The organism is Clavibacter michiganensis (assembly GCF_021216655.1).
Taxonomy (GTDB): Bacteria; Actinomycetota; Actinomycetes; order Actinomycetales; family Microbacteriaceae; genus Clavibacter; species Clavibacter michiganensis.
In genome coordinates this window covers 1,303,703-1,416,736 of sequence record NZ_CP080437.1, presented here as the reverse complement: position 1 = coordinate 1,416,736, position 113,034 = coordinate 1,303,703, and the positions used below count along the sequence as shown (strand labels likewise).

General features: G+C 73.6%; 105 protein-coding genes, 1 pseudogene and 1 riboswitch (2 of these 107 only partly in view). Of the genes and pseudogenes, 53 read left to right on the top strand and 53 right to left on the bottom strand.

Going from position 1 to position 113,034, the window contains the following annotated elements; all coding sequences use genetic code 11:
• On the bottom strand, positions 1–530 hold the 5' portion of the coding sequence (locus K0V08_RS06590) for an HhH-GPD family protein (protein WP_079534500.1). The gene continues 349 nt to the left of window position 1, outside the view; 530 of the gene's 879 nt are visible here — the first part of the coding sequence; it begins with the start codon at positions 528–530; its stop codon lies beyond the left edge, outside the window.
• Positions 531–568: 38 nt separating this feature from the next.
• Here K0V08_RS06590 and K0V08_RS06585 point away from each other — a divergent pair, with 38 nt between their 5' ends.
• Positions 569–1,135: a nucleoside/nucleotide kinase family protein gene (locus tag K0V08_RS06585; RefSeq protein ID WP_079534502.1), complete on the top strand. Its 567-nt coding sequence runs from the start codon at positions 569–571 to the stop codon at positions 1,133–1,135.
• Between the two features lie 49 nt (positions 1,136–1,184).
• Here the strand turns inward: K0V08_RS06585 and K0V08_RS06580 are convergent, their stop codons facing one another.
• Positions 1,185–2,180, bottom strand: a complete 996-nt coding sequence (locus K0V08_RS06580) for a ketopantoate reductase family protein (protein ID WP_079534504.1) — start codon at positions 2,178–2,180, stop codon at positions 1,185–1,187.
• Between the two features lie 86 nt (positions 2,181–2,266).
• On the opposite strand from K0V08_RS06580, the gene truB reads away from it, so the two are divergent.
• Genes truB through K0V08_RS06560 form a run of 4 tightly spaced genes read left to right on the top strand, consistent with a single transcriptional unit; the run spans position 2,267 to position 5,025 of the window.
• Positions 2,267–3,226 (top strand): tRNA pseudouridine(55) synthase TruB, encoded by a 960-nt coding sequence (gene truB, locus K0V08_RS06575; RefSeq protein WP_079534506.1) that lies wholly within the window; start codon positions 2,267–2,269, stop codon positions 3,224–3,226.
• The gene (locus tag K0V08_RS06570) at positions 3,223–3,591 is read left to right on the top strand and encodes a hypothetical protein (protein ID WP_079534508.1); all 369 of its coding nucleotides are present in this window, start codon (positions 3,223–3,225) and stop codon (positions 3,589–3,591) included. Before truB ends, K0V08_RS06570 begins: the two co-directional genes overlap by 4 nt.
• Before the next feature lie 37 nt (positions 3,592–3,628).
• Positions 3,629–4,090, top strand: a complete 462-nt coding sequence (locus K0V08_RS06565) for a hypothetical protein (protein WP_012038832.1) — start codon at positions 3,629–3,631, stop codon at positions 4,088–4,090.
• A gap of 2 nt (positions 4,091–4,092) precedes the next feature.
• Positions 4,093–5,025, top strand: coding sequence for a bifunctional riboflavin kinase/FAD synthetase (locus K0V08_RS06560; RefSeq protein ID WP_012038831.1), 933 nt, complete (start codon positions 4,093–4,095; stop codon positions 5,023–5,025).
• Here K0V08_RS06560 and K0V08_RS06555 read toward each other — a convergent pair.
• Positions 5,022–5,708, bottom strand: a complete 687-nt coding sequence (locus K0V08_RS06555) for a maleylpyruvate isomerase family mycothiol-dependent enzyme (protein WP_012038830.1) — start codon at positions 5,706–5,708, stop codon at positions 5,022–5,024. The genes K0V08_RS06560 and K0V08_RS06555 overlap by 4 nt on opposite strands.
• A gap of 37 nt (positions 5,709–5,745) precedes the next feature.
• Here K0V08_RS06555 and K0V08_RS06550 point away from each other — a divergent pair, with 37 nt between their 5' ends.
• Both K0V08_RS06550 and K0V08_RS06545 read left to right on the top strand, forming a co-directional pair.
• A complete protein-coding gene (locus K0V08_RS06550; protein ID WP_227266495.1) occupies positions 5,746–7,008 on the top strand; it encodes an MFS transporter in 1,263 nt (420 codons plus the stop codon).
• Positions 7,009–7,136: 128 nt separating this feature from the next.
• Positions 7,137–8,738, top strand: a complete 1,602-nt coding sequence (locus K0V08_RS06545; RefSeq protein ID WP_079534512.1) for a PHP domain-containing protein — start codon at positions 7,137–7,139, stop codon at positions 8,736–8,738.
• Between the two features lie 52 nt (positions 8,739–8,790).
• Here K0V08_RS06545 and K0V08_RS06540 read toward each other — a convergent pair whose 3' ends face one another.
• Positions 8,791–9,729: an ROK family protein gene (locus K0V08_RS06540; protein WP_079534514.1), complete on the bottom strand. Its 939-nt coding sequence runs from the start codon at positions 9,727–9,729 to the stop codon at positions 8,791–8,793.
• Between the two features lie 179 nt (positions 9,730–9,908).
• Between K0V08_RS06540 and K0V08_RS06535 the strand changes: the two genes are divergently transcribed.
• The 4 genes from K0V08_RS06535 to K0V08_RS06520 all read left to right on the top strand — a co-directional run bounded on the left by K0V08_RS06535 (position 9,909) and on the right by K0V08_RS06520 (position 13,384).
• Positions 9,909–10,670, top strand: coding sequence for an SRPBCC family protein (locus tag K0V08_RS06535; RefSeq protein ID WP_012038826.1), 762 nt, complete (start codon positions 9,909–9,911; stop codon positions 10,668–10,670).
• Positions 10,671–10,743: 73 nt separating this feature from the next.
• Positions 10,744–12,270: an SDR family oxidoreductase gene (locus K0V08_RS06530; RefSeq protein ID WP_079534516.1), complete on the top strand. Its 1,527-nt coding sequence runs from the start codon at positions 10,744–10,746 to the stop codon at positions 12,268–12,270.
• Positions 12,267–12,716, top strand: coding sequence for a hypothetical protein (locus tag K0V08_RS06525; RefSeq protein WP_079534518.1), 450 nt, complete (start codon positions 12,267–12,269; stop codon positions 12,714–12,716). Before K0V08_RS06530 ends, K0V08_RS06525 begins: the two co-directional genes overlap by 4 nt.
• Positions 12,717–12,784: 68 nt before the next feature.
• On the top strand, positions 12,785–13,384 hold the full coding sequence (locus K0V08_RS06520) for a GDSL-type esterase/lipase family protein (protein ID WP_227324579.1): 600 nt from the start codon (positions 12,785–12,787) through the stop codon (positions 13,382–13,384).
• On the opposite strand, the gene K0V08_RS06515 is transcribed toward K0V08_RS06520, so the two are convergent.
• Complete coding sequence (locus K0V08_RS06515) at positions 13,381–14,277, bottom strand: TetR/AcrR family transcriptional regulator (RefSeq protein ID WP_079534522.1); 897 nt, start codon at positions 14,275–14,277, stop codon at positions 13,381–13,383. The two genes, K0V08_RS06520 and K0V08_RS06515, sit on opposite strands and share 4 nt — an antisense overlap.
• A gap of 139 nt (positions 14,278–14,416) precedes the next feature.
• Here K0V08_RS06515 and K0V08_RS06510 point away from each other — a divergent pair, with 139 nt between their 5' ends.
• Positions 14,417–16,558: a S9 family peptidase gene (locus K0V08_RS06510; protein ID WP_079534524.1), complete on the top strand. Its 2,142-nt coding sequence runs from the start codon at positions 14,417–14,419 to the stop codon at positions 16,556–16,558.
• Here K0V08_RS06510 and K0V08_RS06505 read toward each other — a convergent pair.
• Positions 16,555–17,475 (bottom strand): LysR family transcriptional regulator, encoded by a 921-nt coding sequence (locus K0V08_RS06505; RefSeq protein WP_079534525.1) that lies wholly within the window; start codon positions 17,473–17,475, stop codon positions 16,555–16,557. The two genes, K0V08_RS06510 and K0V08_RS06505, sit on opposite strands and share 4 nt — an antisense overlap.
• Before the next feature lie 143 nt (positions 17,476–17,618).
• On the opposite strand from K0V08_RS06505, the gene K0V08_RS06500 reads away from it, so the two are divergent.
• On the top strand, positions 17,619–18,581 hold the full coding sequence (locus K0V08_RS06500; protein ID WP_079534527.1) for an NADP-dependent oxidoreductase: 963 nt from the start codon (positions 17,619–17,621) through the stop codon (positions 18,579–18,581).
• Here K0V08_RS06500 and K0V08_RS06495 read toward each other — a convergent pair.
• Positions 18,578–19,309 (bottom strand): DUF1684 domain-containing protein, encoded by a 732-nt coding sequence (locus K0V08_RS06495; protein ID WP_079534529.1) that lies wholly within the window; start codon positions 19,307–19,309, stop codon positions 18,578–18,580. The two genes, K0V08_RS06500 and K0V08_RS06495, sit on opposite strands and share 4 nt — an antisense overlap.
• Positions 19,310–19,416: 107 nt before the next feature.
• Between K0V08_RS06495 and K0V08_RS06490 the strand changes: the two genes are divergently transcribed.
• A complete protein-coding gene (locus K0V08_RS06490) occupies positions 19,417–21,171 on the top strand; it encodes a pyruvate dehydrogenase (RefSeq protein ID WP_079534531.1) in 1,755 nt (584 codons plus the stop codon).
• A gap of 47 nt (positions 21,172–21,218) precedes the next feature.
• Positions 21,219–21,536: a putative quinol monooxygenase gene (locus K0V08_RS06485; protein ID WP_079534533.1), complete on the top strand. Its 318-nt coding sequence runs from the start codon at positions 21,219–21,221 to the stop codon at positions 21,534–21,536.
• Positions 21,537–21,551: 15 nt separating this feature from the next.
• Here the strand turns inward: K0V08_RS06485 and K0V08_RS06480 are convergent, their stop codons facing one another.
• The 3 genes from K0V08_RS06480 to K0V08_RS06470 are packed head-to-tail and all read right to left on the bottom strand — an operon-like array spanning position 21,552 to position 23,560.
• A complete protein-coding gene (locus tag K0V08_RS06480; RefSeq protein ID WP_079534535.1) occupies positions 21,552–22,592 on the bottom strand; it encodes a zinc-dependent alcohol dehydrogenase family protein in 1,041 nt (346 codons plus the stop codon).
• A gap of 57 nt (positions 22,593–22,649) precedes the next feature.
• The gene (locus tag K0V08_RS06475) at positions 22,650–23,051 is read right to left on the bottom strand and encodes a hypothetical protein (RefSeq protein WP_012038815.1); all 402 of its coding nucleotides are present in this window, start codon (positions 23,049–23,051) and stop codon (positions 22,650–22,652) included.
• On the bottom strand, positions 23,048–23,560 hold the full coding sequence (locus K0V08_RS06470; protein ID WP_079534537.1) for a tetratricopeptide repeat protein: 513 nt from the start codon (positions 23,558–23,560) through the stop codon (positions 23,048–23,050). The genes K0V08_RS06475 and K0V08_RS06470 overlap by 4 nt, the downstream gene beginning before the upstream one ends.
• A gap of 134 nt (positions 23,561–23,694) precedes the next feature.
• Here K0V08_RS06470 and K0V08_RS06465 point away from each other — a divergent pair, with 134 nt between their 5' ends.
• On the top strand, positions 23,695–24,069 hold the full coding sequence (locus tag K0V08_RS06465) for a DUF6804 family protein (protein WP_012038813.1): 375 nt from the start codon (positions 23,695–23,697) through the stop codon (positions 24,067–24,069).
• Here the strand turns inward: K0V08_RS06465 and K0V08_RS06460 are convergent.
• Together K0V08_RS06460 and K0V08_RS06455 are read right to left on the bottom strand one after the other, a co-directional pair.
• On the bottom strand, positions 24,032–24,826 hold the full coding sequence (locus tag K0V08_RS06460) for an alpha/beta hydrolase (RefSeq protein WP_079534539.1): 795 nt from the start codon (positions 24,824–24,826) through the stop codon (positions 24,032–24,034). The two genes, K0V08_RS06465 and K0V08_RS06460, sit on opposite strands and share 38 nt — an antisense overlap.
• Positions 24,826–25,974 (bottom strand): glutathione S-transferase family protein, encoded by a 1,149-nt coding sequence (locus K0V08_RS06455; protein WP_079534541.1) that lies wholly within the window; start codon positions 25,972–25,974, stop codon positions 24,826–24,828. The genes K0V08_RS06460 and K0V08_RS06455 overlap by 1 nt, the downstream gene beginning before the upstream one ends.
• Positions 25,975–26,268: 294 nt before the next feature.
• Between K0V08_RS06455 and K0V08_RS06450 the strand changes: the two genes are divergently transcribed.
• Positions 26,269–28,404 (top strand): DEAD/DEAH box helicase, encoded by a 2,136-nt coding sequence (locus tag K0V08_RS06450; protein WP_079534543.1) that lies wholly within the window; start codon positions 26,269–26,271, stop codon positions 28,402–28,404.
• A 67-nt stretch (positions 28,405–28,471) separates the two neighbouring features.
• Here the strand turns inward: K0V08_RS06450 and K0V08_RS06445 are convergent, their stop codons facing one another.
• The 15 genes from K0V08_RS06445 to K0V08_RS06375 all read right to left on the bottom strand — a co-directional run bounded on the left by K0V08_RS06445 (position 28,472) and on the right by K0V08_RS06375 (position 47,913).
• Entirely contained in the window at positions 28,472–28,681 is a 210-nt protein-coding gene (locus K0V08_RS06445; protein ID WP_012038809.1) for a hypothetical protein, read from the bottom strand.
• Between the two features lie 55 nt (positions 28,682–28,736).
• Entirely contained in the window at positions 28,737–28,913 is a 177-nt protein-coding gene (locus tag K0V08_RS06440; RefSeq protein WP_153259257.1) for a hypothetical protein, read from the bottom strand.
• Between the two features lie 50 nt (positions 28,914–28,963).
• Positions 28,964–30,361, bottom strand: coding sequence for an MFS transporter (locus K0V08_RS06435; RefSeq protein ID WP_079534545.1), 1,398 nt, complete (start codon positions 30,359–30,361; stop codon positions 28,964–28,966).
• Positions 30,362–30,474: 113 nt separating this feature from the next.
• The gene (locus K0V08_RS06430; protein ID WP_079534547.1) at positions 30,475–31,365 is read right to left on the bottom strand and encodes a cupin domain-containing protein; all 891 of its coding nucleotides are present in this window, start codon (positions 31,363–31,365) and stop codon (positions 30,475–30,477) included.
• 179 nt (positions 31,366–31,544) lie between these two features.
• Positions 31,545–33,776 carry a bifunctional hydroxymethylpyrimidine kinase/phosphomethylpyrimidine kinase gene (locus K0V08_RS06425; RefSeq protein ID WP_079534549.1) on the bottom strand — a complete coding sequence of 744 codons (2,232 nt, stop codon included), beginning with the start codon at positions 33,774–33,776 and terminating at the stop codon, positions 31,545–31,547.
• Entirely contained in the window at positions 33,773–34,600 is an 828-nt protein-coding gene (gene thiM / locus K0V08_RS06420) for a hydroxyethylthiazole kinase (RefSeq protein ID WP_012038805.1), read from the bottom strand. The genes K0V08_RS06425 and thiM overlap by 4 nt, the downstream gene beginning before the upstream one ends.
• A riboswitch (TPP riboswitch) is annotated at positions 34,591–34,682 on the bottom strand. (Overlaps the previous gene by 10 nt.)
• 63 nt (positions 34,683–34,745) lie before the next feature.
• Positions 34,746–36,911, bottom strand: a complete 2,166-nt coding sequence (locus K0V08_RS06415; protein WP_079534551.1) for a S9 family peptidase — start codon at positions 36,909–36,911, stop codon at positions 34,746–34,748.
• A gap of 798 nt (positions 36,912–37,709) precedes the next feature.
• Positions 37,710–39,179 (bottom strand): maltokinase N-terminal cap-like domain-containing protein, encoded by a 1,470-nt coding sequence (locus K0V08_RS06410; protein WP_079534555.1) that lies wholly within the window; start codon positions 39,177–39,179, stop codon positions 37,710–37,712.
• A gap of 3 nt (positions 39,180–39,182) precedes the next feature.
• Positions 39,183–39,452: a mycoredoxin gene (locus K0V08_RS06405; protein WP_012038801.1), complete on the bottom strand. Its 270-nt coding sequence runs from the start codon at positions 39,450–39,452 to the stop codon at positions 39,183–39,185.
• 114 nt (positions 39,453–39,566) lie between these two features.
• Positions 39,567–40,853 carry a D-arabinono-1,4-lactone oxidase gene (locus tag K0V08_RS06400; protein ID WP_079534557.1) on the bottom strand — a complete coding sequence of 429 codons (1,287 nt, stop codon included), beginning with the start codon at positions 40,851–40,853 and terminating at the stop codon, positions 39,567–39,569.
• Positions 40,854–40,963: 110 nt separating this feature from the next.
• Positions 40,964–44,017: a glycoside hydrolase family 2 TIM barrel-domain containing protein gene (locus tag K0V08_RS06395; RefSeq protein ID WP_079534558.1), complete on the bottom strand. Its 3,054-nt coding sequence runs from the start codon at positions 44,015–44,017 to the stop codon at positions 40,964–40,966.
• 183 nt (positions 44,018–44,200) lie between these two features.
• Positions 44,201–45,169 (bottom strand): carbohydrate ABC transporter permease, encoded by a 969-nt coding sequence (locus K0V08_RS06390; RefSeq protein ID WP_012038798.1) that lies wholly within the window; start codon positions 45,167–45,169, stop codon positions 44,201–44,203.
• Entirely contained in the window at positions 45,166–46,182 is a 1,017-nt protein-coding gene (locus K0V08_RS06385) for a carbohydrate ABC transporter permease (protein WP_012038797.1), read from the bottom strand. The genes K0V08_RS06390 and K0V08_RS06385 overlap by 4 nt, the downstream gene beginning before the upstream one ends.
• Complete coding sequence (locus K0V08_RS06380; RefSeq protein ID WP_012038796.1) at positions 46,179–47,531, bottom strand: ABC transporter substrate-binding protein; 1,353 nt, start codon at positions 47,529–47,531, stop codon at positions 46,179–46,181. Before K0V08_RS06380 ends, K0V08_RS06385 begins: the two co-directional genes overlap by 4 nt.
• Before the next feature lie 121 nt (positions 47,532–47,652).
• Complete coding sequence (locus K0V08_RS06375) at positions 47,653–47,913, bottom strand: zinc-ribbon domain-containing protein (RefSeq protein WP_012038795.1); 261 nt, start codon at positions 47,911–47,913, stop codon at positions 47,653–47,655.
• 181 nt (positions 47,914–48,094) lie between these two features.
• Here K0V08_RS06375 and K0V08_RS06370 point away from each other — a divergent pair, with 181 nt between their 5' ends.
• Both K0V08_RS06370 and K0V08_RS06365 read left to right on the top strand, forming a co-directional pair.
• Positions 48,095–48,583 (top strand): NfeD family protein, encoded by a 489-nt coding sequence (locus tag K0V08_RS06370; RefSeq protein WP_079534560.1) that lies wholly within the window; start codon positions 48,095–48,097, stop codon positions 48,581–48,583.
• 31 nt (positions 48,584–48,614) lie between these two features.
• Positions 48,615–50,075: an SPFH domain-containing protein gene (locus tag K0V08_RS06365; RefSeq protein WP_012038793.1), complete on the top strand. Its 1,461-nt coding sequence runs from the start codon at positions 48,615–48,617 to the stop codon at positions 50,073–50,075.
• Positions 50,076–50,156: 81 nt separating this feature from the next.
• Here K0V08_RS06365 and K0V08_RS06360 read toward each other — a convergent pair whose 3' ends face one another.
• A complete protein-coding gene (locus K0V08_RS06360) occupies positions 50,157–51,038 on the bottom strand; it encodes a Rieske (2Fe-2S) protein (protein WP_079534562.1) in 882 nt (293 codons plus the stop codon).
• Between the two features lie 374 nt (positions 51,039–51,412).
• Here K0V08_RS06360 and K0V08_RS06355 point away from each other — a divergent pair, with 374 nt between their 5' ends.
• Together K0V08_RS06355 and K0V08_RS06350 are read left to right on the top strand one after the other, a co-directional pair.
• Positions 51,413–52,093: a hypothetical protein gene (locus K0V08_RS06355; RefSeq protein WP_043560911.1), complete on the top strand. Its 681-nt coding sequence runs from the start codon at positions 51,413–51,415 to the stop codon at positions 52,091–52,093.
• 391 nt (positions 52,094–52,484) lie between these two features.
• Positions 52,485–53,168 (top strand): hypothetical protein, encoded by a 684-nt coding sequence (locus tag K0V08_RS06350; protein WP_079534564.1) that lies wholly within the window; start codon positions 52,485–52,487, stop codon positions 53,166–53,168.
• A 189-nt stretch (positions 53,169–53,357) separates the two neighbouring features.
• Here the strand turns inward: K0V08_RS06350 and K0V08_RS06345 are convergent, their stop codons facing one another.
• The 6 genes from K0V08_RS06345 to K0V08_RS06320 all read right to left on the bottom strand — a co-directional run bounded on the left by K0V08_RS06345 (position 53,358) and on the right by K0V08_RS06320 (position 56,302).
• A complete protein-coding gene (locus tag K0V08_RS06345) occupies positions 53,358–54,089 on the bottom strand; it encodes a hypothetical protein (RefSeq protein ID WP_094182705.1) in 732 nt (243 codons plus the stop codon).
• Between the two features lie 128 nt (positions 54,090–54,217).
• Positions 54,218–55,114 (bottom strand): glucose 1-dehydrogenase, encoded by an 897-nt coding sequence (locus K0V08_RS06340; RefSeq protein ID WP_079534568.1) that lies wholly within the window; start codon positions 55,112–55,114, stop codon positions 54,218–54,220.
• A gap of 46 nt (positions 55,115–55,160) precedes the next feature.
• A complete protein-coding gene (locus K0V08_RS06335) occupies positions 55,161–55,454 on the bottom strand; it encodes a hypothetical protein (protein ID WP_079534570.1) in 294 nt (97 codons plus the stop codon).
• Complete coding sequence (locus tag K0V08_RS06330; RefSeq protein ID WP_079534572.1) at positions 55,451–55,735, bottom strand: hypothetical protein; 285 nt, start codon at positions 55,733–55,735, stop codon at positions 55,451–55,453. The genes K0V08_RS06335 and K0V08_RS06330 overlap by 4 nt, the downstream gene beginning before the upstream one ends.
• A gap of 101 nt (positions 55,736–55,836) precedes the next feature.
• Positions 55,837–55,989 (bottom strand): hypothetical protein, encoded by a 153-nt coding sequence (locus K0V08_RS06325; protein ID WP_167435221.1) that lies wholly within the window; start codon positions 55,987–55,989, stop codon positions 55,837–55,839.
• Between the two features lies 1 nt (position 55,990).
• On the bottom strand, positions 55,991–56,302 hold the full coding sequence (locus K0V08_RS06320) for a hypothetical protein (protein ID WP_079534574.1): 312 nt from the start codon (positions 56,300–56,302) through the stop codon (positions 55,991–55,993).
• Positions 56,303–56,512: 210 nt separating this feature from the next.
• Between K0V08_RS06320 and K0V08_RS06315 the strand changes: the two genes are divergently transcribed.
• The 3 genes from K0V08_RS06315 to K0V08_RS06305 are packed head-to-tail and all read left to right on the top strand — an operon-like array spanning position 56,513 to position 62,003.
• Positions 56,513–58,123 carry a pyridoxal phosphate-dependent decarboxylase family protein gene (locus tag K0V08_RS06315; RefSeq protein ID WP_079534576.1) on the top strand — a complete coding sequence of 537 codons (1,611 nt, stop codon included), beginning with the start codon at positions 56,513–56,515 and terminating at the stop codon, positions 58,121–58,123.
• Entirely contained in the window at positions 58,120–59,490 is a 1,371-nt protein-coding gene (locus K0V08_RS06310) for a lysine N(6)-hydroxylase/L-ornithine N(5)-oxygenase family protein (RefSeq protein WP_079534578.1), read from the top strand. Before K0V08_RS06315 ends, K0V08_RS06310 begins: the two co-directional genes overlap by 4 nt.
• On the top strand, positions 59,487–62,003 hold the full coding sequence (locus K0V08_RS06305; protein ID WP_079534580.1) for a GNAT family N-acetyltransferase: 2,517 nt from the start codon (positions 59,487–59,489) through the stop codon (positions 62,001–62,003). Before K0V08_RS06310 ends, K0V08_RS06305 begins: the two co-directional genes overlap by 4 nt.
• 111 nt (positions 62,004–62,114) lie before the next feature.
• On the opposite strand, the gene K0V08_RS06300 is transcribed toward K0V08_RS06305, so the two are convergent.
• Both K0V08_RS06300 and K0V08_RS06295 read right to left on the bottom strand, forming a co-directional pair.
• Positions 62,115–62,573 carry an Hsp20/alpha crystallin family protein gene (locus K0V08_RS06300; protein ID WP_012038780.1) on the bottom strand — a complete coding sequence of 153 codons (459 nt, stop codon included), beginning with the start codon at positions 62,571–62,573 and terminating at the stop codon, positions 62,115–62,117.
• 135 nt (positions 62,574–62,708) lie between these two features.
• Positions 62,709–63,059 (bottom strand): hypothetical protein, encoded by a 351-nt coding sequence (locus K0V08_RS06295; protein WP_012038779.1) that lies wholly within the window; start codon positions 63,057–63,059, stop codon positions 62,709–62,711.
• 134 nt (positions 63,060–63,193) lie between these two features.
• Here K0V08_RS06295 and K0V08_RS06290 point away from each other — a divergent pair, with 134 nt between their 5' ends.
• From K0V08_RS06290 to K0V08_RS06275, 4 genes and pseudogenes are all read left to right on the top strand, one after another.
• Positions 63,194–63,886 (top strand): SDR family oxidoreductase, encoded by a 693-nt coding sequence (locus K0V08_RS06290; protein ID WP_012038778.1) that lies wholly within the window; start codon positions 63,194–63,196, stop codon positions 63,884–63,886.
• A 32-nt stretch (positions 63,887–63,918) separates the two neighbouring features.
• Positions 63,919–65,307 (top strand): annotated as a pseudogene (locus K0V08_RS06285) (CoA transferase).
• Positions 65,308–65,345: 38 nt separating this feature from the next.
• Positions 65,346–66,305 carry an NmrA family NAD(P)-binding protein gene (locus tag K0V08_RS06280; RefSeq protein ID WP_079534700.1) on the top strand — a complete coding sequence of 320 codons (960 nt, stop codon included), beginning with the start codon at positions 65,346–65,348 and terminating at the stop codon, positions 66,303–66,305.
• A gap of 136 nt (positions 66,306–66,441) precedes the next feature.
• Positions 66,442–67,461 (top strand): NADP-dependent oxidoreductase, encoded by a 1,020-nt coding sequence (locus K0V08_RS06275; RefSeq protein ID WP_079534586.1) that lies wholly within the window; start codon positions 66,442–66,444, stop codon positions 67,459–67,461.
• On the opposite strand, the gene K0V08_RS06270 is transcribed toward K0V08_RS06275, so the two are convergent.
• Positions 67,406–68,593, bottom strand: coding sequence for a YihY/virulence factor BrkB family protein (locus tag K0V08_RS06270; protein ID WP_012038775.1), 1,188 nt, complete (start codon positions 68,591–68,593; stop codon positions 67,406–67,408). The two genes, K0V08_RS06275 and K0V08_RS06270, sit on opposite strands and share 56 nt — an antisense overlap.
• Before the next feature lie 91 nt (positions 68,594–68,684).
• Here K0V08_RS06270 and K0V08_RS06265 point away from each other — a divergent pair, with 91 nt between their 5' ends.
• The 6 genes from K0V08_RS06265 (at position 68,685) to K0V08_RS06240 (ending at position 76,450) form a co-directional block, all read left to right on the top strand.
• Positions 68,685–70,268: a CYTH and CHAD domain-containing protein gene (locus K0V08_RS06265; protein WP_079534588.1), complete on the top strand. Its 1,584-nt coding sequence runs from the start codon at positions 68,685–68,687 to the stop codon at positions 70,266–70,268.
• A gap of 23 nt (positions 70,269–70,291) precedes the next feature.
• A complete protein-coding gene (locus K0V08_RS06260) occupies positions 70,292–71,926 on the top strand; it encodes a carboxylesterase/lipase family protein (RefSeq protein ID WP_227266477.1) in 1,635 nt (544 codons plus the stop codon).
• Positions 71,927–72,044: 118 nt separating this feature from the next.
• Positions 72,045–73,226, top strand: a complete 1,182-nt coding sequence (locus K0V08_RS06255) for an inorganic phosphate transporter (protein WP_012038772.1) — start codon at positions 72,045–72,047, stop codon at positions 73,224–73,226.
• Positions 73,223–73,474, top strand: coding sequence for a hypothetical protein (locus K0V08_RS06250; protein WP_012038771.1), 252 nt, complete (start codon positions 73,223–73,225; stop codon positions 73,472–73,474). Before K0V08_RS06255 ends, K0V08_RS06250 begins: the two co-directional genes overlap by 4 nt.
• Before the next feature lie 125 nt (positions 73,475–73,599).
• Entirely contained in the window at positions 73,600–75,075 is a 1,476-nt protein-coding gene (locus tag K0V08_RS06245; protein WP_079534592.1) for an NCS2 family permease, read from the top strand.
• A 97-nt stretch (positions 75,076–75,172) separates the two neighbouring features.
• Positions 75,173–76,450 (top strand): Nramp family divalent metal transporter, encoded by a 1,278-nt coding sequence (locus K0V08_RS06240; RefSeq protein WP_079534594.1) that lies wholly within the window; start codon positions 75,173–75,175, stop codon positions 76,448–76,450.
• An 18-nt stretch (positions 76,451–76,468) separates the two neighbouring features.
• Here the strand turns inward: K0V08_RS06240 and K0V08_RS06235 are convergent, their stop codons facing one another.
• Complete coding sequence (locus tag K0V08_RS06235; RefSeq protein WP_079534595.1) at positions 76,469–76,990, bottom strand: GtrA family protein; 522 nt, start codon at positions 76,988–76,990, stop codon at positions 76,469–76,471.
• A gap of 189 nt (positions 76,991–77,179) precedes the next feature.
• Between K0V08_RS06235 and K0V08_RS06230 the strand changes: the two genes are divergently transcribed.
• Entirely contained in the window at positions 77,180–77,926 is a 747-nt protein-coding gene (locus K0V08_RS06230; RefSeq protein WP_079534597.1) for a polyprenol monophosphomannose synthase, read from the top strand.
• Between the two features lie 21 nt (positions 77,927–77,947).
• Here the strand turns inward: K0V08_RS06230 and K0V08_RS06225 are convergent, their stop codons facing one another.
• The gene (locus K0V08_RS06225) at positions 77,948–78,799 is read right to left on the bottom strand and encodes a DUF429 domain-containing protein (protein WP_079534599.1); all 852 of its coding nucleotides are present in this window, start codon (positions 78,797–78,799) and stop codon (positions 77,948–77,950) included.
• A 106-nt stretch (positions 78,800–78,905) separates the two neighbouring features.
• Between K0V08_RS06225 and K0V08_RS06220 the strand changes: the two genes are divergently transcribed.
• Positions 78,906–80,423, top strand: a complete 1,518-nt coding sequence (locus K0V08_RS06220) for an aspartate ammonia-lyase (protein ID WP_012038765.1) — start codon at positions 78,906–78,908, stop codon at positions 80,421–80,423.
• Positions 80,424–80,500: 77 nt separating this feature from the next.
• Here K0V08_RS06220 and K0V08_RS06215 read toward each other — a convergent pair whose 3' ends face one another.
• From K0V08_RS06215 to K0V08_RS06200, 4 genes are all read right to left on the bottom strand, one after another.
• The gene (locus K0V08_RS06215; RefSeq protein WP_079534601.1) at positions 80,501–81,427 is read right to left on the bottom strand and encodes a hypothetical protein; all 927 of its coding nucleotides are present in this window, start codon (positions 81,425–81,427) and stop codon (positions 80,501–80,503) included.
• A gap of 43 nt (positions 81,428–81,470) precedes the next feature.
• A complete protein-coding gene (locus K0V08_RS06210; protein ID WP_012038763.1) occupies positions 81,471–81,608 on the bottom strand; it encodes a hypothetical protein in 138 nt (45 codons plus the stop codon).
• A gap of 28 nt (positions 81,609–81,636) precedes the next feature.
• Entirely contained in the window at positions 81,637–82,515 is an 879-nt protein-coding gene (locus tag K0V08_RS06205; protein WP_012038762.1) for a fumarylacetoacetate hydrolase family protein, read from the bottom strand.
• 90 nt (positions 82,516–82,605) lie between these two features.
• Positions 82,606–85,125 (bottom strand): ATP-dependent DNA ligase, encoded by a 2,520-nt coding sequence (locus K0V08_RS06200; RefSeq protein WP_079534603.1) that lies wholly within the window; start codon positions 85,123–85,125, stop codon positions 82,606–82,608.
• Between the two features lie 36 nt (positions 85,126–85,161).
• Here K0V08_RS06200 and ku point away from each other — a divergent pair, with 36 nt between their 5' ends.
• A complete protein-coding gene (gene ku / locus K0V08_RS06195; protein WP_079534605.1) occupies positions 85,162–86,214 on the top strand; it encodes a non-homologous end joining protein Ku in 1,053 nt (350 codons plus the stop codon).
• Positions 86,215–86,217: 3 nt separating this feature from the next.
• On the opposite strand, the gene K0V08_RS06190 is transcribed toward ku, so the two are convergent.
• Positions 86,218–87,153 carry a DNA-3-methyladenine glycosylase family protein gene (locus K0V08_RS06190; RefSeq protein WP_079534607.1) on the bottom strand — a complete coding sequence of 312 codons (936 nt, stop codon included), beginning with the start codon at positions 87,151–87,153 and terminating at the stop codon, positions 86,218–86,220.
• Between the two features lie 58 nt (positions 87,154–87,211).
• On the opposite strand from K0V08_RS06190, the gene K0V08_RS06185 reads away from it, so the two are divergent.
• The 5 genes from K0V08_RS06185 to K0V08_RS06165 all read left to right on the top strand — a co-directional run bounded on the left by K0V08_RS06185 (position 87,212) and on the right by K0V08_RS06165 (position 92,554).
• The gene (locus K0V08_RS06185) at positions 87,212–88,633 is read left to right on the top strand and encodes an FAD-binding oxidoreductase (protein WP_079534609.1); all 1,422 of its coding nucleotides are present in this window, start codon (positions 87,212–87,214) and stop codon (positions 88,631–88,633) included.
• Positions 88,634–88,740: 107 nt separating this feature from the next.
• Positions 88,741–89,946, top strand: coding sequence for a PrsW family intramembrane metalloprotease (locus K0V08_RS06180; protein WP_012038757.1), 1,206 nt, complete (start codon positions 88,741–88,743; stop codon positions 89,944–89,946).
• 101 nt (positions 89,947–90,047) lie between these two features.
• Positions 90,048–90,326 (top strand): DUF3072 domain-containing protein, encoded by a 279-nt coding sequence (locus tag K0V08_RS06175; protein ID WP_012038756.1) that lies wholly within the window; start codon positions 90,048–90,050, stop codon positions 90,324–90,326.
• Positions 90,327–90,427: 101 nt separating this feature from the next.
• On the top strand, positions 90,428–91,060 hold the full coding sequence (locus K0V08_RS06170; protein ID WP_012038755.1) for a recombinase family protein: 633 nt from the start codon (positions 90,428–90,430) through the stop codon (positions 91,058–91,060).
• Positions 91,061–91,168: 108 nt separating this feature from the next.
• Positions 91,169–92,554 carry a D-alanyl-D-alanine carboxypeptidase/D-alanyl-D-alanine-endopeptidase gene (locus K0V08_RS06165; protein ID WP_079534610.1) on the top strand — a complete coding sequence of 462 codons (1,386 nt, stop codon included), beginning with the start codon at positions 91,169–91,171 and terminating at the stop codon, positions 92,552–92,554.
• A gap of 37 nt (positions 92,555–92,591) precedes the next feature.
• Here the strand turns inward: K0V08_RS06165 and K0V08_RS06160 are convergent, their stop codons facing one another.
• From K0V08_RS06160 to K0V08_RS06140, 5 genes are all read right to left on the bottom strand, one after another.
• The gene (locus tag K0V08_RS06160; RefSeq protein WP_012038753.1) at positions 92,592–93,254 is read right to left on the bottom strand and encodes a response regulator; all 663 of its coding nucleotides are present in this window, start codon (positions 93,252–93,254) and stop codon (positions 92,592–92,594) included.
• The gene (locus K0V08_RS06155) at positions 93,251–94,498 is read right to left on the bottom strand and encodes a sensor histidine kinase (protein WP_079534612.1); all 1,248 of its coding nucleotides are present in this window, start codon (positions 94,496–94,498) and stop codon (positions 93,251–93,253) included. Before K0V08_RS06155 ends, K0V08_RS06160 begins: the two co-directional genes overlap by 4 nt.
• Before the next feature lie 79 nt (positions 94,499–94,577).
• Positions 94,578–94,787: a hypervirulence associated TUDOR domain-containing protein gene (locus K0V08_RS06150; RefSeq protein WP_012038751.1), complete on the bottom strand. Its 210-nt coding sequence runs from the start codon at positions 94,785–94,787 to the stop codon at positions 94,578–94,580.
• Positions 94,787–95,584, bottom strand: a complete 798-nt coding sequence (locus K0V08_RS06145; RefSeq protein WP_012038750.1) for an SDR family NAD(P)-dependent oxidoreductase — start codon at positions 95,582–95,584, stop codon at positions 94,787–94,789. Before K0V08_RS06145 ends, K0V08_RS06150 begins: the two co-directional genes overlap by 1 nt.
• Positions 95,585–95,705: 121 nt before the next feature.
• Positions 95,706–96,266, bottom strand: a complete 561-nt coding sequence (locus K0V08_RS06140; RefSeq protein ID WP_079534702.1) for a Dps family protein — start codon at positions 96,264–96,266, stop codon at positions 95,706–95,708.
• A gap of 243 nt (positions 96,267–96,509) precedes the next feature.
• On the opposite strand from K0V08_RS06140, the gene K0V08_RS06135 reads away from it, so the two are divergent.
• The 5 genes from K0V08_RS06135 to K0V08_RS06115 all read left to right on the top strand — a co-directional run bounded on the left by K0V08_RS06135 (position 96,510) and on the right by K0V08_RS06115 (position 100,092).
• A complete protein-coding gene (locus K0V08_RS06135; protein WP_012038748.1) occupies positions 96,510–97,388 on the top strand; it encodes an SMP-30/gluconolactonase/LRE family protein in 879 nt (292 codons plus the stop codon).
• 82 nt (positions 97,389–97,470) lie between these two features.
• Positions 97,471–98,037, top strand: a complete 567-nt coding sequence (locus tag K0V08_RS06130) for a type 1 glutamine amidotransferase domain-containing protein (protein WP_012038747.1) — start codon at positions 97,471–97,473, stop codon at positions 98,035–98,037.
• Between the two features lie 47 nt (positions 98,038–98,084).
• Positions 98,085–98,612: a hypothetical protein gene (locus tag K0V08_RS06125; protein ID WP_079534614.1), complete on the top strand. Its 528-nt coding sequence runs from the start codon at positions 98,085–98,087 to the stop codon at positions 98,610–98,612.
• A gap of 9 nt (positions 98,613–98,621) precedes the next feature.
• Entirely contained in the window at positions 98,622–99,236 is a 615-nt protein-coding gene (locus tag K0V08_RS06120) for a signal peptidase II (protein ID WP_079534616.1), read from the top strand.
• 22 nt (positions 99,237–99,258) lie between these two features.
• The gene (locus K0V08_RS06115; protein WP_079534618.1) at positions 99,259–100,092 is read left to right on the top strand and encodes an aldo/keto reductase; all 834 of its coding nucleotides are present in this window, start codon (positions 99,259–99,261) and stop codon (positions 100,090–100,092) included.
• Between the two features lie 81 nt (positions 100,093–100,173).
• On the opposite strand, the gene K0V08_RS06110 is transcribed toward K0V08_RS06115, so the two are convergent.
• Positions 100,174–100,905, bottom strand: a complete 732-nt coding sequence (locus K0V08_RS06110) for a M50 family metallopeptidase (RefSeq protein ID WP_079534620.1) — start codon at positions 100,903–100,905, stop codon at positions 100,174–100,176.
• 106 nt (positions 100,906–101,011) lie between these two features.
• On the opposite strand from K0V08_RS06110, the gene K0V08_RS06105 reads away from it, so the two are divergent.
• Entirely contained in the window at positions 101,012–101,539 is a 528-nt protein-coding gene (locus K0V08_RS06105; protein ID WP_012038742.1) for an adenine phosphoribosyltransferase, read from the top strand.
• Between the two features lie 4 nt (positions 101,540–101,543).
• On the opposite strand, the gene K0V08_RS06100 is transcribed toward K0V08_RS06105, so the two are convergent.
• Entirely contained in the window at positions 101,544–102,803 is a 1,260-nt protein-coding gene (locus K0V08_RS06100; protein ID WP_079534622.1) for a cobalamin-independent methionine synthase II family protein, read from the bottom strand.
• A gap of 242 nt (positions 102,804–103,045) precedes the next feature.
• Between K0V08_RS06100 and K0V08_RS06095 the strand changes: the two genes are divergently transcribed.
• From K0V08_RS06095 to K0V08_RS06085, 3 genes are all read left to right on the top strand, one after another.
• A complete protein-coding gene (locus tag K0V08_RS06095) occupies positions 103,046–103,534 on the top strand; it encodes a VanZ family protein (protein WP_079534624.1) in 489 nt (162 codons plus the stop codon).
• A 104-nt stretch (positions 103,535–103,638) separates the two neighbouring features.
• The gene (locus K0V08_RS06090; protein ID WP_172406916.1) at positions 103,639–105,915 is read left to right on the top strand and encodes a HelD family protein; all 2,277 of its coding nucleotides are present in this window, start codon (positions 103,639–103,641) and stop codon (positions 105,913–105,915) included.
• A gap of 104 nt (positions 105,916–106,019) precedes the next feature.
• Positions 106,020–107,597 carry a DASS family sodium-coupled anion symporter gene (locus K0V08_RS06085; protein ID WP_079534627.1) on the top strand — a complete coding sequence of 526 codons (1,578 nt, stop codon included), beginning with the start codon at positions 106,020–106,022 and terminating at the stop codon, positions 107,595–107,597.
• A gap of 243 nt (positions 107,598–107,840) precedes the next feature.
• Here K0V08_RS06085 and K0V08_RS06080 read toward each other — a convergent pair whose 3' ends face one another.
• Positions 107,841–108,572 (bottom strand): HNH endonuclease family protein, encoded by a 732-nt coding sequence (locus K0V08_RS06080; protein ID WP_079534629.1) that lies wholly within the window; start codon positions 108,570–108,572, stop codon positions 107,841–107,843.
• Between the two features lie 26 nt (positions 108,573–108,598).
• Positions 108,599–109,951: an MFS transporter gene (locus K0V08_RS06075; protein ID WP_172401763.1), complete on the bottom strand. Its 1,353-nt coding sequence runs from the start codon at positions 109,949–109,951 to the stop codon at positions 108,599–108,601.
• Between the two features lie 184 nt (positions 109,952–110,135).
• On the opposite strand from K0V08_RS06075, the gene rpsO reads away from it, so the two are divergent.
• Together rpsO and K0V08_RS06065 are read left to right on the top strand one after the other, a co-directional pair.
• Entirely contained in the window at positions 110,136–110,405 is a 270-nt protein-coding gene (gene rpsO, locus K0V08_RS06070) for a 30S ribosomal protein S15 (RefSeq protein WP_012038735.1), read from the top strand.
• Between the two features lie 476 nt (positions 110,406–110,881).
• Positions 110,882–113,034: the 5' portion of a polyribonucleotide nucleotidyltransferase gene (locus K0V08_RS06065; protein ID WP_012038734.1), read on the top strand. The gene runs 121 nt beyond the window's last position; 2,153 of the gene's 2,274 nt are visible here — the first part of the coding sequence; its start codon is at positions 110,882–110,884; the stop codon falls past the right edge of the window.

The following is a 113,034-nucleotide window of genomic DNA, read 5'->3' as shown; positions in this document are numbered from 1 at the left end:
TCCGCGACGTCGTCGGGCAGCTGCGCCTCCATCGCCTGGAGGTCGACGGTCGTGCGCGCCGGTCCGGGGTCGCCCTGGCCGGCGATCGCGCGTGCGAGGACCCGCCGCACGTTGATGTCGACCACGGGGTGCCGATGGCCGAACGCGAACGCCGCCACCGCGCGTGCCGTGTACGGGCCGACGCCGGGGAGGTCGAGCAGGGCATCCACGTCCTGGGGCACCTCGCCGCCGTGCCGCTCGACGATCGCCACCGCGCACGCGTGCAGGTTCAGCGCGCGCCGCGGGTAGCCCAGCCGGCCCCACGCGCGGACGGCCTCGCTGGCGGGCGTCGAGGCGAGGGCCTCGGGCACGGGCCAGCGCGCGAGCCACTCCTCGAGCCGCGGTATGACGCGGACCACGGGCGTCTGCTGCAGCATGAACTCGCTGACGAGGATGCCCCAGGACCCGAACCCCTCGCGCCGCCACGGCAGGTCGCGCGCGTTCTCCCGGAACCACGCGTTCACGTCTCGGGCGAGGGCGGTCTCCGGCATCCGGCCAGCGTACGAGACGATGAGCCTAGGCTCGGCGCATGCCCCTGTACCGCGCCTCCCGCGCCGAGGTCCTCGCCTCGCTCGCGGACGAGTTCCTCCACAACTACGGCCATGGGCGCGCGTTCCTCGCGGTCGACGGCGGGCCGCTCGCGGACCCGAGCGCGTTCGCGCACGACCTCGCGGACGTGCTGCGCGCGGACGGCCGCGGGGCGTACGTCGCCACGGCGGCGGACTTCGCGTCCGACGGCGGCACTCCCGACGCGGACGCCCTCCGCGACGCGCTGGTCCGGCCGTTCCGGAAGGCCGGCGGCGGATTCGCGCTGCGGCCGGACGGCGACGTCGTGACGGACGCCCCCGCCGACGCCGTGCTCATCGTCGCGGGCGACGCCCTGCAGATCCCGGAGCTCCGCGGCCTCTGGAACGCGGTCGTCTACCTGCTGCTGCCCGACGAGCCGCTCGCGACCTCGGGCGGTGACGCCGGATCCGCCGCGCAGGAGGCGCACGCGCGCTACATCCGGCAGGTCAACCCGCGACGGGCGGCGACCATGATCGTGGACGTAACCGACCCCGACCTGCCGCGCCGCGTCTTCGCCGACAGCTGCTGAGGCCTCGCGGCGCCGAGCCGCTCGCCCGCCGACGGACCGGGGGCGGGGATCAGCGCGGCACGAGCCGGGCGAGCTCCGCGGGGGAGATGTGCCGGCCGCTGGCCTCCACGCCGTGCACGAGCTGCACCAGCGCGGCGTTGACGCGCGCGTCCTGCCCGGCGCCGGGCGCGAGGGCCGAGACCGCGCCGTTGAGGTGATCCACCTCGGTGAGGCGGTTGCGGCGGATGCTCTGCAGCGTCGACCCGGGGTTCGGCACCTGCCCCATGTTCCGGGCGAGCGAGACCGGCAGGCGCTCGGCGAAGGGGAGCGGCAGCGACGCGAACAGCCGCAGCCGCCGGTGGGTGAGGCCGCCGAGGCGGCCGAACGTCACCCCGCGCGCGAGGCCCGTGCGGACGGTCTCCTGCATGGCACGCGTGACGATGCGCCGGAGCACGGGCTCGGCGATGACGGCCTGCACGCTGAGGCCGGTGACGGCCGGCACGGCGTTGATTCCGTTGATGACGAGCTTGGTCCACTGGACGCCGCGGAAGTCGGGGGCCACCGTGATCGGCATGACGGGATCCAGGACCTCGCGCACGAGGGCGACGCCGGCGCCGCCCGGGCCGTCCGCTGAGCCGATCTGCATGCCGGCGGGCGACGTGACGGTGACGAGCCCGGGCTCGGTGAGCGACGTCGCCGCGAGCGCGAGCCCGCCGACGACCTGCGAGCGCGGCAGGCACTCGACGCCCATCGTGATCGCGGAGAGGCCGTTCTGCACGACGAGCACGGGGATCCCGCGCAGCCAGCCCGCGTTCTCCGTCATGGCGTCGCGGGCGTCGGCGATCTTGGTGGCGACGATCGCGAGCTCGGGCGGGCGGCCCAGCCGCTCGGCCGCCGCGACGCGCGCGACGTGGTCGCCGTAGCCGCCGGCGAGGCGCAGGCCGCCGTCCTGGATCGCCCGGAGATGCGGGCCGCGCGCGGTGACGTCGACCTCGTGGCCGGCCCGTTCGAGGAGCGCCGCGAGCGTGCCGCCGACCGCGCCAGCACCCAAGACACCGATCCGCACGCGTCCTCCTCCGACGCCCTCGATCCTAGGCCGAGCGCCTCCGAGGGAGCCGGGCGGCGGCCCGAGCACGGCATGATGGTGGGGCCATGGAAACCCCGACCCCCCGCGCCGCGCCCTCCACCGCGAGCGGCCTGCTCCTCATCGACAAGCGCGGGGAGTGGACGAGCCACGACCTCGTCGCCCGCACGCGCCGCCTCGCCGGCACCCGCAAGGTCGGGCACGCGGGCACGCTCGACCCGATGGCGACGGGCCTCATGATCCTCGGCGTGAACAGCTCCACGCGGCTGCTCACCTACCTCGTGGGCCTCGACAAGGAGTACCTGGCGACCATCCGCCTCGGCCGCGCCACCACCACGGACGACCGCGAGGGCGAGGTCGTCTCGCGCGCCGAGCCCGGGCGGATCCGCGACCTCGCTGTCGCCGACGTGGAGCGCGCCGTCGCCGCCCTCCGCGGCACGATCTCCCAGGTGCCGAGCGCCGTGAGTGCCATCAAGGTCGACGGCAAGCGCGCCTACGCACGCGTCCGCGCCGGCGAGGACGTCGAGCTCGCCGCGCGCGAGGTCACCGTCTCCGCGTTCGACGTGCTGCGCTTCGACGCGGTGGAGGCCGAGGAGGGCGAGGAGGACGGCGCGCAGCTCGACCTCGACGTCCGCATCACCTGCTCGTCCGGCACCTACGTGCGGGCGCTCGCGCGCGACCTCGGCCGCGCGCTCGGCGTCGGCGGCCACCTCACCGCGCTCCGCCGCACGCGCGTCGGCCCCTTCCACGTGGACGACGCGGTGTCGATCGACGACATGGTCGTCGCCGACCGCCTCATCCCGCCGGCCGACGCCGCCGCGCGCCTCTTCGACGTGCTGCACCTCACCGAGCAGGAGGCGATCGACCTCGGGCACGGCAAGAAGCTCACGACGCCTGACGAGGCGCCGACGGAGGATCCGCTCGCCGCGGTCGCGCCCGACGGCCGCCTCGTGGGGCTGGTCGGCTTCCGCGGCCGCACCGGCACGTCCATCGTCAACTTCCCGGCCGACGACCGGGGCGCGTCGTGATCGGCTGGTTCACGGTCGCGCAGGTCGCCGTCGCGGTCGTCGCGGGCGTCCTGTGCCTCGTCGTCGGCGCGATCGGGCGGAAGCCGAGCGACCTCACGGTGCTGCCGACCGCGCTCGTCGAGGTGCTGCTCGTGGTGCAGCTCGTCATCGCGATCGTCGCGCCCTCGGTGGGCAACCCGCCGTCAGGCAGCCTCATCGAGTTCTACGCGTACCTGCTGAGCGGTCTCGTGATCCCGCCGCTCGCGGTCCTCTGGGCGCTCGTCGAGCGCACGCGCTGGAGCACGATCATCCTGGGGGCCTCGTGCCTCGCCATCGCGATCATGGTCTACCGGATGGACGTCATCTGGAACGTCCAGTCCGCGTGACCGCCTCTCCCTCGGGTAGGGGATAATCGCAGGTGCCATGACTGACTCCCGTACCTCGCGCATGACCGGCCTCGGACGGGTCCTGGTCTTCTTCTACGGGCTGCTCGCCCTCGCCGCGACGGGCCGCTCGGTCACGCAGATCCTCACCAAGTTCGACGAGGCGCCCGTCGCGTACGCGCTCTCCGCGCTCGCCGCCGTGGTCTACATCGTCGCGACCGTCGCCCTGGTCGCGCCGGCGCGCACCCCGGAGGCCGCGCGCCGCTGGTACCGCATCGCGTTCGCCACGATCGCGTTCGAGCTCGTGGGCGTCCTCGTCGTGGGCACGCTGAGCCTCGTCGACTCCCAGCTCTTCCCGCACGACAGCGTCTGGTCGGTCTACGGCTACGGCTACGTGTTCATCCCGCTCGTGCTGCCCGTGCTCGGCCTGCTGTGGCTCCGCCGCGGCGGTCGCTCGCGCGTGAGCGCCGTTGACGAGCGCCCCGTGCGCGGGGACCGCTGACCGTGCTCGTCGTCCACGACCCGGCCGGCGTGCCGGGCGGCTTCGGGCCGAGCGCCGTGACCATCGGCAAGTTCGACGGCGTCCACGCCGGCCACCGCGCGGTGATCCGGCGCCTCCTCGGAATCGCGGCCGACGAGGGCCTGTCGTCCGCCGTCGTCACGTTCGACCGCCACCCGGCCGCGCTCCTCGCGCCCGCCGCGCGGCCGCAGAGCCTCGTGAGCAACCGGCAGAAGATCGAGCTGCTCGCCGAGCTCGGGGTCGACGCGACCCTCATGCTCCCGTTCGACGAGCGCCTCCAGCGCCTCAGCCCGGAGGAGTTCGTCCGCACGGTGCTGGTCGACGCCCTCCGCGCCCGCGTCGTGCTCGTGGGCGAGGACTTCCGCTTCGGCGCGCAGGGCGCGGGCGACGCCGCCACGCTCACGCGCCTGGGCGAGGCGCACGGCTTCCGCACGGTCGTCGTCGGCGACGTCATGCCCGACGGCAGCCGGAAGGTCTCGTCCACGTGGATCCGGGACCTCATGGACCGCGGCGACGTCGAGGCCGCCGCCGAGCTGCTCGGTCGGGCGCCCGCCGTCCGGGGCGACGTCGTGCACGGCGAGAAGCGCGGCCGCGAGCTCGGCTTCCCCACCGCGAACCTGTCGCCGGAGGCCGAGGGCCTCATCCCCGCGGACGGCGTCTACGCGGGCTGGCTGCGCGACGGCGACCGCACCTACCCGTCCGCCATCTCGGTCGGCACCAACCCGACCTTCGCGGGCGTCCGGCCGCGCGTCGTCGAGGCGTTCGTGCTCGACGAGACGCTCGACCTCTACGACCACGAGGTGGAGGTCGTGTTCGTCGCGCGGATCCGCGGCATGGTCGCCTACGAGGGGCGCGAGCCGCTCATCGCGCAGATGACGGACGACGTGGTGCGCACGCGCGGGGTGCTGGGGATCTAGGCGTCGCCCGCGGGCCGCTCCGCGTCGCCCTCGGGGCGGGGCGTGCGGCCGAAGAGGTACATGACGAGCGTCGACGCGGTCGCCTCGATCACCGGCCCGTGGCCCACGCTCCAGCCGGCGTCCGACGCGCGCAGCGTGCGGGCCCGGAGCACCCCGCGGATCTGCGCGGGCGCGATCGCGGCGCGCGCCACGGCGACGGCGCCGGTCGCGCGGTGGTCGAGCTCGAGGTCCGCCTTCAGCGCGTGCGCGATGTCGAACGCGTGCACGACCACCTCGAGCAGCTCCGGCAGGCGCTTGCGGCCCTTGCCCGCGCGCTTGTCGGCGGCGATGGCGCGGATCCGGGCGACGAGGTCCTCGGGGGAGCGGGCGGCCTCGTCGGCGCTGAGGTCGTCCATCACGTGCATGGGGTTGAGGTGCGGGCGGCGGCGCATCGACCCCACGGCCGTGCGCACCATGGCGGCGTTGCTCGCGCCGACCCGCCAGACGATGTGCCCGGCGACGTCGCGCACGGTCCAGCCGTCGCACATGCTCGCCGCCTCCCAGCCGTCGGCGTCGAGCGACGCGAGGAGGTCGGCGGTGCGGTCCAGCACGTCCGCGATCTCCGCGCTCCAGACGCCGGTGACCTTCGCCTCGGGCTCGGTCGCGCGCTGGCTGAGGGGCAGGTGCCGGGAGATCTCGCTCATGGCCGAGAGCCTATTCCGGCCGCCGTAGAATCTGGTGGTGACGACGACTCCCGCAGCTCCCCGCGCGGGCGCGCTCCTCGCCCTGGTCGGCATCGTGCTGGTCGCCCTCAATCTCCGCACGGCCGTGGCCGTGTTCTCGCCGATCGTCGACCAGATCGGCCGCGACGTGCCGCTCGACAGCGTCTCGATCGGCGTGCTCGGCGCCCTGCCGCCCGTCTGCTTCGCGCTGTTCGGCCTGCTCGCGCCCGCCATCTCGCGCCGCCTCGGCCTCGAGCTCACCGTGGTGGTGGGCCTCGTCGCGATGGTCGTCGGGCACCTGCTGCGCGCCGGATCCGACACCGTGGTCGTCTTCGGCGTCGGCACGATCCTGTCGCTCGCGGGCATGGGGCTCGGCAACGTGCTCCTGCCGCCGCTCGTGAAGAAGTACTTCCCCGGCCGCATCGGGCCGCTCACCTCGCTCACCACCGTGATGCTGTCGATCAGCACGGGAGTGCCGTCGCTCGTCGCCGCGCCCCTGGCCGACAGCGCGGGATGGCGCGTGGCGATCGGTGCCTGGGCCGCGATCGCGGTCGTGGCGCTCGTGCCGTGGATCGCGCTGCTGGTGAACCACCGCCGCGACACCCGGCGCGAGCGCGCCGCAGCGGCCGCGGCCGACCAGGTGGAGGAGGCACCCGCCGCCGTCACGGGCCGTGTGTTCCGCTCGCCGGTCGCGTGGGCGCTCGTGGGGATCCAGTCCGCCTCGTCGTTCAACGCGTACGCCATGTTCGCGTGGCTGCCCGCCCTCCTGCAGGACACCGCGGGGCAGACTCCCGTCGCGTCGGGCGCGCTGCTCGCGGTGTTCGGGTTCATGGGGCTGCCGGCGGCCATCGTCATGCCGATCCTCGCCGCCCGCATGAGGAACGTCGGCATCCTGATCCAGGTCGGCGTGCTCTTCTTCGTCGTCGGCTACGTCGGCCTCCTGGTCGCGCCGGCCGCCGCTCCGCTCCTCTGGGTCGCCGCCGCCGGATCCGGCCCGCTGCTGTTCCCGCTCGTCTTCGTGCTCATCAACCTGCGCACGCGCACGCACGGGGGAGTGGTCGCGCTCAGCGGCTTCGTCCAGGGCATCGGCTACTCGATCGGCGCGATCGGACCCCTGCTGTTCGGCGTGCTGCACGAGCTGTCCGGCGGCTGGACCGTGCCGCTGATCATGCTGTTCGTGATGGTCGCGGTGGCGTCCGCGTCGGGCTTCTACCTCGCCCGGCCGCGCATGCTCGAGGACACCTGGGACCGCGCGCCCCGCGAGGCCGCGCGCGAGGGCTGACGCGCGAGGGGTCGCGTCGCGCGCTCCGTTCACCTCCCGACAGCCCGCCGTCCATCCGGGGTCCATCGCCCGTCGCATTGATTCGGCACCGTAGGAAATCCAGGCGCACGGCGACACGGAGGACACGGATGACGAACGACGCACGCACGACGGTGAGCCGCAGGGGCTTGCTCCAGACCGGTGCGGTGGTCGGAGCCGGCGCCGCCATCGCCGCTCTCGGACCCGCACCCGCCGCCCGCGCCGCCGGGGCGCCCGCCAAGGTCGGCGGCTACCTCTGGCTCGAGGGCGACCACCACGTCCACACGCTCTTCAGCAACGACGGCAAGTACCGCGTCCGCGACCACATCCGCCAGGCCGTCGCCAACGGCGTGCAGTGGATCGTGCTCACCGACCACGGCAACACGGCGCACTCCACGAAGGGCAGCGTCGATGCGATCGTGCCGTTCATCGAGGAGGCGCGGAAGGAGTTCGGCTCCGACATCGTGATCTTCCACGGCCTCGAGTGGAACATCCCGGGCGCCGAGCACGCGACCGTGTTCGTGCACCCGCAGGGCGACGCGGTCGGCGTCCTCACGGAGATCGAGGACCGCTGGGACGCCCGCGTGAAGGGCACCCGCGACGGCACCCCGGCGAACGAGGCGCTCGCGCTCGAGGGGATCCGCTTCCTCGACCAGGCCGTCGCCTCGCGCCGCGTGAAGGACGCCGTGATGCTCCCCAACCACCCGTCGCGCCAGGGCATCGACTCGCCGCACGAGCTGCGCGCGTGGCAGGACGCCGGCCCGCGCGTGGTCCTCGGCATGGAGGGCGCGCCCGGCCACCAGGCGGGCGGTCTGCCGTCCCCGCACAGCACGGCCGGCGGGCGCGGCCTCTACGGCAACTCCCGCGGCACGTACTCCTTCCCCGGGTACCCGGCCGAGTCGTACCGCACCTGGGGCGGCTTCGACTGGGTCACGGCCACGGTCGGCGGCGTCTGGGACTCGATGCTCGCCGAGGGGCGGCACTTCGTCGTCACGGCCACGAGCGACAGCCACAACGTCTACCTCGACACCACCGAGGTCGGCCCGGGCAGCGACTACGAGCGCGACGGCCGCATGGTGGATCCCGTCTACCGCGGCGGCGTCGACACCGACGAGAACGACTTCTGGCCGGGCCACTACAGCCGCACGCACGTCGGCGCGGTCCGCCAGGACCACACCTCCGTGCTCGACGCGATCCGCGCCGGCCGCGTGTGGGTGGACCACGGCGGCCTCGTCGACTCGATCGACGCGCGCCTCGTCCTCGAGCGCGGCCGCACGATCCCGCTGGGCGGGACGCTCATCGGCAAGCGCGACCGCAGGGTGACGGTGACGGCCGACATCATGACGGCCTCGCGCCCGAACCGCGCCGGCTTCGTGCCGGAGCTCGCGCGCGTGGACGTGATCGTCGGCCGGATCGACGGCCCCGCCGCCGACCGCGACTCCATGACCGCGCCCGCCACGCGCGTGGTCGCGCAGCTCCCGGTGTCCCGCCTCACGGCGATCCCGGGCGGCTACCGCCTGTCGCAGGAGATCGCCGTGCCCGGCGACCGCTTCTACGTGCGCCTGCGCGGCACCGACGGCAAGCGCCAGCAGCCCGGCTTCCTCGGCGCGGCGATCGACCCGGCCGGCCCCGCGATCGACGTGCTGGGCGACGCGGACCCGTGGGAGGACCTCTGGTTCTACACGAGCCCGCTCTACGCCGAGCTGTCCTAGCCGCGGACGCGTGAGGCCGGCGCCGACCCGACGGGTCGGCGCCGGCGTCGCGTCAGGAGCTCGGGACCATCTCCCGGCGGTGCACGAGCGCGCCCGCGCCGATGATCGGGCCGTCCGCCGAGAGGCCGGAGGGCACGACGCGCGTCTTGGTCACGAAGCCGAACTGCTCGCGGAGGGCGATGGGCTCGCGGATCATGTCGAAGAGGTCGGGCGTGACGCGGCTGAACCCGCCGCCGATCGCCACGACGTCGAGGTCCACGAGCGAGCTGGCGGACGCGATGGCGCGGCCGATGGCGAGGCCCGCGCGACGGACAGCCGCGACGGCCGTCTCGTCGCCGTCGCGGTAGGAGGCCGCGAGGTCCTCGCCGGTGGATCCCGTCCAGCCCTGCGCGCGCGCCCACGCGACGCTCTTCGGCCCCGACGCGATGGCCTCGACGCACCCCTGGCCGCCGCACGTGCACGGGTCGTCGAACCCGGCGACCTCGACGTGGCCGATGTGGCCGGCGTTGCCCGTGGATCCCGCCGCGGTGCGGCCGCCGAGCACGAGCCCGCCGCCGATCCCGGTGGAGACGATCATGCCCATCACGTGGTCGTGGCCCCTGCCGGCGCCGACCCAGTGCTCGGCGAGGGTGATGGCGAGGCCGTCCATCTGCAGCGTGGTGGGCACGTCGGGCGTGAGCTCGGCCAGGCGGTCGCGCAGCGGGTAGTCGCGCCAGGCGGGCACGTTGAGCGGCGAGACAAGGCCGTGCGGCACGTCGACCGGGCCGGCGGCGGCGAGGCCCGTGCCGACGAGCTCGGCGTCGTCGGGCAGGGCGGCGAGCGCCTGGCGGGCGACGCCGAGGACGGCGTCGAGCAGCTCGTCGGCGGAGCGCTCGGGGCCCGTCGGCCCGCGGAATCGGCTGCCCTCGAGCACGCGGCCCGCGTCGTCCACGAGCGCGGACTCGACCTTGGTGCCGCCGAAGTCGACGGCGAGCGCGAGCGTGCGAGGCATCTTCGTCCTGTCCCGGTCCCGGATCCGCCCGTCGACCGGCGTCCAGGATACGGGCGGTGGGCGGGCCGCCCGCGGGACGCGCGGCCCGCCGTCCGCATCGGCATCCGCCGTGCGTACCATGCCCTGACATCTGTGAGGAATTCACGGACCGGCCGGCGGTCCGCGCCTAGGCTCGCCACGTGGATCCCGATCACACCCCCGGACAGGCCCCGCGCGAGGCGTCCGACCCGCGCGCCGAGAACCCGATGCCCTCCCGGCGCGGCGGTGCCCCCGCCCTCGAGCACACCGATGCCGCCGAGGCGCGCCTCGCCTCCCGCGAGCTCGACGAGGGCATGCCCGCCTCCGCCGGCCTCGACGACGGGCGCGCGCACGAGCGCGCGCGCTTCCCCGCCCTGCCCGGCGCCGTCCTCTCCGAGGCCCGCGCGTCCACCGTCTTCCTCCCGTACGAGTTCGTCTTCCGCCGGCTCATCGACCTGCCGGCGCTCATCGTGTGGGACGCGGTCTCCGACGCCGACATGGTCTCCGGCTGGCTCGCGGAGGCGTCCATCGAGCAGGAGGACGGCGGCGACTTCTGGTTCGAGTGGATGACGGTGCCCGATCGCAGCCTCGCCTCCGCGTCCGGCGGCACGGTCACGCGCTTCGAGGAGGGGCGGGCGATCGACTACACGTTCGTGCACGAGGGCGAGGTCACGGCGCGCTTCCTCCTCCGCCTCCAGGAGGTGGCCGGCGGTCCGCGCGACCGGCAGACGGAGCTCGGCGTCACGGTCTCCGGCTTCATGCCCGCGGGCATCGCGAACGTGATCAAGGCCAGCTGGCGCCTGCACCTCGACCTGCTCGAGGACCTCGTCCACGGCCGCCCCGTCGACTGGTCGACGTGCGAGGCCGAGCACGGCCCCACCTGGCGCCGGTACCTCGCCGAGCTCGAGTCCGCCGAGGGCTGATCCGCGGGCGGCGTCCACCGCCCGTCCCGGCTCCTGGGAGCCGCTTGCCAGGCTGATTGCCTAGCGTGAGGGAATGACATCGCCGAGCGCCGCCTCCCGTCTCGCCCTCGTGACCGGAGCGACGGGCTACATCGGCGGTCGGCTCGTGCCCCGTCTCCTCGAGGCCGGCTTCCGGGTGCGCGTGCTCGTGCGGGATCCCCGGCGCCTCACCGACGTGCCCTGGCGCGACGACGTGGAGGTGGTGCGCGGCGACCTCGCCGACGCCGCGACGCTCGGGCCCGCGGTCGACGGCGTCGACGTCCTCTACTACCTCGTGCACGGCATGGGATCCAAGGGCGACTTCGCGTCGTCGGAGCGCGCCTCCGCCGAGCACGTCGCGACCGCCGCGAAGGCCGCGGGCGTGGGCCGCATCGTGTACCTCGGCGGTCTCCACCCCGACACCCCTGAGCTCTCGAAGCACCTCGCGAGCCGCAAGGCCGTCGGCGACGTGCTCCTCGCGAGCGGCGTGCCGACCATCGCGCTGCAGGCGGGCGTGGTCATCGGATCCGGCTCCACGTCGTTCGAGATGATCCGCCACCTCACCGAGGTCCTGCCCTTCATGCCCGCGCCCGGATGGGTCCGCAACTTCATCCAGCCCATCGCGATCCGCGACGTCCTCTACTACCTCGTCGCCGCGGCCGACCTGCCCGCCGACCTCAACCGCACCTTCGACATCGGCGGGCCCGACGTGCTCCGCTACGGCCAGATGATGAACGGCTACGCGGTCGAGGCCTGCCTGCCGCAGCGGCCCATCGCGTCCATCCCGGTCTTCGCCCCGCGCCTCGCCGCGCACTGGGTCAACGTCGTCACGCCGATCCCGCGGACGCTCGCGGTGCCCATCATCGAGTCGCTGCAGTACGACTGCGTCATGGGCGAGCACGACATCTCGACCTACATCCCGGACCCCGAGGGCGGCCTCACCGGCTACCGCCGCTCCGTGCGCCTCGCGCTCGGCCGGATGCGCGACGGCGTGGTCGAGACCAGCTGGAAGGACTCGGCCGTCGTCGGCGCGCCCAGCGACCTGCTGCCGAGCGACCCCGACTGGTCGGGCCACACGGTGTACCTCGACCTCAAGGAGCGCTCGACCGACGCGGCGCCCGAGGACTTGTGGGCCGTGATCGAGTCGATCGGCGGCGAGAACGGCTGGTACTCGCTGCCCGTCGCCTGGGCCGCGCGCGGCTGGATGGACAAGCTCGTCGGCGGCGTGGGCCTCCGCCGTGGACGCCGCAGCGCGACCACCCTGCAGACCGGCGACGCGCTCGACTTCTGGCGCGTCGAGCACATCGAGCGCGGATCCTCGCTGCGGCTCCGCGCCGAGATGAAGCTGCCCGGCGAGGCCTGGCTCGAGCTGAGCTCCACGCCCCGCGAGGGCGGCGGCAGCGACTACCGGCAGCGCGCGATCTTCTTCCCCTCGGGCCTCGCCGGACGGCTCTACTGGTTCTCGATCCTGCCGTTCCACGGCGTGATATTCACGTCGATGGCCACCCGCATCACCGCGAAGGCGCTCGCCGCGACCACGTCCCGCGAGGCCGGGCGTCCCCGAGAGGGGGCCGCGCGGTGAGCCGGCGGATCGGGGCCCCGCGCATCGGCCTGATCCTCCTGACCCTCGTGGGCATCGCCCTCGCGTCGGCCGGTCTCGCGACCGCCGTGACGATGAGCGTGTCCGCGCCCGTCCAGGCGCGCGCCGACCTCGCGATCATCGCGGGCGACCCGCCCGCCGCCTCGAAGGCGCCCACCGCCACGACCACGCCCGACCCCGCGGCGTCCGAGGCCTGGAAGCCCGTGCCGGTGGACGCGGCCGGGGACCGTCGCATCACCGACCTCACCGACGGCGCCGCCTCGCGCGTCACCATCGACGTCCTCGGCATCCCCCTGAACCCCGGGCAGGCGGGCGCGCTCGTCGCCGTGATCCTGTCCCTCCCGCTCCTCGTCGCGGTCGCCGTCCTCGTGCTCTCGCCGCGCCGGCGCCGCTGGTGGCGCCGGGTGGCGCGTCGACAGCACGGCTGAGGCCGGGCGTCGACCCGGTGACTTCCGCGGGCGCGGGGACCATGATGGGCACGACGAGAGGCGGATCCATGGCACCGCGCGAACGCACGACCGTCCTGCTGGGCGACAGCCTCACGGGGGACGGCGGCTGGGGCGGCATCGTCCCCGGTCCCGACGGCGACGACGGGGCGCCGCGGATCGTGGACCTCGGCCGGGCCGGCCAGACCACGGACGACGTGCTCGCGCTCCTGCCGGAGGTCGTGGCGGCGGAGCCGTCGACGGTCGTGGTCTCCTGCGGCACGCACGACCTGGGCGCCGCGCGCCGCGGTCCCGAGGAGACCGTGCGGGCGCTGGAGACGATCCTCGCGCACCTCCGGCGCGACCTGCCGGCGGCCCGGCTCGTGGTGCTGTCGGTGCCGCCGCGCGGGCGCGAGCACGCCGAGCGGATCCGCGTCGTCAACGTGCACATCCGCCAGTACGCACCGGCGGTCCGGGCCGAGCACGTCGACCTATGGCCCGCCCTCGGCTTCGGCGACGGCGAGCTCGACCCCACGCTCACTGACGACCGGTTGCACCTGACCGACGACGGGGCGGCCGCCGTGCGTGCGGTGCTCGCGCCCGTGCTCGCCGCGCACGATGGCGCCGACGACGCGGGCGACGCTGACGCCGGGGATCCGGCCGGCTCCTAGCGGTCGGTCGCGGCGGGTCCTGCGGAGCGCAGCGCGCCCACTCCCACGAGGATCACGCCGAGCTTGCGCCGCCACCAGTCGCGCGGCGTCGCGGCGGATCCCGTCGCCACCTCGCCCGAGAACCGGGCCGTGACGCGGTCCATCGTGCCGAGGGCGTCGCGCTGGGCCTCCTCCTCGCGCGCGTGCAGCGCGTCCGGGGCGCCCGACGAGTGCGCGGGGCCGCCGCGCCGGGATGCGTGGGGCGCCGCGGCGTCGGCGACGGCCGCGTGGTCGACCGCGATCCCGTCGGCGGCCAGCGCCAGCAGCCCGCGTCCCATGGCGGCCGGCAGGGTGGCGTCGACGATGGGCGACGACGACGCGGGCCTCTCGGCCGCGCCGCCGCCCGCGGCCAGCACGCGCTCCCAGCCGACGTAGGACTCGACCCCGATGTCGAGCACGGTGTCGAGGACCAGCACGGCCTCCGCCTCCGCGAAGCCCATGCGGGTGAGGTCGCGGATCGCCCCGGTGAAGCGCAGGACGACCTGGTCGGGCGCCGTGTCGAGGTGGTGGATGGCGCTCGCGAGGCCCGGGTGCCGGTCGTACATGTCCCAGACGCGCTCGACGGCCTGCTCGAGGTAGGTGCGCCACGAGGTGTCGTCCGGCGACTCGAGCACGGCCGCGGGGGAGTCGGGGACCTCGGGCCAGTCCATGCGCGCGATGGCCGTGTCGCAGGCGAGGAGGACGATGTCGTCCCGGCTGGCGACGTGCCGGTACAGCGTTGAGTGGTCGACGCCCAGGCGGTGCGCGAGCGAGGTGAGGGTGAGCGTGCTGAGGCCGACCTCGAGGGCCGCCTCCGCGATCAGCCGCCGCGAGACGCGCGCGGGCCTCCCGACCCGACCGGCTCGCCGCTCCATGGCGTCGATCCTACCGTGACGGCGCCAGCGATTTGGGTCCAAAGGATCCTGCGACCGGCGGCGCGCGCGGGAGGCGGGACGCGGGTCGGCGCGACGCACGCGGACGACGGCCGGCGCGCCCCGCGGCTAGCGTGGAGGCATGCCCGACACCCCCACCCCCTTCTCCGAGCTCGACGACCTCATCGCCATCCCGCGCCTCGGCGGCCTCGTGCTCTCGCCCGACGGACGCCGCGCGGTGCTCACCGTCACGACCCTCGATGCCGCGCGGACCGGCTACCGCCACGCCCTCTGGGTCGTGCCGGCGGAAGGCGGCGGCGTGCCGCAGCGCCTCACCCGCTCGGCGAAGAGCGAGGCCGGGGCGGCCTTCACCGCGACCGGCGACCTCCTCTTCGTGTCCTCCCGGCCCGACGCCGACGACGCCGACGCGAAGGAGGCCGCCCAGCTGTGGATCCTCCCGGCCGACGGCGGCGAGTCCCGCGCGCTGACCCGCCTCGCCGGCGGCGTGGACGGCATCGCGGCCGTCGCGCGCGACGCGGCCACGGTGGTCCTGCAGGCGCCGCTGCTGCCCGGATCCGGCTCGCTCGAGGCCGATGCCGTGGCCCGGAAGACGCGGTCGGACCTGAAGGTGAACGCGATCCTGCACGAGAGCTACCCCGTGCGCTTCTGGGACCACGACCTCGGCCCGGACGAGCCGCACCTGTTCGCGCTCGACATCGCCGACGCGCTCGCCGAGGAGCCCGCGCGGCCCACGACGGCGGACGCGGCCACCGCGCTCGCCGCGGAGGCCGCGACCGAGGACGGCGGATCCGCGGCCGCGGCCCCCGCCGCCACCGCGCAGCCGTACCCGACCTCCCTGCCGCGTCCGCGCGACCTCACCCCGCGTCCCGGCCGCACGCTCGACCACGCGGCCGCCGCGCTCTCGCCCGACGGCCGCACGCTCGTCGTCGCCGTCGGCGTGAAGGAGCGCCGCGGACACCGGCAGGCGCTCGTGTCGATCGACGTCGCGACCGGGGAGCGCACCACTGTCCTCGACGTGCCCGGCGTCGACCTCGAGATGCCCGCCATCAGCCCCGACGGCGCGCTGCTCGCCTACGTCCGCACCGACCGCGCGACCCCGGCCGCGCCCACTCAGCAGGAGCTCTGGGTGTCGGCGCTCGACGGATCCGACGCCCGCCGCGTCGCCGCGTCCTGGGATCGCTGGCCGTCGTCGCTGCGGTTCGACGCGGACTCGCAGGCTCTCGTCGTCACCGCCGACCAGGGCGGCCGCGGACCCGTGTTCCGGATCGGCCTCGACGGCTCGGTCACGCAGCTCACGACCGACGACCACACCTACACCGACGTGCAGGTCGACCGCGAGACCGGCGACGTGCTCGCGCTCCGCTCCTCGTGGATGGCACCCGCGCACCCCGTGCGCGTGTCGGCGGCCGACGGATCCGTGACGGAGCTCGCGACGCCCGCGCCCGTCCCCGCGACCACCGGCACCATGACCGAGGTGGAGACGACGGCCGCCGACGGCGCGCGCGTGCGCGGCTGGCTGATGCTGCCGGACGGCGCGTCGGCCGATGCGCCCGCGCCGCTGCTGCTGTGGATCCACGGCGGCCCGCTCAACAGCTGGAACGCGTGGAGCTGGCGCTGGACGCCGCAGGTGATGGTGGCGCGCGGCTACGCGGTGCTGCTCCCGGATCCCGCGCTGAGCACCGGCTACGGCCTCGACTTCATCGCGCGCGGCTGGGACGCGTGGGGCGAGGCGCCGTACAGCGACCTCATGTCCATCACCGACGCCGTCGAGGCACGCGACGACATCGACCCGACGCGCACGGCCGCGATGGGAGGCTCGTTCGGCGGCTACATGGCCAACTGGGTCGCGGGCCACACCGACCGCTTCCGCGCGATCGTCAGCCACGCGAGCCTGTGGGCGCTCGACCAGTTCGGGCCCACCACCGACTCGTCGCAGTACTGGCAGAGCATCTTCTCGGCCGAGGGGCTCGACCGGAACTCCCCGCACCACTCGGTGCGCGACATCGTGACGCCCATGCTCGTGATCCACGGCGACCGCGACTACCGCGTGCCCGTCGGCGAGAGCCTGCGCCTCTGGTCGGAGCTCGCGGAGCACCACGCGGCCGACGACGGCACCACCCCGCACCGGTTCCTGGTCTTCCCGGACGAGAACCACTGGGTCCTCAAGCCCCAGCAGTCGGTGGTCTGGTACCGGACGGTGCTCGCGTTCCTCGACCAGCACGTGCACGGTGCGGAGTGGGAGCGGCCCGAGGCGCTCGGCTAGCGGCGGCGCCGCGCGGCCGCGACGTCGACCGCCACGGCGTCGAGCGCGCGACGCAGCCACCGGGAGGCGGGATCCGCGTCCGCGCGGCGGTGCCAGCGCTGGTCGACCTGCACCCCCGGCAGGTCGAACGGCAGCCGGTGCGCCCGGAGCGGCACGCCGCCGTCGATGAGGCGCTCCGTCATGAGCTCGGGGAGCAGGCAGATGGATCCGCTGCCCACCACCATGAGCGCCGCCACCGCGTAGGTGGGCGCGACCGCGACCACGCGTCGCGTCCGCCCCGTGGCCTCGAGGGCGTCGTCGACCGGACCGCGCGCGCGGCCGCGCCGCGACGCCGAGACGTGCGGGTGGGCGGCGAGGTCGTCGAGCGTGAGCGTCGTCTTCCGGCCGAGCGCCGTGCGGGCACCGACGACGGCGACGAAGCGGTCGGCGACGAGCGGCGCGGCGAGCACGTCGGGCGGCGAGGCCACGCGGATCCCCACGTCGAGGTCGAGCGTCCCGTCGCGGAGGGCCTCCGCGTCCTTCGATTCCTGCGGCACGAACCGCAGCAGGACGCCGGGCGCCTCGGCGACCACGCGCTCGGTGAGGGCGGGCGCGAGCACGGGGATCAGCGACTCGTTCATGCGGATGGTGAAGGCGCGGTTCCAGGTGGAGGGGTCGTCGTCCCCGGCGCGGGTGAGGCCGTCTGCCTCGTCGAGGAGGGCGCGGACCGACGCGGCGACGCGCAGCGCGAACGGCGTGGGCACCATGCCGCGACCGGCGCGCACGAGGATCTCGTCGCCCATGCTGACGCGGAGGCGGCCGAGCGCACGGCTGACGGCGGGCGGGGAGAGGGCGAGGCGGGACGCGGCCTCGGTGACGCTGCTCGTCGCGACCAGCGCGTCGAGCACGCGGAGCAGGTTCAGGTCGAGCTGGGCCACGGATCCTCCTTGTTGCGTGCGGTGCAACGCATGCTTACCAGCATTGCACTGGACGCATGGGTCGCGCGACCCGAGACTGGCCGAGGCGCCCGACGCATCCACCCGGATGCGATGGATGCGCCGCCCACGAGAAGGAGCCCGCCATGTCCCGAGCCATCCGACCCCGCCAGCACGGAGGACCCGAGGTCCTCGCCGTCGTCGACGTCCCGACGCCCCGACCCGGAGCCGGGGAGGTCGTCGTGCGCGTCCGCGCGGCGGGCGTCAACCCCATCGACTGGAAGCTCTACGGCGGCGACTTCCACGAGGTCGACGACGACCAGCGCGACGAGGCCGGCCTGACGGAGGAGATGCCGACGCTCGGCCTCGAGTGCGCCGGCGTCGTCGTCGAGGTCGGCGCGGAGGTGCGCGACGTAATCGTCGGCGAGGAGGTCCTCGTCTACCCGGTCACCGCGGCGTACGCGGACCACGTGGTCGCGCCGCCGTCCTCGCTCGTCCGCCGGCCGGCCGCGCTCGGCGAGGAGGAGGCCGCCGGCCTGATGCTGGCCGGCACCACGGCGGCGCACGCGCTGCACGCGGTGGGCGCGGGGGCGGGCGACACCGTGCTCGTCCACGGCGGCTCCGGCGGGGTGGGGCTCATGGCCGTGCAGCTCGCGCGGATCGCGGGTGCCACGGTCGTCGCGACCGCGTCGGAGCGCAACCACGGCGTGCTCCGCGACCTCGGCGCGATCCCCGTCGCGCACGGCGAGGGGTCAGCCGACCGGATCCGCGCGGCGGCGCCGCACGGGATCGACGCGGCCGTCGACACGGTCGGCACGGACGAGGCGCTCGACGTGTCGGTCGCGCTCGTCGCGGGCCGCGGGCGGATCGCGTCGATCACGGGATCCGACCGCCGCGCGGAGGCCGGCATCCGCCTCCTCGGCTACGGCCCCGGCCAGGACGCGGGCACCGGGTACCGGGCGTCCGTGCGCCAGGCGCTGGTCGACCACGCGGGCGCCGGACACCTCCGGGTGCTCATCGCGGGGACCTTCGCCCTGGCCGACGCCGCGGACGCGCACCGCTTCGCCCGCCGGAGCCACGCGCCGGGCAAGGTCGTGCTGCTGCCCTAGGCCTCGTCGCCGTAGACCACCCGGCGCTCGCCCGCGCGCACCGCGGCCGACAGCTTGTTGCCGGCGGGCGGGAGCGGGCAGTTCATCCAGTCGGAGAAGCCGCAGGGCGGGACGACGGCGCGCGTGAAGTCGAGCGTCACGGGTCCGTCGCCGTCGGGGCGGGGGATGAAGAGGAAGCGGCTGGGCGCGTAGCTCTCGCGGCCGGTGGTGGCGTCGGCGAAGACGAGCTGGAGGCGGTCGCCGTCGGCGAAGGCGCTGAGGCGCACCTCCTCGCCCTCGATCTCCACGACGATGTCGCCGGGGACGGGCAGCTCGCGTGTGCGGCCGGCGTCGGCGATGTGCTCGAACGGGATCACGCGGTCGTCGCCGACGCGCTCGAAGCGGCCCTCGAGGATCCACTCGGGCGCGTACGGGTAGACCTCGATGTCCTCGAACGCGCGGTTCTTCGGCGACGCCGAGTCCCAGAGGCGGTAGCCGTGCTCGGGCTCGCCGGTGTCGAGCGAGATGCGCTCGATGCGCGTCAGCTGCACGGTGTCGGGCTGGCCGTCGAGGGCCTCGAGGTCGCTGACCTCCCGGCCGGGCTCGAGCCAGGTCGTCTGGATGAGCGCGAGGCTGCCGAACGGGCTCGTCACGGCGGCGAGTCGGGCGCGGTGCCAGGAGTCGTAGGCAGCGAGGGCGTCGGGGTCGGCGGCGGCGGAGCGGGCGGGATCGGTCGTCGTGTCGGTCACGTGAGGGTCAACGCGCCTGGCGCGGTCGCATTCCCGGAGCGGGCGCCGCGCGGAGGTCGCGCGGAGGAGGCGGGTATTGACTGGACGCACCGACGGAAGGACGCAACATGGCTCGCACGGTCGCCGACCAGCTCATCGCCCAGCTCATCGAGGCGGGGGTGAGCCGGATCTACGGGGTCGTCGGCGACAGCCTCAACCCCGTCGTCGACGCGGTGCGGCGCACGGGCGGGAGCCGCAAGGGCGGCATCGACTGGATCCACGTGCGGCACGAGGAGGCGGGCGCGTTCGCCGCCTCCGCCGAGGCGCAGCTGACGGGGAAGCTCGCCGTGTGCGCCGGATCCTGCGGCCCCGGCCACCTGCACCTCATCAACGGGCTCTACGACGCGCACCGCTCGGGCGCGCCGGTCCTCGCGATCGCGAGCCACATCACCACGAACCAGATCGGCTCCGGCTACTTCCAGGAGACGCACCCCGACCGCCTCTTCGTCGAGTGCTCGCACTACACGGAGATGATCTCGACCGCCGTCCAGGCGCCGCGCGTCGTCGACCAGGCGATGCGGCACTCGCTCGCGCTCGGCGGCGTCAGCGTCATCACGCTGCCGGGCGACGTGGCCGAGTTCCCGGCAGAGGGCGAGGCGCCCGCGTTCTCGCTGCCCCGCCGACCCGCGATCGTGCCCGCCGAGGAGGACGTGCGCGCGCTCGCCGCGGCCATCGACGAGGCGGGGAGCGTCGCGATCTTCGCGGGCCGCGGGGCGGGAACCGCGCACGCCGAGCTCATGGAGCTGGCCGACAAGATCGCGGCGCCGGTCGGCCACTCGCTGCGCGGCAAGGACGTGATCCAGCAGGACAACCCCTTCGACGTGGGCATGACGGGCCTCATCGGCTACGGCGCCGCGGCCGCCGGGATCTCGGGCGCCGACCTGCTGATCCTCATCGGCACCGACTTCCCCTACGACCAGTTCCTGCCCGGCAAGGAGGTGCGGACCGCGCAGATCGACATCGCGCCCGAGCGCCTCGGCCGCCGCACCGACGTCGACATCGCGATCCACGGCGACGCGCTCTCCACGATCCGCGCGGTGCTGCCGCTCGTCCAGCGGAAGACGAATCGGAGGTTCCTGGAGAAGCTCCTGAAGGAGCAGGACAGGAAGGTCGAGCAGGTCGTCGGCGCGTACACGACGAAGGCGGAGAAGCTGCGGCCGATCCACCCGGAGTACGCGGCCAGCATCCTCGACGAGGTCGCGGCCGACGACGCCGTCTTCCTCAGCGACACGGGCATGTGCAACGTATGGACCGCGCGGTACATCACCCCGAACGGACGGCGGCGGATGCTCGGGTCGCTCGTGCACGGGTCCATGGCCAACGCGCTGCCGATGGCGATCGGCGCGCAGGTCGCGCACCCGGAGCGGCAGGTCGTGTCGGTCTCGGGCGACGGCGGCCTGGCCATGCTCATGGGCGAGCTCGTGACCGTGGCCGCCTACGACTTGCCCGTGAAGGTCGTCGTGTTCAACAACTCGACGCTCGGCCTCGTGAAGGTCGAGATGCTCGTCGACGGGATCCCCGACTTCGGCGTGGACGTGCCCATGGTCGACTACGCCGCGGTGGCGGCCGCCCTCGGGATCCACTCCCAGCGCGTCGACGACCCCGCCGACATCCGCGGCGCGCTCGAGGCCGCGTTCGCGCACGACGGGCCCGCGCTCGTCGAACTCGTGACCGACCCGATGGCGCTCTCGATCCCGCCCGAGATCACGGCCGCGCAGGTGAAGGGCTTCGCGCTGTCGATGTCGAAGATCGTGATGAACGGCGGCGTCGGCGAGGCCGTGAAGCTCGCCCGCTCGAATCTGCGGAACATCCCGCGGCCGTGAGCGGTTCCGCTGACGTCCCATCGCCCGTCCCACCTCGAGGAGAACCCATGTCCCAGCCCGTCGTCGTCACCGCCGTCTTCACGCCCGTCGAGGGCAAGCACGACGAGGCGGTCGCCGCCCTATCCCGCGGCATCGCCGAGGTGCACGAGGAGGAGGGCTGCGAGGTCTACGCGATCCACGACGCCCCCGACGGCACCATCGTGATGCTCGAGAAGTGGTCGTCCGAGGAGGACCTCGACGCGCACGGCGCGGGCGAGGCGGTCGCCCGCACGGGCGCCTCGCTCGCGGGCCTCATCACGGGGCCCGCCGTCGTCACGCGCCTGGTTCCGATCCCGGCCGGCTCGGAGCTGCAGGGCGCGCTGTAGGGATCCGCGCTCCGCTCAGCCGACCTCGACCAGCGTGATCCCCTTCGACCGGTCGCCCGAGGCGAGCGCCTCGAGCGCGGCCGGGGCATCGTCGAGGGTGATGCGGTGCTCGATGAGCAGCTCCGGGCGGAGCGCGCCCGACGCGACCATCTCCATCAGCTCGGCGTAGTCGTGCGCGGGCATGCCGTGGCTGCCGTGCAGGCTCAGCTCCTGGCTGATGACGAACGGCACGGGCACCGTCGGCTCGCTCGCGAACAGGCCGATCTGCACCTGCCGGCCGGTCGGCGCGAGCGCGAGCAGGCTGATCCGGAGGGTCGACTCGCGACCGAGCGCCTCCACCGACACCTGGACGCCGTCGGGCGACACCGCGTGGATCGCGTCCAGCACGTCGAGCTCCGAGAGGTCGGACGAGTCGATCGTGTACTCGGCGCCGAGCTCCGAGGCGCGCGCGAGGGCGGCGGGATCCACGTCGACCGCGATGACCTCCGCGCCGACCGCGACGCCGATCATCACCGCGCTGAGGCCCACGCCGCCGCAGCCGATGACGAGGAGTCGCTCGCCGCGCTGGATCCGGGCCCGGTGCACGAGCCCGCGGAAGGCCGTGGCGAAGCGGCAGCCGAGGAGCGCCGCGGCGCCGGCGTCGAGGTCGTCGGGGACGGGGATGAGGTTCACGTCGGCGTCGTGCAGGGCGACCAGCTCGGCGAACGAGCCCCAGTGCGTGAAGCCCGGCTGCGTCTGGTCGCGGCACACCTGCCCGTTCCCGGCGCGGCACTCGCCGCAGCGGCCGCACGCGCAGACGAACGGGACGGTGACGCGGTCGCCCACCTGGAAGCGCGTGACCTCGGGGCCGACCTCGTGGATCCGCCCGACCAGCTCGTGCCCAGGCACCTGCGGGAGCTCGATGCCGTCGTCGTGGCCGAGCCAGCCGTGCGCGTCGCTGCGGCAGACGCCCGTCGCCTCGACGCGCACGACGACGCCGGCGGCGGACGGGACGGGATCCGGCAGCTCGCGGACGACGGGCGTCTCGCCGAACCTCTCGTAGACGACGGCGCGCATGGGGGCTCCTCGGGGTCGGGGCGGGACGGGCTCGTCCACGCTATCCGAGCGGGGGAGTCATCCCGACGCGGGCGGGTCGTCGTGCGTCCACGTGTTCACGACCCAGCCGACGCGGGACGGATCCTCCACGAGCCCGTCGGCCCAGTCGACGTCGAGCGGCGTCATCGGCCCGTCGGGCTCGATGACCTCGTTCGGGTAGACGTCGTCCGCGAGGCTCCGGGCATCGCGCGGCGCGAACCGCGCAGCCAGCTGATCGAGCACCCAGCGGCGTCCGCGCAGGCGGCCCTGCCCGTCGGAGTAGAGGATCACGGCGCTGCCGTCGGCGCTCGCCCGGCCTGCGACCCACGTCTTCTCGGGGGCGAGGGAGGGTGTCGCCTCGAACCTGCGGCGGACGGCGGCGACGAACGCGTCGCCGTCCACGGGGTCCGGCCTCCCCGGGTGCGCGGCGGGCGCCGTCATGCGGGCTCCCCGGGCACGTCGAGCGAGTCGAGGTAGGCGGCGTTGCCGCGGATCGCGGGGAGGTAGCGCTGCAGCTCGTCGTCGGGCACGTGATCCGCCACGACCCGCAGCACGCTCGCGAGCGCGGCATCGGGCCGACCGGCGGCGTGCAGGGTCAGGGCCTCGAACACGGCGAGGGACGACGATCCCGGGAACTCGGCCTGGGCCCGCGTGAACAGCGCGAGCGACTCGTCGACGCGGCCGAGGTTCCGCAGCGTGCTGCCGTGCTGGAGGTAGCAGCGGCGGAGGATGTGGCCCGCGAGCCCCGCCGCCTCCGCGCGCTCGTACAGGTCGAGCGCCGTGGCCTCCTCGCCCGCGGTGTCGTACGCGCCGCCGACCTCGTAGAGCACGCGGGCGTCGTCGGGGTGCCGCTCGAGCAGGGGGAGGAGGGCGGCGATGGTCGGGCCCATGTCGTCGCGGTCGCGCGCGGCGACGATGCGGTCGAGCTGGGCGTCGAGGTTCTCGGGCACGGGCGCTCCTGGCGTTCGCGGCGGGCGGGGCAGATGGCCGCCAGTGTGCCACGGCCCGCTCCCGGCGCACGCGGGCGAGCCAGGCACTCCGTGGTGTCCTGCCCGCTCCCGGCGCGCGCTGGCAGACTGTCCCGGTGACCCGCACCCCCGCCGCCCCCGCGTTCACCCGTCCGTCGCTCGCGCCCGGGCTCCTCGGCGCCATCGTGCTGCTGGCCGGATTCGCGGTGATCGACGGCGACCTCTTCACGGTCGTGCGCTTCGCGGTCGCGATACTCGCGCTGATCATGATCGTGTTCTCGGTGCGCGCCCGCAGCTGGTGGAGCGCCGCGCTGCTCGCGGCCGTCGCCGTGATGTGGAACCCCGTCGCCGTGATCCCCGTCGAGGCCGTCACGTGGCAGTCGCTGCAGTACGTGGCCGCGATCGTCTTCATCGCCGCGGGCATCCTCGTGAAGGTGCCCGTGGAGGACGCCCCTACGCCGGGCCGACCCCGAACGCGCGCTCCTCGGTGAGTCCGCGCCGCAGGTAGGCGACGATCTCGTCGAGCGAGCGGCGGGCGAGCGCGGGGTCGGCCGCCGGGTAGGCGAGCCAGCCCCGGTCGGCGCGGGGGATCCGCACGAGCCGGGTCTTCGCGCCGGCGGCCTTCAGCGCCGTCACGCCCTCCGCGACGCGGTCGATGCGCGGATCCGCTGCGCCCACGTGCACGAGCATGTCGGGCAGCCGATCGCGGCCGTGGCCCTGGCGGTCGTCGGATCCGGCGCTCGGCACGTCGCCCGACGGGCTCACGAGCACGAGCCGCAGGACGGCGGGGCCGTCGGCGTCGCGGGCGAGCGCGGTGATGCGCAGCGCCCGGTCGGCACCGGGGCCGTCGCCGAGGATCCCGAGCCGCTCCGGCGTGCCGTTCCACCCGGCCGCGTGGGAGGAGATCCAGGAGAGGCCCGCGAGCGCCTGCGCGTCGTCGTCGGGCGCCATCGTCACGACCACCGCGCGCAGGTCCTTCGCGAGCGTGGACGGCAGCCAGTCGCCGTCGTGCCGGGCGAGGACGACCAGCACGGGGGATCCGGTCGCCGAGCGGTCGTGGCCGGGCGGCGTCCACACGGCGACGTCGAGGGGGACGCCCTGCTGGCCGCCTGCGGGGAAGCGCACGACGCGCGTGCCCGCGGCGGGCGTGCCCCGCATCGAGCGCGCGATCGCCGGGACGTGCCGGATCGCGAGGCCGAGGAGCCGGCGACGCCGGGTGAGCGTGCCGGGAGCGGTGCGCACCGCCATCAGGCGCGGTCCGCGGATCCGTCGTCGGCCGATCCGGGAACGGGCGTCCCGGAGACCCAGGCGCGCGCCTCGGACGGGCGCGTCTCGCGTCCGCCGCGCGGCACCGCGCCGTGGCCATCGGGCACGCGCTCGCCCTCACGGACCGGGCCGGGAGGCGTGCCGTCGCCGAACGGTCGGCCGCCCAGCTCCTCGCGCCCGTGCGGCTCGAGCCAGCCCCAGGTCTCGGGACCTGTGGGCACGACGCGGGTCGGGTTGATGTCGGTGTGCGTCAGGTAGTAGTGCTGCTTGATCTGCACGAAGTCGATGGTGTCGCCGAAGCCGGGCGTCTGGAAGAGGTCCCGCGCGTAGGCCCACAGCACCGGCATCTCGTCGAGCTTCTGCCGGTTGCACTTGAAGTGGCCGTGGTACACGGCGTCGAAGCGCGCGAGCGTCGTGAACAGGCGCACGTCCGCCTCCGTGATCGTGTCGCCCACGAGGTAGCGCTGGGTCGACAGCCGGTCGCTCAGCCAGTCGAGGCGGCCGAAGAGGCGGTCGTAGGCCTTCTCGTACGCCTCCTGCGATCCCGCGAAGCCGCAGCGGTAGACGCCGTTGTTCACGTCGCGGAAGACGAGGTCGGCGACCTCGTCGATCTCGGCCCGGAGCGCGACCGGATAGAGGTCGGGCGCGCCCTCGCGGTGGTGCTCGGTCCACTCGGTGGAGAGGTCGAGCGTGATCTGGGGGTAGTCGTTGGTGACGACCTGGCCCGAGGGGATGTCGACGAGCGCCGGCACCGTGATGCCGCGCGGGTAGTCGGGGAAGCGCGCGAAGAACGACTCCTGGAGGCGCTCGGTGCCGAGCACCGGGTCGCGGCCGTCGGGGTCGAGGTCGAAGGTCCAGCTGCGGGCGTCGTGCGTGGGGCCGGGGAGGCCGAGCGAGATCGCGTCCTCGAGGCCGAGCAGGCGGCGGACGATGACCGAGCGGTTCGCCCACGGGCACGCGCGCGCCGCGACGAGGCGGTAGCGGCCGGCCTCGACGGGCCAGCCCTGCGAGCCGTCGCGGAGGATCCGGTCCTCGATGTAGTTCGTGTCGCGGGTGAACTCACCCTCCTCGACGTAGCGGCCGGGAGCGCCCGCCTCGTTGCTGCCTGCGGGTGTCGCCTGATCCGTCATGCATCCACCCTAGGCCGGGCCGCCCACGGCGACCGGGCCGGGCAGAGCCGCACCGCGCACACCGGCGCGCACCGCCTCCCGCGTGCCCTAAACTCCTCTGTGTGCCCGTCCTCCCCGAGGCGGCCGGGCGCAGGCGGCGGACCCACGTCCCACCCCCGACCCGGAACCCCGGTTGCTCGAGGCAGGTCCCCTCGCCACCGTCCGACCGCACGCGTCACCGTGCGCGACGGACTTACGTCCTTCCGATCCGGGAGCGCAGGCAGCGCCTGGCCCCGGCAGTGAACAAGGAGTTGCATGGCTCGCACCGGCCAGCGGCGGTCCTCCGCCCGCACGCGCACGATCGACAACGAGGGGCTCATCCCCGTGCTGGCGCGCGCCGTGCGCGAGATCGAGCAGGCCGCCCAGCGCGGCAAGCTCAAGCCCGTCAACCGCACGAAGTTCCAGGTCATCGCGGTGCTGATGCGCGAGGAGCGCACGCACGCGAAGGACCCGGCCACCCCGCTCAGCGACCCCGAGCGCGCCGAGACGCTGAAGCGCCTCGACGGCATCGCGAGCATCCTGGCCCGCACGGCTGCGCGCGACACCTCGGTGCTGCCGCTGCTGGATCCCGACGCCAAGCTCTCCGAGACCGCCCGCGCCATGCGCAAGCACATGCTGTTCGACGGCGGCGTGGAGATGGTCGTGGAGGAGGAGCCGGAGCCCGAGCCCGAGGATCCCGCCCTCGCGAAGCTGCACGAGCGCCAGGTCGTGCCGCCGTCGGTCAAGGCCCGCGTGCTCGCGAACCCGTTCCTCGAGCCCGACCTCGACCGGCCCGCGCCCGCCGCGCCGCCCACCCGCCTGCTGGCGAACTGGGAGCTGCTCGGCCCGCTGTTCAAGTCGTTCGAATACGGCGCCGGCGGCGGCATCGCGAGCATGGACCTCCCCGAGAGCCCGCGCATCGACCGCCTCTCGCCGCAGAACCTCGAGCTCATGCGCCACCAGGCGCGCTTCCTCGAGAGCGTGCGACTCGGCCACCGCGAGTTCCTGCTCGCCGACGAGCCGGGCCTCGGCAAGACCGCGCAGGCGCTGCTCGCCGCGTCGGTCGCCGACGCCTACCCGCTGCTCGTCGTCGTGCCGAACGTCGTCAAGATGAACTGGAAGCGCGAGGTCGAGCGGTGGACGCCGCACCGCCGCGCCACCGTGATCCACGGCGACGGGGCGGGGCTCGACGCCTTCGCCGACGTCGTCATCGTCAACTACGAGGTGCTGGACCGCCACATCGGCTGGCTGCGCACGCTCGGCTTCCGCGGCATGGTCGTCGACGAGGCCCACTTCATCAAGAACCTGCAGTCGCAGCGCTCGAAGTTCGTGCTCGCGCTCGCCGAGAGCATCCGGCAGCGCCAGTCCAACCCGCTGCTCATGGCGCTCACGGGCACGCCGCTCATCAACGACATCGACGACTTCCGCGCCATCTGGCAGTTCCTCGGCTGGATCGACGGCGACAAGCCCACGTCGCGCCTCATGGGCGAGCTGGAGGAGGCGGGCCTCACGCCCGCCGATCCCGGGTTCTTCGCCGAGGCGCGGCGCGCGGTCATCGACCTCGGCATCGTGCGTCGCCGCAAGATCGACGTGGCGACCGACCTGCCGTCGAAGCGCATCGCGGACCTCCCGGTCGAGCTCGACGACGACCTGGGCCGCTCCATCCGCCAGGCCGAGCGCGAGCTCGCGGCCCGTCTCGTCAAGCGGTTCACGGCGCTCGTCGGCGCGCGCGGCACCACGGTCGCCGACGTCATGGACGGACCGGCATCCGAGCGCGCGAGCCTCGTGCGGCTCGTGGCGCAGTCCGAGCTCGACGAGGCCAAGGCGCAGAAGACCGGCGAGAACGTGTTCACCATGGTCCGCCGCATCGGCCAGGCCAAGGCCGTGCTCGCGGCCGACTACGCCGCGCAGCTCGCGCGCTCGGTGGGCAAGGTCGTGTTCTTCGCCAAGCACGTCGACGTGATGGACCAGGCGGAGGCCACGTTCGCGAAGCGCGAGCTGAAGAGCGTCTCCATCCGAGGCGACCAGTCGCCGGCGGCGCGCCAGAACGCGATCGACTCCTTCCAGAACGACCCAGAGGTCAAGGTCGTGGTGTGCTCGCTCACCGCGGCGGGCGTCGGGCTCAACCTGCAGGCGGCGTCGAACGTGGTGCTCGCCGAGCTCAGCTGGACGAGCGCGGAGCAGACGCAGGCCATCGACCGCGTGCACCGCATCGGCCAGGAGGAGCCCGTCACCGCGTGGCGGATCATCGCGGCGCAGACGATCGACGCGAAGATCGCGGAGCTCATCGACAGCAAGGCGGGCCTCGCGGCGCGCGCGCTCGACGGCGAGGACTTCGACGAGGCCGGATCCACGTCCGTCCAGCTCGACGCGCTGTCGCACCTGCTCGAGGAGGCGCTGGCCGCGGGCTGATCCGCGACACGCAGCACGTCACGACGCCCCCGCGACCTGCCGGTCACGGGGGCGTCGTCGTCGGGGCTCAGCCGTCCCGTCGTCGTCTTCGGTCGGCCGCGCGCCGGATGAGGTAGGCGGCGGGGAAGACGACGGCGGCGCCCACGAGCGCCGCGGCGAGGTGCTCCATCGTCGGAGTCCCGCCGACCAGCGGCACCACGACCAGCTGCGACACGAGCATGAAGCCTGTGAGGATGGCTGCGTCCCGCAGGGCACGGCGGGCGCTGTACGGGGGCATGCGTCCAGGATGCGCGCCGGACCCGCGCGGGGCGCGGACGCTCCACAGCGGCCGATCAGCCGCGCTCGGCCTTCTTGCGTGCCCGCTCGGCCTTCCGCGCCGCGCGGCGCTCGCGGGCCACGGCGTCCTGGGCGTCCTGCGTGGGGTTCGAGCGTCTGGTCCCGATGACCGCGAAGGCGATGAGGACGACGACGACCGCCATGACGGGGTAGATCACGAAAGACAGGACCACGGGGTCTCCTCGGCTCGGTGCTCCCGAGCGTACCGACCGGATCCGCCGGGTCAGTCCTCGAGGGCCGCGCCGCGGAGATCCGGCAGGGTGAGCGCAGCAGCTGCGGCCAGCGCGAAGACGGCCGCGAAGACGCCGAACGGCAGCGCGACGCCGCCGAGCGCCAGGAGCGGCGGCACGCACAGCGGCGCGACGATCGAGGCGAGGCGCCCGAAGCCCGCCGCGCTGCCGGCGCCCGTGGCGCGCACGCGGGTCGGGTAGAGCTCCGGCGTCACGGCGTAGAGCGCGCCCCACGCGCCGAGGTTCGAGAACGACATGAGGGCGCCGAACACGAGGATCGTCGTCACGGAGTCGGCGGTGCCGAACAGGCCGGCCGAGACGGCGGATCCCGCGAGGAAGACCGCGAGCGTCACGCGGCGACCCCGCTTCTCCACGAGCCAGGCGGAGACCGCGTAGCCCGGCAGCTGCGCGAGCGTGATGAGGAGCGTGTACTCGAACGAGCGCACGAGAGAGAAGCCCTGCGCGACGAGCAGCGTCGGCAGCCAGATGAAGGCGCCGTAGTAGGCGAAGTTGACGCAGAACCACACGATCCAGAGGGAGAGCGTGCGGCGACGGAGGCGGGCGCCGAAGAGGCGCTCGCGGGGCGCGGCGGCGTCGTCGTCGGGCGCGGACCCGGTGGCGGTGGCGGTGGTGGTGGCGGCGTCCGCGGCCCGGGCCTCGGCCGCCGAGCCGGCAGCGCCGTCCGTCGCCGGATCCGCCCCCGCCCCCGCCGCCACCTCGAGGTCGCGCACCACGCGCTCGGCCTCCCGGTGCCGGCCCTTCGCCTCGAGGAACCGCACCGACTCCGGCAGGCGCAGCCGCACGACGATCGCCCACACCGCGGGCACGGCGCCGAGCGCGAGCGCCCAGCGCCAGCCGTCGTCGCTCGCGGGGATCACGAGGTAGCCGATGAGCGCCGCCGCGGTCCAGCCGACGGCCCACGACGACTCGAGGATCACGATGATGCGTCCCCGGATCCGTGCGGGCGAGAACTCGCTGACGAGCGTCGACGCGACGGGCAGCTCCGCGCCGAGCCCGAGCCCCACGACGAAGCGGAGCGCGATGAGCGCGCCCACCGACATCGCGAGCGCCGAGACGCCCGTGGCCACGCCGTAGACCAGCAGCGTGAGCGCGAACACCTGCCGGCGGCCGATGCGGTCGGCCACCAGCCCGCCGACGCTCGCGCCGATCGCCATGCCGAGGAACCCGGCGGAGGCGACGAGGCCGAGCTGGCCCGCATCGGCCTCCCACACGACCGCGAGCTGCGCGATGACGAACGAGATGAGCCCGACGTCCATCGCGTCGAGCGCCCAGCCGACCCCGCTGCCGCCGAGGATGCGGGAGTGGGCGCGCGTCCAGGGGAGGGCGTCGAGGCGCTGGGCGCGGGTGCGCGGCGAGATGGTCGTGGTCATGGTCCTGGCTTCCGGGAGGCGCTCGGCTCGGGTGGCGCGCCTCGCGGGAGGGGGAGGCGCTCGCGGTGGGTCGAGCGTAGCGCCGGGGCGGGCCGTGGCCCGCCCCGACGACGTCAGAGCTGCCGGACGCGCTCCGCCAGGCGCTCGAACGAGGCCGCGTGCGTGATGCGCAGCGCGTCCCACGAGGCCGTCATGTCGACCTGCTCGGGATCCGGCACCACCTCGGCGAAGCCGTGCTGCGCGCGCGGCACGGCATCGCCCGGCAGCACGAGCGACTGGATGAAGGCGCCCGTGTCCTCCGCGAAGGTCAGCGTGTGGCTGGCGACGTTGCGGTGCCAGTCGTCCGACGGCCACGACAGGAACGCGACGTGGCGGGGCGCGACGCCCGTCCCCGCGGTCGACACGTAGCTGCCGTAGTGCTCCTCGCCGGGCGAGAGGATCTTGTAGGAGCCGTTGTCGAGGTACACGAGCAGCGCCTCGTCGAACGGCTTCTCGCCGAACATCGCCGTGTAGCGCAGCGCGTGCACGAGCACGGGCGCGCCGAGCGGCACGGGGAGCGCGGCCACCGGGGTGGCGGTCGGCGTCGCGACGGACGCGGGGGCGGCGGGACGCAGGAACTCCTCGTCGGTCACGTGCGGACCCCAGGTGGTCGCGTCGACCGGGTCGTCGCCGTCCTCCAGCACCGCGATGTGCTCCATCGCCGCGTGGGCCGTGGCGCCGTGCCAGTGCTCCTCACCGGCCGCGATGTACACGGATCCGCCGGGCCCGACCTCGACCACCTCGCCGCCGCGCGTGCCCACGCGCGCGATCCCCGACGTCACGTGCAGCGTCTGGCCGAGGACGTGGGAGTGCCACACGGTGCGGGCGCCGGCCGCGAAGGTGACGGCCGCGACGACCGCGCGCTGCTCGGGGGTCTGCGGGGTGGAGAGCCAGCGGAGGCGGACCTCGCCCGTGAACTGGTGGTCGGGCATCGTGACGGCGGGGGTCTCGGCCTGGACGCGCATGCGGTGTCCTCTCTGTCGGGCACGCGGGTGCCCGGGTCGTGGAGCGGGGAGCCCCGGCGCGGTGGTCGCGTCGGGGCACGGGCATCCTCCCGCGGGTGCGACTGGGAGGGGGCCGGGGCGTCCCCAGGCGCGGGTGGGATCCGTGTCCCGCGTCCGCCGCCCCGGGTCAGCCGAGCGGGTCAGCCGAGCGCCTCCGGGGCACGGAAGAAGTCGCGCTCGTACGCGGACGACAGGAGCGACGCCTCGAGCATCGCGGTCCGCCGGCTCGGACCCGCGATCACCGCGGCCTCGTCGACCAGCTCGCACGCGCGCCGCGTGGCCGCCGCGAACCCCGGATCCGCGTACGTCGCCAGCCACGCCGCGTACGGGTGGGCCTCGCCCGCGGAGGCCGCCGCGGATCCCGCCGCCCGGAGCCTGGTGCCCACGTCCGCGTAGATGGTGAAGCAGGGCAGCAGCGCCGCGACGAGCACCGCGTAGTCGCTCGTCGCGGCGTGCGCGAGCAGGTGGTCGACGTAGGCGCGCGTGACCGGCCCTGCGACCGCGGGCGCGGGATGCCGGGACAGCCACTCCTCGTGCAGCGCCGACTCGGCGGCGATCGCGTCCGCCGCGGACCGCGCCCACACCACCTGTGCGTCGGGCGTCGGCGCGAGCTGGCTCGCACGCGCGAGCACGCGCGAGTAGGCCCGGAGGTAGATCGCGTCCTGCGCGAGGTAGTGCGAGAACCACGCCTCCGGGAGCGTGCCGTCGCCGAGGCGGCGGACGAAGGGGAGGTCGTCGATCTCGCGGCGGAGGTCGGCGGATCCGGCCCACATCTCCGCGGAGATCGGCTCGGCGTGGGTGCCCGCGGCGTCCCACAGCGCGCGCAGGTGGTCGAGCGGGCCGGCACCGGATCCGACCTCGAGGTCCTCGGCGTGCGCGAGCGATCCGGTGAGCCAGGCCTTCGCCTCCGTCAGCGCGGAGAGCCAGTCGCCACGGCGCGGGTGCAGGGTCGCGAGCGCGCTGGAGAGGGAGCAACCGGTGCCGTGCGTGCTGGTCGTCGTGATGCGCGGGCCGTCGACGACGTGGACCGCGGCCTCCGCACCGGCCGCGCCGGGGGTGACGAGCGCGTCCGGGCAGTCGTCGACGCGCAGGTGCCCGCCCTTGACGACCACGCGGACGCCGTGCCGCACGGCGAGCGTCCGCCCCTGCGCGAGCGCCTCGTCCCACCCGTCGGCCTCGCGCTCGCCGAGGAGCGCGGCGAGCTCGGGCAGGTTCGGCGTGACGACGTCGGCGAGCGGCAGCAGGCGGCGGAGCGCCTCGGTCGCGTCCGCGTCGAGCAGGGCGTCGCCGGACTGCGCGACCATCACCGGATCCAGCACCACGACCGGCGGGCGCACCGCACGCAGCCAGTCGGCGACCTCGTCGACCACGGCGGCGGATCCGAGCATGCCGATCTTCACCGCGTCGATCGCCACGTCGTCGGACACCGCGTCGAGCTGCGCGCGGAGGAACGCGACGGGCGGCACGTGGATCTCCCGCACGCCCGTCGTGTTCTGCGCGACGAGCGCCGTGACGACGGCCATGCCGTACCCGCCGTTCGCGGCGATGGACTTGAGGTCGGCCTGGATCCCGGCGCCGCCCGTGGGATCCGTGCCCGCGATGCTGAGGACGCGGGGGACCGGGCGGAGCGCGCGAGCGGACGCGTCGTCCTCGGCTGCCGTCGCATCGCCGGCCGCAGCGCGCACCCGCGCCCACGCCTCCGCGAGCTCGCGCGCCGCCGCGCCCGGGTCCTCCGCCGCGCAGATCGCCGACACGACGGCCGTCCCCGCGCCGCCCGCCGCCGCGATCGCCGCGACGTCGCGCACGTCGACCCCGCCGATCGCCACGCACGGGACGGGGGAGAGCCCCGCGATGATCCCGAACCCGTCGTGCCCGAGCGGTGCCGGGTGGTCGGGCTTGGTGCTCGTGGGGCGGATCACGCCGACGCCGAGGTAGTCGACCGTGCCGGCCGGCAGCGCGCGCACCGCCTCCACATGGGCCGGCGTGTTCGCGGTGAGGCCCACCACGAGGCGGCGATCCGGGCTCGCGGCGTCGAGCATCCGGCGCACGAGGTCGGCGGGCACGTCCGACTGGCCCACATGCACGCCGTCCACCCGCACGCCGCGGGCGAGGGCCGCGAGCACGACGTCGACGCGGTCGTCGACGAGCAGCAGCGGGCGCCGCGCGGATGGATGCGCGGCCGCGTGGGCGTCGATGGCCTCCGCGGCCGCGACCACCGTCGCCAGCAGCTCGGCCGCGCTCGCGTGCTTGTCCCGGATCTGGACCGCCGTCGCCCCGCCCGCCACCGCCGCGGCGACGACGGCGGGCACGCCGCGCGCGCCGCACAGGGCGGGGTCGGTGACGAGGTAGACGGAGAGGTCGAGCGCGCTCACGCGAGGCGCTCGCGCTGGGCGACGAGCTCGGGCGTGACGGCGTCGAGCGCGTCGAGCAACCCGACCGCGAAGGATCCCGGCCCGCTCGCCCCCTCCGCGGCGATCTCCGCCGCGATCGTGTAGACGCTCGTCGCGGCGACGGCGGCCCGCAGCGGATCCGGATCCAGCGACGCGAACGCCGCCATCACCGCGCCGAGCGCGCAGCCGCCGCCCGTCACCTTCGTGAGCAGCGCGTCGCCCGTGTGCACCCGGACGACCCGGTGGCCGTCCGTGATGTGGTCGACCGGCCCCGAGATCGCGACGACCGTGCCGAAGGTGCGCGCGAGCAGCGTCGCGGCGTCGAGCGCGGCTTCCACCTCGTCGGTCGCGTCGACCCCGCGACCGCCCGCGCCGCCCGTCGCGAGCGCGATGACCTCCGACGCGTTGCCGCGCACGACCGTCGGCGACAGCGCCACGAGCTCGTGCGCGAGCCGCGTCCGCACGGGCAGCGCTCCGACGGCGACGGGATCCAGCACCCACGGCGTCCCCGCCTCGCGCGCCGCGTGCGCGGCCTCGACCGCGGCCTCCCGCTGCTCCGCGTGCGGCGTGCCGAGGTTGACGAGCAGGCCCGACGCGATCCGCGCGAACGGCCCCGCCTCGGTCGGCACGTCCGTCATCGCGGGCGCGGCGCCCAGCGCCAGCAGGACGTTCGCGGTGAAGCCGGTGACGACCGCGTTCGTGATGCACTGCACGAGCGGCTGGCGCTCCCGCAGCAGGAGGAGGAGATCCGCCGAGGCGGTCCCCGTCCCCGTGGTCTCGTGGGCCGATGGGCGCGCGGCGCTCATGATGACATCCCTCCGCCGGTGCGAACCGGATCAGGTGCGACGGGTCTCATCTCAGCCCTCGTGGGCACCCCGTGTCAGGGATCCACCCTAGGGGGAGACGCGTCGCACCTGCCAGGACATCCGGCGGCGGTGCCGCGACGGCGAGCTAGGCGAGCCCCGCCACGTCGAGCACCCACGCGTAGTCGGAGGCGCGCTCGCGCCATGCGTCGTAGCGGCCCGACTTGCCGCCGTGGCCGGCCTGCATCTCGGTGCGCAGCAGCACGGGCGCGCCGACCTCGCGGAGGCGGGCCGTCCACTTGGCGGGCTCGACGTAGAGCACGCGCGTGTCGTTGAGGCTCGTGACCGCGAGGATCCGCGGGTACTGCACGCCCTCGCGCACGTTCTCGTACGGCGTGTACGACTTCATGTACGCGTACACCTCGGGGTCGTGCAGCGGGTCGCCCCACTCGTCCCACTCGATCACGGTGAGCGGCAGCGACGGGTCGAGGATGCTCGTGAGCGCGTCCACGAAGGGCACGCCCGCGAGGATCCCGGCGAAGCGGTCCGGCGCGATGTTCGCGACCGCGCCCATCAGCAGCCCGCCGGCGCTGCGGCCCTCGGCGACGAGCTTCTCCGGGCTCGTCCACCCCCGCGCGATGAGGTGGTCGGCGGCCGCGACGAAGTCGGTGAAGGTGTTCCTCTTCGTGAGCGTCTTGCCCTCGTCGTACCAGCGCCGGCCCATCTCGCCGCCGCCGCGCACGTGCGCGATGACGAAGGCCATACCCCGGTCGAGCAGCGACAGCCTGGCGATGGAGAACGACGGGTCGATGCTCGCCTCGTACGAGCCGTAGCCGTACAGCAGCAGCGGCGCGGGCGTGCCCGGGTGCACGAGGCCGCGCTTGTAGACCACGGACAGCGGGATCTCCGTGCCGTCCTCCGCGGTGGCCCACTCGCGGGTCTGCACGTAGTCGTCGGGGTCGTAGCCGCCGCGCACGGGCTGCTGCTTGAGGAGGCGGAGCTCGCGCGTCGCGAGCACGTAGTCGTAGGTCGTGGCCGGGGTCGCGAGGCTCGTGTAGCCGAGGCGGACGGTGGGCTGCGCGAACTCGGGGTTGCCGGCGGCGCCGACCGTGTAGATCGGCTCGTCGAACGCGATCTCGTGCAGCTGCTCGCCGTCGAGCACGCGGTCGAAGGGGATCACGCCGACGCGGGTGAGGCCCTCGCGGCGGTAGGAGATCACGAGGTGGTCGGCGAACGCGCTGGCGTCCTCGAGGCGCACCTCGTCGTCGTGGGGGATGACGACCTGGCGGTCGGTCGTGGAGGTCGGGTCGTCGGCCGGCACGTCGATCAGCTCGAAGTTCGTGGCGCCGTCGTTGTGCAGGATGAGGAGCCGGTCGCTGCCGTCGATGACCGCGTGGTCGACGTCGTACTCGACGCCGTGCCGGCGCGGCCACACCGACCGGAACGTGCCCGTGGGATCCCCGGCGTCGAGCAGCAGCACCTCGGTCGTGATCTTCGAGCCGACGTAGATGGTGAGGTACTGGCGGCTGCGCGTCATGCCGAAGCCGACGAAGTAGCTCTCGTCGGGCTCGGTGAACACCTTGACGTCCTGCGACGCCGGGCTGCCGACGCGGTGGCGCCACACGGTGTCGGGGCGCCAGGCGTCGTCGACCGTGACGTAGAAGAGGTGGTCGCCGTGCGCCGAGAACGTGGCGCCGTGGCTGGTGCCGGGGATCTCGTCGGCGAGGTCCTCGCCCGTCGCGAGGTCGCGGATCTTGAGAGTGAACCGCTCGTCGCCCTCGGTGTCGGTGGAGTACGCGAGGAGCGATCCGTCGGGGCTGACCTCGAACGCGCCGAGCGAGAAGAACGCGTGGCCGTCGGCCTCGGCGTTGGAGTCGAGCAGGATCTGCTCGCCCTCGATCGCCGCGCCGTCGGCCGCGGGCTCGATGGCGGGCGGCGTCCAGTCGTCGGGGCCGGCCACGGGACGGCGGCAGCGGATCGCGTACTGCGACCCTTCGACCGTGCGGGCGTAGTACCACCAGTCGCCCTCGCGGACGGGCACCGAGAGGTCGGTCTCCTGCGTGCGGTCCTTGATCTCCGTGAAGATCCGCTCGCGCAGCGGCTCCAGGTGGGCCGTCTGACCCTCCGTGTACGCGTTCTCGGCCTCGAGGTGCGCGATGACCCGCGCGTCGTCCTTGTCGCGCAGCCACTCGTAGCGGTCCACGAACGTGTCGCCGTGGAACGTGCGCTCGAGGGGCCGCTGCTCCGCGACGGGAGGTGTGCAGGGGGAGTCGGATGCGGGGGAGGAGACGGCCGGGACGGCGGGGTCGGTCATCCCGCCAGCCTACCGACGGGGGCATGCGCACCTTCGATGCGTTCCGAAGGTGCGCATGCCCCCTGTCCTGCCCTCTGCTGCCGTCCGAGGCTCGTGCGCGCTTCAGTCCTCCGGTCGTGGACGTCGCCGTCGGATTGCGACGACCACGGCACCCACGACGATGAGCGCGCCACCGAGCACACCCCACCAGCTGCCTGCCCCATCAGTCGCTCCGTACGGGATCGACAAGAAGATCAATCCGATGCCCACGAGGGCGAGGAGGATCTGTCCGAACATCTGCCCCTTCCCCTCAGTGCCTGAATCTCGACGTCGCGTTCCAGAAATCACTGCACACCCCCTCGAGTGCTTCTCCTCCGTTGAACGCCGACCCGAGGACAGCGAGCCAGTTCCCCGTCATCACGCCGCCGGCACCGGCGAATCCGGTTCCCGCGAGCCGCAGGTAGCAGCGCCGTTGAAGGGCCTGCTCGTGCAACGTCAGGCGAGGGCCGTAGGTGGTGTGCACAGGGCGGCCGTGATCCATGTAGCAACCCACGGACGACGAGCAGTAGGTGGTCGGCTGCTCTCCCCACTGGTAGAGGGCCTCGGCCTATGCGGGGGCCGCAAGGCCGAGCGTGAGCAGGCCGACGGCGCTGATGCTCAGGATGACGCGTCTTGCACGTATGACTACCTCTTCTCGGCGATCACGGATCGCCGTTCACTGCAGCCTCATTGCCGCGGGTGAAAGATAAAAGGCATTTCGGTGTTGGCGTCGGAGAAGTGCACAGACCCTGCGCAGCACGCGCCCTGCGTCCCGGAGGATCAGGAGGTGATCGGCCCGGCCTCGCGCGGCCCGGTCGCGCCCGGCGTCGTCACCGCGCCGAGCGTGCTCGAGCGGGTGGCGAGGCGCGCGACGGCCTGCAGCGGGATCGACAGCCAGCCGGGCCGGTTGCGGACCTCGTAGATCGCCTCGTAGACGGCCTTGTCGATCTCGAACGCGTCGAGCAGGGCCCGGTTGGCGCGGAGGTCGGTGCCCGAGCGGGCGATGTAGCCGTCGACGAACGCGCGGCGGGCCGCGGACGCCCACGCGGCGGCCGACTTGCCGGGGTGCGCGAGCGCGTAGGAGCCGGCGACGTAGTCGAACGAGCGGAGCATGCCCGCGACGTCGCGCAGCGTGACGTCGGGGAGCGAGCGCTCGTGCATCGGCCGCAGCGGCTCGCCCTCGAAGTCGAGGAGGACCCAGCCGCGGTTCGGCACCGAGAGCACCTGGCCGAGGTGGTAGTCGCCGTGGATGCGCTGCAGCTTCGGCCACTCGCCCTTCTCGGCGGCGTCGTACACGCTCGCGATGGCGTCGTGGAAGGCGGCGATCTCGGGGACCTCGCGCTCGGCCGTCGCGTGGCGGCGGCGGAAGCTGACCATGATCCCCTCGATCACGTCGGGCGTGGCCTCGACGGTGGGGAGCGCGGCGGCGAGCGTGGCGTGGACGTCTGCGGTCGCCTCGCCGAGCGCGCGTGCCTCGGCCTGGAAGTCGGCATCGGCCTCGGCGGCGCGGAGCGCGACGCGCCAGGCGTCGGTCACGCCGGGCAGGAACTCCTGCGCGAAGGCGACGTGCCCGATGGCGCGCCCCTCCTCGCGGCCGGAGTCGCTCCACTCGGCGAGCACGCTGCCCATGGTCTGCGGCACGAGACGGGATCCGGCGCCCGCGATGGCGGACTGGAGCACGACGTCAGGGTTCTCGCCGTGGTGCAGCGCGCGGAACACCTTGACGATCATCGGGTTCACGGCGTGGCCGTCGGCCGAGACCATGTCGTAGATGATCGACGTGTTCGACTGCTCGCCCGAGAGCACGTGGGATCCGACGACGGTCGCGATCTCCACGCCCGGCTGCCGCTGCCCGCGCGCGGTCGCGCCGAGCGACGTCTCGTCGGCGTCGGCGTCGCGGTCGTCGAGGATCGTGCGGATGAGCGCCCACGCGTACGCGGGGTCGTGGGGGCCGTCGTAGACGTGCAGCTCGACGCCGTCGTCCTCGACGGTGGTGCCGATGTGGAAGGGCTTCAGCTCCTCCAGCGGCGCCTGCCGGTAGGTGAGGGGCACCTGGTACAGCACGGGCTTGGCGCTGCCGTGGTCGATGATCAGGTGCGTCTCGATGCGGGCGAACCAGCCCTCGTCGCTGAAGCTCCAGCCGCCGATGCGCTCGAGGCGCGGCTCGGTGCCCTTCGAGGCGAACCAGCGCTGCTCGCGCATCCACGCGGCGAGGAAGTCGGGGATGACGCTGAGGTCGTGGTGCTGCATGGCTCAGGCCACCTTCGCGGTCACGTCGGCGAGCGACGGGTTGGTGGCGGACGAGCCGTCGGGGAACAGCACGGTCGGGACGGTCTGGTTGCCGCCGTTGATGGCCTCCACGAGCTCCGCGGTGCCGGGCACCTGCTCGATGTCCACCTCGTCGTAGCCGATGCCCGCGCGATCGAGCTGGGCCTTCAGACGGCGGCAGTAGCCGCACCAGGTGGTGGAGAACATCGTGATCCGCCCGGGGGCAGGTACGTAGGAGGAGGTCTCGGGCGCCATGGTGCTCACCCTACGCGCCGTGCCCGCCGCCGACCCGGGATCCGCGGCGCGCTGATGCCGTCATCGGCGCGTCGCGGATCCTCGGGTGCGGTCCCGGTCAGGGGCGGATGCGGATCAGCCGCGGAGCGAGCGCTCGAACCACGCGTTGCGGAACTTCCCCGTCGGATCGAGGCGCTCGGCGAGGGCCAGGAAGTCGCCGGATCGCGGGTACAGCGGGGCGATGTCGGCCGCCTCGGCGGTGAAGACCTTGCCCCAGTGCGGGCGCGCGCCGAAGGGCCGGATGACCGCCTCGAGCTCGACGAGCACGGCCTCGACGGCCGCCTGGTCGCGCTTCCACGTGAAGTGCAGGCCGATGGTCGTCTGCCCGAATTGGGGGCTCAGCCAGAGGCGGTCCTCGGCGACGGCGCGCAGCTCGCACACGAGGAGGATCGGGCGGATCCGGTCGCCCATGTCACGGAGCGCCCGCACGGCCTCGACGGCCCGGTCGAGCGGCACGTGGAACTCCGACTGGATCTCCTCGCCGTCGCTCGGCGTGAAGCCCATCTTGAAGTGCGAGAGGCGGTCGGACCAGAGGCCCACGACGCCGAGCTGCGAGGTGCTGTTCACCGGGTCGATGCCGAGGATCGGGTGGCGCTCCTCGGTGGCGGCGGGCGCCCCGAAGTAGTCGGCCACGACGACCTCGTCCTCGGGCTGGCCGTCCACGTCGAGCTGGACGCGGCTCTTCAGCCACACCTGGTCGGTGGCCTCGCCGAAGCGCGTGAAGACGCTGACGCTGTACGCGCCGCCGAAGACGTCCTCGAGGTTCTCGTCGAACGCGTCCCACGACAGGCCCTCGAACACGCGCTGGCGAACGAGGTAGGCGGGCTCGACGTCGAGGGTGACGCGCGTGACGACGCCGAGCGCGCCGAGGCCCACCACGACGCCGTCGAAGTCGTCGTCCCCGCGGCGGTACGTGACCGTCTCGCCGTCGGCCGTGATCAGCTCGAGCGCCGCGACCGCGGTTCCGAGGTTGCCGTTGCCGATGCCGGATCCGTGGGTCGCCGTCGCGATGGCGCCGCCGACGGAGATGTGCGGCAGAGACGCGAGGTTGTGGATCGCGAGGCCCTCCTCGCCGAGGAGCTCGGCGAGCTTGCCGTAGGCGAGGCCGGCGGAGAACGTGGCCGTGCTGGCGTCGCGGTCGATCACGAGGTCGGCCGGCAGCTCGGCGAGCGAGACCAGCACGTCGGAGTCGGCGATGTCGTTGAACGAGTGGCGGGATCCCAGCACGCGGATCGTCGTCGCGTCGCGGACGATGGCCCGCAGCTCCTCGACGTTCGTCGGCGAATGGACCTCGCGGGCCCGGTACGCGTAGTTGCCGGCCCAGTTGGTGCCCGCGGTGCCCTGCTCGATGGTGTCGGTCATGCGTCCTCCTCGCGCCCGCCATCGGACGCCGTCGTCTCCAGCTTGCTCGCCCTCCCGGGGGAAGGACGCGCGCCGGGCCGCCCGGATGGGCGGCCCGGACCCGTTCCGCGTCAGCGGCTGCGGATGGTGAGCTCCAGCGTGCGCGCCGACGGCCACAGCTGGTGCTCGGGCAGCACGTCGAGGCCGCACGCGCGCGAGCCGAGCCCGTGCTGCGCGGCGTCGATGTAGAGGTGCACCGCCTCGCTGGCGGGCAGCTCGTGCGGGTGCGCGGCGCGGTCGAGCTCCTGCGGCGTGTGGCGCGAGGCCGTGAAACCGGGGCGGCGGCCCGCGGTGTCGGGCCGGGCCTGGATCACGATGCCGTCCTCGCCGTCGAACGTGCCGAGCTCGAGCTCGCGCAGGTCGCTGCGGTGGCCGGTCTCCTGGGGCATCGAGTAGACGGCGCCCAGGTCGTCGACGAGCGACGAGAACCGGCCGACGAGCGCCGCGCGGCGAGAGTCGGGGTACGACTCGAAGGGCCCGGTGCCGAACCACTCCGCGTTGGTGACGCTCGCGGGCAGGTCGAAGCGGATCCCGACGCGCGGCCAGGTGATGGCCCAGCCGGCGCTCGGCACGATGTCGACGCGGAGGTCCAGGTCGCCGTCGGCGCCCTCGGTCCAGCAGTACGTCGTGTCGACCGAGTCGAAGGACTGCGCCGCGCTCGTGCGCACGACGACCGTGAGCGAGCCGGAGCCGACCTTCACCGAGCGGACCCGGTGCGTCAGCCGGTCGAGGCCCGCGCCGCGCCAGCGTGCCTCGCTCGACGGGCCGGGGACGCCCTTGCCGAAGGTGAGACGCGGATCCGCCAGCTCGTAGGAGCCGCTGCTGTCGCTGCGGTCGTTGTCGGTGGGCGCGCGCCACAGCTCCAGCCGCGGTCCGTCGACCTCGAGCGAGCCGAGTCGCACGAGGCGGCCGGTGGCGAGGTCGAACTCGCCGTCGCCGAGGGTGAGGCGCGTGGCGGCGGACGCGGGGTACGTCTCCTCGTCGGCGTCGACCCAGCGCGCGGGCACGGCGGGTCGCGGCGCCGGCGTGAGGTCGAACTGCTGCACGGCGACCACGTGGCCGGCCTCGGCCCACGGCTCGTCGTCGCGGAGGATCGCCTGCACGGTCAGCCACACCTCGGAGCCGTCGCCGGCCAGCTCGCCCGCGTCGAGCGCGTCGGCGGGCAGCGGGATCCGCGCGGTGTCGCCGGCCGGGACGGCCTCGGCGTCCAGGACCCCGGTCGCCACGTCGTCGCCGTCGACCGCGAGCACCCAGACGAGGCTCGTGAGCGCGGTGGAGACGGAGTGGTAGCGGTTCTCGACCACGAGGGACGCGGATCCGCCGTCGCGCTCGAGCCCGAACGCGATGGGCTGCACGACGGCCTTGTACTCGGCGAGGCCGGGCGTGGGGGTGTCGTCGGGCAGGACCATGCCGTCCATCACGAAGTTGCCGTCGTGCACGACCTCGCCGAAGTCGCCGCCGTAGGCGTAGAACGCCTCGCCGCCAGCGGTCTCGGTGAGGATGCCGTGGTCGCGCCACTCCCACACGAAGCCGCCGTGGAGGCGCGGGTAGCGGAGCACGAGGTCCTCGTACTCGCCGATCTGGCCGGGGCCGTTGCCCATCGCGTGCACGTACTCGCAGAGGATGAAGGGCTTGGTGCGCTGGCGCATGCCCTCGCCGGGCGTGCAGCCGAGCAGGTCGCCCGGGATCACGTCGCTGCCGATGGACTCCGTCTCCTGCAGGTTCGAGTACATGCGCGAGTAGACGTCCGTGTACTCGCCCGTGTAGTCGCCCTCGTAGTGCACGGGGCGGCCCGGGTCGCGGCGGTGGACCCACGCCGACATCGCGGCGAGGTTGCGCCCCGTGCCCGACTCGTTGCCGAGCGACCACATGACGATCGAGGGGTGGTTCTTGTCCCGCTCGATCGTGCGCTCGATCCGGTCGAGGTAGTGGTCGGCGAAGCGCGGATCGTCGCTCGGGTTGCCGACCCAGCCGCCGAACTCGAAGCCGTGGGTCTCGAGGTCGCACTCGTCGATGACCCAGAAGCCGAGCTCGTCGGCGAGGTCGAGCACGCGGGGGTGCGGCGGGTAGTGGCTGGTGCGGATCGCGTTGACGTTGTGCTGCTTCATCAGCAGCATGTCGGCGCGCGCGTGCTCCTCGTCGAAGACGCGGCCGCGCTCGGGGTGGGCCTCGTGCCGGTTGACGCCGTGGAAGACCACGCGGCGGCCGTTGACGAGGAACCGGTCGCCCTCGATGCGCACGGTGCGGAAGCCGAGGCGGATGGAGAGCGCCTCGACGTTGGTGCGGAGGAAGCCCTGGTACTGCGTGGGGCTCTCGGCGCTCCACGGCTCGACGCGCTCGACGTGCACGGGCGCGACGTCGGCCGGGGTGTCCCACGTGACGTGGATCCCGAGGCCATCGACCTCGAACGTGACGGGGAACGCGGTCGGCTCGGCGTCGACCTCGACGTGCACCGTGCCCGCGCCCGTCTCGTGGTCGTACTCGGCGCGGGTCCACGCGTCGTCGATGCCGCCCTCGGGACGGCCGAGGAGGGTGACGTCACGGAAGATGCCGGGCATCCACCACTGGTCCTGGTCCTCGAGGTAGCTGGCGATCGACCACTGGTGCACGCGCACGGCGAGCACGTTGGATCCGGGGCGGAGCGACGCGGTGACGTCGAACTCGTGCGAGAGGCGGGATCCCATCGCGGTGCCGACCTCCTCGCCGTTCAGCCACACCTTGAACGCCGACTCGACGCCCTCGAACCGGAGCACGACGCGCTCGAGCGACTGCCAGTCCGTGGGCACGTCGACCTCGACGCGGTAGTCGCCCGTGGGGTTCTCGTCCGGCACGAAGGGCGGCTCGACGGGGAACGGGTACTGCACGTTCGTGTAGGCGGGGAGGCCGAAGCGGCCGTCCTGGCCGAGCACCCAGTGGCTCGGCACGGGGATCTCGTCCCAGCCGGAGTCGTCGAACGCGGGGTCGGCCATCTCGTCGGAGAGGCCGCGCGGGGTGGGGGAGAGGCGGAACCGCCAGTCGCCGTTCAGCACGATGCGCGGGGCATCCGAGTGCAGGCAGGAACGGGGGCGGCGGGCGGCGCCCGTCGTGGGGGCGAAGTCCTCGAAGTAGGGGAGGGCGTGCGTCATGGGCTTCCTTGCGCGTGGGCGGGTGCGGCGACGTGCCGCGCATCCATCATCGTGGGTCCGGGGGCGACGCGCCGAATGCGCCGACAGCCGGGCAGGTCGCCCCGCCCGGCCGTCCGCGATCGATCGCGTCAGGCGATCAGCCCTTCACGGCCGTCCGCCGTGTCGGGTGCGGTCCGTCCCGCATCAGCCCTTCACGGCGCCGTCCGTCAGACCGCCCCGCCAGAACCGCTGCAGCACGATCATCGCCGCGATGAGCGGGATGATCGAGACGAGCACGCCGCCGGTGGTCAGCTGGTAGAACTCCGGCAGCCGGTCGACCTGGCTCCGCCAGTTGTTGAGGCCGAGCGTGATCGGGTACAGCTTCGTGTCGGCCAGCATGATCAGCGGCAGGAAGTAGTTGTTCCAGATGCCGACGAGCTGGAACAGGAACACCGTCACGAGCGCCGGCGTCATCGAGCGGAGCGCGAGCGTGTGGAAGATCCGCAGCTCGCTCGCCCCGTCGATCCGGCCGGACTCGATCACCGCGTCCTCCACCGACGCCTGCGCGTAGATCCGGCAGAGGAACAGGCCGAACGGCGAGACGAGCGACGGGATCAGCACCGACCAGTACGTGTTCGCGATCCCCATGCTGCTGAACAGCAGGAACAGCGGCAGCGCGGTCGCCGTGCCCGGCACGAGCACCCCGCCGAGGATGGTGCCGAACACGAGGTTCGACCCCCGGAACTTGTACTTGGCGAGCGCGTACCCGCCTGCAGCGGCGAAGTACGTCGCGACGAGCGCGCCCACCCCGGCGTAGAGCACCGAGTTCAGGAACCAGCGCACGAAGATGCCGTCGTCGTACGTGAACACCATCGTCAGGTTCTGCCAGAGGTTCATGTTCGCGAACAGGAACCCGTTGGTGCTGAACAGGTCGGCCGTCGTCTTCGTGGCGGCGACCACGATGTAGTAGACGGGGACGAGGAAGTACAGCGCGACGAGCGTGAGGATCGCCGTGACGATGATCCGCGTGGCGGGCTTGGTGCCCGCGCCCGGGGCGCTACCGTTCTTCGACGGACGGCTCACCTTCGATTCGGCGGCCTGCGCGAGGCGCTTCTGCTCCGCCTTCTCCGCGGCCGTCTCGGTGGTGGTCGGTCGTGCCTCCGTGGCGGTCATGCGCGCGCCCCCTTCTTCCTCGCTGCGGCGGCTTCCCGCTCCTCCTTGGGCTTCCTGTTGGTGAACGCGAGGAAGACGAACGACAGCACGAACGCGGCGAGGGCGATGATGACCGCCTGGGCCGCGGCGACGCCGTAGTCGTTGTACGCGAACGCCGTGGTGTAGGCCGACAGGTTCGGCGTGTACTGCGAGTCGATCGCGGGGGCGGAGGTGGCGAGCACCTGCGGCTCCGCGAACAGCTGCAGCGTCCCGATGATCGAGAACACGGTCGCGAGCACGAGCGCCGGCCGGATGAGCGGCAGCTGGATCGACATCGCCGTGCGCCACGCGCCCGCCCCGTCGATGCGCGCGGCCTCGTACACGTCCCCGGGGATCGACTTCAGCTGGGCGATGATGATGAGCATGTTGTAGCCCGTGTAGGTCCAGGTCACGATGTTCGCGATGGACCAGAGCACGGTGCCCGCGCCGAGGAAGTCGAGCTGGATCCCGAACATCTGGGCGATGTCGATGATGGGCGACAGCCCCGGGATGTAGAGGAAGCCCCAGAGGATCGTCGCGATGACGCCCGGCACGCCGTACGGCATGAAGTACGCCGCCCGGAAGAACTGGGGCCACTTCGCCGACGCCGACTCGAGCAGCAGCGCGAGGATCGTGCAGAGGATGATCATCACCGGCACCTGCACGATGCCGAACAGCAGCACCCGGCCGATGGACGCCGTGAACGCGTCGTTCGCGAGCGCGAGCGCGTAGTTCTCGAACCCGGCGAAGACGGTGGTGACGCCCTGCTCGCCGAACAGGCCCTCCCGTCGCACGGTCGTGAACGACTGGAACACCGCGTAGATGATCGGGAGCACGAAGGTCAGCAGGAACACCGCGAGGAACGGCGCGAGCAGCACCCACGGCGCGATCGTCTGCGACTTCTTCAGCTGGCCCTTGCTGACGCCGGAGCGCTGTGCCCGGACGGGGCGGGTGCCGGCGCGCTCGCCGCTCGCCTGGCGCGTGTCGACGCTCATGCGGAGGCCGCCTCGACGCGCAGGCCCTTGTTCTGGAAGGCCTCGATCACGGCCTCCTGCGCGAGGGGGAGGGACTCGACGAGGGTCTGGCCGCTCGTCAGCTTGCGGCGGAACTCGTCCTGCAGCGTGTTCAGCGTGAACTGCGTGAGCGGGCACCAGGTCCAGTCGAGGTTCTGCTCCTTCGCCGCGGGCGCGAACACCTCCTCGTTGTAGCTCTGGCCGCTGAACCACTCACTCGGCTCCTGCCGGGCGGCGCCGATGTAGTCGGGCGACGGCGACCAGCCGATGCCGGAGTTCTTGATCATCGCGTCGATGCCCTCCGGGGAGGTCGTCATCCACGTCATGAACTTGAGCGCCTCGGCGGGGTGCTTGCTGTTGGCGAGCACGGCCGCGGTGGATCCGCCGAGGTAGCTGGATCCGTACGCCCCGTCGAAGGCCCACGTCTGCATGGGCGCGACCTTCCACTTGCCCTCGCCGCCGGAGACCGACTGGATGAGGGCGTCGCCCCAGCTGGCGCTGGTGACGCCGAAGACCTTGCCGTCCGCGGCGGCCGCGGTCCACGGCGGGGAGAAGGCCGAGTAGGAGGTGTTGACCACGTCGTCGTCGATGGCCTTGTCGAAGAACGCGGCGACCTCCATCGTGCGCTCGTCGAGCATGTCGACGACCCAGCGCTCGCCGTCGACCTTGAACCAATTCGCGCCGGCCTGCGTCGCGTAGGAGGTGAAGACGGATGCGTCGGCGACGGGGAAGCAGTCGAGGTAGTTGCCGGCACCGGTCTTCCGCACCTCGGCGCCGAGCGTCGCCCAGTCGTCCCAGGTCGCCGGCGGCTGGCCGCCCACCTGGTCGAGGAGCTCGCGCTGGTAGTAGAAGGCCATGGGGCCGGAGTCCTGCGGGATCCCGAACACGCCGTCCTGGAAGCTGACCTGCTTCCACAGCGCCTCGTCGTAGCTGTCCCTGTACTCCTCGACGCCGTAGCGGGTGAGGTCGACGAGCCCGTTGGCGAGGAGGAACTCGGGCAGCTGCCGGAGCTCGACCTGGCCGATGTCGGGGCCGCCGCCCGCCGTGATGGCGGAGTACATCTTCTGGTAGCCGCCCGCGTTGCCGCCGGGGATCCAGACCGCCTCGACCTGGATGTCGGGGTTCTGCGCGTTCCAGACGTCCGCGACCTTCTGCAGGTCCTTCAGCCACGCCCAGTACGTGAGCGTGACCTTCTCGCCGGCCTTGGCCGCGGGGATGACCGGATCGGAGTTGACCAGCCTCCCGCCCGGTGCCGAGCACGACGCGAGGGCGAGCGTCCCTGCGGCGGCGGCCCCCACCCCCAGTGCCTGTCTCCTGCTGATCGAATGCATCGTCGCATCGCTCCCGTCGTCGTTGATGGCAGATGGGCCGGAGCCCACGGCCACTCTAAGCGCGCGGCGAAACTTATTCCTAACCCCTGGTCGGGATTCCTGGGAGCGCCGCGGGAGCGGCTCAGCGGCGCGCGCCCCGGTTCCGCACGGCCCACTCGAGGGCGTGCATCGCCTGGTCCTTCGAGAGCCGGGTCTCGAGGCCGCAGCTCGGGCACTCGACGCGGTAGGTCGAGCGCAGCGGGATCAGCGGCACGAAGAAGACCGTGAAGCGGAGCGTCCGGTGGAGCACGCGCTGGGCGCTCGTCACGCCGCAGCGGAGGCACGCGAAGGTCACGATGACGATGAGGGCGTCGCGGGCGCGCGTGCCGAACAGGAGGATCACCTCCCGAGGCTACGCGCGCCGCGCGGAGCCTAGGCGGTGGGGCGGCCCCCGGACGAGGAGGCGACGCTGCGCGGATCACCGGGTACGTTCGAAGGACACACCCAGCAGATCGGCCCCGCATGACCCCGCACCACGTCGGCGCGCACGTCACCCCGGCGGCGGCCTGCCCGGGAGCCGCGGCGTGATCGTCTTCGTGGTCGTGGGGGCCGTCGGCCTCCTGCTCCTCCTCTGCAGCATCGTGCTCGGCGACCTGCTCGACGCGATCGGCGGCGGCGACGGACTCGTCTCCGGCGTCGCGCTCGGCGCGGCCCTCGCCATCTACGGCGTCGGCGGCGTGCTCGCCGACCAGGCGGGCATCGGATCCGGCGGCGCCATCGCGATCGCCGTGGCCCTCGCGCTCGTGGCCCTCGTCGTGGTGCAGCTCACCGTCCGCTTCGTCGCGAAGCAGGAGAGCGGCGGCTCGTACTCGCCCGTCGGCATGGTCGGCGTCGTGACCTCGCCCACATCGCCCGCGGGCGGCGAGGTGCGGCTCGAGCACATCCGCGAGCTGGAGCGCCGGCTCGCCATGAGCGACGCGCCCCTCGCCGTCGGCACCCGCATCCGCGTCGTCTCGGAGGACGGGTTCCGCGTGCGCGTCGAGCCCGCCGCCGATGCGGACCCCACCACCTAGCAGCACCCGTCCCAACGAGAGGAACCATCCCGTGGACCTGATATCCGGCGGCACGACAGCCATCGCCGTCATCGTCGTCATCGTCATACTCGTGGCGCTGGTGGCGTTCATCGCCTCCCGCGTCCGCCGCGTCCCGCCGAACCAGGCGCTCGTCATCGTCGGCCGCAACGCCGAGAAGAGCGAGGGCGGCGCCGGCTTCTCCAGCCCGCAGAAGGTCATCATCGGCGGCCGGACCTTCATCTGGCCGATCTTCCAGGAGGGCTTCACGCTCTCCCTGGAGCAGTACCAGACGAGCGTCACGGCCGAGGCGCGCGACGCGAACTTCATCAACACCGCCGTCGTCGCGACCGTCAACTTCAAGGTCACGGGCACCGAGGACGGCGTGCGCCGCGCCGTGCAGCGCTACCTCCTCCAGCAGGACGCCCTGCCGGAGATCGTGCGCCAGTCGCTCGAGGGCGCGATCCGCGGCCTCATCGGCGACCGCCCCGTCGACGAGCTCGTGAAGAGCTTCTCCGTCGTGGCGCAGGAGGCCGTGAACCAGACCAAGAACGACCTCGCGGAGCTGGGCCTCCAGATCGAGACGCTCAACGTCCGCGAGATCACGACGCCCGGCAGCTCCTACCTCGACGACCGGGCGCGCTCGAACGCCGCCCGCGCCCGCCAGGTCGCCGAGGTCGCTGAGGCCGAGAACAAGCGGATCTCCGCGCTCGCCGCGATCGAGAACGACCAGCAGACCGCCGAGCGCCAGCTCGAGCTCGACCTGCGTCGCGCGGCCATCAAGGCCGACACCGACCGCGCCAACGCCACCGCGTACGCGGCCGGCGAGCTGGCCAAGGCCGAGCAGGACCGCCTGGTCGCCGACCAGGAGCGCACGGCCGTGGCCGCGCAGGCGGAGGTCTCGAAGGAGCGCCTGCGCATCGACGTCGAGCTCCCCGCCGAGGCGCGCAAGTACGCGACCGTCCAGGACGCGCAGGCCGCCCGCGACGCCGAGAAGGCGAAGGTCGACGTGGAGGTCTACCAGCGCACGCAGAACGCCGAGGCGGCGAAGACCGCTGCCGTGAACGAGGCCGCGTCCATCACCGCGCTCGGGAAGGCGAACGCCGACGCGATCCAGGCCCGCGGCCAGGCGGAGGCCGAGGCGGCCGCCGCGCTCGCCGAGGCGCAGAACAAGCTGTCGCGCGAGGCGCTGCAGGCGCGCATCATCGCGTCGATGCCGGAGATCGCGCGCGAGATGGCGGCGCCGCTCGCCAACGTCGACAACATGACGATCATCTCGGCGGACGGCGCCAACGCGCTCAACCGCTCGGTGGCCGAGAACATGGCGACGCTGCCGAAGCTGCTCAAGGACACGACGGGCATCGACGTCGCGACGGCGCTGAGCTCCTTCCTCGGGTCGACCGCGGCGGGCACGTCGGCCGGCGGATCCGCGTCCGGCGCGACCGCCACGGACGTGGGCCCGAAGACGAGCGCGTCCGAGGGCGCCGGGATCTGATCCCGATGCCGTCCCCCGACTAGGTCGGACACGGAGAAGCCGGTGCCTTCCACGAGGAGGGCACCGGCTTCGTCCCGCGGCCTAACCCGCGTTCGGCAGCCGCACCTCCACGAGCCCGCCGGTGACGCGCGTCTCGAAGCGGGGCTGCGGCGCGGTCGCCGGTCCGTGGATCACGGCGCCCGTCGTCAGGCTGAACACGCTGTCGTGCCAGGGACAGGTGACGCACGCCTCGCCGGTCTTCGGGTCCGTGCCGAGCTCGCCCTCGTGGAGCGGGGCCGAGAGGTGGCTGCAGGTGTCGCTCAGCGCGTCCACGACCATGCCGTTCCGGCGCACGAGGAGCGGCAGGCCCGCGACGGCGCGCGTCGCGAGGCGGCCGTCGGGCAGCTCGTCGAGGTGGCCGAGCTCCTGCCAGCCCGCGGGGAAGCGGTGCGGCACGTCCTCGGCGTGGTTGGCGCCCGCCGCCTGCCGGTAGGCGAGGTGGCCGCCGAGGAACCCGCCCGCGGAGACGAGGCCGAGGCCCGCGAGCCCGAGCACCTTGCCGCTCGTGTGCCTGCCGCGGGCGCGCTGGATCCACGACAGCCCGTAGAGGCCCGTCGCGAGCGCGTTGGCGGCGGAGTGCACGATTCCGACGCGCATCTGCTGCTCGTGCAGCTGCGACCAGTCGGCGTAGCCGGAGGCGATCGACGGCGCGGCGCTCAGCACGCCGACGCCGACGAGCGCGCGGCTGGCCTTCTCGTTGCCGGGCAGGAGGTCGAGGACCGCCGAGGAGACCCACGCGCCGGTGGGGATCAGGACGGCGACCGGGTGCAGCGGATGCCCGAACGGCACGCCGTGCAGCAGGTCGGCCAGCGCCCGCGGCTTCAGCAGCGCGGTGACGACGCCCTTCACGCGGTCGACGATCGGATCCAGCGCCTTCGCGTCCTCGATCCTCACGACCGCCTCGACCAGCTTGAGCTCGCGCATGGTGCCTCCGTCCGGGGTGCGGCACCGACGCCGTCGACCTGATCCCAGGCAACGCCGGTCGGGGAGCGCTGACAAGGTCGTCGAGCGACGGATCGGATCCCTGCCCGTCCTCACGCACCCGAGCGCGCTGTCCGGGATCCCACGCAGGGGATCGCCGCGCATCTCATCGGGCCCTCGCATGGGGAATACCCGATGGTCGTCAGACGAGCGTCTGATGTTCGCTGTCGCGCATTCTCGCGACCGCTTCCGGAAATGCCGTCCGCCCTATCGTTGCCGCGAGGCGGGATGCCCCTTCCTCGACTAAGGAGGCACCACAGATGTCCGCACGTCCACGAGCCCGTCGGCTCCTTTCCCCGCGCCTGGCTTTCGCGGCCATGGCGATCACCGCGGTCGCAGCGCTCGGCATCTCCATCGCGGTGCCGCAGGGCTCGGCGTACGCCGCCACCTCGGCCGACAACGGTCCCCAGAACAAGATCGCGGCGGCCATCGCGCACGACACGCTGCTCCAGGACATCCAGAGCGGCGCGATCTCGCAGGCCGACATCCAGGCCGTGTCGAAGACCGGTCTCGATGTCCAGGGCCATCACATCGCGGCATTCACCGCGCCCACCGCCGCGGAGACCGCCGCCGCGCGCCAGGCGCCTCCCGTCTACACGGACGCTGCGCCCGGCGCGGCGGCCTCGCTCTCCGCCTCGGCCGTCGCGGGCGAGTCGACGACGACCGCCCCGCCCCTGAAGGCGGGCGAGGCCGGCGGGATCACCGAGAGCAAGCACTGGTACAGCCCCATCACGACCGCGTGGAAGTGGCTGCACACGGACCACTGGTACTACATCAACGGCACCTGGCTCGCGTGGATGGCCAACGTCTCGCTCGGCACGGCGGCAGCCAGCTTCTGCGGCGCCATCGCCCGGTCGCTGCCCACCATCGTCGGCTGCGGCATCGTGGCCACCCTCCTGTGGGCGGTCGCGGGAGTGGCGCACGACTGGCAGTGCGAGACGCGCGGCTGGTGGGTCGACCTGCCGTACATCGGCAAGTCGCACTGCAACCGGGACTAGCGGACGCTCGGGCGTCGACCGACGCCCGACCACGAGGCGGGCCGGAGGAAATTCCCTCCGGCCCGCCTCGTGCGTGCGGAATCGCATCCTCCGATATCCCCCGATTCCCTCATGCCGAATACCCGACGGCCACCAGGCGGCCGTCTGACGTTCTCGGATCCGGTATTCCATCTCTGGGCCGAAGACGTCGCCGGATGGCATTCCCGACCGCGACCCCGATTCATCGCGAAATCTCTCCTCCTGTTCTCCTGATGTATTCCCCGAATGCCTCTTGAATGGCTCCCGGACAGCGATCCTTGTCGCGGGGCGACATCCGCCTCACGGTCAGGAGGCGGTACTCGAAATGTCCATCAACCACAGCGCAGCACGATCGCTCTCACCTCGTAGGGCGATGTCGGCCCTGGTCCTCGTCGCCGTCGCGGCCCTCGGGATCGCCGTCTCGTCCCCCCAGGACGCCGCTCGCGCGGACACGCGTCAGGCGGTCGCCGCCTCCGCTGCCTCCGCGGCCATCTCGGCCCGCCTCACCGCGGCCTGGAAGGACGGGACGCTCCTGGACAAGATCCGCTCCGGGGAGCTGACCGAGGCCGACCTCGCTCCCGCGAAGGCGACCGGGCTGGACATCGCGGGACGCCACATCACCCTGACGCCCCCGACCGCTGCGGAGGCGGCGAAGGGCGCCGAGATCGCCGCCCACATGCAGAAGGAGTCGGGTGGCGCGGGCATGCTCGCGCGGCCGTCCGCCGCGACGTCCGACTCCGGGAAGGGCTCCGTGACCCTCGACCCCGGCACATCCGCCCCGTCGTCGGGGACCACGGGGGCTCCGAGCATCACCGAGAGCAAGCACTGGTGGAGCAACCACTGGTTCTACATCAACGGCACGTGGTTCAAGGTCCTCGTCGCCTCGAGCATCGGCGTCATCGCCTCGACGGTCTGCGCCTTCTTCGGACTGGCCGGCGCGCTCTGCGTCCCGCTCGCGGGGTTCATCGCGGGCGCCACGGAGTTCCTCAAGAACACGAACTGCGCGAGGTACGGCGTCCACATCGACATCCCGTACCTCTGGAGGACGTGGTGCTGAGGACGACCCGCAGCTGATCGGCGCTCTCGGGTCGCGCCGCGGGCCGGAGGGGGATCCTCCGGCCCACGGCGTCGGCCTGCGTCCACGTTCCCGGGCCCGGGCCCGGGCGTCGGGTCCTCCCGCTCCACGGGACGGACATCGTGACCCGCGGGGTCTCCGATGTCGCGCGGACGTCGCGGCGCACCCCGGTCAGGCGTCGGGATCCTGCGCCGCGTGCCGGGACGCGACCGGTCGGCCCGCGCGCGCGACGCGGTAGCCGGGGGAGCGGAGTCGCCGGGTCCAGGGGTAGGTCGTGTCGCCGGGCGGTGCCGCGAGCACGGGATCCGCGCGCGTAGCCGTGTCGAGGGGACCGTCGGCGTCGTGCGTCAGCTCGATCCGCGCAGCCACGTGCCAGAGGCCGCGCGGCCTCGCGTGCACCAGCCGCATGCGCGCGGATCGGGTCGCGAGCACGCGGCCGAGGTCGTCCGCGCCCGCGGGGAGCGGCGGATCCGCGTCCACCAGCACGCCGAGCAGCACCAGCCCGGCGGACCCTCGGTACGGCATCAGCGTCGTCAGCCGCGCCCCCGAGAGGGCCCGCCGCGGCGCGAGCAGGAACCGGTCGGTCGGCGAGACGCCGGTGGACGCGAGCAGCACGTCGACCGTGGTGCCGCCCTCCTCCGGGATCCGCAGCGCGAGCCCGAGCACGTCGGGGAGCGTCGCGGGGAGGCCACCGCCGCGCGAGAACCGGGCGTCGACGGCGAGCGTGCCGTCGAGCGCATCGAGCCAGGCGAGCCCCGATGCCGCGCGACCGGCGACGGGCGTCAGCGTCCCGGAGAGTGCGACACCGTGCGGATGCAGCGGTCGCGGCTGCCGGACGAGCCGGACGGCCGAGACCAGCCCCGCGAGGACGTTCCCGCCGATGCGGGCCAGGGTGCCGGACATCTCCCGACCCTATTCCGGTGAGCCGCGCGTGTCCGGCTCGAGATCGGCGAGCGGCACGCGACGACGCCCGAGCCGACCAGATGGTCGGCCCGGGCGTCAGGCGGTGCGGTGCGCCGGAGCGCTGCCCGCTACGGCGTCGGCATCCCGCCGTTGACGTTCAGCGTCTCGCCGACCACGTAGCTCGACTCGTTGGAGGCGAGGAACACGTAGGCGGGCGCGAGCTCGGCGGGCTGGCCGGCGCGGCCGAGGGGGGTGTCCTCGCCGAACTCGGGCAGCGCGTCCTCGGGCTGGCCGCCCGCGGTCTGCAGCGGCGTCCAGATCGGGCCGGGCGCGACGACGTTCACGCGGATGCCCTTGGGGGCCAGCTGCTGCGCCAGGCCCTTCGAGAACGCGTTGATCGAGGCCTTGGTCGTGGCGTAGTGCACGAGGATCGGCGACGGCGCGTAGGCCTGGATCGACGACGTGTTGATGATCGACGAGCCGGGCTTGAGGTGCGGGAGGGCGGCCTTCGTGATCCAGAACATCGCGTAGACGTTGGTCTTGAAGGTGACGTCGAACTCCTCGTCCGAGATGTCCTCGAGGGAGTCGAAGTTCTGCTGCTTGCCCGCGTTGTTCACGACGATGTCGAGGCCGCCGAGGCCCTCGACCGCCTTCGCGACGAGCTCGCGGCTGAACTCCGCCGTGGCGATGTCGCCGGGGATGGCGACGGCCTTCCGGCCCGCCTCCTCGATGAGGGCGACGACCTTCTTCGCGTCCTCCTCCTCCTCGGGGAGGTAGGAGAGCGCGACGTCCGCGCCCTCGCGGGCGTAGGCGATGGCGACGGCCGCGCCGATGCCGGAGTCGGCGCCGGTCACGAGGGCCTTGCGTCCCTCGAGGCGGTTCGATCCGCGGTAAGTCTTCTCGCCGCGGTCCGCGGTGTCGTCGAGCGCGGCGTCGAGGCCGGGCCCGTCCTGCTGCTGCGCGCTGGGCTGGATGTCCGCGTACATCTTCGTCGGGTCCTGGAACGTGTACTGGTCGGTGCTCATGTGTCTCCTGGTGCTGTGATCTGCGTGGGGGAAGCCGGGGGGTGGATCAGCTGGGCGGGGTGTCGTCCAGGTCGATGTCCTGGCCTGCGAGCTCGTTGTCCGCGAGGACGGGCTCGGCCTCGCCGTCGACGCCGAGGACGTCGGCCGTGGGCTCCGCGTCGGCGCCCATGACGGCGTCGTCGTCGGGCTCCTCGACGGGCTCGTCGGTGTCCGGGAGGACGGTCTCGCCGGCGACGGCGTCGTTCACGACGGTCTCGTTCGGGAGGGTCTCGGTGTCGAGCGCGGTGTCGTCGCCGGTGGAGTCGTCAGCGGGGGTGGCGGTGGCGTCGGTCACGGTCACGCACCGGCCTCGGGCTTGGGGTGGCCGGGGATCGAGTCGCCGCTGAGGTTGAGCTCGTCGGGATCCACGTCGATCTCGCCGACGTCATCCGGGCCGCCCGATCCGGGGAGCACATGCACGTCGTCCGCGGCGGCGGGCACGTCGTCGGAGACGCCCTCGCTCTCCGTGATCTGCTGCTCCTGCTTGACGCGCGTGTCGTCCTCGCTCTGCGAGATGACGTCCTTGTCCTGGTTGGTGTCTGAGGTGTCCGCGGGCTGGAGGCGCGGGTCGTCGTTGTCCATGCGCTCGACGCTACGCTCGGCCCCGAGAGCTGTGTGGTGGCGCTCAGGCAACGCTCATGTGTCGTGTCCGGGACGCGTCGTCGCCGCACGCCGGGGGCGGATCACTGGTCGTCGGGACCCTCGCCGAAAGGGTCCGGCGCATCCTCGCGGGCGTCCTCCTCCGCGGCCTCCGCGCGCTCGGCGACCGAGTCGGCGTCGATGGGCGCGAGTTCGGCCAGCGGGTCGCGCGGGGCGTCGGCGGCGTGATCCGTCACGTCAGTGGCCCTCGGGGTCGACGTGTCCGGCGGCGTCGTCGGCGGGCGCGCTCATGTGCGAGTCGGCCGCGGTGACGGAGCGGTTGTCGGGGACCGCGGGGTAGTCGGCGCTCGCCGGATCCGCGTCCTCGACCTCGAGGGTGTCCTTCTCCGCGTGCCCATACCCGGTGCCGTCCGGCTCGCGGACCGCGTCGCCGACGCCGGCGGGGGAGTCGTCGCCGCCGACCACGTCGTCCACCGTCACCAGCCCGTCGGGATCGCCGGGGCCGCGCCCGGTGCGGATGCCGTCGGTGGGTTCGTCTGCGTCGCTCATGCCCCCACCCTACGAGCGGGGCGGGGGCGCGGACTCGTCGCCCGCGCCCCCGAATCGGGGTCGCGCCATCGCCTCGCGGAGGGTCCCCGCGAGTCGTCGTCGGCCGGGTTGCGTTCCCGTCCGAGCGCCTTCATATTAGGTGAGCCTTGCCTAACCAGGCAGGGTGCTCGTGACCCGGACACGGCTCCCCATCGAACCGACGAAGGACCCATGACCCTCTCCCCGCACGCCTCCCGTCCCTCCGATCCGACGCTCGACGACCCCCGCGCCGACCCGATCGCGACCGATGCTGATCCCGCCGCCGAGCTCTTCTCCGACCGCTCCCTCCCCGGCTGGGACGCCGCCCTCCGCGCCGCCGCCGACCACGTCCGCGGGGCCGCCCGCCGCGCCGACGGCCCGTTCACCGGCGTCACGCCCGAGCGCCTCCGCGGGTCCTTCGCGGGCCTCGACCTCGACCGCCCGCTCGGCGGCCTCGACGACGCCCTCGACGAGCTCGACGACCTGTACCTCCGTGACGCGGTGTGGTTCCACGACCCGTCGTACGTCGCGCACCTCAACTGCCCGATCCTCATCCCGGCGATCGCGGGGGAGCTCATCCTCTCCAGCGTCAACACGTCGATGGACACGTGGGACCAGAGCGCGGGCGCGACCCTCATCGAGCGCGCGCTCATCGACTGGACCGCGGGCCGCGCCGGCCTCGGCGACGACGCGGACGGCGTCTTCACGAGCGGCGGCAGCCAGTCCAACCTGCAGGCGCTGCTGCTCGCCCGCGACGAGGCGGCGGCCGTGCACGGGCTCACGGCAGTCGACCGGCAGCGGATGCGGATCCTCGTGAGCGACGTCGGCCACTTCAGCGTGGAGAAGAGCGCCCGGATCCTGGGCCTCGCCCCCGACGCGGTCATCCGCGTGCCGAGCGACGACGCCAAGCGGATGCGCGTCGACGCCCTCGAGCAGGAGCTCGCGCGCTGCTACGCGGCCGGGCTCGTCCCCGTCGCCGTGGTCGCGACCGCCGGCACCACCGACTTCGGCAGCGTCGACCCGCTGCCCGCGATCGGCAACGTCTGCCGACGCGAGGGGATCTGGCTGCACGTCGACGCCGCGTATGGCGGCGGGCTCCTGACGTCGCTCCGGCACCGGCACCTGCTCGACGGCATCGAGCGTGCCGACTCCGTGACGGTCGACTACCACAAGACCTTCTTCCAGCCCGTGAGCTCCAGCGCGCTCCTCGTGCGCGACGGCCGCACGCTCCGGCACGCGACGCTGCACGCCGACTACCTGAACCCGGCGGATCGCGCGCACGAGGAGATCCCGAACCAGGTCGACAAGTCGCTGCAGACCACGCGGCGCTTCGACGCGCTCAAGCTCTGGCTCACGCTGCGGACGGTGGGCGCCGACGGCGTGGGGCGGATGCTCGACGACGTCATCGCGCTCGCCGACCGCACGTGGTCCGCGCTCCGGCGGGATCCGGCGCTCGAGGTGGTGGTGCGGCCCGAGATCAGCGCGCTCGTGTTCCGGTACGTGCCTGCGGGGGAGCGGGACGGATCCGCGGGGCCCGACGCGGGGACGCGCTCGGACGCCGTCAACCGCGGCATCCGGCAAGCGATCCAGGACTCCGGTCGGGCGATGGTCGCCGCGACGCGAGTGGGCGGCCGCGCGCACCTGAAGCTCACGCTGCTGAACCCGGCGACGACGGACGCGCACATCGCGGAGATCCTGGGGATGGTGGTGGCGGCGGGGGATGCGCTCGACGCCGGGCTGGGCGACGCGGCACCCGGCGCGCCCGCCGCGGCCGTCGTCGCCGTCGCGGAGGCCGGCCGATGAGCGCCGCCGCCGACCGCGTCCACGACGTCGTCGCGATCGGCCTCGGCCCCGCGAACCTCGGACTCGCCTGCCTCGCGGACCCGCTCGACCTCGACCTCATCGTGCTCGAGAGGAAGCCGCGCTTCGACTGGCACCCCGGCATGATGCTGCCGACCGCGCACCTGCAGACGCCGTTCCTCGCCGACCTCGTGACGCTCGCGGATCCGACCTCGCGCTTCTCGTTCCTCGCCTACCTCAAGGACACCGGGCGGCTGTACTCCTTCTACATCCGCGAGGACTTCTTCGTGCTGCGCAGCGAGTACGTCGCGTACTGCCGCTGGGCGGCCGAGCGCGCGCGGGGGATCGAGCTCGACCGCGACGTGCGGTCGGTCGCGTTCGACGAGGCCGAGGGTGCGTACGTCGTCGAGTCGGTCGACGCCGCGGGCGCCGCGCACGTGCACCGCGGCCGGAGCCTCGTGGTCGGCGTGGGCACCCCGCCCTGGCTGCCCGAGGCCGTGCGCGACCTGCCGGGCGTCGTGCACAGCTCCGGCTACCTCGGCGCCAAGGCCGCGCTGCAGGAGCGGGACGCCATCACGGTGGTCGGCAGCGGGCAGAGCGCCGCCGAGATCTACCGCGACCTCCTCGAGGACGTGGACTCCCGCGGGTACCGGCTCGACTGGATCACGCGCTCGCCGCGGTTCTTCCCGCTCGAATACACGCGCCTGACGCTCGAGATGACGAGCCCCGAGTACAGCGACCACTTCTTCGGCCTGCCCGCCGACGCGCGCGACGTGCTGCTGCGCGAGCAGCGGAACCTCTACAAGGGCATCGACTCGGAGCTCATCGACGAGATCTTCCAGACGCTCTACCGGAAGCGGCTCGCGTTCGACGCGCTGCGGGCGGAGGGGCGGCTCGCGGCGGGCGGCGACGCGGGATCCGGCGTGCCGACCCGGCTGCTGACCAACGCGGAGGTCGTGTCGTCGCGCGCGACGCCCGACGGCGGCGCGGTCCTCGGGCTGCGGCACGCCGAGACGGGCGCCGAGCGCGACTGGCCCACGGGCGCGGTGATCATGGCGAGCGGATACGACGCACGGGCCCCGCGGATCCTCGACGGCCTCGGCGACCGCGTGCACCGCGACGCGCGGGGCCGCCTCGACGTGGCGCGCGAGCACACGGTCGACGGCGCCGGCACGCTCTTCGTGCAGAACGCGGAGGTGCACACGCACGGCTTCGTCGCGCCCGACCTCGGCATGACCGCGCACCGCAACTCGCGGATCCTGCGCGCCATCACGGGCCGCGAGGACTACGCGGTGGAGGAGCGGATCGCGTTCCAGGAGTTCGGCCTGCCGGACGACTTGCCCTCGGCGGGATCGGGGGTGCTCGCGTGAGCGCGCCCGTCACCGCGCCCGCGCCCGCCGTGGCCCGCTCCGCGGCCGAGCGCGGCTACCCGCTCGCGATGCGCCCGCTCGACCCGGACGCCGACGCCGCGCTCGTGCACGCGTGGGTCACGGCGCCGCGCGCCCGCTTCTGGCAGATGGAGCACGCGACCCTCGACGACGTGAGCGCGGAGTACGCGGCGATCGCGGCGGATCCCGGGCGCGAGGCCTGGATCGGCCTGCACGCCGGCGCCCCCGCGTTCCTCGTCGAGGCGTACGACCCGGCCGACGACCCCATCGGCGCGCACCTGGATCCGCGCCCCGGCGACCGCGGCATGCACCTGCTCGTCGCCCCGCCGGCGGGCGACCCGCTGCCCGGGTTCACGACCGCGGTCATGCGGCACGTCGTCGCGCACCTCCTCCGGGACCCGGCCGTGGAGCGCCTCGTCGTCGAGCCGGACGTCCGCAACACGCGGATCCAGCGGCTCAACGAGCTCGTCGGCTTCCGGCCGCTCCGGGTCGTCGACCTCGGCGCGAAGCACGCGCTCCTCAGCGTCGTCACGCGCGACGACGCCCTCCTGTATGCCACCCCCACGGACGGACACGCCATGACCCTCACCCACGACCGCACGCGCGAGACCCACCCCGAGGCCCGGCCGGCTGCCGCGTCGAGGACCGCCGAGCCGGATCCCCGCGTCCACCCTGCCGCGCACCTCCGCCCCGACGTGTGGGCCGCCGCCACCCGCCACCTCGTGCGCAAGGCGCTCGCCGAGTTCGCGCACGAGCTGCTCATCGCGCCCGAGCGCGTGGATCCCGAGCTCCCCGCCGGCGCGCCCCGCCGCCCGCACGACCCGCGCGACTGGGCCGACTACCGCGTCGCGAGCGCCGACGGCCGGAGCGCGTACGCGTACCGGGCCCGGGTCCTCGAGCTCGACCACTGGGACGTCGACGAGGCGAGCATCCGCCGGACGGTCGACGGCCAGCCCGTCGAGCTCGACGCGACCGACCTCGTGCTCGATCTCCGCGACCGCCTCGGCATCACCGACGAGGTGCTGCCCGTCTACCTGGACGAGATCCAGAGCACGCTGTCGGCCGCCTCCTTCTCGCGCCTCCGCGACGTGCCCGACGCGCGAGGCCTGCTCACGGCGTCCTACGCGGAGGTGGAGTCGACGATGGACGAGGGCCACCCCTGCTTCGTCGCGACCAACGGGCGCATCGGCTTCGACCTCGACGACCACGACCGGTACGCCCCCGAGGCCGGTGCCGACGTGCGGATCCTCTGGCTCGCCGTGCATGAGCGCCTCGCGCGCTTCACGGCGATCGAGGGCCTCGACCGCGAGGCGTTCCTCGACGCGGAGCTCGGCGCGTCCGCCCGCGCCCGCTTCCGCGCGCGCATGGAGTCGCTCGGCATCGACCCCGCGGAGCGCGTTCTGGTGCCGGTGCACCCGTGGCAGTGGGAGAACGTCGTCACGGTGACCTTCGCGGGCCTCGTCGCCCGGCGCGACATCCTGCTGCTCGGCACGGGTGACGACGAGTACGGCGCGCAGCAGTCCATCCGCACCTGGGCCAACCGCACCACCCCGGAGCGCTGCTACGTGAAGACGTCGCTGTCGATCCTCAACATGGGCTTCACACGCGGCCTCTCGCCGGCGTACATGGCGGTCACCCCGGCGATCAACGACTGGGTGCACGCGCTCGTCACGGGCGACGCGGAGTTCGATCGGCTCGGCTTCGGGGTCCTCCGCGAGGTCGCCGCGGTCGGCGTGCGCGACGAGCGTGTCGAGTCCGCGCTGCCGCCCGGCCACTCCCACGGCAAGATGCTGTCGGCGCTCTGGCGGGAGTCGCCCGTGCCCGGCCTCGCGGAGGGTGAGCGGCTGATGAGCATGACGAGCCTGCTGCACGTCGACGCGCACGGCGACACGGTGCTCGGCGCGCTGATCGACGCGTCCGGGATCGGCGCGGCCGCGTGGCTCCGCCGCTGGCTCGACGCGTGCCTCGTGCCGCTCGCGCACGCGCTGATCGCGCACGACCTCGCGTTCATGCCTCATGGCGAGAACGTGATCCTCGTGCTGCGCGACCACGTCGTCGTCCGCGTGCTGATGAAGGACATCGCCGAGGAGGTCGCCCTGTTCGACATGGAGCGCGAGCTGCCGGAGGACGTGCGCCGGATCCGGATGGAGATCCCCGAGGAGGAGCGCACCCTCACGGTCTTCACCGACGTGATGGACGGGTTCCTCCGCTTCGCCGCGGCGCTCCTCGAGGACCGCGACGACCTCGGCCCCGAGGGCCTGTGGCGCGTGGCCGCGGAGGCGCTCGCCGACCACGAGCGCGCGCACCCCGAGCTCGCCGAGCGCTTCGCCCGCTTCGACCTCTTCGCGCCGTCGTTCGACCGCTCGTGCCTCAACCGGCTGCAGCTGCGCGACAACCGGCGCATGGTCGACCTGCAGGCGCCGGTGATGCAGATCCACGGGTCGCTGCGGAACCCGCTCGCGATCCACGCGGGGCTGCGGCCGCGCATCGGCTGAGGTCGACGGCACCGACCCGCGTCCCGGGCCGGACACGCGAGGAGCCGCCGCCCGCTTCGTGCGGACGACGGCTCCTCGTCGTGCGCGGCGCCGGAGCGCCGCCCGGCCGGATCAGCTCGCGGCGTGCGCGCCCTGCTCGACCGTCAGCGTGCGGCCCTCCTGGCCCTGCGGCTCGTCGGACGTGACCGCGATCTTGCGCGGCTTCGCCCGCTCGCTCACCGGGATGGTGACGCTCAGCACGCCGTTGGCGTAGTGCGCCGAGATGCGCTCGGTGTCGATGCCCTGGCCGAGCGTCAGCTGGCGGAGGAACGTGCCGGCGACGCGCTCGCGCGTGAGCCAGCGGACGTTCTGGTCGCCGGCGAGCGTGCGCTCGGCGCGGATGGTGAGCAGCTGGCCGTCCACGTCGATGTCGACCGAGCCCGGGTCGATGCCCGGGAGGTCGGCGGCCAGCACGTAGGTGTCGCCCTCGCGGTGCAGGTCGATGGGCATCGGACGGTTCGCCTGCCGGGTCTCGGCCAGCGCGCCCATGGCGCGGTCCAGCTCGCGGAACGGATCGAAGGTCATGTTCATGGTCGACTCCTCTGATGATCTGCGGTGATGATCTCCGGGGTTGAGCCCCCTCGGCTCAACCACGGCGAGATTAGCACTCGACGCAGGGGAGTGCCAAGCCGTTCGCCGAAGGCGAATACCGCTCTCACCACCTCTTCAGGAGCGTCGACGGAGGTCGCGCTCCATGCGCCCGATGAGCGTCCAGACCGCGCGCGAGAGGTCCGGGTGCTCCAGCGCGATGCCCCTCAGCAGCCGGTACTCGAAGCGCGCGACGACGCCGGGCGCTGTCGACGGATCGCGGACGCGCCGCAGCTCCTCGGCCATCCCGTCGGCCTCGAGGGCGTCCTGCCGGAGGGTCGCCACCACGTGCTCGTCGACGGTGGGCAGCTGCGGGATCACCTCCCACGGGTCGTCGCCGTTCCGGCAGCGGTGCTCGATCACGGCGTCCAGCTCGTCGCGGGCCTCCTGGCGCAGCACCTCGAGGCTGGCGGGGAAGCGGGCGTGCACGGGCGGATCCTCTCGGGCGGCGGGCCGGCGCGCCTCGCGGCCGCCGTCCCTTCACGCTACGTCATGCCCGGAGCGCGCCGGGCGGGTGGCCGGATGCCGTCGGTAGCCTGGAGGACCGCGACCCAGGAGGATCCATGACCGACACCACCCGCCCCGTCGCCCTCGTCACGGGAGCCACCCGCGGGATCGGCCGCGCCGTCGCGGAGGACCTCGGCCGCACCCACCGCGTGATCGTGCACGGCCGGGACCGCGACGCCGTCGACGCGCTCGCCGCGTCCCTTCCGGACGCCGTCGGCTGGGCCGCCGACCTCGCCGCGGGCGGCCTCGCCGACCTCGTCCCCGAGCTCGACCGCCTGGACGTGCTCGTGCACTCCGCCGGCGTGATCGGCGGCGACGCGGTGGCGGGGACGCCCGTCGACGAGTGGCGGCGGGTCTTCGAGGTCAACGTCTTCGCGGTCGCCGAGGTGACGCGGGTCCTCCTGCCCGCGCTCCGGGCGGCGAAGGGGCAGGTCGTCCTCGTCAACTCCGGATCCGGCTTCACGGCGAACCCCACCGGTGGCGTCTACGCGGGATCCAAGTTCGCCCTCCGCGCGCTCGGCGACGCCCTCCGCGAGGAGGAGCGCCCGCACGGCGTGCGCGTCTCGAGCGTCCACCCGGGCCGCGTCGCCACCGACATGCAGCGCGAGCTCCGCGCCAAGGAGGGCGGCGAGTACGACGAGGCGCGCTACCTCGAGCCCGCGTCCGTCGCGCGCGCCGTGCGCCTGGTCGTCGACCAGACCCGCGACGGCACGCTCGAGTCGGTGTCGCTGCGGCCGTTCGGGGGCTGATCCGCGCCCGCCCGCCGGCGTAGCGTGCGGGCATGACGAGCCCGGGACACGACGACGCCTCCGGGCTCGCGGCCGCGGCCGCCCTCCTCGGTGCGACCGCCCGGACGCGCGTCGGGGGCCGCGGCGCCCTCCGCTCCGCGCTGCCCGTCACGGACCTCGCCGTGAACGCGCTCGGCCTGCTCGGCGGCGCGGTGGCCGCGCTCGTCGAGGCCACCGACCTGGCCGGTCCCCGCGAGGTCGTCGTCCACCGCGGGCGCGCCGAGGCGTGGTGCGGGCAGCACGTGGAACCGACGGGGTGGGCGCTGCCCTCGCCGTGGGATCCGCTCTCCGGCCCGTTGCCGACCCGTGACGGCTCGTGGATCCGCACCCACGCCAACGCGCCCCGGCACCGTGCCGCGCTGCTGTCCGTGACGGGCTGCGCGCCCGACGCCGACGTCGCGGCGCTGACCCGGGCGATCGCCGGGTGGGATGCGCTGGCCCTCGAGGACGCGGTCGTCGCGGCGGGCGGGGTGGCCGCTGCCCTGCGGAGCGCGGGGGAGTGGGCCGCGACGGACGCCGGCCGGGCTGTCGCCGCCGAGCCGCTCATCGCGCGCCAGGACGGCGGCGCGGTCGTCGGGTCCTCCGGCTGGCGGCCGAGCGCGGAGGCGCCGCTCGCGGGGATCCGCGTGCTCGACCTCACGCGCGTCATCGCGGGCCCCGCCTGCACGCAGGCGCTCGCGGCGCTCGGCGCGGACGTGCTGCGCGTGGATCCGCCTGCCTGGGACGAGCCCGCCGTGCTGCCGCTCGTGATGGCCGGCAAGCGGACCGCGCGCCTCGACGCCCGCACCCCGGATGGTCGCGCGCGCCTCACGGAGCTCATGGCGGACGCCGACGTGCTCGTGCACGGCTACCGTCCCGGCGCCCTCGACGCGCTCGGGTTCCCGCGTGAGGAGAGGGAGCGGATCCGCCCGGGCCTCAAGGACGTGGCCGTCGACGCGTACGGCTGGTCGGGTCCCTGGGCGTGACTCCGCGGCTTCGACTCGATCGTGCAGAGCGCGTCCGGGATCGCGCACGCGGGCATGGTCGCGGCGGGCTCCGCCCGGCCCGTCCCGCTGCCCGTGCAGGCGCTCGACTGGAGCACGGGGTACCTCGCGGCGGCGTCCGCCGTCGCCGGGCTGGCGCGGCGGGCAGGCACCGGGCGCGGATCCTCGTGGCGGCTCTCGCTCGCCCGCACGGCGCACACGCTGCTGGCGCTGCCGCGCTCGGCGGGGCAGGGCGACGTGGACGGGATCGGGGACGCGGAGGACAAGCCCCCGCGGCTCGTGACCACCCCGCTCGGCGACGCGCGCATGACGGCGTCGCCCCTGCGTGTCGGCCCCGCGTCGCTCTCCCCGACCCGGATCGCGGCCATGCTCGGGGGAGACGCACCGACGTGGGTCTGATCCCCGGCGCCTCGGGCCCCGCGGTGCCGTCGTCCGGAATGGAGACCCCCTTGCCCGCATCATCCGCATCCGCATCCGCATCCGGCCCCGTCGTCGTCGCCGGCGCCACAGGCGACCTCGGCCGCCGCATCGTCCGCGAGCTGCTCGCGGCCGGTGCGCGCGTCCGCGTCCTCACCCGGCCCGGCAGCACCGCGGCGGCCGAGGCGTGGCGCGACGACCCGCGCGTGGAGATCGTCGAGGCCGCGTACACCGACCGGGCCGCGCTGATCCGCGCGGTCGCCGGCGCGCGCGTCGTCGTCTCCGCCGTGAGCGGTGCCCGCGCCGTGATCGTGGGGGCGCAGCGCGCGCTCCTGACGGCGGCGGTCGCGGCCGGCGTGCCGCGCTTCATCCCCTCGGACTACTCCTCCGACTACCGCCGGGTCACGCCCGGCAGCAACCGCAACTTCGAGCTGCGCCGCGAGTTCGCGGCCGACCTCGACGCGGCGCCCATCCGGGCCACGTCGGTGCTCAACGGCGCCTTCGCCGACATGCTCACCGGGCAGGCGCCCATCGTCCTGTTCGACCGGCGCCGCGTCCTCTACTGGTCGTCGGCCGACCAGGTGCTCGACTTCACGACCAAGGACGACACGGCCCGCGTGACGGCGATCGTCGCGCTCGACGACGACGCGCCGCGCGCGGTCGAGGTGGCGGGGGACCGGGTCACCGCGCGCGACCTCGCGCGCACCATGACGGAGATCACGGGCACGCCGTTCGCGCTGCAGTGGGCGGGCAGCACGGGGGTCCTCTCCACGGCGGCCAGGGCGATGCGCCGGGTCGGGCGCGACGAGCAGGAGACGTTCCCCGCCTGGCAGGGGATGCAGTACCTCGTGAGCATGTACAGCGGCGAGGCGGAGCTGCGGCACGTGGACCGCGAGCGGTTCGGCGCGCACACCTGGACGAGCGTGCGGGACGTGCTCGCCGCGCACGTCGCCGAGCGCGGGAGCGCGTCCGCCGCGTAGCCCGCCGGGCGGCTCCCCGTCACGAGGCCACGGCTCGCTGGGTGCCGCATCCAGCGGGCGGTGGAAGGGTGGGGCCGCGCCACGAGCGCCGCGGGCCGGCCGTCCGACCGCCCGCACCCGAGAACGAAGGAGACCCATGTCTGCACGCAGCATCCAGTGGCAGCTGGCGAAGCGCCCCACCGGCGAGCCCACCCCCGACGACGTCCGCCGCGTCGAGGTCGACCTGCCCGACCTGTCCGACGGGGAGGTCCGCGTCGAGAACGAGTTCATCTCCGTCGACCCCTACATGCGCGGCCGCATGAACGACGTGCCGTCCTACGTGCCGCCGTTCCAGCTCGACGAGGCCATGACCGGATCCGCCGTCGGCCGCGTCGTCGAGTCCCGCTCCGACGACCTCGAGGTCGGCACGCTCGTCAGCCACTCGCTCGGCTGGCGCGACGTCGCGCAGGGACCGGCCGCCGGCTTCCGCCCCGTCCCCGAGGTCCCCGGCGTGGCGTCGTCCGCCCACCTCGGCGTGCTCGGCCTCACGGGCCTCACCGCCTACGTCGGCCTCACCCGCATCGCCTCCATCCAGGAGGGCGACGTCGTCTTCGTGTCCGGCGCGGCCGGCGCGGTCGGCTCCATGGTCGGCCAGATCGCCCGCCTGCTCGGCGCCTCGCGCGTCGTCGGCAGCGCCGGATCCGCGGAGAAGGTCGAGCGCCTCACGTCGCACCTCGGCTTCGACGCCGCGTTCGACTACCACGGCGGAGACCTCGAGGGGAAGCTCGCGGAGGCCGCGCCCGACGGCATCGACCTCTACTTCGACAACGTCGGCGGCGACCACCTCTCGGCCGCGCTCGGCGCGCTCAAGGACTTCGGTCGCGTCGCCAACTGCGGGTCGATCTCGACCTACAACTCCACGGGCGAGGAGATCGCGATCCGCAACACGGGCCGCATCGTCACGCGCGGGCTCATGCTCCGCGGCTTCACGCTCGGCAACCACCAGGACCTCGCGCCCGAGTTCGCGTCGAAGATGGGCCCGTGGCTCGCCGAGGGCCGCATCACGGCCGACGAGACCGTCATCGACGGAATCGACCGCGCGTTCGAGGCCTTCACCGGCCTCATGCGCGGCGAGAACGTCGGGAAGATGGTCGTGCGGACCAGCGCTTCCGCCTGACCCGCACCTCCCTCGTGTCGTCCTCGGGGAGCGTCGCCGGCGCATCCGCCCGGCGCTCCCCGGAGGCCGACGTGCGAGGTCCCGAGCGTGCCTCGCGCAGGCGCCGCCCCTCGTCCTCGAGGAGGGCGCGGCGCCGGGCGAGCCGGTCGGCGCGCGTCGTGTCGCGCACGGGCAGGCGCAGCGCGTGCTCCGCCGGGATCCCCGCCTGCAGCTGCCGGGCGCGGATGATCTCCACGTCGAGCTCGCCGCCCAGCACGAGCGACAGGTTCCCGATGTAGAGCCACAGCAGCAGCACGATCACCGCGCCGAGCACGCCGTAGGTCGACTCGTAGGTCGCGATGGTCGTCACGTACCAGACGAAGCCGGCGGTGCCGAGGCCCCAGGCGACGATCGCCACGAGGCTGCCCCAGGTGAGCAGGTCCACCCGGCGACGGCGGAGGTTCGGGGTCGCCGCGTAGAGCACGCCGATGATCCCCGTCAGCAGCGCCGCGAGCAGCGGCCACTTGACGATCGCCCACACCACGAGCGTCGTGTCGCCGAGGCCGAGCTGCTGCCCGAGCGCACGGGCGCCGTCGTCGGTGAGCAGCAGCATGCCGACCATCACGACGCTGACGACGAGCAGCGCGACCGTGACACCGAGCATCAGCGCCCGGTACTTCACGAGCGGCCGGCCCTCCTCGGTCTCCTGCACGCGGTTCATCGCGCGGCCGAACGCGGTGACGTAGGCGGCCGAGGTCCAGAGCGCGCCGAGGAAGCTCACCGTGAACGCGATGCCCGAGCGCGGCCCGTCGGCGAGCTGCTCGACGGGGTCGCGGATCACGTCGACGGCCGAGTCGCCGAGCACCGCCGTGAGGACGCCGAGCACGCCCTCGACGCCGGCACGCGTGTCGCCGACGACGCCGATGAGGCTGAGCACCGCGACCGCCGCGGGGACGAGCGAGAGCGTGGAGTAGAAGGTGAGGCTCGCGGCCATGTCGATGCCGCGGTGCTTCATGAAGCCGTAGACCGCGCGGCGGCACGCGTACCAGCCGAGCTCGCGGCCGATGCGTTGGCGTCGGTGCAGCGCCTGCTCGTCGAGCTCCGCCTGGGGCGCGGCGTCGTCGGGCGCGACGCGGCGCGGGCGGATGGGCATGCCAGCCAGTCTGACCCACGCCCGGAGCGCCGGCGCTCGCCGCGACCGTGGGCGGCTGGCCGCGCCAGGCCGGGTGCGCTACACAGGGGGGATGGTTCACACATCCTCCGTCGAGATCGAGCGCAAGTACGACGTCCCGGACGGGGTGCCCGTCCCGGCCTTCGTCGGCGTCGAGGGGATCGCGGAGGCGCGAGCCGCGGAGCCCGTGACGCTCGTCGCGGTCTACCTCGACACCGCGGACCACGTGCTCGCCGACCGCCGCATGATCCTCCGCCGCCGCGAGGGCGGGCACGACGGGGGCTGGCACGTGAAGCTCCCGGCCGACGGCGGCGAGGGCCGCACCGAGCTCGGCTGGCCGCTCCAGGACGGCGACGACGGCGACGGCGCGATCCCGCCGGCCGTGCTCGACCAGGTGGCCGTGCACGTGCGCGGCCGCGAGCTCACGCCGCTCGCGCGCCTCGAGACCGTGCGCACGACCGTCACGCTGCTCGACGACGGCGGGCGCGCGGTCGCCGAGTTCGCCGACGACCGCGTCACCGGATCCGACGTCCGCGGCGGCACCGTGCGCGCCTGGCACGAGTGGGAGGTCGAGCTGCTCCCGGACGCGCCCGCGAAGCGGAAGCAGCGCACCGCGCTCCTCGACCGGATCGAGCGGCACGTGGTCGACGCGGGCGCCCGCCCGTCGGACAGCGCCTCGAAGCTCGCCCGCGCGCTCGGCGCCGACGCGCTCGGCCGCGAGGCGCCCGCGGGACCCGCCCTGCCGGATCCCGCGACCCTCACCAAGGAGAGCCCCGCGTCCGAGGTGGCCCGCGCGATCCTCGCCCGCGGCGTCCGCGACCTCGTGGCCGCCGACCCGCACGTGCGCGCCGACGAGCACGAGGCCGTGCACCGCATGCGCGTCGCCGTCCGTCGCCTCCGCAGCGCGCTCCGCACCCACCAGGACGTGATCGACCCGGCGGCCACTGCGCCCGTCCGCGCCGAGCTCACCGCGCTCGGGACCGTCCTCGGCGGCGCGCGCGACATGGAGGTGCTCCGCGACCGCGTCGTCTGGTCGGTGGTGGAGCACGACACGGAGACCGTGCCCGACCACGTCGGCGACGGCCTGCACGACGTCCTCGACGAGCGGTACCGCCGCGCCCGCGAGCGCGTGGTCCGCGCGCTCTCGTCCGCGCGCTACCTCGCGCTGCTCGACGACCTCGACCGGCTGGTCGCGGATCCGCCCCTCGCGCACGACGCGAGCGCCCCGGCGGGACCGGCCCTGCACGCGGCCCTCCGTCGTGACGCCGAGCGGGTCGGCCGCCGGGCGGCGGTCGCGCAGGAGGCGGTCGGCGAGGCCGCGCGCACCGAGGCGCTGCACGAGGTCCGCAAGGCCGCCAAGCGCCTCCGGTACGCGGCGGAGGAGGTCAGCGGCCGCACGGTCCAGGTCCTCGGCCGGAAGACGATGCGGCTCGCGACCGTCGCCGAGGAGGTGCACGACGAGCTCGGCGAGCACCGCGACGGCATCGCGATGCAGCGGGTCCTCCGCGACGAGGCGAAGCGGCTCGCGGCCCGCGGCGAGGACGCCTTCGCGCTCGGCGTGCTGCACGAGGCCGAGCGGCTGCGCACCGAGTCCGCGCTCTGGCGGGCCGAGCGCGCGCTGGAGCGCCTGCTCGCGACCGCCGTCCCGGGAGCGTGAGGGCGGACCGTAAACTCGATCGGGTGACCCCCGACGCCGACGTGCCCAGCCCGGCGTACGACCCGTCGGAGCTCGACGTGAAGGTCACGGGCGGCACCGTCCGGGGCGTTCGCGAGCGCGGCATCGAGGCGTGGCGCGGCATCCCCTTCGCCGCACCGCCCCGTGGCGACCTCCGCTTCCGGGCGCCGCAGCCCGTCGTCGGCTGGGAGGGCGCGCGCTTCGCGCAGCACTTCGGCAAGGTCGCGCCGCAGGTCAGCGCGGGCGCGTTCATGGGCGCGCCGCAGGGCACGCCGATGGGGGAGGACTGCCTCACCGTCAACGTCATCGCGCCGTCCGGCCTCAGTCCCGACGCCGCCCGCGTGAACCGCGAGTCGCAGCTGCGGCCCGTCATGGTCTTCATCCACGGCGGCGCCTACGTCGTCGGATCCTCGCGCGAGAACCCCGTGCAGGGCGAGGGCCTCGTGCGCCAGGGCGGCATCGTCTACGTCAGCTTCAACTACCGGCTCGGCGCGCTCGGCTACCTCGACTTCAGCCGCTACTCCAGCCCCGAGCGCCCCATCGAGTCGAACCTCGGCTTGCGCGACCAGGTGCAGGCGCTCCAGTGGGTGCGCGACAACATCCGCGCGTTCGGCGGGGACCCCGACAACGTCACGGTGTTCGGCGAGTCCGCGGGCGGCAACGCCGTCACGACCCTCATGGCGGTGCCGTCGGCGCACGGGCTGTTCGCCCGCGCCATCGCGCAGAGCTCGCCGACGAACGCCGTCTACCCGGCCGAGCAGACCGCGCGCTGGGCGGCCGAGTTCGTGGGCCTCCTCGCCGGTCGGGCGGGCCGCGCCCCCGACGACGCCGAGGCGGTCCGGCTGCTCACGGCCGCGAGCGCGTCCACCCTCGCCGCGGCGGCGAACGAGCTGATGGTGCGGACGCCGGACGAGGAGCCGGGCACCATCACGTTCAGCCCCGTCATGGACGGCGACGTGCTGCCGGAGCGCCCGCTCGACGCGTTCAAGCACGGACGCGCAGCTCGGGTGCCGCTCATCATCGGGACCAACGAGCGCGAGGGATCCCTGTTCACCGGCCGCCTCGACATCCTCGCGACCACGCCGCCGCGCATCGAGGCCGTGTTCGCGAAGACCGACGAATCGCACCGCGCGGAGCTGGCCGCGCTCTACCCCGGCCTGCCGAAACGCCGGGCCGCGCTCGACTTCGGCGGCGACTACGCCTTCTGGTTCCCGTCGATCAAGGTCGCCGAGCGGCACGCCCGCTACGCGCCCGTGCACTTCTACCGCTTCGACATCGCCCCGCGCCTCGTCCACCTCATGGGCCTCGACGCCACGCACGGCCTCGAGCTGTTCGCGCTGTTCGACCGCATGGACTCGATGCTCGGCCGCGGGATGACCCTCCTGGGCGGGCGGCGCGCGTTCGTCGCGGCGGGGGAGCGGATGCGCATCGCGTGGCTCCGCTTCGCGCAGGACGGCACCGTCGACGAGTCCTGGCCGCCCTACGTGGGCGGCGCCGACGAGGCGCCGGGCACCGGTGCGTCGGACGCGGGGGCGTCGGGGGAGCGCGCGACCCTCGTCTTCGACGTGGTCGACCGCGTCGAGCACGACCCGCACGCCGAGCGTCGCGTCGCCTGGCGCGACTTCGTGCCGCACATCTGACCCCTCGGATCCGGCGCGAGATGTTCATCCGACCGTCATACGCCGGACGCCCGTTCGAGCCCGGCGTATGCAGGCCGTTAGGATCGACGACTGTGACATCCGCTCGAGGGATCCGGTAGTGGATCTCACCCTCATCGTCGTCCTGGTCATCGCCCTGGCGCTGTTCTTCGACTTCACCAACGGCTTCCACGACACGGCGAACGCGATGGCCACCCCCATCGCGACGGGTGCGCTGAAGCCGCGGGTGGCCGTCGCCATCGCCGCGGTCCTCAACCTCGTGGGCGCGTTCCTCAGCACCGAGGTCGCGAAGACCGTCTCCGGCGGCATCATCCGCGAGGGCGACGGCGGCGTGCAGATCACGCCGACCATGATCTTCGCGGGCCTGATGGGCGCCATCGTCTGGAACCTCGTGACCTGGCTCCGCGGCCTCCCGTCGAGCTCGAGCCACGCGCTGTTCGGCGGCCTCATCGGCGCGGCCGTCGTGGGCGCGGGCCTCGGCTCGGTCGACTTCGGCGTCGTGCTGTCGAAGGTGATCCTCCCGGCGCTGCTCGCCCCCGCGATCGCCGGCCTCATCGCGTACACGACCACCAAGCTCGCCTACTCGATCACGCGCCGCTCGAGCGGCCCGAACGAGCGCGGCGGCTTCCGCTACGGCCAGATCTTCACGTCGTCGCTCGTGGCCCTCGCGCACGGCACCAACGACGCGCAGAAGACCATGGGCATCATCACCCTCACGCTCATCGCGGGCGGCTTCCAGGCGGCCGGCTCCGGCCCCGAGTTCTGGGTCATCGCGGTCTGCGCCGTCGCCATCGCGCTCGGCACCTACATGGGCGGCTGGCGCATCATCCGCACGATGGGATCCGGCCTCACCGAGGTCAAGCCCGCGCAGGGCTTCAGCGCGGAGGCCTCCACCGCGGCCACGATCCTGGCGTCCAGCCACCTCGGCTTCGCGCTCTCGACCACGCAGGTCGCCTCGGGATCAGTCATCGGCTCGGGCCTCGGCCGCCGCGGCGCGTCCGTGCGCTGGAACACGGTGGGCAAGATCGCGCTCGGCTGGCTGCTGACGCTGCCGTCGGCCGCCATCGTCGGGGCGGTCGCCGCGCTCATCGCGAGCACCGGCACGGTCGGCTTCGTCATCGACGCGGTCGTCGGCGTCGCGGTCATCGTCTGGATCTTCTGGCGCTCGCGCCGGAACGCGGTCGACGCCCGCAACGCCATCGTCGAGGTCGACGCCGCCGGATTCGCGGTGCGCGGACGCAAGGCCACCAAGGCCGCCCGGAAGGCCAGGGAGGCCGCATGATCGACTGGAGCGCGTTCCTCGTCGTCGCCGTGGCGGCCCTCGTGGGCGCCGTCGCGGTGGTCTGCCTCTTCTCGCTCGGCGTGCGGCTGCTCGCCGTCGGCACCGAGTACGACGACGAGGGCGACAAGGTCTCGGTGACGGGCATCCGCCCGCAGGCCGCGACGGTGGGCGGCTACGTCTGCTTCGCCCTCAGCGGCCTCGCCGTGCTCTACGGCGTGTACCTCATCGTCCCGGCCCTGCACTCCTGAGCGGCGGGCGAGGCGCTCCGGGCTGGTCCCGGCGGCGCGCCCGCCCCTAGGCTCGATCCCGTCCCGACAAGGTCGTCGGCTCCTCCCCTCCCGTCGTCCGACCCGACCCCTCGCGGAAGAAGCCCATGACCGAAGCGCGCACGTCGTCCCCTGCCCCCGAGACCACGGACGGGCGCGGCGCGCTCGACCGGTTCTTCGAGATCACGAAGCGCGGATCCACGTACGCGCGCGAGATCCGCGGCGGCGTCCTCACCTTCGTGACCATGGCGTACATCGTCGTGCTCAACCCGCTGATCCTCGGCGGCTTCAGCGCGGACGCCGCGACGCTCGACGTCGAGGGCAACTGGCTGCGCGCCTCGCAGGTGGGCGCCGCGACGGCCCTCACCGCGGGTGTCATGACGATCCTGTTCGGCCTCGTCGCGCGCCTCCCGTTCGCGTTCGCGGCTGGCCTCGGCATCAACTCGTTCCTCGCGGTCAGCGTGGTCGGCGAGGTCACCTGGCCGGAGGCGATGGGCCTCGTGGTCATAAACGGCCTCGTGATCGTCCTGCTCGCCACCACGGGCCTCCGCACCCTGATCTTCCGGGCCGTCCCGCGCGAGCTGAAGACCGCCATCACGGTGGGCATCGGCCTCTTCATCGCGTTCATCGGCTTCGTCGACTCCGGCTTCGTGCGCGGCACCGGGGTGCCCGCGTCCCCGCTCGCGCTCGGGATCGACGGATCCATCGCGTCGCTGCCGACCGTCGTCTTCATCCTCGGCCTCGTCATCATGGGCGTGCTGATGGCCCGCCGCGTGCCGGGCGCGCTCCTCATCGGCATCGTGGCGACCACCCTCATCGCCATCGTCGTGGAGCAGGTCTTCCACATCGGCCCCTCGAACACCTCGGGCGCCACCGGCTGGAACCTCAACGCGCCCGTGCTGCCCGGCACCCCGGTGGCGCTGCCGGACCTCGGCCTCGTCGGCGCGTTCGACTTCGGCGCGTTCGGCCGCATCGGGATCATCTCGAGCCTGATGCTCGTCTTCACGCTGGTCTTCACGAACTTCTTCGACGCCATGGGCACCATGACGGGCCTCGCGAAGGCGGCCGACCTCTCGGACGAGCGCGGCGACTTCCCCCGCCTCAAGGGCGCGCTGGTCGTCGAGGGCTTCGGCGCGGTCGCCGGCGGCGCCACGTCGAGCTCGTCGAACACGGTCTTCATCGAGTCGGCATCCGGCATCGGCGAGGGCGCACGCACGGGCCTCGCGTCGATGGTCACGGGCGTGCTCTTCCTCCTCGCGATGTTCTTCACGCCGCTCACGCAGGTCGTGCCGCTCGAGGTCGCGGCCGCCGCGCTGGTGATCGTGGGCACGCTCATGGCGTCGCAGATCCGCGACATCGTGTGGACGGACTTCTCGGTCGCGCTACCCGTGTTCCTCACCGTGCTCGTCATGCCGCTCACCTACTCGATCGCCAACGGCATCGGCGTCGGCTTCCTCTCCTGGGTGCTCGTGCGCTCGTTCTCGGGCCGCATCCGCGAGGTCTCGCCGCTGCTCTGGGTCGTCTCGGCGGGGTTCCTGATCTTCTTCGCGCGCGGGCCCATCGAGCAGCTGCTGGGCGTCTGACGCGCGGCGTCGCGTCGGCCGCCGGGCGGGCGCGACGCGGAGCGGCCCCCGTAGGGTGGGACAGGACCCCCATCCGACGACGCACGGGAGCCCGCTCATGACCGACCTCGACACGCGCGGCGACGTCCGCGAACCCCAGGAGTCCGCGAAGCGCTGGCGCATCGTCGGGCCCGGCCTCGTCGTCGCGGCGACCGGCATCGGCGCGGGTGACCTCGTCGCGACCCTGGTCGCCGGATCCCGCTTCGGCTACGCGCTGCTCTGGGCCGCGGTCCTCGGCGTGATCATCAAGATCTTCCTGGTGGAGGGCGCCGGCCGCTACTCGCTCGCGACGGGGAAGACCATCTTCGAGGGCTGGCGCACCGTCGGCCGCTGGACCACGTGGTACTTCGGTCCGTACATCCTCATCTGGGGCCTCGTCTACGGCGCGGCCGCGATGAGCTCCTCGGCGCTCCCGCTGGCGGCGCTCTTCCCGGGCGTGGACCTCAAGGTGTTCGCCATCGCGTGCGGCCTCGTGGGCGCCGTCGTGGTCTGGTTCGGGCGGTACTCCGCGTTCGAGAAGATCATCGCGGTGTTCGTCGGGCTCATGTTCGTGACCGTCGTGGGCGCCGCGATCGTCACGGTCCCGAACGTGCCCGCGCTCCTCACGGGGCTCGTCCCCACGATCCCCGAGGGCGGCCTCGTCGTCGCCCTCAGCATCGCGGGCGGCGTCGGCGGCACCATCACGCTCGCCGCCTACGGCTACTGGCTGCGCGAGAAGGGCTGGGTCGCGCCCCGCTGGATGAAGGTCATGCGCATCGACAACTCCGTCGCCTACGTGATGAGCGGGATCTTCGTGCTCTCGATGCTCGTGGTCGGGGCGGAGCTCCTGTACTCGGCTGACATCGCCCTGGCCGACGGCGAGGGCGGGCTCGTGCAGCTCGCCGACGTGCTGGGGGAGCGCTACGGCGCGTTCATGACCTGGTTCTTCCTGCTCGGCTTCTTCGCCACGTCGTTCTCGTCGATCCTCGGCGTGTGGAACGGCGTCTCGCTCATGTTCGCCGACTTCCTCGGCACGGTCCGCGGCCTCGACGTCGAGGACCCCCGCCGTCGCCTCGGCGGCAGCTACTACCGGGCGTTCATCGTGTGGCTGACGATCCCGCCCATCGGCCTGCTGTTCCTCGACCAGCCGATCGGCCTGATCATCGCGTACGGCGTGCTGGGGGCGCTCTTCATGCCGTTCCTCGCGATCACGCTGCTGGTGCTCCTCAACACCGACCGGACGCCGCGCGCGTGGCGGAACCGGCCGCTCAGCAACACGGTGATGGGACTCTCGGCGCTGCTGTTCGTGGTGCTGGGCGTGCAGCAGCTCGTGACGGAGATCGGGAAGCTGCTCTAGCCGGCGGCGCCTGCGGGCTCAGTCGGCGGACGCGGCCTGGCGGACGGCGGGGGAGCCGTCGGCCGCTGCATCGGCGCCGGCCCCCGCGGCGGGCGTCGGCGTCCGGAACACCACGAGCCGGTACATCGTGAAGTTCCACACGAGGCCGATGAGCACCGCGGTCGCCTTCGCGATGTTGATCTCGAGGAACTCCTGCTCCGCGCTCGTGCCGAACATCAACAGCGAGCGGCCGAACGTCGTGTCGAAGCCGCGCTCGAAGAGCCAGATGACGCCGCTCTGCAGCAGCAGCGAGCTGAAGCCGGTGACCGCGAAGAACTTGAGGAACCGGCCGATCGTCACCGCCTCGCCGTGGCGGAACACGAAGAAGTGGTTGAGGAAGTACGAGATCGTGATGCCGACCGTGACCGAGATCAGGTTCGCGGCGAGCACGGGCATGTGCGCCGCGAGGATCAGCGCGTTGAGCAGCACGAAGTCGAGGGCCGTGTTGAGGAGCCCGGCGATGAGGAAGCGGACGCGGCGGTCGGCGAGGAGTCTGGTCACGCTGATCCTCCCGGGCGGTCGCCGGACGGTTCGGCGGGTACGGACGGCGTCAGGACGCCGGGCCTCACGAAGTGTAACAAGGAGATAACGGGCGACGGCCGTCCCGCGCGGTCCGTTCGGCGGTCGCTGGCTAGACTCGACGAGGCCCGGATCCGGGTCATCCCCCGATTCGGAGACGGAACCACCAGCTTGAGCAGTCTCACGATCGTGATCCCCACCTACGAGGAGGCGCGCAACGTCGGGGAGCTGCTGCCCCGCCTCGCGGCCATGGCGGCGGAGAACCCCGACTTCCGGATCACGGCCATGATCGTCGACGACTCCTCGCCCGACGGCACCGCGGACCTCGCCCGCTCGATCGCGCCGAGCGTCGAGACCGAGTCCTTCCGGGTGCGCGTCGAGACCCGCGCGGAGAAGGCCGGCCTCGGCGCCGCGTACATCTGGGCCTTCGAGAGGCTGCTGGGGGCCGACGAGCCGCCCACCCACATCCTGCAGATGGACGCCGACCTCTCGCACGACCCCTCCTACATCACGGAGATGCTGCGCCGCGTGCGCGGCGGCGCCGACCTCGTGGTCGCCTCGCGCTACATCCGCGGCGGCGCGACCCCCGACTGGGACCTCAAGCGCCGGTTCCTCAGCGTCGGCGGCAACCTCTACACGCGCCTGTTCCTCGGCTCGCGGATCACCGACTACACGGGCGGCTTCAACCTCTACGAGACGGAGCTGCTGCGGCGGATCACGCCGTCCACCATCACGACGACGGGCTACGGCTTCCAGATCGAGATGAAGCAGCGCGCGCTGAAGCTCGCCGAGCGGCCCACCGAGGTGGCGATCGTGTTCATGGACCGCACCGAGGGCGAGTCCAAGATCCCGAGCGACACGCTCGTGAAGAACCTGCTGCTCGTGCTGCAGCTGCGCTTCGGGCTGCGCCGGGGCTGACGCGTCGTCACGCCTCCGAGGTCACGCCTCGGGCGCGTGCAGCGGATCGCCTGGGGCGCGCTGGTGCGGCCGGGCCGGCGCGACGATCGTGCCGCGGCGCCCGCGCTCGTCGACCACGGGATCCGTCGCCCCGAGCACCTGCGACCGCGCGAGCCCGTGGCGCGCCCAGTACGCGGCGGTCCACGCGCAGATCAGGCCGTCGAGCAGGTCCTCGAGGTGCTTGTGCTGCCGCTCCACGATCGCGGGGCCGTCGGCGACGAGCGCGGCCGCGCGCGGGTGCGTCGACACGTCGAGCGGCGGATCCGCGTCCGCGAGCCCCGCGACCGCGTCGAGCACCATTCGGAACTCGGCCGCGCGATGGGGACGGCGGTCGGCCGTCGCGAGCAGGGGAGCGAGGCGCTTGTACCGCGGCTTCATGGCGTCGAAGCCGAGCTCGGGCGCGCCGACGAGCGTCGTGTACGGGTAGCACTCGATCATCGTGCGGGCGTCCGCGTCGCGCGCGGAAGCTGATCCGTCGTCGTACTCCCAGCCCGCGTCCTCCAGCCGTCGCCGCAGCGCGACCGCGCCCTGCGCGGGCCGTCCCGTGTTCGACGGGTAGGCCGAGATCCCGAGGCGCCCGTAGCGGGACGCCACTTCCTTCTCGGCGAGGCGGCTGCCCGTGGCGTTGGCGACGACGAGCGGGCCGTCGACCGCGGCGACCGCTCCGGGGACGTCCCAGCGGGCGATCCAGTCGACCACCTCGTCGATGCCGCGGCCTGTCGCGAGGTCGAGCACGCGGCCCGCCGCGTCGATGCACGCGAGCCCGGTCTCGCGAGCCGGGCGGGTCGCGGTGCCCTCCGCCCAGGCGAGGTCGATCCCGAGGAAGCGGCGCATCCGACGAGCCTATCCGCGGGCCCGGGCGGCCTCGGCGGGGCGCGGGGCCCCTAGTAGGGTCGAGGGATCCTCATGCCACGAGCGACGAGACGATGGAGCCTGCACCGTGACCCCTGTCAGCCCGAACGACGACCGCATCCCGACCCCGGACGGCCACCCCGTCCGGACCGAGACCGACAGCCTGGGGAGCATGGACGTCCCCGCCGACGCCTACTGGGGGATCCACACGGCGCGCGCGCTCGAGAACTTCCCCATCAGCCTGCGGCCGTTGAGCGTCTACCCGGAGTTCGTCGTCGCGCTCGCGCAGGTGAAGCAGGCCGCCGCCCGCGCCAACGTGCAGATCGGCGTGCTGGACGCGCGGAAGGCGAAGCAGATCGACGAGGTCTGCACCGAGATCATCGCCGGGCAGCTGCACGACCAGTTCGTGGTCGGCGTGATCCAGGGCGGCGCCGGCACGAGCACCAACATGAACACCAACGAGGTCATCGCGAACCGCGCCCTCGAGCGCGCCGGCCACGCGCTCGGCGACTACCGGCACATGCACCCGCTCGACGACGTGAACCGCAGCCAGTCGACGAACGACACGTACCCGACCGCCCTAAAGGTCGCCCTCATCCACTCGCTGCTGCAGACGCTCGACGAGCTCGACCTGCTGCGCCGCTCGTTCCTCGCGAAGGGGGCGCAGTTCTCGCAGGTGCTCAAGGTGGGTCGCACGCAGCTGCAGGACGCCGTGCCCATGACGCTCGGCCAGGAGTTCCACGGCTTCGCGACCACGCTCGGCGAGGACCACGCGCGGCTCGGCGAGCTCGTGCCGCTGCTGTCGGAGATCAACCTCGGAGCGACGGCCATCGGCACGGGCATCACGGCGGATCCGAACTACGCGGCCGCCGTGCGCGGTCACCTCAGCGCCATCACGGGCTACACGCTCGTGACCGCGAGCGACCTCATCGAGGCGACGAGCGACGCGGGCGTGTTCATGACGCTGTCGTCGACGCTCAAGCGGAGCGCCATCAAGCTGTCGAAGATCTGCAACGACCTGCGGCTGCTGTCGTCGGGGCCGCAGGCGGGGCTGGGCGAGATCAACCTGCCGCCGCGCCAGGCGGGATCGAGCATCATGCCCGGCAAGGTCAACCCGGTGATCCCCGAGGTCGTCAACCAGGTCGCGTTCTCCATCGCGGGCGCCGACGTGACGGTGACCATGGCGGCCGAGGGCGGGCAGCTGCAGCTCAACGCGTTCGAGCCCGTCATCGCGCACTCGCTGCTGCAGTCGCTGAGCTGGCTGCGGAACGCGGCCAAGACGCTGCGCGTGAACTGCATCGACGGGATCACGGCGAACACTGAGCGGCTCGCAGCGCAGGTGGAGTCGTCGGTCGGCGTCGTCACGGCGCTCACGCCGTACATCGGCTACGCCGCGTCGTCCAGCCTCGCGAAGACGGCGCTCATGACGAGCGCGTCGATCCCGGACCTCGTCGTCGAGGCCGGGCTCATGACGCGGACGCAGGTGGAGAAGATCCTCGCGCCCGACCGGCTCTCCGGGCTCGAGCCCGTGACGGCCGCCATGTCGGTGATCACGCCGGAGATGCTCGCGGCGCACGCGGCGGAGGAGGGCGGCCAGGCCGACTGACCCGCCCCTGACGACGACAGCGCGCCGCGGCCCGAGGGCTGCGGCGCGCTGTCGCGTGCGGGGTGGCGTGCTCGGGATCAGGCCTCGTCGCCGGAGGTGCGGGCCGGGGTGGTGCCGGTCGCGTCGTCGGCGGGGGCGTGAGCGGGCTCCTCGCGGTGCACGGATCCGGCGATGTCGCCCGGCGTCGGCACGTGCGGGGCGTCGGACGCCTTCGGGGCCGCCTTCGGCTTCGGCGCGGGCTTCTTGGCGGCGGCCTTCGGCTTCGCGGGAGCGGGAGCGGGAGCGGGAGCGGGAGCGGCGGCCACGGGCTCCGCGGGTGCGGGTGCCTCGTCGGGGGCGCCGTCCCGGGGGATCGGCACGGGACCGGTCTCGTCCTCGTCGTCGAACGACGCGAGGGCCTCGTCACGCGCCTCGGCCGCGGTGAAGACGGCGCGGCGACCGGCCTCCTCGCCGCGCTCGCGCAGGTCCTCGGCCGTGGCCTGGACGCGCGTGCGCGCCTCCTCGGCGGTCTCGACGACGCGGTCGCGCACGTCCTCGGCCGTCTCGGCGACGCGGTGCCCGACCTCTGTGGCCTGCTGGCCCACGCGGTCGACGACGTGCTTGGTCTGGTCGGCCGTGCGGGTGCCGAGGTCCTTGGCGGTGTCGCCGACCCGGCCCGCGATGTCCTGCGTGGTGCTGCCGACGCGGCCCGCGACGTCCTGCGTGGTGGTGCCGATGCGCTCGCCCACGGTGTGCGCCGTGCGGCCGACGGCGACCGCGGCGCCCTGGACGGCGTGGCCGACGAAGTCCGCGACCTCGCGGGCGGTCTCGACCGTGCGCTCGACGACGACGGGGCCCTTCTCGTCGAGCACGGTCTGCGCCTGGCGGACGCCGCGCTGCACGGGCTCGCTCGACCAGACGGAGCGCGAGGTGCGCGCGATCCCCTCATAGCGCTTGCGCCCGGCGCGCGCGCCCAGGACGTATCCGGTGCCGATGCCGGCGAGGAAGAGGAGACGGTTGATCATGCATCGAGCCTAGACGCGGCGCACGTGCGTCGGCCGGGAGCGGCTACGCGTCCTTCTCGCCTCGACGGCCGGTGGCGTCGTGCAGCTCGTCCGTCTCGGGATCCACGGCGTCGGGCGCGGAGACGTCGGCGTCCTCCGGGATGGAGTGGTCGTGGATCGGGTCCTGCTGCTGGTCGGTCATGCGATCGACCCTACGCGCGGCTCTCGACTCAGAGGATGCGCGTGTGCGTCGTGAGCGAGCCGATGCCCTCGACCGAGACCGTGACGGTGCTGCCGTCCTTGAGGAAGATCTGCGGGTCGCGCGAGTAGCCGGCGCCGCTCGTCGTGCCCGTGGAGATGAGCGTGCCGGGCTGCAGCGTGGAGGAGGTGGAGAGGTACGAGACGAGGCGCGCGACCGTGCGGACCATGCCGCTCGTGCGGCCGTCCTGCACCGTCTCGCCGTCGAGGACAGTGGTGATGCGGAGATCCTGCGGATCCGGCACCTCGTCGCGCGTGACGACGACGGGACCCGTGGGGGAGAAGCCGTCGAAGCTCTTGCAGCGGCTCCACTGCTGCTCCGAGAACTGGAGGTTGCGGGCCGTGATGTCGTTGACGACCGTGTAGCCGAAGACGTGGTCGAGGGCGTCCGCCTCGGACACGTCGCGGGCGGCCTTCCCGATGATGACGCCGAGCTCGACCTCGTAGTCGACCTCCTCGCTGAGCGAGCGCGGCCAGCTCGTGGTGCCCTCGTGGCCCGAGAGCGAGTTGGGCCAGAGCGCGAAGACCGTGGGGGCGGAGGCGCTCGTGATGTTGAGCTCCTCGGCGTGCGCGGAGTAGTTGAGGCCCACGGCGTAGACGGCCGGCGGGCGGAGGACCGCGGAGGCGTGCGTGAGGCCGTCCACCGGCGTGGTGCTGGTGCGGCTCGCGACGGCGCGCTCGACGGTGGCGCGCACGCGGGCCATCTCGTCGTCGCCGCGCTCGATCAGGTCCTGCAGGTCGCGCGGGGAGTCGTCGAGCACCTCGTCGAGGAAGAGCGCCTCGCCCTCGGAGACGATCGCGGCCAGTCGGGGGGTCACGCCGTCGTCGGCGAGCAGGTGGGCGAACTTCATGACCCCGAGCGTATCGGGCGCGCGTGGATGGGCGCGGTTGCGGTCATAACGTGCATGGGAAGGTCCGCCTCACCTGCGCCTGCCACGGCGTCAGTCCTCGCGGACGACCTCGTCGGGTGACTTGTCGTGCCGCCAGCCGCGCCACGACGCCTGGCGGAGGCGGCCCGTCGAGGTCCACTCGGCGAACTCGACCTCGCCGACGAGACGCGGGGTGATCCAGTGCGCGTCGCGGGCGTCGGCGGCGGGCACGTCCGCGAACGGGCTCGTCTTCCGCGCGAGCGGGCCGAAGCGGCGGAGCGCGTCGGCGAGGTCGCGCTCGGTGAAGCCCGTGCCGACGCGGCCCGCGTACTCCAGGCCGTCGGGGCCGGGGACGCCGACCAGCAGCGAGCCGATGCCGGATGCCCGGCTGCCGGATCCGGGCCGCCAGCCCCCGACCACGACCTCCTGCGCCCGGTGGTGCTTGATCTTGATCCAGGCGCTCGATCGGCGGCCCGACTCGTAGGGCGCGTCGACGCGCTTGGCGACGACGCCCTCGAGGCCGAGCTCCCGGCTGGTGGCGAGCGCCCCGTCGAGGTCGCCGTCGAAGGCGGGCGGGACCTGGATCCGCCCGCGGCCCGGCGAGCGGACGGCGTCGAGCAGCGCGGCGCGGCGCTCCCGGTAGGGCTCGTCGACGAGCACGCGGTCGCCGATCGCCAGCGCGTCGAAGAGCATGAGGTGCACGGGCGCGGCCTTCCGGGCGCGCGCGATCTCCTTCTCGCCCGTGAGGCCGAGGCGCGTCTGCAGGAGGCCGAAGTCGGGGCGGCCGCCGGATCCGAGGACGACGATCTCGCCGTCGAGCACGGCGGCGTCGACGTCGAGGGAGTCGGGCAGGTCGGCGAGCTCGGGGAAGGCGGGCGTGAGGTCGACGCCGTTGCGGCTCGTGATGGTCGCCCGGCCGTTGGCGACGACGGCGATGGCGCGGTAGCCGTCCCACTTCATCTCGACCGCCCACTCCTCGTCGGGGTCGAGGCCGGCGGCGGTCGCGGCCGTGGCGAGCATGGGCGCGGGAGCGGACGCGGATCCGCCGGGACGGCGGGCGCCGACGCGCGTGCGTCCGCCTGCCTTCTCGAGCGCCGCGGGCCGTGCCGGCTTCGCGCGCGCCGTCGCGGGCGCGTCCGCCGGCTCCATCAGGTGGATGAGCCAGTTCGCGTCGGCCTTGCCGTGCCCGCCCGTGTGGATGAGCGCGTACCGTCGCGGCCCGTCGATGCCGGTGCCGTCGCCGCGGCCGTGCAGCGTCGCGATGACCTCCTTGCCGTCACGCCACTTCTCCAGCTCGAAGGTGCCCGCGTCCCAGATCGTGACCTCGCCGCCGCCGTACTCGCCCGCGGGGATCGTGCCCTCGAAGGATCCGTACTCGAGCGGGTGGTCCTCGGTCTGCACCGCGAGGTGGTTCGTGCCGTGCTCGGTGGGCACGCCCTTGGGGAGGGCCCAGCTCACGAGCACGCCGTCGTGCTCGAGCCGGAAGTCCCAGTGCAGCGCGCGGGCGTGGTGCTCCTGGATCACGAAGGAGCTGCCCTCCGAGGGCGCGGGGGACTCCGCGGGCACCGGCTCGCTGGTCTTCGCGGCGTCGCGCTTGGACCGGTAGGTCGCGAGCCGGTCGTCGGCGCCGTCCGCGTCGGCGGCGGGCTCCTTCCGCGCGAAGCCCGCGAGCCGCTCCCGCGTCGGCTCCAGGCTCTCGCGGTGGCCCTCCTCGACGGGGGCGAGCGGATCCGCGCGCCTGCGCATCCGCGCGATCACCTCGTCCAGCTCCAGGTGCCGGAGCGTCGGCGACGACAGCTCCCGCCAGGTGCGCGGCACCGCGACGGTCGGCCGGGAGCGGCCGCGCAGCGAGTAGGGCGCGACGGTCGTCTTGTTCGGGTTGTTCTGGCTCCAGTCGACGAGCACCTTGCCCTCGCGCAGCGCCTTCTTCATGTCGCTCACGACGAGATCGGGGTGGTCGGCCTCGAGGGCGCGGGCCAGCTCGTGCGCGACCTCGGAGACGCGAGAGGCGTCGTGGCTGCCGTCGAGCGCGGCGTAGAGGTGGATGCCCTTGGACCCGCTCGTCACGGGGTACGGCTCGAGGCCCATGTCGCGGAGGATCGCCCGTGCGGCCTTCGCGACCTCCACGCACTCGGGGAGGCCGGCGCCCGGGCCCGGGTCGAGGTCCAGCACGAGCCGGTCGGGGCGCCGCTCGTCGCCCGTGCGGCCGAACCGCCACTGCGGCACGTGCAGCTCGAGCGCCGCGATCTGCCCGAGCCAGGTGAGCGTCGCGACGTCCCCGACGAGCGGGTAGTCGTTCGCGTGGTCCCTGTGCTGGATCGCCCGCCGCTGCACCCACTCCGGCGTGTGCGCGTCGAGGTCCTTCTGGAAGAACATCTTCCCCGGCGCCTCGTCGGTGCCCACGCCGTCGACCCAGCGCTTGCGGGTCACGGGCCGGTCGCGGAGGTGCGGCAGCATGTGCGGCGCGATGGCCGCGTAGTAGGCGATGACGTCGCCCTTGGTCGTGCCGGTCGCCGGGTACAGCACCTTGTCGAGGTTCGTGAGCGCGATCCGGTGCCCGTCGACCTCCACCTGCTGCTTCGCGCCCGCCATCGCTCCAGCATGGCCCTGCCGGTGTTCACTGGATCCATGAGAGCCATCTGGAAGGGCGCCGTCACCTTCGGCCTCGTCAACGTGCCCGTGAAGGTCTACAGCGCGACGCAGGACCACGACGTGCCGCTGCACCAGGTGCACGACGCCGACGGCGGGCGGATCCGGTACCAGCGGCGCTGCGAGGTGTGCGGCAAGGTCGTCGACTACGCCCACATCGACAAGGCGTTCGACGACGGCGACCGCACCGTGGTGATCACCGAGGAGGACCTCTCGAGCCTCCCCGAGGAGAAGAGCCGCGAGATCGACGTCGTCGAGTTCGTGCCGAGCGACCAGATCGACCCGGTGATGCTCGACCGCAGCTACTTCCTCGAGCCCGACTCGTCGAGCCCCAAGTCGTACGCGCTCCTGCGTCGCACGCTGCAGGAGACCGACCGCACGGCGATCGTGCACGTGACCCTCCGCCAGCGGACCCGGCTCGCGGCGCTCCGCGTGCGCGGCGACGTGCTCATGCTGCAGACGCTCCTCTGGGACGACGAGGTGCGCGAGGCCGACTTCCCGTCGCTCGACGCCGCGCCCAAGGTCTCGCCGCGGGAGCTGAAGATGTCGGCGCAGCTCGTCGAGGGCTTCGCGGAGGACTTCGACCCGTCGAAGTTCGGCGACGAGTACCAGGAGCAGCTCAAGACCCTCATCGACGCGAAGCTCGCGCAGGGCGACTCGCTCGACACCGATGCGACGTTCGGGGAGGGCGACGCGGACGACGACGAGGGCGAGGGCGGCGAGGTGCTCGACCTCATGGACGCGCTGAAGCGGAGCATCGAGCGGAGCCGGGGCGGGGCATCCGGGGCGAAGGGGAAGGCGGCGCCGGCGAAGAGGACGGCCGCCAAGGAGAAGGCGAGCGGGGCCGAGGCGAGCGCCGCGACGAAGGGCGCCGCGAAGAAGTCGACGGCGAAGTCCTCGGGCGCGGAGTCGACGACCGAGAAGAAGGCGAGCGCGAAGAAGTCGACGGCGAAGAAGGCGAGCGCGAAGAAGACCACCACGAAGAAGGGCGGCGCCGCGAAGGATCAGGCCGCCGAGAGGAAGAGCGCCTAGCCGTCAGCCCGCGGCCGGCATCCCGTCGGTCATGACGCGCCAGAGGTGCAGCGTCGCGTAGGAGCGCCACGGCGACCACGCGGCAGCGCGCGCGTCGAGGGCGCGGGCCTCATCCGGGAGCCCCAGCGCAGCTGCGCCGCGGCGGACGATGAGGTCGCCGGACAGCAGGATGTCCGGCTCGCCGAGCGCGCGCATCGCGACGTAGTCGGCGGTCCAGGGGCCGACGCCGTGGAACGCGACCAGCGCGGCGCGGAGCTCCGCGCGCGGCACGCCTGGCTCGATCACGAGCTCGCCGGTCTCGAGGGCCTCGGCGATGCGGATCAGCGTGGCCGTGCGCCGGGCGGGCCCGCGGAGGAGTTCGCCGCCGTCGCGGGCGATGCGCGCGGCGGTCGGCGGCAGGCGGGTCACGGATCCGTGCGCCACCGACGCGGGCAGGTCCTCGCCGAGGTCGGCGGTCATGCGGCCGTGCGTGGCGCGGGCGGAGGCGACGGAGATCTGCTGGCCGACGATGGTGCGGAAGAGCGTGCTGCGCGGATCCAGCGTGCCGGGGATCCGCAGGCCGGGCGTCGCGCGCACCACGGCGGCGAGCGCGGGGTCGCGGGCGAGGTCGGCGTCGATGCGCGCGGCGTCGACGTCGAGGCCGAGCAGGCGGCGCGTGCCGGCGAGGAGCTCGGCGGCGTCGGCGGCGTGCTCGACGCGCGTGGTGACCTCGACGCGCGCGCCCCCCACGTCGCCGGGCTCGGCCTCGAGCAGCCGCACGGTCACCGTCCCCGCGCCGTGCGCGAGCCGCGCCGACTGCGTATACGTCGTGGCGTCGCCCTCCTCCGCGCCCGTGACGGCGTGCCAGGAGAGGAAGCGGATGATGCCGCCGCCGTCGAAGGGCGCGGGGACCTCGAGCACCGTGCGGGCGACGTGCGCGACGGCGCCGGGGGAGTCCATGCCCCCAGCCTGCCCGACGCCCCCGACCGCGGCGGGCGCGCGACCTACAGTGGATCGCATGATCGACGACGACGTGGTCCGCACCCCTCCGACGCCCGCCGCCGCCGTCCGCGCGGAGCTCGTCGCGGCCCTCGGCGACGTCATCGCCACCGACCCGGCCTCCCTCGACGACGCGCGCAGCGACCGGTCGGGCTACCGCAGCCCCGCGGATCCGATCGCCGTCGTGCGCGCCACCGAGGTGGATCACGTCGTCCAGACGCTGCGCATCGCGCACGCGACCCGCACCCCCGTCGTCACCCGCGGCGCCGGCACGGGCCTCGCGGGCGGCGCCACGGCGACGGCGGGCGAGATCGTGCTGTCGGTGCGGGGCATGGACCGGATCCTCGAGGTCAGCGAGGCCGACGAGCTCGCGGTCGTGGAGCCCGGCGTCCTCAACGACGACCTCAACGCGCGGCTCGCGCCGCTGGGCCTCTGGTACTCGCCGGATCCCGCGAGCAAGGCCATCTCCACCATCGGCGGCAACATCGCGACGAACGCGGGCGGCCTGCTCTGCGCCAAGTACGGCGTGACCCGCGAGGCCGTCCTCGCGCTCACGGTCGTGCTCGCCGACGGCCGCGTGGTCGACACCGGCCACCGCACCGTGAAGGGCGTCACGGGCTACGACCTCACCGCGCTCATGATCGGCTCGGAGGGCACGCTCGGCGTCATCGTGCGCGCGACCGTACGGCTCCGGCCCCTGCCGACCGCGATCCCGTCGACGGTCGCCGCGTTCTTCCCGGACTCCACCTCGGCGGCCGCCGCGTCCTCCGCGATCACGGCCGCGCGCATCCGTCCGGCCGCGATGGAGCTCCTCGACGCCGGCGCGCTCGAGGCCATCGACGCGTTCCTCGGCACCGACCACTCCACCCGCGGATCCGCCCACCTCCTCGTGCGCTGCGACGGCCCCGACGCCGCCGCGGAGGCCGCGCGCGTGGTCGAGGTGGTGGTCGCGGGCGGCGGCACGGCCGACGTGACCGACGACGCCGACGAGGGCGAGCGCCTCCTCGCGATCCGCCGCGCCTTCCACCCGGCGCTCGCCGCCCGCGGCCGCGTGCTCATCGAGGACGTCGCCGTGCCGCGCTCGCGCCTCGCCGACATGCTCGCGCGGATCCGCGGGATCGAGCGCGAGACGGGCCTCGCCATCCCGACGGTCGCGCACGCGGGCGACGGCAACCTGCACCCCAACTTCTGCATCCCCGAGGATCCGACCACGCCCGACGGCGATGCGACGGGCATCCCCGACGAGGTCTGGCGCGCGGCGGACCTGCTCTTCCGCGCGGCCGTCGACCTCGGCGGCACGCTCACGGGCGAGCACGGCGTCGGCCTCCTCAAGCGGCGCTGGCTCGCCGACGAGCTGGGCGACGACGTCATGGGGCTGGCCGCCGGGATCCGCCGCGTCTTCGATCCGCGGGGGATCCTCAACCCGGGCAAGGCGGCCTGAACCCCGGGGGCGGCGGCAGCCCGCGTGTCCCCGTGCGACCCCGGCCCGGGCGGGCGCCCACCCCGTCGCTAGGCTGGCGGAGCCGATCCGCCGAAGAGAGGGCCGTCGTGACCGACCCGTCCATCCCCGTGACCGTCCACCGTCCCTCGCCGGCCTCGCCCCCGCCGTCCATGGAGCTGCCCGCGCCGCACGCGTCGTCGCGCATCACGGCGTCGGCCGTGCTCGGCGTCGTGGGCGTCGCGGTGCTGCTGCTCGTCGGCTTGGTCGTCGCCGCGTACCTCGTGCTCAGCCTCGGGATCCAGGCCGTCGCGATCTGCGCGCTCCTCGCCCTGATCCCGCTCGCCGGCGTGCTCCTCGCCATCCGCTGGGTCGACCGCTGGGAGCCCGAGCCGCGGCTCGCCCTGCTGTTCGCGCTGCTGTGGGGCGCGGCCGCGTCCGTGGCGATCGCGCTCCTCTTCGACCTCGTCGCGCAGTACGCGCGCCTCGCGATCGGCGTGCCCACGCGCTACACGGAGTTCCTGCAGCTCGCCGTCCAGGCGCCCGTCGTCGAGGAGTCCGCGAAGGCGATCGGGCTGCTCCTCATCTTCTGGGTCGCGCGCCGGCACTTCGACGGCCCGGTGGACGGCGTCGTCTACGGCGCCACCATCGCGGCCGGCTTCGCCTTCACGGAGAACATCGTCTACTTCGGCGGCCCGCTCGTCTCGGGCACCACGGGCACGCTCGTCGGCACGTTCGTCCTGCGGGGCCTGTTCTCGCCGTTCGCGCACGTGACGTTCACCATGATCACCGGCATCGCCATCGGCTACGGCGCCCGCCGCGGACCGGGCGCGGCCCTCGGATCCGGCGCGCTCGGGCTGGTCGGCGCCATCGTGCTGCACGCCCTCTGGAACACGGGCGTCACCATCACGGGCGACTTCCTCTCCTTCTACGTGCTGCTGCAGGTGCCGATCTTCGCGTTCCTGGTGACCGTCGTGATCCTCCTGCGCCGCTACGAGATCCACCTCACGCGCCGCCGCCTCCGGGAGTACGCGGCCGTCGGCTGGTTCACGCCCGCCGAGGTCGAGATGCTGAGCACCTGGCAGGGGCGCCGTCGGGCCCGGCTGTGGGCGCGCACGCGCGGCGGCGAGGCGGGCCGGGCGATGGGGCTGTTCACGCGCGACGCCACGCGGCTCGCGTTCGCGCGCCAGCGGATGCTCTCGGAGCGGCCCGCCGCGTCCGGCCGATCCGAGGCCGGCCACCTCGACGACGAGCGGCGCCTCCTGCGGGCCGTCACCGAGCACCGCGAGGCGCTGCTGCGCGGCGCCCGGGGCTGACGATCCGGGGCTAGCCGCCCGGCGTCGCGGGCGACCCCGGCACCCGTCCGGTGTCGCCCGTCGCGAGTAGCGTCGGAGGCACCACACGAGGAGGCACCACCATGAGCGATGCGAACCAGGACACCACAGGCGGCGACGAGAAGGAGATGCTCGGCTCCTCCACCCCCACGCCGCCGCAGAGCGCCGAGAAGGACCCGAGCACGTGGGTCACGGGCGACGAGCCGATGACGGGCGCGCAGCGCAGCTACCTCGACTCGCTCGCCACGCAGGCCGGCGAGGAGATCCCCGCCGACCTCAACAAGGCGGAGGCGAGCGAGCAGATCGAGCGCCTGCAGGAGAAGAAGGACACGGCGTCGCCGCAGTCCGACGACGCGAGCTGATCGACGCATGAACGGGACGGACGGGCGCCTGATCGGCGCCCGTCCGTCGTCGCGTGGCGCGGGGGCGCACGCAGGGGGAGGCAACGCATGAGGGAGGACGCATGACCACGCTCGTCGGATACGTCCGCGTCGCTCGCTCCGAGGAGCCGTACCAGGACCAGGTCGACGCCCTCGACGCGGCCGGCTGCGAGCGGATCTTCGTCGACGTCGCCGGTGGACGCAGGGCCCCGCGCCCCGGCCTCCAGGACGCGCTCGACTACCTCCGCGAGAACGACGAGCTCCTCGTCGTGAGCCTCGACCGGCTGGGGCCGGGCGCCGCCGACGTGGTGCGGATCCTCAACGGGCTCGAGGCGCGCGGCATCGCGTTCCGCGCCATCCGCGACGGGCTCGAGGCCGGCACCGCGGCCGGCCGCGGGCTGTTCGCGGCCACGCTCGCGCTCGCGACGGTGGAGGCGACGACGGAGGCCGAGCGGCACCGCAAGCGGTCCGCCGACCGGTCCGCGGGATCCGCACCGGAGGGCGCCCCCGAGGCCGCCCCCGCGACGCCCGCCGCACCCGCCCTCCCGTCGTTGCCCAAGGGCATCACGCGCCGCAAGCTGCAGATCGCCGTCGAGGAGCGCTCGAAGGGGCGCGACACAGCGGAGATCGCGCGCGTGCTCGACGTGAGCGAGCGCGTCGTCACGCGCGCGCTCGCCTGGGCCGAATCGGGCCGCCAGGGCGGCATGCTGCGCTGACGCCGGGTCGGCCGCGCGAGCTCGGGCCGCTCGCGCTCGTCCCCGCGACGGAGCGTGTCGGCACCCGCGGCCGAGGTGCCCGGCCCGGCCGTTTCCTACCCTGGGGACATGACCGGATCCCGCCCCGCGCCCGCCCGACGCCCGCCGGGTCGCTCCCGGTCCGTCCGCCGTCGCCGGGACGCCGTGCTCGCGGCCGTCGTCGCGACCGCGGTGGTCGGTGTCGGGCTCGTCACCGGGATCCTCCCGTCTCCCGCGGGCGGGGCCTCGGCGGATCCCGCGTCCTGCACGGTCGACGCGCTCACGGGCGGCTGGTCCACGGGCACGCTCCACCTCTCGGCTGCGGAGGTCGACGGCGACGCGGGGCGCGCCCTGCTCGACGTGCGCGGCGACGTGCCGGCGGCGACCGCCAGCACCATGAAGGTCCTCACCGCGGCGGCGGCCGTCGAGGGGCTCGGCCCCGACCGGCGCATCGCCACGCGCGTCGTCCAGGGCGCCCGGGCCGACACGGTCGTCCTCGTGGGCGGCGGCGATCCCACGCTCAGCCGCCTGCCGTCCGGCACCGACGGCGTCTACCCCGACGCCCCGCATCTCGACGACCTCGCGCGGCAGGTGCTCGACGCGCGCCGCGCCGATCCCGACCTCGCGGGCGTCCCCATCCGCCGCCTCCAGGTCGACAGCGGGCTGTTCACCGGGCCGGCCTGGCTGCCGGAGTGGCCGCTCGAGGCGAGGCGGGGCGGATCCATGTCGAACATCACGGCGCTCATGGTCGACGGCGACCGCGACGACCCGGCCGAGGCCTACTCGCGCCGCGGCGAGAAGGCGGTCGCGCGCGCGGCCGACGCCTTCGCGGCGCTCCTCGGCGACGACGTGGCGGCCGACGGCCCGCTCGTGACCGCTGCACCCGGATCCGCCGTGCTCGGCACCGTGGAGTCCGCGCCCGTCCGCGACCTCGTCGGCTACATGCTCACCCACTCCGACGACACGCTCGCGGAGACCCTCGCGCGGCTCGTCGCGATCGAGACGGGCGCGGGCAGCGCCGCCGCCGACATCCGGAGCGGCACGCCCGCCGCCCTCGCGGATCTCGACCTGCCGACCGACGGCGTGGTCCTGGTCGACGGCTCGGGCCTCTCGGACGCGAACCGCGTCCCCGCCGCGCTCCTCACGCGGCTCATGGTGCGTGTCGCCGAGCACCGCGGCGACCTCGCGATCGTCGACGCGGGTCTCGCGGTCGCGGGGCGCACGGGCACGCTCGCGGAGGGCGGCCGCTTCACGGGCGAGGCCGACGCCGCGGCCGGCCGGATCCGCGGCAAGACGGGCACGCTCGAGCGGATGCACGGCCTCACCGGCATCGCGGACGCGGCGGACGGCACCGAGGTGGCCTTCACGATCTGGGCAGAGGACGTGGATCCGTCCGTCCCCGCCGAGTCCGCCCGCGCCGAGATCGACGCGCTCGCGACCGACCTGCACCGCTGCGGCAGCGCGCTCGGCGGCTGATCCGCGGGCCGGACGACGACGCGCGGGCAGCCGGCGGCTACGACCCGGCGCGCTCCACGAGCCGGTGGTCGTGCGCGTACACGACGAGCTGCACGCGGTCCCGGAGCGCGAGCTTGGCGAGGATGCTGCTCACGTGCGTCTTCACGGTCGACTCGCTCACGAACTCGAGCGCTGCGACCTCCGCGTTCGAGAGGCCGCGCGCGACGTGTCCGAACACGTCCTTCTCGCGCGCGCTCAGCGACCGGAACGCGGGCGGCGCCGGGGGAGCGGGGGCGGCCGTCGCGTCCGAGGTGAACAGCTGCGTGAGCTCGTCCGGCGCGAGGACGGCGCTGCCCGCGTGCACGGCGCGGATCGCCGCGGCGAGGAAGGCGGGCGTCGCGTCCTTGAGCAGGAAGCCGCTCGCGCCGCCGCGGATGGCCGTGGCCGATGCCCGGTCCAGCGCGAACGTCGTCAGCACGATCACGCGGGGCGGGGCGTCGCGGGTGCCGTCGAAGAGCGCCCGCACGGTCTCGAGGCCGTCCATCACGGGCATGCGCATGTCGAGGAGCACGACGTCGGGCCGCACCTCGTCGATCACGGCGAGCCCCTGCCGTCCGTCGCCGGCCTCGCCGACGACCTCGAGGTCGGGCTGGGCGTCGAGGGCGACGCGCACGCCGCCGCGGAACAGCTCCTGGTCGTCGACGAGCACGATGCGGATCACGGGCGGCCTCCCGGCACGGTGGGGATGGGGTGCGCGGCCGGCAGGGGGATGCGGGCGCGGGCGGTGAACAGGTCGTCGACGGGCTCGGCCTCGAGGTCGCCGCCGACCGCGGCGAGCCGGGCGCGCATGCCCTCGACGCCGGTGCCGACGCGCAGCGCGCCCAGCCCGAGCGGATCGACGTGGTCGGGCGCGGGACCGCGCAGGGCGACGGGGTTCTCGACCTCGAGCACGACGTCGGCGGTCCGCCAGGTCTCGCGCAGGCGGATCCGCCCGCCCGGCTCCCCGTGGCGCATCGCGTTGGTCGTCATCTCCTGCGCGACGCGGCGGATGACCACCTGGCGCGCGGGATCCACTGCCCGGCGCGCGCCGCGCACCTCGTGCGCCAGGTCGACGCCCGCTGCCCGCACCTGCGCGACGACCGCGTCGAGGTCCTCGGGCCCGTCGTCGGCCTCGGCCGTGCTGGTGCCGCTCAGCACCTCGCGCACCTCGGCGAGCGAGCGGCGGGCGGTGTCGGCGATGGTGGCGGAGACTCCGCGGATCCGCTCCTCGTCGTCGAGGAACTGCACGGAGTCGGCCTGCGCGATGATCACCGCGAGCGAGTGCCCCACGATGTCGTGCACGTCGCGCGCCATGCTCGCCCGCAGCGTCTCGGCCTGCGCGAGGTCGACGGCCTTCACGGCGGTGTCCTCGGCCTGGACGCGGAGGCGCGACTCGGCGGTGCGGGAGCGGATCACGCGCACCACGAGGCCGGTCAGCCACGCGAGGAGGAGGGCGAGGACGGGCGCCGCGGCGAAGATCACGCCGCCGGGGCCGCCGGGCTGCGTCAGGACGGAGAAGCGCGCGCCCGTCTGCAGGAGGTAGACGGTGGCCACCGAGCCGCCGACGAGGGCGGACGCGGCGCCGAGGACGGCGGTCGGGCGGGATCCGCGTCGCGCCGTCGAGTAGAGCACGAGGAGCAGCGCCACGTCGGCGAAGCCGGGCCGCTCGCCCAGCTGCCACTGCGCCAACGCCATCGCCCAGGCCAGGACGAGCGCGGTGCCCGGGAGGACCGAGCGCACGATGATGGCGGCGAACGCCAGCGCGGCGACGAGGAGGCTCGCCTCCTGCACGTCCACGGGCGGGACCACGGCGAGGCCGGCGATCAGGAGTCCGGCGATCGCGTCGATCGCGAGCTCGGCACCGCTACGGCGACGGGGTGACGCCGTCGACGTCGAGCGCGTCACGGCTGCGGTCCCGGTGTCCATCGGCCACAGCCTAGGCGCGGCCCCGCGAGCGGGTCGCCCCTCGCGGGTACCGGTCGCCGGTACCCGCGGGGGAGGATCCCTACTTCTTCTTCGTCAGCGCGGATCCCTTGTGGGCCGCGGTCTTGCCGGACTTGTCGCTCTCCACGATGTAGGCGGGCTCGTCGCCCGACGCGGTGAAGTGCTGCCCGTCGTGCTGGAAGTCCTTCGTCTTCTCCTCGACGACCTTGCCGTGCGTCTCGCCCTGGGGCGTGTTCCAGGTGACGTGGTCGCCCTTCTTGAGACCGGCCATCAGATCGTCGCCACCGATCCGGAGTCGACGCGGTAGTTGGATCCGTTCACGAACGACGCGAGGTCGGAGCAGAGGAACGCGACCACGTTGGCGACCTCGGCGGGCTCGCCGCGGCGCTTGAGCTCCATGTAGGGGCGCTCCTCGTCGAGGAACGACTCGATCGCGTCGTCCGTCGAGGTGCCCAGCTGGTCGGCGCGCTTCTCCATCATCGCGTCGGTCATGGGCGTGTGGATGAAGGCGGGCGAGACCGCGTTCACGAGCAGGCCCTCCTTCGCGTAGCTGCGCGACAGGCCCTTCGACAGCGCGAGGATCCCGGCCTTGGCGGCGCAGTAGGGGAGCTCGTCGTCGTACGGCTGCACGGCGTCCTCGGAGGCGAGGAACACGATCCGGCCCCAGCCGCCCTTGCGGAGCGACGGGAGGAACCGCTTCACGAGCCGCACGGGTCCCATGAGGTCGACCTCGATGGTGTTCGTCCAGCCCTCGTCGTCGATCTCGTGGAAGAGGCCCTGTGCGCCCGTGATGCCCGCGGACTGCACGAGGATGTCGATGTCGCCGACCGCCTCCTGCACCTTGTCGTGCAGCGCGGCGAGCGACTCGACGCTCGTCACGTCGGCCGCGAACGCGTGCACGCGGTCGCCGCCGTCGAGCTTCGCGGCGGCCTCGTCGAGCGATCCCTGGTCCTGGTCGCTGAGGACGACGGTCGCGCCCTCGCTGAGGAGGATGCGGGCGGTCTCCCACCCGATCCCCGAGTCGGCGCCCGTGATGAGCGCGGTCTTGCCTGTGATCCCGAGGTCCATCTCGGTCTCCTCACTGCCCCTCGCGAGGGGCGTCGTGGTGTGTCTGCCGTGCCCTCGCGGACACGACGAGGGCCGCACCTGGCGGCGCGGCCCTCGGGTCGTGATGTGCGTGCTGCTCGCGCTACTCGGCGGCCGAGCCGACGCGGCGGTTCTCCGCGGAGACCATCCACGCGTACTGCTCGAGCGCGGTGATGAAGCCGTGGAGCAGGTCAGCGGTGGTCGGGTCCTCCTCGTCGACGTCGTCGTGGACCTCGCGCATGGTGTGCACGGCGGCCTCGAGGCGCTGGGTCACCAGGTCCACGGTCTCGGCCGTGTCGACCTCGCCCTGCGGGTACTCGGGGAGCGTCGTGGTCTCGGCGACGGTGTCGCTGCGGCCGTCCGGCGTGGCGTGCAGGGCGCGCATGCGCTCGGCCAGGTCGTCGCTGAACTCGCGCGCCGAGTCGATGATCTCGTCGAGCTGGAGGTGGAGGTCGCGGAAGTTCTTGCCGACGACGTTCCAGTGCGCCTGCTTGCCCTGGATGTGCAGCTCGATGAGGTCGACGAGCACCTTCTGCATGCTCTCGTGCAGCTGCTCGCTGGCCGTGAAGCCCCGCTCGACGTTCTGCCGCTTGGTCTTCTTCGAGCCCTCGGGCTGGGTGGCCTTCTCGGATGCGCTGGTGGGGCGTTCGACGGTCGTGGTCATGTGCGACTCCTCGTTCTGTTCGTTCGTGGGGTCGGGGGTTCCCGATCCGTGCGGGGAGGCGTCCGGTGGGATCGCGCCCCGCGGGCCGGGCGCGCTCTCGCGCGTCATCCGGCCTCTCCTCGACGGTACGCCCGCCGCTTCCTCGTCGCACGAACGATGAGGGCGCTCACAGTCTGCGCTCAGCGACGCGGGCGGTCGCTTCGCTCCGCGGACGGACGGACGCTCCGGTGCTTGGCTGGATCCATGACCGTCCTCACGTCCGACCTCCGCGTCCTGCGCGACGCCCGCGCGATCCTCGTCGAGAGCCTCTGGTGGGATCCGGCGGGCGACGTGATGTGGAACGACATCACCGCGGGCACGCTGCACCGCAGCCCGTGGGAGGGCGCGGCCGACGGATCAGACGACACCGTGCTGGAGCTGCCGCCGCCGCTCGCGTCCTTCCAGCCGGCCGACGACGGCGGCTTCGTCGCGGGGCTCGGCGACCGCATCGTGCTGGTCGACCGCGCGGGCCGGATCACGCGGGAGCTCGCCCGGGTGGAGCACGCCCACGGCGGCATCCGGCTCAACGAGGGAAAGGTCGATCCGGAGGGCCGCTTCGTCATCGGCTCCATGGACGTCACCGACGGCGAGCCCGACGCGGCCGTCTACTCGATCGACGGATCCGGCGCCCTGCGCACGCTCCTCGGCGGCTTCGCGGTCACGAACGGCTTCGAGTGGACCGACGGCGGCCGGACCATGATCCTCACGGACACGGGGCAGCAGACCGTGTACCGCGCGCCCTACTCCGCCGACGGCGAGCTCGGGGAGCTCGAGCGCTGGATCCGTGGGGAGATGAGCGACGGCCTCACCCTGGACGTGGAGGGGTACGCGTGGAACGGGATCTACGGCGGCGGGAAGGTGATCCGCTGGGCGCCCGACGGCACGAAGGACCTCGAGTTCGAGGTCCCGGCGCCGAACGTCACCTCGGTCGCCTTCGCGGGACCCGACCTCCGCACCCTCGTCATCGGCACCGCCCGCGAGAACCTCACGGAGGAGCAGCTGGAGGAGCACCCGCTCTCCGGCGGAGTCTTCGCGATCGACACCGCCGTGTCCGGACGACCGGTGTCCGTCTTCCGCACCTGACGCGGTCGGGGCCCGGCGGCCGGGCGTAGCGTCGAAGGGGCCGTCCGACCGGGCGGCGACACTCTCACGAGGAGGAACGCACATGACCGGAGAGAGCATCCAGGGCCGCACGGTGGCCTTCCTGCTGACGGACGGCTTCGAGCAGGTCGAGCTGACGGAGCCGTGGAAGGCCGTGCAGGAGGCCGGCGGGAAGCCCGTCCTCGTGTCCCCGAAGTCGGACACCGTGCAGGGGCTGAACCACATCGACAAGGCCGACACGTTCGACGTGGACGTGCAGGTGAAGGACGCCGACGCGGCCGACTACGACGGCCTCGTGCTGCCCGGCGGCGTCGTGAACGCGGACGACCTCCGCGTCGACGCCGACTCGGTCGCCTTCGCCAAGGCGTTCTTCACCGCCGGCAAGCCCGTCGCGTCCATCTGCCACGCGCCGTGGATCCTGATCGAGGCCGGCGTGGTCGACGGCCGCCGCATGACCTCGTACCCGACCCTCGCGACCGACCTCCGCAACGCGGGCGCCGAGTGGGTCGACGAGGAGGTCGTGGTCGACAGCGGCTTCGTCACGAGCCGCAACCCGGACGACCTGCCCGCGTTCAACGCGAAGCTGATCGAGGAGATCGCCGAGGGCGAGCACGACGAGCAGCACGCCTGACCCGTCGGGCCCACCCGCCCGGACAGCCGCGCACCTAGGGTGAGGGCGTGACCACGCCCTCACCCGATGCGCGCTTCCGCCAGACCACGCCCGCCCCGCGCGCGATCCGCATCGCGGGCCTCGTGATCGCGGGGATCGGCCTCGTGGTGCTGGTCGCCACCGGGGGCTCCGCGCTCGGCATGGTCGTGGCCGTGCTGCTGGTGGCGGTGGGCGCGGTGGTCGGATCGCTGCGGATCCGCATCACGCTCGACACGGACGAGGTCGAGGTGACGCTCGTGCCGCTGAGGCGCATGCGGATCCCGTTCTCCGCCATCGCGGACTGCACGGTCGTCGACCACCTCCGCCCGCGGACCGTCGGCGGGATCGGCGTCCGGCGGCTGCCGGGCGGCGGCGCGGCGATCCTGCTCGACGCCGGCCCCGCCGTCGCGATCGAGTCGGCCGACGGGACGCGCCACCTCGTCCGCAGCACGTTCCCGCGGGAGGCGGCCACGCGGATCCGCGACCGGGCCGCCGCCGCGCCCATCGCCCCGTCCGACGCCGGCGACCCGGAGGATCCGGCCGCGACCACCGCCTAGGCTCGTCGCGTGACCACCGCACCTGCCGCCGCACGCCGTCCCCGCACCTCCCGCCCCGTCGTCGTGGCGCTCGCGGTCGTCGTGGTCGTGGTCGGCTTCGTCCTCGACCAGCTCAGCAAGCGCTGGGCCGTCGACGCCCTCGGTGGCGGCGAGACCATCCCGCTGTTCCCGACCGCGCGCTTCGCCCTCGTCTACAACCCGGGCGTCTCCTTCGGCATGGGCGCCGAGGTCGGGCCGCTGCTCACCGTCGGGATCATGGCGCTCGCGCTCGGCCTCGCCGTGTGGGTCGGCTGGCAGATCCGGCACCGCGCGTCGCTCCTGCAGGTGCTGCTGCTCTCGGCCGTGCTCGCGGGCGCGCTCGGCAACCTCTTCGACCGCATCACGCGCGCGGAGGACGGGCCGCTGTCCGGCCACGTCGTCGACTTCATCGCCGTCGAGTGGTTCGCGGTCTTCAACGTGGCCGACATCCTCACTGTCTGCGGCATGATCGCGTGGGCGCTCACCACCGTGTTCGGGCGCGACCACGTGGCCGACGCGCGCGAGGCGGATGGCGTCGCGGAGGCGGACGACGCGGCCGTCGACCCGGCCCCCGACACCGGATCCGCGGCCACCGACCGCGCCTGACGCCCCGGCGTAGCGTGAGGGGATGACCACGATCCCCACACTGGAACTGTCCGACGGGAACCGCATCCCCGCCATCGGCCTCGGCACGTACGGGCTGGACGACGACGCGGGCGCCGAGCTCGTCTCCGGCGCGATCGGCGCCGGCTACCGCCTGCTCGACACGGCTCTCAACTACGGCAACGAGGCCGCGGTGGGCGACGGGATGCGCCGCTCCGGCGTCCCGCGCGAGGAGCTCTTCCTCACCACCAAGCTGCCCGGCCGCCACCACGGCTACGACGAGACGATCGCGTCCTTCGAGGAGTCGCGAGCTTCGCTCGGCGTCGACTACGTGGACCTCTACCTCATCCACTGGCCGAACCCGAGCGTCGACAGATACGTCGACAGCTGGCGCGCGTTCATCGAGCTGAAGGAGCGCGGGCTCGTCCGCTCTATCGGCGTCTCCAACTTCACGCCCGCGCACCTCACGCGCATCCAGGACGAGACGGGCGTGCTGCCCGTCGTCAATCAGGTGGAGCTGCACCCGACCTTCGCGCAGGCGGATCTCCGCGCGTTCCACGCCGAGCACGGCATCGTGACGGAGAGCTGGTCGCCGCTCGGCACCCGCGAGCGGCTCATGCAGGACCCCGCCGTCGTGGCGGCCGCCGAGGCGCACGGCGTCACGCCGACGCAGGCCGTGCTGCGCTGGCACGTCCAGTCGGGCGCTCTGCCGATCCCGCGGTCCACGGATCCCGAGCGCCAGCGCCAGAACCTCGACGTCTTCGGCTTCGAGCTCACCGAGGAGGAGGTGCGCGCGATCGGCTCCGGCCCGCAGTCGCGCCTCTGGGACGGCGACCCGGACACGCACGAGGAGATGTAGCGGCGGATCCCGTCACCCGCGGCCGTCGCGTCCCACCCGGGGCGGGGCGGCCGCGTCGCGTGCGGGGCGGTCGGGGTGATGTCAGGCGGCGAGGAGCGCCGGGATCCCGAGCAGCACGACGCCGCCGACGAGGCAGGCGGCCGCGACGACGACGAGCACGCCGACCCACAGGATCCCCGGCAGGTGCGTGAGCCGCCCGAGCTGGTCGGCGTCGGACGCGCCGCCGCCACGTCGGGAGCGCGACCGCTGCAGCTCGAGCGTCGCCCGCAGCGCGCCGAGCAGCAGGAACAGCGCGAGGGCGTGCGCCGCGACGCCCTGCACCACGATCGGGGCCGCACCCGCGACCACGCCCACCACCACGCCGGCGACGAGGCACGACCACAGCCCGAACCAGTTGCGCACCTGGATCACGACGAGCGCGAGCAGCAGCAGCCACAGCCAGAGGACCGCGGCCGAGCGCCCGGTTCCCGCGAGCCACGCGGCCCCGAGCCCCGCGAGCGCGGGCGCCGGGTAGCCGGCGAGCAGCGTGACGACCATGCCCGGTCCGCGCGGCCGGCCGACGCTCACGGTGAGGCCCGAGGTGTCGGAGTGCAGCCGGATGCCCGCGAGCCGCCGCCCGCTCAGCGTCGCCGCGAGCCCGTGGCCGCCCTCGTGCACGATCGTCACCGCGTGCCGGGTGAGCCGCCATGCCGCCGGCACGAGCACGAGCACCGCGGCGAGCGCGACGGCGACGAGCGCCGGTCCCGTCTCGAGCGGCGCCTCGACGGCGGTCGCGCGCGCGACGACGTCGCGGACGATCTCGACGGGGTCCATGGGGCTCCTCGGGTCGGCGGGGATGCGGGAGTCGGGCGGGGAGCGCCCAGCCCACCACATCCACCTGACGGACCGCCGCCGCCCGGCCACCGACTACCGTTGTCGGGTGCCCGAGACCCCCGCATCCGACCTCGTCCGCTCCCTGCTGCTCACCGTCCCCGACTTCCCCCAGCCGGGGATCCTCTTCCGCGACCTGACGCCCGTCCTCGCCGACGGCCCGGCCCTGCGCGCCGTGGTCGACGACCTCGTGGCCGCGTGCGGACCCGTCGACGCGGTCGCCGGGGTCGAGGCGCGCGGCTTCCTGCTCGCCGCGGCCGCCGCGTACGCGTCCGGCGTCGGCACGCTCGCGGTCCGCAAGGCCGGCAAGCTGCCCGGCGAGGTGCTCCGCGAGACCTACGCGCTCGAGTACGGCGAGGCGGCCATCGAGCTGCACCCCGGCCAGCTGGCACCCGGATCCCGCGTGCTGCTCCTCGACGACGTCCTCGCCACCGGCGGCACCCTCGAGGCGGCCGCGCGGCTGCTGGAGCGCGCCGGCTACGAGGTGGCGGGCATCGGCGTCGTGCTCGAGCTCGCCGACCTCGGCGGTCGGGAGAGGCTCGCCGGCCACGACGTGCGCGCCATCCTCACGCTCTGACGGGTCAGCTCCAGAGCCGCCGGGTCGCGATCTCCGCGCCCTGCGCCAGGCTCTCGAGCTTCGCCCACGCGATCTGCGGGTGGATCCGCCCGCCGAGCCCGCAGTCGGTCGACGCGATCACGCGCTCCCGGCCTACGAGCCGCGCGTAGCGCTCGATCCGGTCGGCCACGAGCTCCGGGTGCTCGACCACGTTGGTCGCGTGCCCCACGACGCCCGGTACGATGAGCTTCCCGTCGGGCAGCTCTACGTCCTCCCACACGCGCCACTCGTGCTCGTGCCGTGCGTTCGCGCCCTCGAACGAGTACGCGCCCGCGTCGATCTCGAGCATCGTCCGCACCAGGTGCCGGAATTCGATGTCCGTCGTGTGCGGCCCGTGCCACGAGCCCCAACAGAGGTGGAAGCGGATCCGCTCCTGCGGCAGCCCGCGCAGCGCGTGGTTGAGCGCCTCCACGCGGATGCGCGTGAACGCGAGGTAGTCCTCCACGCTCGGCTCCGGGTTGATCTGGTCCCAGTTCTCCGCGATCGACGGGTCGTCGATCTGCAGCACGAGCCCCGCGTCGATGATCGCGACGTACTCCTCGCGCATCGCATCCGCGCACGCCCAGATGAACTCCTCCTCGGTCGCGTAGTGCAGGTTGCCGATGCGCGAGGCGCTGCCGGGGGAGAGGGACGTGATGAACCCCTCCTCGTACCCGTTCGCGTCGAGCGCGTGCTTCAGGTGCGCGATGTCGGCCTGGATGGCGTCGTGGCCCGTGTAGGAGACCGGCCCGGTGGCGCTCGGGAACTCGATCGGCGCATCGCCCACGGTGATTCCGCTCGACGGATCGCGGTAGGCGTCGGCGAAGATCGTCCAGTCGCGGCGGTCGGGGAAGGTCGTCAGCCGCACGTCCCCGGGCGAGCTGCGCACGGGCTCCGAGGAGAAGGGCCCGCCCGGCACGAGCTCGAGCCCGCTCAGGCGCTGGAACGAGTACGACCACCATGCGCCGTAGTCGATCGCGCTCGACATGGCCTTGCCGTACTCGCCGTCGCCGGGCACCGTGATCCCCACCTCGCGTTGGCGGGCGACGAGGCCGTCGACCGCGTCGGCGAGCACGGCGTCGAGGCCGTCGTCGGCCGGGTCAGGGGCCTGCGCCGACGAAGCGCCGCCGCCGACGATCACGGCCTTCCGGCTGTCGGCGCGCGCCGCGTTGGCGGCGATGAGCGCGTCCGTCCGCGGCAGGCTGCCGGCGTGGGACGTCTGGATCCGATCTGTGCTGTCGAGCATGGGGACCTCCGCGGGTCTCTCGTGCCGTCGGGCGGCCTCGGACGACCGCCCGCGGCGAGCGGGAACTGATCGCAGGCGGTGTCCGTCCGCGGATGCGGTGGGACGCGAGGCTTCGCGGGATGCGCTGCACGCACATGGTCCCACCGGGTCATCCCCGAGGACGGGTCGGCCGCAACAGGGCGTCACGGAACCGGCACCTCCGGCGGATCCGGCGCACAGGGGCGAGCCCGGATGATGGACAGATGCTCCTCCGCCACCCCGTCCTCGGAACCGCGACGGCCCTGTACCTCGGCCTGGTCGCGTGGATCACGCTGTCGCCGGAGCCCTACGACCGCCGCATCGACGGCTACCTCTTCCGCGCCCTCCGCGCGCTCCACCGGCACGACGGCACCTCGTGGATCACGTACTCCGCCGTCGAGGGCGCCGCCAACGTCGCGATGTTCGTGCCCGTCGGCATGTTCCTCGTGCTCCTGCTCGGCCGGTCGCGCTGGTGGCTCGCGATCGCGCTCGGCGTCGGCCTCTCGGCGCTGATCGAGACCGCGCAGGCGTTCCTCCCCACGCGCGTCTCCGACGTCCGCGACATCGTGCACAACGGCCTCGGCGCGCTCGTCGGCGTGGTGGTGGTCCTGATCCTCACCGCCCGCTCCGAGAACGCCCGCCGCCGCGCGCTCCGCCGGCGCCCGCAGCCCGCGACCACGGGCCCGCAGCGCCTGGTCGGCACGCGCCGCTGACCCCTACGCCGGCCGCCGTGCGCCGCCGTCGTCGGGGGCGCCCGCGGTCAGTCGGCACCCTCTCCGCTCGATAGGATTGACGCCGGATTCCAAGGGGTGTGCAGGTGACCGGTACGGAGCTGGAGCGCGAGCGGGCGTACGTCACCCGCCTCTACGGGCGACTCGACGCGGTGCGCGCGGAGACCCGGGACCAGCTGACGGCGGTGCGCGACAGCCCCACCGGCGGAACGCATCAGAACCGCTCCGAGCGCGACGCGTTCGCCCGCATCTACGAGGACCGCCTGCAGGCGCTCCGCGAGGTCGACGAGCGCCTCGTCTTCGGCCGCCTCGAGTTCGAGGACGGCCACCTGCCGGAGGACGAGCCCCGCGACGGCGCGCCCGCGCGCACGCCCGGCGACGGGGATCCCGTCTACCGGTACATCGGCCGCATCGGCCTCCGCGACGACGACCTCCAGCCGCTGCTCCTCGACTGGCGCGTGCCCCAGGCCAGCGCCTTCTACCAGGCCACCGCCGCCACCCCGCTCGGCGCCCGCGCGCGTCGCCACCTCACGACGCACGGCCGCGAGGTCGTGCACGTCGAGGACGAGGTGTTCGACCCGACGCTCCTCGACGAGGGCCGCACCAGCCTCCAGGGCGAGGGCGCGCTGCTCGCCGCGCTCGCCGCGGGCCGCACCGGCCGGATGAACGACATCGTCGCCACCATCCAGGCCGAGCAGGACCGCATCATCCGCTCCGACCTCCGCGGCGTGCTCGTCGTGCAGGGCGGGCCCGGCACCGGCAAGACCGCGGTGGCGCTGCACCGCGCCGCGTACCTCCTCTACTCGCACCGTGACCGCCTCGCGTCCTCGGGCGTGCTCGTCGTGGGTCCCAGCCGGTCCTTCCTCCAGTACATCGAGGCCGTGCTGCCGTCCCTCGGCGAGACCGGCGTCGTGCTCGCGAGCGTCGGCCAGCTGTACCCGGGCATCGACGCGGCCGGGGAGGACGCGCCCGAGGTCGCGGCCGTCAAGGGATCCGCCGAGATGGCCGGCCTCCTGCAGCGCGCCGTGCGCTCCCGCCAGGTCGTGCCCACCGAGGCCGTCACGCTCGACGTGAACGGCGAGCGCATCGTGCTGGAGCCGTCGCTCGTGGCCGGTGCCCTCCGCCGCGCGCAGGACAGCCGGAAGCCGCACAACGAGGCGCGCGTGGTGTTCAACAAGGCCGCCCTCGGATCCCTCGCCCAGGTCCTCGCGTCGCAGATGCGCCGCAACGGCAGCGCCCTCGACGACAGCGACCTCGCCATGCTCCGCGAGGACCTCCGCACCTCGTACGACGTGAAGGTCGCGCTCAACACCGCGTGGCTGCCGCTCACCCCCGAGAAGCTGATCCAGGACCTCTACGCGCGCCCGAACTGGCTCGCCTCGCTCACCCCGCGCTGGAGCCCGGAGCGGCGCGCGCTCCTCCGCCGCGACCGCGACGCGCCCTTCACGATCGCCGACGTGCCGCTGCTCGACGAGGCGGCCGAGCTCCTCGGCGAGTTCAGCGCGCAGGCCGACGCGAGCGCCCGCGAGCGCGAGCAGCAGCGCCTCCGCGACATCGAGAACGCCGAGCAGGCCATCGAGAACATGGGCGTCGGCGGCATGGTCACGGCCGAGCGCCTCGCGGAGGGCTTCGCCGAGCAGGCCGCGCGCCGCACGACCGCGGAGCGCGCCGCATCCGACCGCACCTGGACCTACGGCCACATCGTGGTCGACGAGGCGCAGGAGCTCAGCCCCATGCAGTGGCGCGTGCTCCTCCGCCGCTGCCCGCTGCGCTCCTTCACGATCGTGGGCGACGTCGCGCAGGCGAGCTCCGCGGTCGGCGTCACGAGCTGGCAGGACGCGCTCGGCCCGGTGCTCGGCCGCGAGTGGCGCCTCGAGGAGCTCACCGTCAACTACCGCACGCCCGCCCGGATCGCCGAGGCCGCCGAGCGCATGGCCATCGCGCACGGCCTCCCGGTCACCCGCTCGCGGGCCGTCCGCGAGGGCGAGCACCCCATCGACACGGTGGAGGTGGACGCCGACGAGGTCGTGTCCGCCGTGGTCGACGTGGTGGACGAGGAGCGCGAGGGCGGCGACACCGGCACGCTGGCGGTCATCGCCCGCGACGACCGCGTCGAGGAGCTGCACCGCGCGCTCGCCGAGCGGTTCGGATCCGCGGTCGGCATCGGCGTGGGCGGCCTCGGCCGACCCATCGCGGTCCTCGGATCCCAGGAGGCGAAGGGCCTGGAGTTCGACGTCGTCGTCATCGCGGAGCCCGACGAGATCCTCGCGCACACGTCGCGCGGCGCCGCCGGCCTCTACGTCGCCATGACCCGGCCGACGCAGCGCCTGCACATCGTCACGTCGACGGGCTTCGCCGCCTGATCCACGGCACCGCCTGACGCCTCACCGGCCCGCGCGCGGCGCTCGCGTGAACACTATGAAGACAAGTGGCACCGGGACCCGCACGCGCGGAGGATGGGCCGGTCATGACCCCTCCTCCCGCATCCCCCGGCCCCTCGTCCGCATCCGGCACCGGGACGGATCCCGGCCCTGGGGGAGCGCCGCGGGACGAGGCGGATCCGGCGCCTGAGGGCGTCGCGTCGGTCGCCACCCCGGCCGCGCCCGACGCATCCGCCGCCGCCCGCCGCGCCGGCCGCTCGCGTGCCCTCCAGGTCGTCGTCATCGTCGCGGTCGCGGTCGGCATCGCGCTCGTCCCGCCGCCCGCCGGGGTCGACCCCCGCGGCATGCACATGGCCGGCATCTTCGTCGGGACCGTCCTCGCGCTCATCCTCCAGCCGCTGCCGACCGCGCCCGTGGCGCTCACCGGCCTCGCGGTCGCGATGCTCACCGGCACCATGACCACCGACGGCGAGGCGCTCGTCGGCTTCGCGAACCCCACCATCTGGCTCATCGTCGCGTCGTTCTTCATCGCGGACGGGTTCCTCGTCACGGGCCTCGGCCGCCGCATCGCGCTCGCGTTCGTGTCCCGCCTCGGCGGATCCAGCCTCGGCCTCGCGTACGGCATGGCGCTCACCGACCTGGTGCTCGCGCCCGCGACGCCGTCGAACACCGCGCGAGCGGGTGGCGTCGTCTACCCGATCGTCGCGTCGCTCAGCCGGGTGCAGGGATCCACACCCGAGTCCGACGCGTCGCGCCGCCGCCTCGGCTCCTACCTCGCGCTCACGAGCGTGCAGGTCAACACCGTCACCTCCGCCATGTTCGTCACGGCCATGGCCGGCAACCCGGTCGCCCAGAAGGCCGCGGCCGACATCGGCATCGAGGTCACCTGGGGCGGGTGGGCGCTCGCGGCGCTCGTGCCCGGCCTCCTCAGCCTGGTCGTCGTGCCGTGGGCGATGTCGCGCGTGTACCCGCCGACCCTCACCCGCACGCCCGAGGCGCCGGCCCACGCGCGCGCGGAGCTGCGCGGACTCGGCCCGCTGTCCGGCCACGAGCGGATCATGGCCGCGACCTTCGTGCTGCTCCTCGTGCTCTGGTGCGGCGGATCCCTGCTCGGCATCCCCGCGACCGCCTCGGCGTTCGGCGGCATCGCGGTGCTGCTCGTCACGGGCGTCCTCAAGTGGTCGCACCTCGCCGCGAACGCCTCGGCCTGGTCGACGCTCATCTTCTTCGCGGTGCTCGTCGGCATGGCCGACCAGCTCGACGCGCTCGGCGTCATCGACCTCGTGGGCGGCGCGGTCTCCGGATCCGTCGGCGGCCTGCCCTGGCCGTGGGCCTTCGCGGTGCTCGCGCTCGTGTACTTCTTCTCGCACTACCTGTTCGCGTCGAACACGGCCCACATCGTCGCGATGTACGCGGTGTTCCTCGGCGCCGCGGTCGCGACGGGGACGCCGCCGCTGTTCGCCGCGCTCGTGCTCGGCTTCATCGGCAACCTCTTCGGCGGCATCTCGCACTACGCGTCGGGGCCGTCCGGAGTCGTCTTCGGATCCGGCTACGTCACGACGAAGGAGTGGTTCCGCGTCGGCTTCGTGATGGCCGTGGTCCTCATCGTGATCTGGGGCGTCGTCGGCACGGCGTGGATGGGCGTGCTCGGCCTGCTGGCCTGACGCCGCGGCAGCCCCGATCGCCCGCGGGCAGGGAGATGGGCCGACCCGATGACGGGCCGGCCCTGCGGTCGTGGTCCCGGCGCCGAGACCCCTCTCCATGCGCCGTCCGTGCGACCGCTCTCCCCATGACATCCGGACCCGTCGTGCATCGCGTCTCTGGTGGTCCGGCGCATTGCAGTGTCTTCGGACCGGGCACCCGATCGGTTGGGGCCGCGCAGGTGACCGCTCCCTGTGCGCGGGGCGTCAGCGCGCCGGCGCCGGCCAGCCGACGTCGTCGGAGGTCAGCAGCGGCAGGTCGCCGCATCCGTCGAGCACGCGCGCCATGGCGTCGTGCTCGGCCCGCGTCACGCTGAGCTCGGTGCGCACCTTGATCGACACCTGCCGCACCACGAGCGCGCACGCGTCGGCCGGGTCGTCGGGCAGCCACGCGTCGGCCGTCGCGTCGGACTTCGCGTTGTTCTCCGCGGCGGACGCGGCGACCAGCTCCAGCGGGTCGTTCGCGAACGCCGCGCGGTACTGGGCGTCCCAGCGCCACGCGCCCGACGACCACGCGTCCGACAGCGACACGACGTGGTCGATCTGCACCGCCTCCGGGTCGCGCGACCGGTCGAACGACACGCGCGCCCCCGAGTACGGGTCCTCCAGCACGCCCGCCTGCACGACGCAGCCGCGCGTGCCGCCGCGGATCTCCGCGTCGGCCAGGTCGCGCCGCAGCACGTCGTTGCGGGTGTCGCAGCCGTTGCGGTCGACGTCCGTCCGCCAGGCGAAGGACTCGCGGTCGTAGCCGTCCACGCGATCCTCGGCCCGCACCTCGAGCCCGTCGAGGGCGAGGCGCGCGGATCTGGTCGCGCCCGGCTCCGCCCCGAGCCCCGACGTGCCGCCGCCTCCCGCGCCCGACCCGGCCCCCGGATCCCCGCGCCACTGCGCGACCGCCGCGATGATCACGATCGCGAGCGCCGCCAGCGTCACGAGCACGGGCGTCCGCCGCCTCCTCCGCCGCGTCACGGCGTCGGGTTCCGGGAGTCGTAGTGCTCGAACGAGGGCAGCGCGCGGATGAGGGTCCACACCACCACCGCGATCAGCAGACCGCCCACGAGCGACGGCACCCACAGCGCCGCGAACAGCGTGACGATGCCGATGTAGGCGTCGCCGAGCCGCGGCCCGCCGGTCACCACGACGATGAAGATGCCCTGCAGCCGCCCGCGCATGTTGTCGGGCACCGCGGTCTGCAGCATGGTGTTGCGGAAGATCGAGGAGATGTTGTCGGCCGCCCCCGTGAGCGCGAGCAGCACGGAGGCGGCGACGATGCCCGGGATGCTCGCGTCCTCGATGCGCGACCCGATGCCGTGCAGCACGCCGGGCTTCGAGGCGAGGAGCAGCACGACGCCGAAGCCCGCGGTGGAGAGGCCGTACGCGACGATGGCCCACCGGATGGCCCGGCCGTGCCGCGTGACCCGGCCGACGGATCCGCTCAGCACGCTGCTCACGAGGCTGCCGACGGCGCCGGCCGCCGTGAGGATGCCGACGGTCACCGGCCCGCCGCCGAGCACGACCGCGCCGACGGCCGGGAACAGCACGCGCGGCTGCCCGAGCGTCATGGCGATGATGTCGACGATGAACGACATGCGGATGTTCGGCGCGGTCCTCAGGAACCCGAGCCCGTACCTGATGGATGCCAGCCCGGGCCGCTGCACCTCGCCCTCGGGCGCGATCCGCGGCAGCGCGAGCACGCCGGTGAACGCCGCGAGGAAGAGCACGGCGTCGACCGTGTAGGTCCACTGGAACCCGACCGACGCCACGAGCACGCCCGCGAGCGCCGGCCCGACCGTCACCATGACGCCCAGGCTGATCCCGCCGAGCGCGCTGGCCGCGGGCAGCAGGTGCGGCGGCAGGATGCGGGGGAGGATCGCCTGCCGGCTCGTCCCGATCACCGTCGCCGCGACCGCGTTGAGGATGCTGAGCGCGTACAGCGACCACACCGTCTCCGCGTGCGTCCAGGCGAGCGCCGCCAGCACGATGGTCGACCCCCACGCCACGCACGACGCGATGAGCGCGACCTTCCGCCGGTCGAACGCGTCCGCGAGCATGCCGCCGTAGAGCCCCGCGATGATCATCGGCAGCAGCGACAGCACCCCCACGAGCGCGACCGACCCGGTGGATCCCGTCAGCTCGTACACGTGCAGCCCGATCGCCACCACGGTCATCTGGCTGCCGATGCCGGCGATCGCGTTGCCGGCCCAGAGCCGCGCGAACGCCGGGCTCTCCTTCAGCGGCGACAGGTCGACGAAGTGGCTGCCGCGCACCTGCCGCTCGTCGGGGATCGGGATGGGGGAGGTCTCGGGCGGGGTGCTCACGTGTCGCTGCGTCGTCTCTCTCGGGTGGATTTCCACGCTAGCCGAGACGGGCGACTCCGCCCGGTCCCGGGGGTGTCGCCCCCCTGGTATGCTCGTGCGGTTGCCGTCTGAACGGCCGCGGATCAAGAGAGCTCGCACATCCTGTGACGGGCGCCGCGCAACGAACACGAGAGGGGATCATCACATGGCTCTGGAAGCAGACGTCAAGAAGGCGATCATCGACGAGTACGCGACCCACCCCGGTGACACCGGATCCCCCGAGGTGCAGATCGCGCTCCTCACCAAGCGGATCACGGGCCTCACCGAGCACCTCAAGGAGCACAAGCACGACCACCACACGCGTCGTGGCCTGCTCCTCCTGGTCGGCCAGCGTCGCCGTCTCCTCGGCTACCTGTCCAACGTCGACATCGAGCGCTACCGCGCCCTGATCGCGCGCCTGGGCATCCGCCGCTGACACGCATCACGCGTCGCTGATCGCACGGCCTGCAAGCAGACGGGCCGTCACCCTCCGGGGTGGCGGCCCGTCCGCCGTTAAGGGGAGCGTCGTCCGCCCGACACCCGGCGATCCCCGCCATCCCGGGCCGGCGAGGGGCCGGGTGCTACCATGTCCGAAGTGATCCAGCGGACGCCCAGCGTCACGATGCGATCACGACAGATGGAGCTGGCCGGCAGGAGCTGGTCGTTGGTGGTGGTATTCCGAGTCGCTCGGAGCATTCCCACTGATGGCCAGACATGCGCCCGCCGCCGTCGGCCACCGGCCGACGAGCGGAACCAGCCGCGCACGTGCACCCGGATCCCGCATCAGGCGGGCGCCGGGGTGTCGCCTCGCCCGCTCCTCCTCTGTCGCAGGAGGTCCGCATCCACACGGGATGCAGGACGAGCGCCCGACGGGCGTCGCCGAGAGGCGCAACACGAAGGAGAGAGACCTCAATGGAAGGTCCAGAGATCAAGTTCGCCGAGGCAGTCCTCGACAACGGCAAGTACGGAACGCGCACGGTCCGGTTCGAGGCCGGCCGCCTCGCGCAGCAGGCTCAGGGCGCGGTCGCCGCGTACCTCGACGAGGACACCATGCTGCTGTCCGCCACCTCGGTGGGCAAGCACCCGAAGGACAACTTCGACTTCTTCCCCCTGACCATCGACGTCGAGGAGCGCAGCTACGCCGCGGGCAAGATCCCCGGCTCGTTCTTCCGTCGCGAGGGCCGCCCCTCCACCGAGGCGATCCTCGTCTGCCGCCTCATCGACCGGCCGCTGCGCCCGTCGTTCATCACGGGCCTCCGCAACGAGGTCCAGGTCGTCATCACCGTCCTCAGCATCGCGCCGGACGAGTTCTACGACAGCCTCGCCATCAACGCGGCGAGCGCCTCGAGCATGCTCTCGGGCATCCCGTTCTCCGGCCCCATCGCGGGTGTGCGCCTCGCGCTCATCGGCGACCAGTGGGTCGTCTTCCCCAAGCACTCGCAGCTCAAGGAGGCCGTCTTCGACATCACCGTCGCCGGCCGCGTCGTCACCGACTCCGAGGGCAACGAGGACGTCGCGATCATGATGGTCGAGGCCGAGGCCACCGAGGGTGCCTGGGACCTCATCCAGGGCGGCGCCACGAAGCCCGACGAGGCCATCGTCGCGCAGGGCCTCGAGGCCGCGAAGCCGTTCATCCAGCAGCTCGTCGCCGCGCAGGCCTCGCTCGCGCAGCAGGCCGCGAAGCCCACGGTCGACTACCCCGTCTTCCTGCCGTACGCGCAGGAGACCTACGACGCCGTCAGCGCGCTCGCGCTCGACGAGCTCGGCACCGTGTACCAGACCGCCGACAAGATCGAGCGCCAGGACGCGGACGATGCCCTCAAGACCCGCACCAAGGAGGCCGTGGCCGCCAAGGTCGAGGCCGGCGAGCTGCCGCAGTCGGCGCTCACCGAGTTCTCCGCGGCCTACAAGTCCGTCACGAAGACCGTCGTCCGCGGCCGGATCCTCCGCGACGGCGTCCGCATGGACGGCCGCGGCCTCGCCGACATCCGTCCGCTCGACGCCGAGGTGCAGGTCATCCCGCGCGTCCACGGCTCGGCCATCTTCCAGCGCGGAGAGACCCAGATCCTGGGCGTCACCACGCTGAACATGCTCAAGATGGAGCAGCAGATCGACTCGCTGAGCCCCATCACGAAGAAGCGCTACCTGCACCACTACAACTTCCCGCCCTACTCCACCGGTGAGACCGGTCGCGTCGGGTCGCCGAAGCGTCGCGAGATCGGGCACGGCTTCCTCGCCGAGCGCGCCCTCGTGCCGGTGCTGCCGAGCCGCGAGGACTTCCCCTACGCGATCCGCCAGGTGTCCGAGGCCCTCGGGTCCAACGGCTCCACGTCGATGGGCTCCGTCTGCGCCTCGACCCTGTCGCTGCTGAACGCGGGCGTGCCGCTGCGCGCGCCCGTCGCCGGCATCGCCATGGGCCTCGTGTCCGACACCGTCGACGGCCAGGTCCGCTACGCGGCCCTCACCGACATCCTCGGTGCGGAGGACGCGCTCGGCGACATGGACTTCAAGGTCGCCGGCACGTCGGAGTTCGTCACGGCCATCCAGCTGGACACGAAGCTCGACGGCATCCCCACGTCGGTCCTCGACGGTGCGCTCAAGCAGGCGAAGGAGGCCCGCACGGCCATCCTCGGCGTGCTGAACCAGGCCATCGACGGCCCCGACGAGATGGCCCCGACCGCGCCCCGCGTGATCTCGGTCAACATCCCCGTCGACAAGATCGGCGAGCTGATCGGCCCGAAGGGCAAGACGATCAACGCCATCCAGGACGAGACCGGCGCCGACATCTCCATCGAGGAGGACGGCACCGTCTACATCGGCGCCGTCGACGGCCCGTCGGCGGACGCCGCGCGTGCGCAGGTCAACGCCATCGCGAACCCGACGAACCCCGAGGTCGGCGAGTCCTTCCTCGGCACCGTCGTCAAGATCGCGACGTTCGGCGCCTTCGTCTCGCTGCTCCCCGGCAAGGACGGCCTGCTGCACATCAGCGAGGTCCGCAAGCTCGCCGGCGGCAAGCGCGTCGAGAACGTCGAGGACGTGCTCGGGGTCGGCCAGAAGATCCTGGT

Excerpts from the sequence above, each read along its gene's own strand:
- K0V08_RS06585 (WP_079534502.1), top strand. The coding sequence starts at position 569 with ATGCCCCTGTACCGCGCCTCCCGCGCCGAGGTCCTCGCCTCGCTCGCG.
- K0V08_RS06490 (WP_079534531.1), top strand. The coding sequence starts at position 19,417 with ATGGCTCGCACGGTCGCCGACCAGCTCATCGCCCAGCTCATCGAGGCG.
- K0V08_RS06380 (WP_012038796.1), bottom strand. The coding sequence starts at position 47,531 with ATGCATTCGATCAGCAGGAGACAGGCACTGGGGGTGGGGGCCGCCGCC.
- K0V08_RS06445 (WP_012038809.1), bottom strand. The coding sequence starts at position 28,681 with ATGCCCCCGTACAGCGCCCGCCGTGCCCTGCGGGACGCAGCCATCCTC.
- K0V08_RS06565 (WP_012038832.1), top strand. The coding sequence starts at position 3,629 with ATGACTGACTCCCGTACCTCGCGCATGACCGGCCTCGGACGGGTCCTG.
- K0V08_RS06410 (WP_079534555.1), bottom strand. The coding sequence starts at position 39,179 with ATGCAGCACCACGACCTCAGCGTCATCCCCGACTTCCTCGCCGCGTGG.
- K0V08_RS06175 (WP_012038756.1), top strand. The coding sequence starts at position 90,048 with ATGAGCGATGCGAACCAGGACACCACAGGCGGCGACGAGAAGGAGATG.
- K0V08_RS06520 (WP_227324579.1), top strand. The coding sequence starts at position 12,785 with ATGGCACCGCGCGAACGCACGACCGTCCTGCTGGGCGACAGCCTCACG.
- K0V08_RS06415 (WP_079534551.1), bottom strand. The coding sequence starts at position 36,911 with ATGACCGACCCCGCCGTCCCGGCCGTCTCCTCCCCCGCATCCGACTCC.
- K0V08_RS06360 (WP_079534562.1), bottom strand. The coding sequence starts at position 51,038 with ATGCGCGAGCTCAAGCTGGTCGAGGCGGTCGTGAGGATCGAGGACGCG.
- K0V08_RS06150 (WP_012038751.1), bottom strand. The coding sequence starts at position 94,787 with ATGGCCGGTCTCAAGAAGGGCGACCACGTCACCTGGAACACGCCCCAG.
- truB (WP_079534506.1), top strand. The coding sequence starts at position 2,267 with ATGGAAACCCCGACCCCCCGCGCCGCGCCCTCCACCGCGAGCGGCCTG.
- K0V08_RS06515 (WP_079534522.1), bottom strand. The coding sequence starts at position 14,277 with ATGGAGCGGCGAGCCGGTCGGGTCGGGAGGCCCGCGCGCGTCTCGCGG.
- K0V08_RS06460 (WP_079534539.1), bottom strand. The coding sequence starts at position 24,826 with ATGGCGGTGCGCACCGCTCCCGGCACGCTCACCCGGCGTCGCCGGCTC.
- K0V08_RS06130 (WP_012038747.1), top strand. The coding sequence starts at position 97,471 with ATGACCGGAGAGAGCATCCAGGGCCGCACGGTGGCCTTCCTGCTGACG.
- K0V08_RS06240 (WP_079534594.1), top strand. The coding sequence starts at position 75,173 with ATGACCGACCTCGACACGCGCGGCGACGTCCGCGAACCCCAGGAGTCC.
- rpsO (WP_012038735.1), top strand. The coding sequence starts at position 110,136 with ATGGCTCTGGAAGCAGACGTCAAGAAGGCGATCATCGACGAGTACGCG.
- K0V08_RS06165 (WP_079534610.1), top strand. The coding sequence starts at position 91,169 with ATGACCGGATCCCGCCCCGCGCCCGCCCGACGCCCGCCGGGTCGCTCC.
- K0V08_RS06390 (WP_012038798.1), bottom strand. The coding sequence starts at position 45,169 with ATGACCGCCACGGAGGCACGACCGACCACCACCGAGACGGCCGCGGAG.
- K0V08_RS06395 (WP_079534558.1), bottom strand. The coding sequence starts at position 44,017 with ATGACGCACGCCCTCCCCTACTTCGAGGACTTCGCCCCCACGACGGGC.
- K0V08_RS06355 (WP_043560911.1), top strand. The coding sequence starts at position 51,413 with ATGGCGATCACCGCGGTCGCAGCGCTCGGCATCTCCATCGCGGTGCCG.
- K0V08_RS06140 (WP_079534702.1), bottom strand. The coding sequence starts at position 96,266 with ATGACCACGACCGTCGAACGCCCCACCAGCGCATCCGAGAAGGCCACC.
- K0V08_RS06500 (WP_079534527.1), top strand. The coding sequence starts at position 17,619 with ATGTCCCGAGCCATCCGACCCCGCCAGCACGGAGGACCCGAGGTCCTC.
- K0V08_RS06330 (WP_079534572.1), bottom strand. The coding sequence starts at position 55,735 with ATGGACAACGACGACCCGCGCCTCCAGCCCGCGGACACCTCAGACACC.
- K0V08_RS06340 (WP_079534568.1), bottom strand. The coding sequence starts at position 55,114 with ATGAGCACCGACCAGTACACGTTCCAGGACCCGACGAAGATGTACGCG.
- K0V08_RS06205 (WP_012038762.1), bottom strand. The coding sequence starts at position 82,515 with ATGAAGTTCGCCCACCTGCTCGCCGACGACGGCGTGACCCCCCGACTG.
- K0V08_RS06300 (WP_012038780.1), bottom strand. The coding sequence starts at position 62,573 with ATGAACATGACCTTCGATCCGTTCCGCGAGCTGGACCGCGCCATGGGC.
- K0V08_RS06540 (WP_079534514.1), bottom strand. The coding sequence starts at position 9,729 with ATGCCTCGCACGCTCGCGCTCGCCGTCGACTTCGGCGGCACCAAGGTC.
- K0V08_RS06210 (WP_012038763.1), bottom strand. The coding sequence starts at position 81,608 with ATGACCGACCAGCAGCAGGACCCGATCCACGACCACTCCATCCCGGAG.
- K0V08_RS06405 (WP_012038801.1), bottom strand. The coding sequence starts at position 39,452 with ATGGCGCCCGAGACCTCCTCCTACGTACCTGCCCCCGGGCGGATCACG.
- K0V08_RS06100 (WP_079534622.1), bottom strand. The coding sequence starts at position 102,803 with ATGCTCGACAGCACAGATCGGATCCAGACGTCCCACGCCGGCAGCCTG.
- K0V08_RS06095 (WP_079534624.1), top strand. The coding sequence starts at position 103,046 with ATGCTCCTCCGCCACCCCGTCCTCGGAACCGCGACGGCCCTGTACCTC.
- K0V08_RS06510 (WP_079534524.1), top strand. The coding sequence starts at position 14,417 with ATGCCCGACACCCCCACCCCCTTCTCCGAGCTCGACGACCTCATCGCC.
- K0V08_RS06435 (WP_079534545.1), bottom strand. The coding sequence starts at position 30,361 with ATGACCACGACCATCTCGCCGCGCACCCGCGCCCAGCGCCTCGACGCC.
- K0V08_RS06430 (WP_079534547.1), bottom strand. The coding sequence starts at position 31,365 with ATGCGCGTCCAGGCCGAGACCCCCGCCGTCACGATGCCCGACCACCAG.
- K0V08_RS06225 (WP_079534599.1), bottom strand. The coding sequence starts at position 78,799 with ATGCGCCGCTTCCTCGGGATCGACCTCGCCTGGGCGGAGGGCACCGCG.
- K0V08_RS06480 (WP_079534535.1), bottom strand. The coding sequence starts at position 22,592 with ATGCGCGCCGTCGTCTACGAGAGGTTCGGCGAGACGCCCGTCGTCCGC.
- K0V08_RS06545 (WP_079534512.1), top strand. The coding sequence starts at position 7,137 with ATGACGAACGACGCACGCACGACGGTGAGCCGCAGGGGCTTGCTCCAG.
- K0V08_RS06185 (WP_079534609.1), top strand. The coding sequence starts at position 87,212 with ATGATCGACGACGACGTGGTCCGCACCCCTCCGACGCCCGCCGCCGCC.
- K0V08_RS06085 (WP_079534627.1), top strand. The coding sequence starts at position 106,020 with ATGACCCCTCCTCCCGCATCCCCCGGCCCCTCGTCCGCATCCGGCACC.
- K0V08_RS06135 (WP_012038748.1), top strand. The coding sequence starts at position 96,510 with ATGACCGTCCTCACGTCCGACCTCCGCGTCCTGCGCGACGCCCGCGCG.
- K0V08_RS06450 (WP_079534543.1), top strand. The coding sequence starts at position 26,269 with ATGGCTCGCACCGGCCAGCGGCGGTCCTCCGCCCGCACGCGCACGATC.
- K0V08_RS06250 (WP_012038771.1), top strand. The coding sequence starts at position 73,223 with ATGATCGACTGGAGCGCGTTCCTCGTCGTCGCCGTGGCGGCCCTCGTG.
- K0V08_RS06200 (WP_079534603.1), bottom strand. The coding sequence starts at position 85,125 with ATGGCGGGCGCGAAGCAGCAGGTGGAGGTCGACGGGCACCGGATCGCG.
- K0V08_RS06455 (WP_079534541.1), bottom strand. The coding sequence starts at position 25,974 with ATGACGGATCAGGCGACACCCGCAGGCAGCAACGAGGCGGGCGCTCCC.
- thiM (WP_012038805.1), bottom strand. The coding sequence starts at position 34,600 with ATGAGCGCCGCGCGCCCATCGGCCCACGAGACCACGGGGACGGGGACC.
- K0V08_RS06290 (WP_012038778.1), top strand. The coding sequence starts at position 63,194 with ATGACCGACACCACCCGCCCCGTCGCCCTCGTCACGGGAGCCACCCGC.
- K0V08_RS06270 (WP_012038775.1), bottom strand. The coding sequence starts at position 68,593 with ATGCCCATCCGCCCGCGCCGCGTCGCGCCCGACGACGCCGCGCCCCAG.
- K0V08_RS06145 (WP_012038750.1), bottom strand. The coding sequence starts at position 95,584 with ATGGACCTCGGGATCACAGGCAAGACCGCGCTCATCACGGGCGCCGAC.
- K0V08_RS06190 (WP_079534607.1), bottom strand. The coding sequence starts at position 87,153 with ATGGACTCCCCCGGCGCCGTCGCGCACGTCGCCCGCACGGTGCTCGAG.
- K0V08_RS06345 (WP_094182705.1), bottom strand. The coding sequence starts at position 54,089 with ATGTCCGGCACCCTGGCCCGCATCGGCGGGAACGTCCTCGCGGGGCTG.
- K0V08_RS06475 (WP_012038815.1), bottom strand. The coding sequence starts at position 23,051 with ATGACGGCGCCCGCCGCGCACCCGGGGAGGCCGGACCCCGTGGACGGC.
- K0V08_RS06280 (WP_079534700.1), top strand. The coding sequence starts at position 65,346 with ATGGAGACCCCCTTGCCCGCATCATCCGCATCCGCATCCGCATCCGGC.
- K0V08_RS06215 (WP_079534601.1), bottom strand. The coding sequence starts at position 81,427 with ATGATCAACCGTCTCCTCTTCCTCGCCGGCATCGGCACCGGATACGTC.
- K0V08_RS06310 (WP_079534578.1), top strand. The coding sequence starts at position 58,120 with ATGAGCGCCGCCGCCGACCGCGTCCACGACGTCGTCGCGATCGGCCTC.
- K0V08_RS06110 (WP_079534620.1), bottom strand. The coding sequence starts at position 100,905 with ATGGACCCCGTCGAGATCGTCCGCGACGTCGTCGCGCGCGCGACCGCC.
- K0V08_RS06115 (WP_079534618.1), top strand. The coding sequence starts at position 99,259 with ATGACCACGATCCCCACACTGGAACTGTCCGACGGGAACCGCATCCCC.
- K0V08_RS06485 (WP_079534533.1), top strand. The coding sequence starts at position 21,219 with ATGTCCCAGCCCGTCGTCGTCACCGCCGTCTTCACGCCCGTCGAGGGC.
- K0V08_RS06530 (WP_079534516.1), top strand. The coding sequence starts at position 10,744 with ATGACATCGCCGAGCGCCGCCTCCCGTCTCGCCCTCGTGACCGGAGCG.
- K0V08_RS06315 (WP_079534576.1), top strand. The coding sequence starts at position 56,513 with ATGACCCTCTCCCCGCACGCCTCCCGTCCCTCCGATCCGACGCTCGAC.
- K0V08_RS06350 (WP_079534564.1), top strand. The coding sequence starts at position 52,485 with ATGTCGGCCCTGGTCCTCGTCGCCGTCGCGGCCCTCGGGATCGCCGTC.
- K0V08_RS06385 (WP_012038797.1), bottom strand. The coding sequence starts at position 46,182 with ATGAGCGTCGACACGCGCCAGGCGAGCGGCGAGCGCGCCGGCACCCGC.
- K0V08_RS06170 (WP_012038755.1), top strand. The coding sequence starts at position 90,428 with ATGACCACGCTCGTCGGATACGTCCGCGTCGCTCGCTCCGAGGAGCCG.
- K0V08_RS06400 (WP_079534557.1), bottom strand. The coding sequence starts at position 40,853 with ATGACCGACACCATCGAGCAGGGCACCGCGGGCACCAACTGGGCCGGC.
- K0V08_RS06155 (WP_079534612.1), bottom strand. The coding sequence starts at position 94,498 with ATGGACACCGGGACCGCAGCCGTGACGCGCTCGACGTCGACGGCGTCA.
- ku (WP_079534605.1), top strand. The coding sequence starts at position 85,162 with ATGAGAGCCATCTGGAAGGGCGCCGTCACCTTCGGCCTCGTCAACGTG.
- K0V08_RS06555 (WP_012038830.1), bottom strand. The coding sequence starts at position 5,708 with ATGAGCGAGATCTCCCGGCACCTGCCCCTCAGCCAGCGCGCGACCGAG.
- K0V08_RS06265 (WP_079534588.1), top strand. The coding sequence starts at position 68,685 with ATGGTTCACACATCCTCCGTCGAGATCGAGCGCAAGTACGACGTCCCG.
- K0V08_RS06275 (WP_079534586.1), top strand. The coding sequence starts at position 66,442 with ATGTCTGCACGCAGCATCCAGTGGCAGCTGGCGAAGCGCCCCACCGGC.
- K0V08_RS06320 (WP_079534574.1), bottom strand. The coding sequence starts at position 56,302 with ATGAGCGACGCAGACGAACCCACCGACGGCATCCGCACCGGGCGCGGC.
- K0V08_RS06245 (WP_079534592.1), top strand. The coding sequence starts at position 73,600 with ATGACCGAAGCGCGCACGTCGTCCCCTGCCCCCGAGACCACGGACGGG.